This window comes from Enterococcus sp. SB12 (genome assembly GCF_030910025.2).
GTDB classification, from domain to species: Bacteria; Bacillota; Bacilli; order Lactobacillales; family Enterococcaceae; genus Enterococcus_B; species Enterococcus_B faecium.
Map to the genome: position 1 here is coordinate 781030 of NZ_CP175675.1, position 115343 is coordinate 896372.

A 115343-nucleotide genomic window follows, 5' to 3' on the forward strand; every position below is an offset into this window, starting at 1 on the left:
ATTCATGAAGCACTGAAGTTGGCTCTTCTTTCAGGCGTAAAAGTTCATATCCAAATACCTAACAAACCAGATCATCTTCTCGTTTACTGGGCAACGTATTCTTTCGCTGCAGAGCTGATCGAGTATGGAGCAAGGATCGAAACATATGAGAATGGATTTATTCATGCAAAGACGATGATTATCGATGGTGGCATTGTTTCAGTTGGCTCAGCAAATATCGATGTTCGTTCATTTCGCTTAGACTTTGAGGTCAATACACTGGTTTATGATGAACGAATGGCTTCACGTGTAAGAAAAGCTTTTTTTGAAGACTCGAAAATTTCTACGCATCTCACAAAAGAAATGTATGAAAACCGAGGAATAATCATCAAGATGAAAGAAGGATTAGCAAGATTGATTTCGCCGCTCCTTTAAAACATAAAAAGGACATGAGAACCATCAACAGATGGAGATCTCGTGTCCTTTTCTAACGGGGCCATTTCTGAGAGTACGTCAGAAATGGAGAAAGCGTCTCGCATGAGCGAAATTAACTTTGGGGTATCTCTTGTTTTTTGGGGAAAGCAAGAAATAAGCTAATATATGCTATTAAAAGAGACACATTTCAAAGCCAGTATAGCATAGAAACTTTTAATGAGATAGTTTTTTTTACAATTATGAGAATTTATTTTGTTATTTAATGATTTTGATTCGTTTTCATCAAGTAATGAAAATGATAAAATAAACATACTTTAGGATTAAAGGAGATTTCTAATGAAAAAACTTAAATTATTCTTACCAATAATAGGATTAGCCATTCTTTTATCAGGCTGTTCAAAGTGGATTGATCGAGGAGAATCCATTACGGCTGTTGGCTCTTCTGCTTTACAGCCTTTAGTAGAAACAGTTGCTGAAACTTACCAGACAGAAAATCCTGGAAAATTCATCAATGTACAAGGGGGCGGAAGCGGAACTGGTTTGTCTCAAGTACAGTCAGGAGCAGTCGACATCGGAAACTCTGATTTGTTTGCGGAAGAAAAATCGGGGATCGATGCCTCAGCATTAGTCGATCATCGAGTAGCAGTTGTTGGGATCACTCCTATTGTGAACAAGGATATTGGCGTAAAAGACATCAGTATGGAAAACCTGAAAAAACTATTTACAGGCGAGATCAAAAACTGGAGTGAAGTCGGTGGAAAAGATCAGCCAGTAGTTATATTGAACCGCGCTTCAGGAAGCGGAACCCGTAGCACGTTTGAAAAATGGGTATTGGACGGAGAAACAGCTGTTCAGGCACAAGAACAAGATTCAAGCGGAATGGTGCGCCAGATCGTTGCCGACACACCCGGTGCAATCAGCTATGTTGCTTTTTCTTATGTTTCCGATGATGTAGATACGTTGAATGTTAACGGTGTAGAACCGACAGATGAAAATGTGACAACGAACAAATGGACGATTTGGGCATATGAGCATATGTACACAAGAGATCATCCAAAAAAACTGACAAAAGAATTTTTAGACTATATCTTATCTGATGAAGTACAAGATAACATCGTTGGAGAACTAGGTTATATCCCTGTTTCTCATATGAAAGTCGAACGTGATTGGCAAGGAAATATCGTTAAAGAGTAATCTTTACACAAAATTTACAAACTTAGCTAAACTTTTACATGTTATTAAAACCAAATTGATGTTCAATTTGTACACTGAGTGAGTATGTTAAACCTGATTAAGGGGGAGTCATCTGTGGAAGATGTGAAAAAAGTATTATTAACAAAATCAAAACGTTCAAAAATGGAACAGCGTGGAAAATTCATCAGTTTTTTATGTATCGCGCTGATCGTGTTGGTTGTATTATCTATTTTTTATTTTGTAGCTAGTAAAGGATTGGCCACCTTTTTTACTGATAAGATCAATGTATTTGATTTTCTGTTTGGTACAGATTGGAATCCAAGCCAAATCGGAGCAAATGGGAAACCAATGGTAGGGGCATTGCCTATGATCACAGGTTCGTTTATTGTGACCTTTTTATCTGCTATCGTTGCCACGCCATTTGCCATTGGTGCAGCAGTATTCATGACGGAGATCTCTCCTAAAAACGGAACGAAGATCTTACAGCCGGTCATCGAGCTGCTTGTAGGTATTCCTTCTGTCGTTTATGGTTTTATCGGTTTATCAGTTATCGTGCCTTTTGTCAGAAGTATTTTTGGCGGGACAGGGTTTGGTATCTTAGCTGGTACATTTGTGTTGTTCGTTATGATCTTGCCGACTGTCACAACGATGACTATTGATGCATTAAAGGCAGTACCACGGCACTATCGGGAAGCTTCATTAGCGCTTGGTGCCACAAGATGGCAAACAATCTACAAAGTCGTGCTACGAGCAGCCGTGCCCGGGATTTTAACAGCAGTCGTTTTTGGTATGGCTCGTGCGTTTGGTGAAGCCTTAGCTATCCAAATGGTCATCGGTAATGCAGCATTGATGCCAACAGGACTTACTACTCCTGCTTCTACATTGACGTCCATCTTAACAATGGGAATCGGAAATACAATCATGGGAACAGTTGAAAATAATGTGTTATGGTCATTAGCGCTGATCTTGCTATTGATGTCATTATTCTTTAATATCGTGATCCGTATGATTGGGAAGAAAGGAGAGCTGAAATAATGAACGCAAAACGCTCAGATAAAATTGCTACAGGTGTTTTATATATAGTTTCGGGGATCATCGTATTGATTTTAGCAGCTTTACTACTTTATATCTTAGTTCGGGGAATACCGCACATTTCATGGTCCTTCTTGACCGAACCTTCCAAAGCCTACCAAGAAGGCGGTGGAATCGGGATCCAGCTATTTAACTCGATTTATTTGCTTTTGATCACGATGATCATCAGTTTTCCTATTTCTTTAGGTGCGGGTATCTATCTTTCAGAATATGCTGGAAAAAACTGGCTAACAGATGTGATTCGCACGTCGATTGAAATCTTGAGCTCGTTGCCTTCTGTCGTTGTCGGTTTATTCGGTTTCTTGGTTTTCGTTATTCAATTCCAGTATGGTTTCTCGATTATTTCTGGTGCATTGGCTTTGACTGTATTCAACTTGCCTCTTTTGACTAGAACAGTTGAGGAGTCTTTACAAGCGGTCCATTACACACAACGAGAAGCAGGATTGGCCTTAGGTTTGTCACGCTGGGAAACAGTGATGAAAGTGGTGGTTCCAGAAGCGACACCAGGGATTTTGACTGGTGTGATCCTAAGTTCTGGAAGAATTTTTGGTGAAGCAGCTGCATTGATCTATACGGCTGGACAAAGTGCACCTGCGTTAGATTTTACGAACTGGAATCCATTAAGTGTTTCAAGCCCGATCAGCATTTTCCGTCAAGCTGAAACATTAGCTGTCCATATTTGGAAGATCAATACAGAAGGCACGATGCCTGATGGTGTTTCTGTTTCGGCTGGCGCTTCTGCCGTGTTGATCATTGCTGTTTTACTGTTCAACTTCGGCGCTCGTGCGATTGGCAAACGATTATACCGAAAAATGACTTCAGCCTAAGGAGAAGAAGCAAAATGAAAAAATATAACTGGAATGAAACAAATGTCATCACCATGCCAAAAGAGAAAGAAGTAGCACTATATACGGATGATCTACATGTCTGGTATGGCGACAATGAAGCAATCAAAGGAGTGGATCTGGAATTTGAAAAAAATAAGATCACTGCACTGATTGGTCCTTCCGGCTGCGGAAAATCTACGTATCTTCGTTCGTTGAATCGAATGAATGATGGGATCGCTAATACGAAAATCACTGGGAAAATCATGTATCAAGGCGTAGATATTAATGCGCCTCAAGTGGATGTTTATGAGATGCGCAAACGGATTGGCATGGTTTTTCAACGTCCTAATCCGTTCAGCAAGTCGATTTATGACAATATTACATTTGCTTTGAAACAGCACGGCGAAAAAAACAAAAAGAAATTAGATGAAATCGTTGAAACAAGCTTGAAACAAGCTGCCTTGTGGGACCAAGTAAAAGACAGCTTGGACAAAAGTGCCTTGGCTTTATCTGGCGGGCAACAGCAACGTTTATGCATTGCTCGTGCGATCGCGATGAAACCTGATATCTTGCTGCTAGACGAGCCGGCAAGTGCTTTGGACCCTATTTCGACAGGAACGGTTGAAGAAACACTTGTAAACTTGAAAGAAGACTATACGATCATCATCGTGACGCATAACATGCAACAAGCAGCTCGTATCAGCGACTATACTGCCTTTTTCTATCTAGGAAAAGTAATGGAATATGACAAAACTAACAAGATATTTACCAGACCAAAAATTCAGGCAACCGAAGATTATGTGTCCGGACATTTTGGTTAAGACGGAGGCCTCAACATGACAAAAGAAATTATTTCATCTAAAGATCTTCATCTGTATTATGGAAAGAAAGAAGCACTAAAAGGGATCGATCTAAGTTTCAATCAAGGGGAAATCACTGCGATGATCGGTCCTTCTGGTTGCGGAAAATCCACTTATCTGCGTTCTTTGAACCGGATGAATGACCTGATTCTGAATGTAACGATCACCGGAAGTGTTTTATATAAAGACAAAGACATCTATGGTCCAAAAACAGATGTTGTTGAACTAAGAAAAGAAATCGGCATGGTATTCCAGCAGCCAAACCCATTTCCTTTTTCTATCTATGAAAATGTCATCTATGGATTGAAATTAAAAGGGGAAAAAGATAAAAAAGTCCTTGATCAAGTAGTTGAAGAAAGCCTGAAGGCAGCGTCTGTTTGGGATGATGTGAAAGACAAATTGCATAAAAGTGCTTTATCTTTATCCGGCGGGCAGCAGCAGCGTGTATGTATCGCACGTGTTTTGGCAGTTAGTCCGGAAATCATCTTATTGGATGAACCAACAAGTGCGCTTGATCCTGTTTCTACTGGGAAAATCGAAAGTATGCTGTTAGAATTAAGAGAGCGGTATACGATGATCATCGTGACCCATAATATGTCTCAAGCTTCACGTATTTCAGATAAGACGGCATTCTTTTTAGATGGTCACTTGATCGAATACAACGATACGAAGAAGATATTCATGAATCCAGAAAAACAAGAGACAGAAGATTATATTTCAGGTCGATTTGGATAAGGAGGAAACGGAATGCTACGTACACAATTTGAAGAAGAATTGCTGAATCTCCATAATCAGTTCTACGAAATGGGGATGATGGTGAGCAGCGCCGTGCACAAGTCAGTTCGTGCATACATCAAACACGATAAAATCTTAGCCCAAGAAGTTATCGAAAACGATATAAATATCAATAACATGGAAACACGCTTGGAGAAGAAAAGTTTTGAAATGATCGCATTGCAACAGCCAGTTACAACTGATTTGCGTATGATCATTACGGTCATGAAAGCTAGCTCGGATTTAGAACGTATGGCCGATCATGCGGTGTCTGTTGCTAAATCCACGATTCGCGTAAAAGGGCAGACGAGAATACCGGAAATCGAAAAAGAGATCTCCGATATGTCCGATTATGTGAAAAAAATGGTGGACAACGTCCTAGTTGCTTATGTCAAAACAGACGAAAAAGACGCACGTACGATCGCCAATATGGATCAAAGAGTCAATGACTATTTCAATCGAATCTATAATGCAACAATCAAAAATATGCAGGAAAATCCTGAGACAGTCATCAGTGGAACAGACTACTTGAATGTTGCCAGTTATCTAGAACGGATCGGAGACTATGTGACAAACATCTGTGAATGGATCGTCTACTTGGCTACAGGGAAAATCACTGAGTTAAATACGAACCACAATGAGATTTTCTAAACTGAAGCTGTGATTATGCCGTTTGTTTATGAAAAGAGGTTGTGAAAAAGCTGTTCTACATCAAGTAATAAGAACAGTCAAACAAAAAATAGCTCCTCATATTTTTCGTTTGGCTGGACTTATTACCGCAGATGCAAGCTTTTGAACACCGTTTATTCGGGAAAGGGTTTGTGACAAAACATGTCACAAACCCTTTTCATCATTTCATAGAAAGGATAAAGAATGCAAAAAAAAATTAGCATCATCACTATATTTTTTATTTGTGTGCTTACTTCATGGGTTATTCAGCATCAAGCCGCTTTATATGAAGTACCTGTCATCGAGATAGAAAAAGTACGAATAAAAGAGGATCATCAATTGATTACAGGAAAACTGATGAACACGGATCAAAAAGGAGAATCGATTTATTTATCGGTTCCTTATCAAAAAAATCAAATAGAAACAGCAAATATAAAAGCGAGACAAATGTATCTAGTCCAAATGCATGGAGATGAATGGCAGCTAGTAGCAAAAAAAATGATGGCTGGCTTTTCTTCTTCACAAGTATCTTCATTGGCGCCATGTTGCTTATTGGCGGAAAACAGGGTCTATTTGCTTTAGGAAGTCTCATCATCAATATCGTTTTACTTTTACTTTTGTTGCTCATCTTTACTAAAACAGAAGGGATTTCTCTATTAAATATATCTATCCTGTTCGTCGTTATAGGGATGATTATTAGCATATTGGCTTTAGATGGATGGAATAGAAGCAGTATAATCAAAATTTCAGCTGCAGTTACGAGTGTTTTTTTAGCATTTTTTATTTGTCTTTTGACAATGAATCATTGGAAAGACCAAGGACTGCGCTATGAGGAACTGAATTATCTGACACGACCGTATCGTTCTGTTTTTCTTTCTAGCGTACTGATTGGAACAGCTGGAGGAACACTCGATACCGTTATCACAGTCATTGCGACATTAGAAGAATTGACTAAGCGACAACCAGAAATAACAGCGAAACAGTTATGGCTTTCAGGAAGGCAAGTGGGTCGAGATGTGATTGGCTCGATGACCAATATCCTTTTGTTCGTCTATATCAGTGGGTCAGTTCCATCGCTTCTTTTATATTTAGGAAATCAATGGTCGTTCAAAGAAACGATAGAACAGCATTTATCATTGGAATTTTTACGCGTCATTGCTGGCAGCTTAGGAATAGTATTATCAATCCCTATCTCGGTCCTCTTTTTTCTGACTGTAAGGAGGCTGAAACGATGAATGTACTTATTATACTTGTTGGGATTTTAGCAATCAGCGTGCTACTTATTGGCGGTACGCAAGGTATGTATATTCTTTTAGGCTTATTCATCAATTTAGGGATCTTTTTCCTGTTGTTATTCGGTTATCATCAGAAGTGGCCGATACTGGCATTGTCGGTCATAGGATTTTTATTGATTGCTGTGGTTATCTTATTTTTTATCAACGGTTATAATCTAAAAATGCGTGCAGCTTTTGTGAGTATACTGATCTTTTTATTTTGTTTCCTACTATTGCTTCCTATCACTGATTTTTTAGCGATCCAAGGTTTTACATCGGTAGAACTAGAAGAATTATCTGGCTTAGATAAGACTTTAGCGATTGATTTTAGATTACTTACGAGATCGTTGCTTCTGATTAGTCTTAGTGGTGCTGTTTTAGATGCTAGTGTAGCAATTTCTAGTGGGACATTCGAAGTATATCAGGCAAATCCGCAATTATCTTTTTACCAATTGCGCCATTCTAGTTTCGCTATTGCTAAAAAAATATTGGCGTCAACAGTAATGACACTTCTTTTTGCATTCATGGGAAGTTCTTTAGCGTTGATCCTCTGGTTTATTGATTTAGACATTCCTTTTCAGCAAGTGATCAATGAAAAATCATTTGTTCTAGAATATACGATGGCTATTCTTACCACATTGTCCGCACTACTTGTTCTTCCTTTAACCTGCGTGACTGCAGCATATCTCTTTACAAAAAAGAAAGAACAACTCAAGATGGAGTAAAAGTTACAACTTAAGTCCTATGACATTTTTACTGAATCAGTGCATAATATGGATGTAAGGAAAAGCTTGCAAACAATTTTGCTTAAGGAGGCAATTTCCATGAAAGAAAGAGAACGTATTTTAGATTTAGTGAAAAAAGGAATCCTTTCGACTGAAGAAGGCTTAGATTTATTAGAAAGCATGGCAACTGAAAAAGACGAAAAGCAAATAAAAAAAGAAGCAGACAAGGTAACTGCTAGTCATAAAGAAAAAGATCAGGCAAGTCAATTGATCGATAAACTTGAAAACGGCGAAGAAGAAATTTCTGAGCCAGTTGATCCAAAGGAAAGAGAAAGACAAGATCAAGAAAACTTAGAAAAGATCTTAGATGAACTAGCAACTGAAGCGAATAAAACTTCGGCGCGTCTAGATGAAGTAAATGCTCAATTCGCTGACAATAAGGCAGCACGCAATGAGAAACAGGAAGCATTGATGCAGCTGAATACAAAAGAAGAATTAGGCGAGTTGACAGAAGAAGAATTAGCACAGCGTCAGACGTTAGAAGCAGAAATCAAAGAGTTAGAAGCTAGTGGCGATACACTGTTAGAAGAACAATTGAAATTAGAAGCAGAATTAAAAGATATCCGTAAGAATCAATGGTCTGAGAAAAAAGAAACGTTTACTGATAAGTTTGAATTGCCAGATGATTGGAAAGATCAAGCAACAGATACACTGAATCAAGTAGGCGAAAAAATGTCAGAAGCTGGATCACAGTTAGGAAAATTCTTGAAGAAAACATTCCAAACTGTTTCAGAAACAGTGAATGATAACATGGAATGGAAAGATGTCAGCTTACGTGTCCCTGGGATTGCGACAACGAAATTTGAGCATGAATTTTACTATGAAGCTCCTGCAGCAAGTATCCTCGATATCAAGGCAGCAAACGGAAACGTGACGTTAAAAACGTGGGACAGCAACGATGTGAAAGTTGAAGCTAAGATCAAACTTTACGGAAAAATGGGTGCTGAACCATTTGAAGCATTCTCTGAACGGAGCCAGATTGAGGTTAATGAAGATCATATCTCCTTCCAAATTCCAAATAAACGTGTGCGTGCAGACCTTGTTTTCTACTTACCTAAACGAGTATACGACCACGCAGCTATTAAACTTCTAAATGGCAACATCATGATTGAAACATTGGAAGCTAAAGATATTTATACAAAATCTACGAATGGTAACATCATCGTGGACCAATTAACTGCAACGATGCTGGAAGTAGAAGGTGTAAACGGCAATATCGATATTCGAAACGGGAACATCTTAGATTCTATTATCGAAACAGTAAATGGTACAGTGACATTTGGTGCGACAGCAGAAAATCTTTCTGTGTCTTTAGTAAATGGTGATGTACGTCTTACGATTAAAGAAGATAATTTGAAAAAAGTAGAAGCAAGTTCAGTGAACGGAAATGTCAAAGTCGCTTTACCAGATGGCATCGGTTTGGAAGGACATGCTAAAACAAGTCTTGGAAGTATCAATAGCCGTCTGTCCAATTACGAAGTAGTTCGTGAGAAAAAAGAACGGACAAACCAAATGTTGCAATTCCGTCGTGTTTCAGATGGTGAAATCGCGCAAGTGCAACTTTCAACGACAACAGGAAGTATCTATTTAAAAGATACAGATAAATAAAGAGGTTGTGAAAGAGATGTTCAGCCTTGAGCAATAAGAAGCGATTTTGTAAAATAGCTTCCCCTATTTTACAAAATTGTGCCTTATTGCCGATAGGCTATCTCTTGAACACCGTTTACCAAGAGATTATGAACTTGCCACTTATCGCCGATTCACAAGGAATAATTTCAAAAAAAACTCGTCACGTTTTATGAATATGGTAATTTGTGACCGAGAATTTTGCAGAGAGACACCGATTAAGAAGAAGGTTGTCACAACGATTTTCTTCATTTAAAATAGTAGAACAGAGGTGAGACATGATGAAAAAAAAGTTGACAAAATCCAATAAAAATGTTGTTTTGACAGGGACTTTAGCAGGAATAGGAGAATACATCGGGATTGATCCGACTGTTATCCGTGTGCTTTATGTATTCCTGAGCTTAGTTGCTTTTGGAAGTCCAATCATTTTATACATTTTATTAGCTTTGATTATCCCATCTGCGCGTTCTGCACGAACAAACTATGGACATAACAATGCATATTATGAAAAAAACAATTATCGTGAACAAACTCGTGAACAAACAAAAAAACGCAAAGAAGCGGAAAAAATCGATGATGACGAATGGAGTGACTTTTAATGTCGTACTTTCAACGTATTTTAGTTAATACGTTAACATTCATATCATTGGCTGTTCTTTTTCCTGCGATGGTCCATGTAAGCAGTATTTGGACGGCCGTTCTTGCCAGCTTCGTATTGTCTGTGTTGAATATGTTTGTCAAACCGATTTTGACGATACTGTCCCTGCCCTTTACATTAGTCACATTGGGATTGTTTACGTTTGTTATCAATGCAGCGATTCTTAAAATGACCTCCTTTTTTGTGGGAGCAGAACATTTTAGTTTTTCTTCATTCGGTGCAGCGTTGTTAGTAGCTATCTTGATGTCGCTTGTCAATGTAATTGTCAGCGAACATAACAGTAGAAAATAAAAGAAAGCTGTGCCGAACTATCGGCGCAGTTTTTTTATTTAGAATTAGGAATGCGTTTTCTATTACATTAGTAATTAAATAAAAACGTTTTTTTTAATTGGTAGTACTTTTGGCTAGACAATGATAAAATGATAGAGAACACTCTAATAGAAATGAGGTAGCATGAATGTCAGAAGTTGTAAAAGTTAGCCAATTAGTGAAAAAATTATCTTTGGAAATCGTGACAGGCGACGAGAAAAGCTTAGACCGTGTCATCGTAACTGGGGACATCTCACGCCCAGGACTAGAGTTGACTGGTTATTTTAATTATTATTCCCATAATCGTTTACAGCTATTTGGCAGTAAAGAAATCAGTTTTGCGGAACGGATGATCCCAGAAGAGCGTTTGATCATCATGAGAAGATTATGTAGTGAAGATATGCCCGCATTTATTATTTCAAGAGGATTACCAGCTCCAGAAGAAATGATCCAGGCAGCAAATGAAAATGGGATAGCTGTACTGCGTTCTCCCATCTCAACTTCTCGTTTATTAGGAGAATTATCCAGTTATTTAGATGGTCGCCTTGCCCCTCGAACAAGTGTCCACGGTGTTTTAGTGGATGTTTACGGATTAGGTGTACTGATTCAAGGTGACAGTGGGATAGGAAAAAGTGAAACAGCGTTGGAGTTGATCAAACGCGGTCATCGATTGATCGCAGACGATCGAGTAGATGTTTATCAGCAAGATGAATTAACGGTGATCGGAGAACCGCCTAAAATCCTGGAACATCTGATTGAAATCCGAGGAATCGGGATCATTGATGTAATGAATCTTTTTGGTGCGAGTGCGGTACGTGGCTCTATGCAAGTCCAGTTGGCTGTTTATCTGGAAGCATGGGCAAAAGATAAGAAATACGACCGTCTGGGCTCTGAAGACACGACCGTTGAAATCGCGGAAGTGGGCATTCCACAAATAAAAATCCCTGTCAAAACAGGACGAAACGTTGCAATCATCATTGAAGTAGCCGCGATGAATTTCCGTGCACGTACAATGGGCTTTGACGCAACGAAAACATTTGAAGAAAGATTAAGTCGCTTGATTGAAGAAAACTCAGGCAACGACTAGCAAGGAGTGACAATATGTTAGCACAAATCAATCGAGTTGCTTTTGAGCTTGTAGGGATTCCTATCTACTGGTATGCATTGATCATCGTATCAGGTATCATTATCGCCATGTGGCTTAGCAGCAGAGAGGCTGTTCGGGTAGGATTAAAAGCAGATGATGTGACAGATTTTATGTTGTGGGGATTGCCTATCTCCATTATTGGCGCTCGCTTATATTATGTTTTATTTGATCTTCCCCAGTATATAGCTGATCCAATCCAAATATTCAATATCCGTTCAGGAGGCTTAGCTATTTATGGCGGACTGATTGCAGGCGCGATCACGCTGTATTTTTTTACTAAATATCATTTTATTTCTTTGTGGACTTTTTTAGATATCGCTGCACCAAGTGTATTATTAGCACAGGCAATCGGTCGTTGGGGAAATTTCATGAACCACGAAGCATATGGACCAGACACGACGCGAAGCTTCTTAGAAAGTCTGCATTTACCGCAATTCATCATTGATAATATGTATATCGAAGGGATCTATCGTCAACCAACATTTCTTTATGAATCACTTTGGAGTTTGATTGGATTTATTTTGCTTTTGTTTTTACGAAAGAAACCACACCTTTTGAAAAAAGGCGAAGTCCTTTTATGTTATCTAATGTGGTATAGTTTCGGGCGTTTCTTTATTGAAGGATTACGTACAGACAGTCTTTACTTTTTAGGTGTGATCCGTATTTCTCAATTATTATCTGCTGTGTTATTTGTCGGTACATTGATTCTATTTATTTGGCGCAGAAAAAAAAGAAATTTACCGGATTATGACCGCTCATTAGGAAAAAATCAACAAATTATCTGATTTTTAGAGCGTTAAAAATGAAAAAAATTTCAGGAGTGGTAAAATGAATTATAGAGTAGCGGTTTTAGGACCAGGCTCTTGGGGTACTGCTTTGGCACAAGTCCTCGCCGAAAACGGACATGACGTTCGGATTTGGGGACATCGTGCTTCACAAGTAGAAGAAATCAACACCCAACACACGAATCAACATTATTTACCAGATCATTATCTACCCGATTCCATCCAAGCATTCACCAATATGGAAGATGCAGTAAAAGACGCAGATGCGGTGCTATTTGTCATTCCAACGAAAGCAATACGTTCTGTTGCAAAAGAACTAGTGCCTAAATTGAATACAAAGCCAGTGATCATCCATGCAAGTAAAGGATTAGAACAGGGAACACATAAAAGGATCTCTGACATCTTGTTAGAGGAAATCCCAGCAGAAAAAAGAAAAGCTGTTATTGTTCTTTCTGGACCAAGCCATGCAGAAGAAGTAGCGAAACATGACATCACTACGATCACAGCTGCAAGTACAGATGCAAAAGCAGCAAAATATGTACAAGAGCTGTTCATGAATAATTATTTTCGGATCTATACCAATCCTGATGTGATCGGTGTAGAGATGGGGGCAGCTTTGAAAAATATTATTGCTATTGGTGCTGGCGCTATTCACGGCTTAGGGTTTGGCGATAATGCAAAGGCAGCAATCATGACGCGCGGATTAGCTGAGATCAGCCGTTTAGGTGTAGCAATGGGTGCCAACCCGCTGACCTTTATCGGATTAAGCGGAGTAGGCGATCTAGTCGTTACTTGCACAAGTGTTCATTCTAGGAACTGGCGCGCAGGCAACTTGTTAGGACAAGGGCAGCCCCTAGAAGAGGTGCTAGCCAATATGGGAATGGTCGTTGAAGGTGTGAATACTACTCAAGCAGCGATGGAACTAGCCCAAATAATGGAAATCGAAATGCCCATCACTCAAACAATCTATGAAGTGCTGTATGAACAAAAAGAAATCAAAACAGCCGCAAAAGAAATCATGTTACGTGATGGGAAAAAAGAAAATGAATTCTCATTAACAATTTTTTGAAGGAGCGAATGTATATGAAAGTCAAAAAAGCAGTTATTCCAGCAGCAGGATTAGGAACAAGATTTTTACCAGCAACAAAAGCTATGGCAAAGGAAATGTTGCCAATTGTTGATAAACCAACAATCCAGTTCATCGTTGAAGAAGCGTTGAAATCAGGAATCGAAGACATCTTGATCGTTACAGGAAAAGCTAAACGACCAATCGAAGATCACTTTGATTCAAATATTGAATTAGAAACAAACCTAAGTGAAAAAGGAAAGACCGAATTATTGAAATTAGTAGAAGAAACGACAGATGTCAACTTGCATTTCATCCGTCAATCTCATCCAAAGGGTTTAGGACATGCCGTTCTTCAAGCAAGAGCCTTTATTGGAAATGAACCGTTTGTCGTTATGCTAGGCGATGATATCATGGAAGATGAAGTACCATTGACACAGCAATTAATCGATGATTACGAACGTACTCATGCTTCTACGATCGCCGTTATGCAAGTTCCTCATGATGAAACTTCAAAATACGGAATTATCAATCCAGGAGAAGTATTGGAAGATGGGTTATACAATGTCAAAAACTTTGTTGAAAAACCAGATCCAAGCAAAGCACCAAGTGATTTAGCTATTATTGGACGTTACTTATTGACTCCAGAAATTTTTGATGTATTGTCCGAGCAACAACCAGGAGCCGGAAATGAAATCCAATTAACTGACGCAATCGATACATTGAATAAAACACAACGCGTATTTGCCCGTAAATTCACAGGTAAACGTTACGATGTCGGTGACAAATTTGGTTTTATGAAAACAAGTATTGAATATGGTCTAACACATCCAGAAGTAGGTGCACCTTTACGTGAGTATATCCTGTCTTTAGGTAAAAAATTAGAAGCAGAAGGAAGCAAGATCGATCATAATCCAAAAGGAATAACAGAAATCAAAGAAGAAAAGAAAAAATAACCCTTTTTTCTAACGAGCTTCAGCTGCTAATTGAATAAAAAGTAGTTGAAGCTCGTTTTTATTTGTTTAAAAAACACGAAAATGCTATCCTTATAGAAAAGAGAGACAAGAAGGGAGTTTGATCATGTCAGGAGGAGAAATTGCAGGATTGATCGCAGCAATCGCCTTTGCGATACTTGTCGTTTTTATCGTTCGTGTGTTGTTGCAAGTTTCTAAAACTTTAGAAAAAGTAGATCAGACTGTAGCAGAAGCAAATACGACGATCGAAATCGTCACAAAAGACGTAGATCTTTTGTCTAGACAAGTAGAAGGCTTGCTGGTCAAAAGTAATGAACTGCTCTTGGATATCAATGGAAAAGTCGCAACGATCGATCCATTGTTCACAGCAGTTGCTGATTTAAGTGAAAGTGTATCAGAACTTAATCATTCTAGTAAAAACATCGCGACGAAAGTCGGCGGAATCGGTAAAACGACAGCTAAAGCGACGGTTGCCGGAAAAGTCGGTGGGACAGCGATGAAATTTTTTAAAAACAAAAAACATACTGAAACGACAGGAGGAAAATAAAAATGGCTAAAAAAGGTGGATTTTTATTAGGTGCAGTAGTCGGAGGAACAGCCGCAGCAATCGCCGCGTTATTGTTAGCACCAAAATCTGGTAAAGAACTTCGGGATGAATTAGCTGCCCAAGCGGATGATTTGATGGATATGGCTTCAGATTACACAGATATGGCGAAAGAAAAATCGACTGAGTTAACAGGTATTGCAAAAGAAAAAGCGCAAGATCTTTCTCAACAAGCAGGTGATCTAGCAGGTAGTGTCAAACAAAAAGTAAGTGAATCAGCAGATGAAGCAGGAAGTGAATCTGACGATATCTTGTTAAATCTTAAAGAACAATCAGCTGACTTATCTAATCGTTTCAAAAAAACGGCAGAAGATATGAAAAAACCTGCAGATGAATTAGGAAGTATTGCTAAAGATACTTCAGAAGATATCATGATTGATGTAAAAGACGCTGCTGGTAAAGCAGGAGATACTGTCAATGAAGGAATGTCAGAAGCAAAACCAGTTGCAGATGACACAAAAGAAATGATGAAAATGGCAAAAGAAGATGCGAAAGAAGCTAAAAAAGAAATAAAAGATACAATGACAGATTCATCTACAAATCACTAAAATCACAAATTTATAGAATAAAAAGGTGGGAGCGGACTAGCTCTCACCTTTTTTACTCTTATTTTTCTAAAACAAGTAATTCTTTTGGTGTAGTCGTGAATGGCACACAGCCATCGCTTGTCACATATACACAGTCTTCGACACGTACCCCTACTTTTTCAGGAATATAGATTCCTGGTTCAAGAGAGAAGCACATTCCTTCTTCGATTACTAAGTCATTTCCTTCTACAAGGGAAGGGAATTCGTGGACGGTTGTTCCGATCCCGTGACCTAAACGGTGATTGAAATATTCGCCGTAGCCATAGCTGTTGATCACGTTTCGTGCGATTTGATCAAGTTCACCTGCTGTCACACCTGGACGGACGGCTTCTTGTGCGGCAAGCTGTGCTTCAAGAGTGATGTTGTATATTTTTTCTTGGAAGTCGGTTGGTTTTTGATAAGCAATTGTACGAGTAGCATCACTGCAATAGCCATTCCAAACAACGCCAAGATCGAATAACACAAGTTCATTCGGTGAAATCTTCGTGTTTCCTGGTGTACCATGAGGGCTTGCAGCATTTGCTCCTGCAAGGACTAATGTGTCGAAAGACATTTGTGAAACACCTTGTTTTTTCAATTGGTATTCGATTTCTGCAATGATCGCTTGTTCAGTCACGCCTTCTTTCACTGCTTTAAAGCCAATCTCAAATGCAACATCGGCCCATTTACCAGCTTCGATCAGTTTGTCTTTTTCCTCTAGAGTTTTGATCAGTTGTAGACGTTGGATGATGGAAGTTAGATCAGTGTAAGAATCCGTTCCCGTCAAGATATCAGAGATAGCATCGAAGCGCTCGACAGTCAAGGCGTTCTTTTCAATCCCTACATTGCCAGGCTGACCATAGCGAGCACGAAGTTCTTTTCCGATGATCTCCCAAGGGTTTTCGCTGTCTAAATAGCCACGGACATCATACGCCCAACTACTGTTTTGAGCATCTTCAACTTCCAAAGCAGGAGTGAAAAGGAAAGGATCTTGTTCAAGAGGGATAAAAAGAGCTAGTACACGCTCATGAGGATCACTTTCGTATCCGGAAAAGTAAGCGATGTGGCCAGGGTCGCTGATATAAGCCAATTCGACTTGGTGTTGTGCCATCCATTGACGTAGTTCATTGATTTTTACGTTATTCATTTGGCAACCTACTTTCTAAATTAATTTTGTATTCAATAATTGTACCACTGATTTATTAAAAGACCAACGTTCTAAAAACTGAAAAAAGTAAAAATTTTCATGAAAACAGAGATAAAACGGTTGCAATTCTTGAGATTATTTGATATCCTATTTTAGAAATGTAAGACGTATTTTCAGAAAACATATAAAATATGAATAGGAGCACACAAATGGAAAAGCAAACAATCACTATCTATGATGTAGCGAGAGAGGCAAATGTTTCGATGGCTACTGTTTCACGTGTCGTAAATGGCAATCCAAACGTCAAACCAGCAACAAGAAAAAAAGTCTTGGAAGTTATCGATCGCTTGGATTATCGTCCAAACGCAGTTGCGCGTGGCTTGGCAAGTAAGAAAACAACAACAGTTGGGGTAATCATCCCTGATGTCAGCAATATGTTCTTTGCTTCTTTAGCACGTGGTATCGATGATGTGGCAACAATGTACAAATACAATATTATCTTAGCAAATTCAGATGGCAACGACCAAAAAGAAGTCAATGTATTGAATAACTTACTGGCTAAGCAAGTGGATGGCGTGATCTTCATGGGTCACCATATCACAGACGAAATCCGTGGAGAATTTTCACGTTCAAAAACTCCTGTTGTATTAGCTGGCTCTATTGATCCAGATGAACAAGTAGGTAGTGTAAACATTGATTATGTATCAGCAACAAAAGATGCAGTAAACAAATTGGCCAAAAGCGGCAATAAAAAAATCGCTTTTGTCAGTGGTGCGTTGATCGATCCCATCAATGGACAAAATCGTCTGAAAGGCTATAAAGAAGCATTAAGTGAAAATAACCTACCATATAGCGAAGGATTGATCTTTGAAGCACAATACAACTTCAAAGATGGTCTATCTCTAGTCGATCGGATCCATAATAGCGGTGCAACAGCTGTCTATGTTTCAGATGATGAATTAGCCATCGGTATTTTGGATGGTTTATTAGACCGTGGCGTGAAAGTACCGGAAGAATTCGAAATCATCACAAGTAACAATTCACTACTGACAGAAGTAGCTCGTCCTCGTTTAACAAGTATCACACAACCATTATACGATTTAGGAGCGGTATCTATGCGCCTATTGACGAAAATGATGAATAAAGAAGAAGTCGAAGAAAAAACGATTATCTTGCCTTATGGAATCGAAGAAAAAGGATCTACAAAATAATAAAAGGACAACCATTCAGAGGTTGTGAGCCTGCCGTTTAACTCTGCGTCACAAGAAGCAATTTCAAAAAACAGCATCTCATGTTTGATGAATATATATTGTGACTTGTGATTCGGAGTTGGCAGGAGAACACCGTTTATTCGGGAAAAGGGGTTATGACAAAATTTTGTTATAATCCTTTTTTTTGTGTCTTAAAAAAGAGAGAAAGTGGTTGAAATTACATTTATCGTATAGAAAACAATCCGTGTATATATGCTGCATTTTGTTCACCACCATCAAAAAAATAAGGGAATGTGACAATACTATTGTCACATTCCCTTATTACTGTGTAATCTATTAAATCAATCATCTTTCTCATCTGATTCTTTGGTTGCTTGATTTGCTCTTGCATAAGCTGAAGCGGTGTTCCAGTAATCTGTATAGTTTTCATCGGTACCGCCAACGCCAAATTTAAAGGCGCTTTTCTTCGGTCCATTTTTTGCCCATAGCGATTCAACTGTTTTTCCTGGTGTTTGGATGGATTTTTTATTGACAGTAACTTTTCCAGGTGTTTGACCAGTAAATCCAGATACTTTTTTCTTCATCACATCAGATGATAATTCGAATTTCTCATCAGTGCCAAAAATGTCAGGTTTTGCTTGGTAAGCTTGATTGATCAGATTGGCAAGATAATTAGCCGAACGTATCCTTGCTTTGCTGTCCATTCCAGTATTGTCATCGTGCCCTGCCCAGCTACTGATGGTAATAGACGGAGTAGAGACAATTAGCCACGAATCTCGGTATTCATTGGTAGAACCAGTTTTTCCGACCCAATCTGCTTTTCCTAGATTTCCGTTTAAGCTTGAGATGGCATCTTTGAATGGTGTAGTGATTTTTGCATTGATCACACTACGCATCATGTCATTCATGATCGATGCTGTTGCTTCCGAATAGATCCGGACAGAGTTGCTTTCGTGTTTATAAATTACATTTCCTGCGTTATCTGTGATGGAATCGATGATATAGCCTTCTTCATAGACCCCGCCGTTTGCTAAAGCCTGAAATCCGTTGGTCTGTTGAAGCGTTGTGACATCTACTGTACCTAAAGGAGCAGATTCAACGCCCCAATCGTCATTTGCCGGGTAGTTCATCTTTGCCAAGTAGTGCTCGTAAGCATATTGTTTCGATCCACCGGAATTCAACACATCTTGATATAAGTGATAAGCCGGGATATTGTTGGACCATTCTAGTGACTCACGGACGGTTTGGAAGGTGTTCGATCCTTCGTTAGTAGCATTGACGATTTTCTCGCCAGCATTTTCTCCTTCTTGCCAAGTTGTTGCATAATCTGATACACGGGATTCTGATCCGATAAGCCCCATGTCGATTGCAGGTCCGTAAACAAGAACTGGTTTGATTGATGAGCCAGCTTGACGTTCTGTATCGAAGGCATGGTTATTTTGATTCTGACTGTAATTCCGTCCGCCAACGAATCCGTAGATGCGGCCAGTTCTGTTATCCATCAATACATTTCCGGTTTCTACTTGACTGCCAGCACCATCATCTAACATGTATCCATAATTTTCTACGCCATTTTGCAGTGCAGCATAGACATCTTTATCGATTGTCGAATGGATTGTATATCCTTTATTTTGGATCGTTTGCTGTGCCTTTTGATAATAAGCGTCACTGATCGATGAATCAGACATATCAGCGTTGTCTTTTTCAGCCAATTGTTGTGCAATGATTCTTGTTGCTTCATTCATCACAGTATAATACAAGAATTCTCTGTCAGTCTGTTCTGCGATTTGTTGTGGTAGAAAGTCTTTTGTAAGGTCATAGGATTTTGCTTCTTCGTATTGTTCTTTCGTAATTTGGCCTTCACGATACATACTGAATAAAACAAAATCTTTTCTGGCAAGGCCGGCAGAAAGATCTTCTTTTAGCGCGCCTGTGTTCGTGTATGGACTATACGTGATCGGGCTTTGGGGTAATCCAGCGATATAAGCAGCTTGCGGCAGAGTAACATCTTTTGCATCTACACCAAAGATTCCTCTTGCAGCTTCCTGGACTCCAGCAATGTTTTGTCCCTTATTATTACGACCAAATGGTGAGACATTCAAATACGTAGCAATGATCTCATCTTTTGAAAAGTATTTTTCTACTTGTGCAGAAAGAATGATCTCGTTTGCTTTACGTTTGAATGTTGTTTCATCTGTAAGGATCTGCTGTTTGACTAATTGCTGTGTCAAAGTTGATCCACCAGAAGAGCCAATACCAGTAGCTTCAGATACTAATGCTCGTAAAACAGCTTTAGGAACGTAACCTTGGTGTTTATCGAAGTATTCATCCTCTGTGCTGATAATTGCAGTTTTCAATAAAGGTGAAATCTTATCAGATGAAATAGTCGTGCGCATCAGATCTGTCTGGATTTTTGATATCTCTGTATTATCTGCATAAACAATCTTTGACGTTTCTGTAATGTTTCCTAGTTCTGTCTGCAGTGCTTTTTTAGTCGGCAATTGTGTGTCTTCGACGAGATAGGCAAAATAGCCAGCGCCTATTCCAATACCTAGAGCTGCGAACATCAAAAGAAGAACAGTAATAAAAACAGTCAATGATTGAAAAACTCTAAAAATAATCTTAGGAACAAACCATTTTTCTTTTTTTCTTCTATTCTGTTTTTTTCGAGTATTTTTGCGTGGCAAAAGGGTCACCTCAACTAATGGTTTTATTTCGCTAATTATAGCAAATAATAGAACAAAAAAACAGACAAGGCTGTTTTTGGCAGGAATTTCTTTTTTAAAGGAGTTAAAACGTGAGAAAATGATCTTTTTTATAAAAGAGTTCTTAAGCTTTTCTTTAGAGAAAATTTCAGTTACTATGGAGAACAGGGCAAAGAAAAATCAATCATTTTCTTTGTATATCATCTTCAATATATAGGAATTGTTAGTAACAATTGCCTTTCAAGGAGGAATCCATCCATGTTATTAGGCTCACACGTCAGCATGAGCGGAAAGAAAATGCTGTTAGGAGCAGCAGAAGAAGCAGCCAGTTATGGATCTTCGACTTTTATGATCTATACAGGCGCCCCTCAAAACACTAGAAGAAAAGCCATCGAAGAGATGAATATTGATGCCGGAAAAGCGTACATGGCAGAAAACGGTCTAACAAATATCGTCGTTCATGCCCCTTATATCATTAATTTGGGGAATACGATCAAACCAGAAATGTTTCCTTTTGCCGTCCAATTTCTGAGAGAAGAGATTGTTCGTGCAGAAGCTTTAGGCGCTACTCAAATTACACTTCACCCAGGTGCTCATGTAGGGGCAGGAACAGAAGCCGGAATTGCTAGAATTATTGAAGGCTTGAATGAAGTTTTGACAAAAGAACAGACGGCACAAATCGCTTTGGAGACGATGGCAGGTAAAGGTACGGAAATCGGTCGAACATTTGAGGAATTAGCGCAAATCATCGATGGAGTAAAATTGAATGAAAAATTATCCGTTACTTTTGACACCTGTCATACGAATGATGCCGGTTATAATATTAAAGAAGACTTTTCAGGTGTAATGGAAGAGTTTGATAAGATCATCGGGTTAGATCGGCTTAAAGTACTCCATATCAATGATTCTAAAAATCCGCAAGGTTCGCATAAAGACCGGCACGCCAATATTGGTTTTGGAACAATCGGATTCGACACGTTGAATAAGATCGTCCATGATCCAATGTTTGACAATATTTCGAAAATCTTGGAAACTCCCTATGTCGGCAAAGATAAAAAGAAAGCTTACGCACCATATGGAAAAGAAATCGCCATGTTCAAAGCGCAAACATTCGATCCAGAAGTGTTTCCTGAGTTATTAGCAGAAGAAGTGATACTCTAAGATTTTCTATTTGACAGCAGCAAAAAAGGACCAGGCAATGTGCCTTGTCCTTTTTTGTTTAAGAAACAAAGGAGTACTTTTTGCAGTCTTTTTCATCATGCATCTTCTCCCCCCTCTTTTTAAATTTAGACAAACAGGGTATACTGGTAGAAAAGTAAAAAAACGAAAAGTTTCACAAGCAAGTGGCAAAACGTGATTGGAAGGACGAAAAGATGCTGAACACTTTAAAACCCTTGATCAACCAACTGACTAAGAAACATACATACTTTATTCTTGGCATAGCCCTATTATTTACAATTATTCGTTTGTATTTATATAGTAAAGCAATCTATGGAACAGACATGTCGGCAACCTATGATGATCAGCTGCTGATTCGCTATGCTCAAAATATTTTGGACGGTAAATGGCTAGGGGAGTATACGACTACAACACTTTCCAAAGGAATCTCCTACAGCTTATTTTTAGTACTTGCACATAAACTGCATTTTTCTTATGCAGTTTTGTTCGGCATGTTCAGTATTTTTGCCAGTATATTGGTTGCACTCGCGTTTAAACCGATCGTGAAGAACAAGTATCTTCTTTTAAGTATCTATTTTTATTTTTTGTTTTCTCCGATTAGTTTTACACATGAATATTCCACTCGAACGTATCGTAATGCCCTCGTGATTCCGGCTGTTGAGATCATTATCGCTTGTTTATTAGCTATTTATTACCGCAAATACGGTTCTAGCAGAAAATTGCTGCCATGGTTTTTAGGGCTTTCTGTCGCTTTTCCTTTTTTTTGGTTCATTCGCGAAGATTCTATCTGGCTTCTTCCTTTTACTGTAGTAGCTTTGGGTATCAGTTTCGTCCAGATCTTGCTAGGGCAAGACTTTTCTTTCAAAGAAGTAAAGAAGTTAAAAAAACGACTCTTTCTTCTCTCGAAACGGGAATGGCTGAAACTTTCATTGTTTTTACTTCCTATAGTTGGCTTTTCCATCGTCTATCAGTGGATCGAATATAAAAATGAGACAACATACGGTATTGCAACCATCAATGACCGTTCGAGTGGAGAATTTGGACGTTTGATGAAACAACTGATCCGAATAGATGATGAAACGAACTTGAATAAAGAAAACAGTGAGATATGGGTCTCACATGCTGCACTAAATAAAGCATTAGCCGCATCTCCTACATTCCATACTGTTTCTACCCGTATTGACGAATTATATACGACTCACGCGTGGACTCAAGGTGGAAAAGTAAAAGAATTACCCGGAGATATCATCTTTTGGGCATTGCGAGATGTGGTAAGCGAATCTGGTTATTACCAAAACAATGCAAAAGAAACCAATGATTTTTGGAAAAAAGTCAACCAAGAATTAGAAGAAGCCTATCACAAGGGAACCATCAAAAAGAAAAAAGAGTTCTATCTGATGGGATCAGGAGATGGAAAGACGATGAGTGATCTGCCAATCGTATTCGATTTCCTTCAATCAGGATACGCTTATGCATGGCGATATAAAGATTTCCATCAAGGAGGAGATTATAGTTTCGGAACGCAAGAACAAGTCAAACAGGCTCAAGAATTATTAAACCTTCCGCTAATGGAGAATTGGATCGATAGTAATGAACCGAGAACACCTAATTTCCAATTAACAAAATCAGCAAAAGTCGCGAATGTCATGATAAAAATTTACCAAGTTTTGTCCATACCATTACTGATTGCTTCAATAGCAGGAATACTACTCATGATACTAGGAACCGTATTTGCAAAAGTTGATCGTACGTATTATAGTTCTTCTTTGATTGTGGTCACTGGATTAGTACTGACACAATTGGTTTTTCTTTTCGGTGTCTCATGGTTTTGTTCTTATGCGCCAGAAAAAAAGGACTATTTTTTAAGTGTCTACACTGGTGCAGGTGTGCCATTAACGCAATTCATCGTAGTAACAAGCATGCTAGTTTTCAGTAAATTAAATCTGAAAAAAGCTTTATCTTCTAAACAAAAAGACCCTTGATAGTTAGATTTTTAACCTAACTATCAAGGGTCTTTGTGTGGAAAAATCAGTTTCTATTCGATTTCTTCTACCGTTTCCTGCAAACGCTGTTCATATTTTTTGTTTCCTTTATATAAATCACCAATCGTCCATGCCAACAGGAGAAGGACAAGAACAATGATTACATAAGCGATGTGATCAGCCAATGCTAGTTGAGCGGAAGTGGCTTGCTCGCCGAAGAAACTTTCGATCTGTCCTGGTAATCCTCGTAAGTTCAAGTAAGTTAGACTAATCACAGAGAACCAGCCAAGAAGTTTTACGATGAATGAATTTTTAAATCGGCTACCCATCTCCGCTTGGCTGTTGGTCATCATCAGTAAAGGGATCATCGAAAACGGCAACGCAAAAGCTAAGAACACCTGGGATTCATTCATTAAGTTATTCAAAGCGGTATGTTCTTCGATCGTTCCTTTTGTACTTGTAAACAAAACACAAATCAATACAGGAATCACAGAAAGCAATCGTGTGACCAGTCTTCTTAGCCAGATCGGGATACGCATATGGATGAATCCTTCCATGATGACTTGACCGGTCAACGTACCAGTAATAGTAGAGTTCTGGCCAGAAGCAAGAAGTGCTACAGCAAATAAAGTGGACAAGATACCAGATTTTGCTACAGCAATCAAAATACCATTGCTCATAGCTGATGGATCAGATAAAGCTTCATACAGACCAAAAAAGGAAGGATCTTGGACAGAACCGGTTTTGAAGACAGCGACACCCATGATCAATAGCAGCGCATTGACTAGAAAAGCCATCGACAATTGGATATTAGAGTCCCAAGTAGAAAAACGTACAGCTTGTGCTACATCTTCTTCGTCTTGGTGATCGATCTTCCGAGTTTGTGAAACTGCTGAATGTAGATATAAGTTATGTGGCATGACTGTTGCGCCAATAATCCCTAATGCTCCAGTTAGCGGAGTTTCGCCACCAATGACAGGTGAGTCGGAGAATGTATGGCTGTTAGGGATAAAGCCAGCAAATAAACTGTGCCAATCTGGGTTAGACAAGCCAACTTGATAGACAAAAACGAATAAAATGACGAAAATCAAGCAGACAACCAGTGCTTCGATCTTACGAAACCCGACTTTTGTCAGTAGTAAGAGAACGAAAACATCTAATACAGTAATAAAGACGGCAATCACCAATGGAATATCAAAAAGTAAGTAGAGGGCGATTGCTGCACCAATTACTTCTGCAATATCTGTTGCCATAATGGCTAATTCAGTCAATATCCATAAAATGACACCTAATGTCTTACTTGTGCGTGCTCGGATTGCCTGTGCCAAATCCATTTGGCTCACGATTCCTAATTTTGCTGCCATATACTGTAAAAGCATAGCAATAAGACTAGACATCAAAATAACTGACATCAATAAATATTGGAAATTTTGTCCTCCGGTGATCGAAGTAGACCAGTTACCCGGGTCCATATACCCAACTGCTACTAACGCACCAGGTCCAGAGTAAGCAAGAAGTGTTTTAAAAAAACTTTTCCCCTTTGGTACATCAACTGTTCCATTTACTTCAGCTAAAGATAAACCATTTGTATGTTCAATAAGTCGATGCTTATGAAATTGTTTATTGGATTGATTATTCAAGAAAAAACCACCTTTCCTATTTATCTACGATTACATTCTACACCTCAAAAAGAAAAAATTAAAGAAAAAGATTCGGTATGCCTAATTTATTTTCGTGGCGTGTCTTGCTAGATGACGAAAGAAATTTTGTTCTCCTCTAAAAAAACCGCTATTTTTTGCATGAAACTAAAGAATACGCCTTTCTTTTTTCAATAAACTTTAGTAAAATAAGTCATTGAGAGCAATTCGGAAATAGAAAGGAGAGATTTATATGTTATCAACAGGTATTGTCGTACTTATTGCTATTATTGCTTTGCTAATCGGCGCAGTAGGTGGCTTTTTCCTAGCGCGTAAATATATGAAAGACTATTTAGAAAAAAATCCTCCCGTTAATGAGGACATGTTGCGATCAATGATGATGTCAATGGGGCAAAAACCATCTGAGAAGAAAATTCGCCAGATGATGCAGCAAATGAAGAACCAAGGGAAAAAATAGGTTCTGACCCAACGACTTTTTACGGGCTGATTTTTTCAGCCCGTTTTTTATTTCGTAATTTGTTAGACTATTCAGATTATTCAGCAAAAAAGACAAGCACAGACAATCCTAGGCTCTTGATAAAGACAAAGGAGGAGTAAAATGTCGATTTTTAGAAAATTAGGCTGGTTTTTTCGTCAGGAAAAGAAACATTATTTAATTGGAGTTTTCTCGCTATTCGCAGTGGCCTTGGTACAGTTAGTTCCTCCAAAAGTGATTGGGATCATCATTGATGAGATTGCCGATAAAAATTTATCAATAAAGATCATTTTCGGGTGGATCTTCCTATTGATTATCGCTGCTTTTTTACAATATCTTTTTCGTTATATCTGGCGGACGAATATTTGGGGAAGTGCAGCTCGGTTGGAGAAAGAACTTCGGCAGCAGTTATTCAAACATTTTACAGAAATGGACAATCTCTTTTACCAAAAATATCGGACTGGGGATTTGATGGCTCATGCAACGAATGATTTGAATGCGATCCAGAATGTAGCAGGAGCTGGTATCTTGACCTTTGCAGATTCAGTGATTACGGGCGGAACAACGATCATTGCGATGATTTTGTTTATTGATTGGCGCTTAACACTGATTGCGCTAATTCCTCTGCCTTTGCTGGCCGTCACTTCACGAGTGCTGGGGTCGAAACTCCATGATGCTTTTCGTGATTCGCAAGAAGCTTTTTCTAGTATCAATGATAAGACACAAGAAAGTATCACTGGGATCAAAGTCATTAAAACATTTGGACAAGAAAAAGAAGATCTAGCGGATTTTGAAGAAAAGATTGAAGATGCAATTATTAAAAACAAACGAGTCAATTTTTTAGACTCCTTATTTGATCCATTCATTACCTTGATTATCGGTCTGTCTTATGTTGCAACAATTATTTTAGGTGGAAAGTATGTCTTGGAAGGCACGATCTCGATCGGGCAGATGGTCTCATTTATTAGTTATATCGGTATGCTTGTTTGGCCGATGTTTGCGATTGGTCGATTGTTCAACGTATTGGAAAGAGGAAATGCTTCTTATGATCGCGTCAATGAACTTTTGCATGAAAAAACGCATATCGTGGAACAACTGGGTGCAGTGCAGACCCCGGCAAAAGGCGAGCTGAATGTAGCTATTTCCTCTTTTAATTATCCGAAAGAAGAATCACCAGCATTAGAACAAATCAAGTTTGCAATCCAAGAAGGAGAAACATTAGGTATTGTTGGGAAAACTGGTGCGGGAAAAACGACGATCATCAAATTACTGATGCGTGAATACGATGATTATCAAGGGAAAATCCAATTTGGCGGACGTTCGATCAAAGAATATTCATTGAATGCTTTATTAGGATCAATCGGCTATGTGCCTCAGGATCACTTCTTGTTTTCGATGACCATTCGAGATAATATCCGTTTTTCTAATCCAAAACTTTCAGAAGAAGAAGTAGAGCATGCGGCTTCTTTAGCATTTATCAACAATGAAATCAAGGAATTACCAAAAGGTTATGATACCTTAGTTGGAGAACGTGGAGTCTCTTTATCTGGCGGACAGAAACAAAGGATTTCGATTGCTCGAGCATTGATCAAAAATCCTGAATTATTAATGTTAGATGATGCACTTTCTGCAGTAGATGCCAAAACAGAAGAAGCTATCTTGCATAATTTAAAAGAAATAAGAAAAGAGAAAACAACTATCATTGCAGCTCACCGTTTAAGTAGCGTAATGCATGCAAAAGAAATCATTGTTGTCGATCAAGGGAAAATCATTGAACGAGGAACCCATCATGAGCTGCTTGCACTAGGCGGCTGGTATGAACAAATGTGGGAGAAACAGCAATTAGAAGCGAAGATAGAAGGAGGCGAGGCCTGATGGATGAAAATTATCAATCGGAATGGACAAAATCGATTCCACTTAAAGAACAGAAAAAGATCATCACACGACTGATGAAGTTCGCCAAACCTTTTAGAAGAACGTTCATCGTTGCTATCTTATTTGCGTTTGCTCTGTCTGTGATCAATGTCCTATTGCCAAGGATCATCCAAACTTTTATGGATGATCATCTGGCTAAACAGTCGGCTACGACACAAGTTATTTTGTTTTTTGCTGGTATGTACTTATTTGGAGTCATAGTAAAAAGTATCATTTGGTTTTTCCAATGGTATTTGTATTCCATGGCTTCATTGAAGACCTATCAGTATATTAGGGTAAAATTATTTGAAAAGCTGCATACACTAGGTATGCGTTATTTTGATCAGACACCGGCAGGATCAACCGTTTCTCGAGTGACGAATGACACAGAAACGCTATTTGAATTTTGGTACGTCTTTTTGATGGTATTGACTGGGATCTTTGCAGTCGTTTCTTCATTCATTGCCATGTTTCAAATCAATGGAGAAATTGCCTTGTGGACTTTGGTGTTCTTGCCAATTTTAGGAATCGTCATCTGGTATTACCAGAAATTTAGTTCTCGTATTTACCGGAATATGCGAGAAAAATTAAGTCAGCTGAATACGAAATTGAATGAATCGATTTCCGGCATGCGTATTATCCAGCAGTTTCGTCAAGAAGCTCGTTTAGCTAAAGAATTTGAACAAGTGAACAATGAGTATTTAGACACGCGTTATGCGATGATCAAAACGAATTCGATTCTGTTAAGTCCAATCATCAATTTTCTATATGCATTGGCGATTGCGTTGGTGTTGACTTTGTTTGGGATCGATGCGTTGCATTCTCCCGTAGAAGTTGGACTGATCTATGCATTTACGACCTATGTCCAGGGATTTTTTAATCCAATGTCTCAAATGATGGACTTTTTGAGCATCTTCACAGATGGGATGGTTGCTGGTAGTCGTATCTTGAAGATTATGGATACGGAAGAATATGCACCACAACAAAACCCTGGAGCAGATCAAATGATTACTTCAGGTAAGATTGAGTTTCGCAATGTAAGCTTTTCTTATGATGGAGAGCACAATGTATTAAACAATATCTCTTTTGTTGCTAATCCGGGAGAGACCGTTGCATTAGTGGGACACACCGGAAGTGGGAAAAGCTCGATCATCAATGTGTTTATGCGGTTTTACGAATTTTATGAAGGTCAGATATTGATTGATGATCATGACATTCGAGAATATCCAATGGAAGAGTTACGTAAGAAAATGGGGCTGGTCTTGCAAGATGCTTTCTTGTTTTATGGGGATATCGCAGGAAATATTCGGATGATGAATCCAGCTATCACAGACGAACAGATACGCCATGCGGCTGAGTTTGTTCAAGCAAACAAATTCATCGATGAATTACCAAAAGGATATCACTCAAAAGTGATCGAACATGGTGCCAGCTATTCTAGTGGACAACGACAGCTGATCACTTTTGCGCGAACAATCGTGACTGATCCTAAAATTCTAGTATTGGATGAAGCAACAGCAAATATCGATACTGAAACAGAAGGATTGATCCAAGAAGGATTGGCGAAAATGCGACAAGGACGGACAACGATTGCGATTGCCCATCGGCTGTCAACGATTCGAGATGCAGAATTGATTTTAGTTTTAGACAAAGGTCATATAGTAGAACGCGGGAATCATGAAACACTTCTAGCGCAAAATGGTTTGTATGCAGATATGTACAAACTGCAAAGCAGTGGTATATAAAAGATGTTGTGACAGTAGCATTTTGACCTAAGCACTAGAGTGAAAATAAAACATAGCTTCCCATATTTTTCATCTGTGAGAGTTAGTGTCGTAGTTACCAGATTTAAAAAAGACGACGTCAGCTAGTCAGAAGTGCCTAATAGACCCTAAGAAAGCGTTGACAAAATCGTTTGCTTTCGATAATATAAAGAAAACGATACAACTTGGATAGTGATTGCCTGATGCAAGCTAAACCTGATGAGTCTCCCATGGTTTCATGGACGGCTTTTTGGGTTTTTCTTTTTGTTTTGGATACAGCCCTATATATCATGGAAAGGAGCAAAACATGCTGATTGAGAAAGTACTGAATAACAACGTCGTAATAACAAGGGATGAAAGAGATCGGGAAATGATTGTGATGGGAAAAGGATTGGCATTCAAAAAGAAGGTGGGTGACCCGATTCTTGACTCATGCATCGACAAAAAATTTCAGTTGAAAAATGACGGACTTTCACAACAGTTCCAAGAATTGGCACAAGCGATTCCTCTTGAGTACTTAGAAATTTCTTGCGAAATCATTGAATATACAAAAGAGGCTCTGCAAGTCCATTTAAATGATTCTGTGTATATTTCATTGACGGATCACTTGTATACAGCTATCGAACGTCAAAAAATGGGGATCTTTGTGCCAAATGTATTGCTGTATGATATCAAACAACTGTTTCCTAAAGAGTATGCCATTGGGAAAAAAACAGTGAAGAAAATCTCGGATAAATACCACATCAAGTTATCAGAAGACGAAGCCGGATTTATCGCATTGCATTTAGTCAATGCACAAGGCATTCAAAGCCAGCAAGACAATACCTACCTGTTTACCACAACAATACAGGATATTTTAAATATCGTCCGCTATTACTATAAGATTACATTTGATGAAGATTCAGTCCACTTTTTTCGATTCGTCACGCACCTGCGTTTTTTTCTGACACGTGTCCTAGATGGAGCAAAATCAGAAGATGGAGAAGTTTCTGAGGAATTGTTCCAAGTTATTCAAAAAAAATATAAGGATACGTTTGGTTGCGTTGAGAAAATAGCAGACTTTTTAACCGGGGCTTTCGACTACCAGATGTCCACGGATGAAAAAATGTATTTAACGATCCATACTGCGCGTTTAGTGCATGAGAATCGTTGTAAATAAATAAAAAAGGAGGACAAATTAACAAGAACGTATGAAAATAAGGGTAGTGACATTCAGTTGGCTAAACCTTCCACTAATTAATTGGAGGGAATAGAAATGGGAAAATACCAGGAATTAGCAGAAAACATCGTAAAGAATATCGGAGGAAAAGAAAATATCCGTAGCTTGACACACTGTGTGACGCGACTTCGTTTCAAACTAAAGGAGGAAAATAAAGCAAAGGATGATGTTTTGAAAAAGATGGAAGGGATAGTCACCATCATGAAAAGCGGCGGGCAATATCAAGTTGTAATCGGGAATCATGTGCCAGATGTCTATGCAGAAGTACTGACAGTAGCCGGGATTTCCGATGAAGCAGAAGAAGAGGTTTCTTCAAGTAGTAATCTGTTCAATCGATTAATCGACATATTAAGTGGCTGTTTCCAGCCTTTTTTAGGTGCTTTGGCTGCAGCGGGAATGGTCAAAGGATTAAATGCTTTGTTCTTGTTTCTCAAATTTTATACTGAAGGATCGGGTACGTACATCATGCTGAATGGGATAGGGGATGCAATTTTTTATTTCATGCCAGTGATCTTAGGGTACACAGCAGCGAAAAAATTTCATCTGAATCCGATGGTGGGGCTCGTGATTGGTGCAGCACTTTGTTATCCGACTGTACAAGGAGCAGCACTACAAAGTGGTTTCCCTGATGGCAGTCCTGCGCCTTATAGCTTGCTGGGGCTTCCGGCTTATGAAACATTTTTGGGTATCCCATGGGTGGGCAGCAGTTATACCAGTAGCGTCGTACCTGTTATCTTCATTATCGCATTTGCCGGACAAGTCCAAAAAATTGCCAAGAAATGGATTCCTGCAGTCGTCCAGACCTTTTTGGTTCCTTTTTCTGTGTTATTAATCGCACTTCCTGCTGGCTTTTTGATTATCGGTCCGATTGTCAGTATACTGACAGATCTATTAAGCACGGGATTCCAAGCATTGATGGACTTTTCTCCAGCTGTGTATGGTGCAGTTCTAGGGTTTCTTTGGCAAGTACTGGTGATTTTCGGACTTCATTGGAGTATTATCCCTCTTGCGATTATGCAGCTAGCGCAAAATGGGTGGAGTCAGATGTTAGTAGGCGTTTATGGCGCGAGTTTTGCACAGACAGCAGTGGTATTGGCGATGTATTTCCAAGTTCAAGGATCAAAAAATGAAGGCGCTTTGCATGCCAGCTGTGATTTCAGGAATCTTCGGCGTAACAGAACCGGCTATTTATGGAATCACCTTACCGAAGAAGAAGCCATTTATTTACTCGATGATTGGTGGTGCTATTTCAGGAATCTATTTGATGGCATCTGGAACAATCAGCTACACAATGGGCGGATTAGGGATTTTTGGGGTGGTAAACTACATCACGGAAACAGACGCCAGTGGTATGTTTCAAGCGTTTATCGGCATTGCTATTGCTTCGGTAATCGGGTTTTCGCTGACTTTTTTCTTTTGGAAGGATGAAGCAGGTGAAACAGATGCTATACAGAAAAAATCAGGTAAAGAAATTGTAAAAACACCGATACAAGGACAAATCGCGCCACTAAATGCAGCGAAGGATGCAGCTTTTGCACAAGGAACACTAGGTCGAGGAATCTTGATCTACCCTGAAAAAGGAGAAGTACGTGCCCCTTTTGATGGAACAGTTATGACCCTGTTCCCGACGAAACATGCAATCGGAATGGTTTCTGAAACAGGGCTGGAATTGCTGATTCATGTCGGATTGGATACTGTGCAGTTGGAAGGGAAATATTTTGAAAGCTTAGTGCAGCAAGGAGAAAGAGTGAAACAAGGCGACCTGTTGCTACGCTTCGACAAAAAGAAAATCGAAAAGGAAGGATACAGTTTAGAAACACCTGTGATCGTCACCAATTACACGGATTATTTGGATATTTTGGAAAACCAAGGGGAGACGGTCGGGCCAGACGATGCACTTATCACCGCACTGACCTGAACGGTTAGGTGAAGAATGGACTAGGCTTGGCTATTCTTTTTATTCCACTTCTTTATTTTCAAAATTGAAAGGCTCTTTCATGATGGCTGAGCTGATAGGGCGTTTATCGAATTTTTGACCGACAGAAATTAGATGGACTAAATTCTGTTGATAATTTTCTGCAAAAACACAACTATATAACACGTCTAGAAGATAACAAATTGATGTATTGATCGTAAAATTACCAATTTTTGAATACAGTCGCTCGCGTGTCGTAAGTCGCAAAGCGGCTGTACTCATTGCAGATAGCGTTGAATCACCGATACTGGTCAAAGCTAAAATTGGAACATGATTTTGTTTCAATATTTCTGCGGTACGAAGAATCACTTTATTTTCACCCGTATAAGAAATCAGGATCCCGCACATATCGCTCGTGCAATTGTACGCTTCATAGAATGATTCACCAAAAGTGGTGACAATTGTGACATCCATTTTGATGCGCTTCATTTTCAGCATGAAATCTTGAGAAATCAAAGTATTCGAGTTACTGGCGAAGATCACGATTTTTTTTGCCTGGAGCAGTAAATACTTAGCTTTTTGCAGTTGGTCATGATGAATGAGAGAAAGTGTATCTTGAATCGTCATCTGTTCTAAAGAAGCCATTTTATTTGCGATCGTCATAATACCGTCTGTGGTGGAAAAAGGAAGATTCGCATCTACGTCTTGAAAATTCCCTTCAAGATAGGCTGTTTCAGCTAAAAAAGCATTACGAAAACTGACCCAGCCATCAAACCCCATTTTTTTTGCTACACGGATGAGTGTGGACGGGTGGACATAACATCGTTCAGCGATCTCTTGGATGGTCATTTCGCCAAGTGCTGGAGAACCGCTTAAGAGAAACTGGATCACTTCATTTTCTGAAGGAGAAAAGGAGGTTTCTTTGATTTTTTCACGTAATAACATGTAGATACCTTCTTCTTATTTTTTTACGTAAATTATAACTTTTTTGAAAATGATTTGTAAACGGATTTATACTATATAACTTAAAATAGACATTTTTTGACAAGATATTTACAAAAATCCACTAGAAAACAGTAACTTTTGTAAATGTTACTGGAAAGAAACGGATTTCTATTGTTTGTTTTGTTTACAAAAAAGATAATTAAAGTGTAAAAAAGTAAAGGAGTGAGAACATGGCAAAAGGAATCAAAATCGCTACGATTGGTGGTGGCAGCAGTTACACCCCCGAGTTGATGGAAGGATTTATCAAAAGATATGAGGAATTACCAATACGAGAAATCTGGCTCGTAGATGTAGAAGAAGGAAAAGAAAAGCTTGAGATCGTTAGTCAGATGTCTCAGCGTATGTGGGATGCTTCTCCGTATGAAGTCAAGATCTATGCAACTCTGGATCGGGAAGAAGCATTGAAAGATGCGGATTTTGTTACGACTCAGTTTCGTGTCGGTCAATTAGATGCACGAATCAAAGACGAGCGGATCCCTAGTTATTACGGGATGATCGGACAAGAAACAAATGGTGCTGGCGGGATATTCAAAGCTTTTCGTACCGTGCCAGTGGTCTTGGCAATCGTTGAAGACATGAAGCGTTTATGTCCAAATGCTTGGCTGATCAATTTCGCGAACCCAAGTGGGATGGTGACAGAAGCAGTTATCAGATATGGCAAATGGGATAAAGTGATTGGATTATGCAATGTGCCAGTAATGGCGATGATGACAGAACCAGCAATGCTTGGCAAGAAAAAAGAAGAGCTGATCTACAAGTTTGCCGGTCTAAATCATTTCCATTGGCACAAAGTAGCAGATAATAAAGGAAATGACCGCACGGCAGAATTGATTGATCGTTTATACGATGAAGACAATGGATTGCCGAAAAATATCTTTGATATCCCGTTTTTCAAAGAACAATTAAAACAAATGAACATGATCCCTTGTGGCTACCACCGCTATTACTATCGTGAAGAAGAAATGCTGGAACATGCTTTAGAAGAATATCAAACGATTGGTACAAGAGCGCAGCAAGTGAAAGAAACAGAAGCAGAGCTGTTTGAATTATACAAAGATCCAGAATTAGACCATAAACCTGAACAATTGCAAAAACGAGGTGGCGCTTATTATTCAGACGCTGCCTGTGAAACGATTACTTCAATCTATGGAAATAAAGAAACACAGATCGTTGTATCTACAAAGAATGATGGAGCTGTTCCTGACCTGTCGGCAGATTGTGTTGTAGAAGTCACTGCCTATGTTGGCGCACAAGGAGCGAGAAATGTAGCGTTTGGTTCTCTTCCTGCTGCTGAAAGAGGCTGGTTGCAGGTAATGAAGAATATGGAATTGCTGACGATCGAAGCAGCTGTGACTGGTGATTATGGGACAGCCTTACAGGCGTTTACGATCAATCCACTTATACGATCAGGAAAGACAGCAAAACGGATCATGGATGAGTTGTTTATTGCACACCAGCAGTATTTACCGCAATTCAAGGAAACAATCGGCCGATTAAAAGAAGAAGGAATCGAAGTTCAAGATGAACTGGCAAGAGAATTATCAAGTAATACACATATAATGGAGGAAGTATAATGGGATTCAGAAAAGATTTTTTATGGGGCGGTGCTACAGCAGCCAATCAATGTGAGGGCGGTTATGATGAAGGTGGACGCGGACTAGCAAACGTAGATGTTGTGCCAATCGGAAAAGACCGTTTTCCTGTTATCACCGGAAAGAAAAAAATGTTTGAATTTGATGAGGACCATTTTTATCCAGCAAAAATTGCAATCGATATGTATCATCGTTATAAAGAAGATATTGCTTTGTTTGCAGAAATGGGGTTCAAGACTTATCGAATGTCCATCGCCTGGAGTCGTATTTTTCCAATGGGGGATGAGAAAGAGCCGAATGAAGCTGGCTTGAAATTTTATGAGGATGTCTTTAAAGAATGCCAAAAGCACGGAATTGAGCCACTTGTGACGATTACGCATTTTGATTGTCCAATGCATTTGATCAAAGAATATGGTGCGTGGCGTTCCAGAGAACTCGTTGGTTTTTATGAAAATCTGTGTCGAGTCATCTTCAATCGCTATAAAGGACTTGTCAAATATTGGCTGACATTCAATGAGATCAATATGATCCTTCATGCACCATTCATGGGCGCAGGGCTGTATTTTGAAAAAGGAGAAAATGAAGAACAAATCAAATATCAAGCGGCACATCATGAGTTGGTTGCAAGTGCCATCGCAACGAAGATTGCTCATGAAGTAGATCCGGAGAACAAAGTAGGCTGTATGCTGGCAGCAGGAGCATATTATCCATACACTTGCAATCCTGAAGATGTTTGGGCTTCTAGAAAATCAGATCGAGAAAATTATTTCTTCATTGATGTTCAGTCACGAGGAGAATACCCAGCTTATGCATTGAAAGAAATGGAACGAAATGGCATTCATATCGAAATGGAACCAGGGGATGCCGCATTGCTGAAAGAACATACTGTTGATTTTATCTCCTTTTCTTATTATTCTTCCCGAGTTTCGACTACCGACAACGAACTCTTGGAACAGACTGCAGGAAATATCTTTGCTTCTGTCAAAAATCCATATCTGCAAGCAAGTGAATGGGGGTGGCAAATTGATCCATTAGGCTTGAGAATAACGATGAATGATATTTATGATCGTTATCAAAAACCATTATTTATTGTAGAAAACGGCTTAGGTGCAGTCGATACGCCAGATGAAAATGGTTATGTGGAAGATGATTACCGAATCGATTACCTGGCAGCGCATATCCAGGCGATGAAGGATGCAGTAGAACTAGACGGAGTCGATCTATTAGGCTATACGACTTGGGGATGTATTGATTTAGTATCAGCTGGTACCGGTGAGATGAAGAAAAGGTACGGATTCATTTATGTCGATCGTGATAACCAAGGAAATGGCACATTAGCCCGTTCAAAGAAAAAATCATTCAACTGGTATAAAAAAGTAATTGATTCAAATGGAGAAAATCTTTCGAACGATTGATCAATGATTTATAAAAGTCTATTGTTTTTCAGCGGATTTTTCGAGTATAATAAAGCTATTCGAGAAACGCAAGCAGAACAATAGACTTTTTTTCGCATTGGCTGTAAAGTATGCTTACTTGATTAAGTAAAGGAGAATCTACATATGTATGATGTAATCGTTATTGGCGCAGGTCCAGCTGGGATGACTGCTGCTTTATATGCTTCACGTTCAAACTTATCCGTATTGATGATCGAACAAGGTGCCCCTGGCGGCCAAATGAACAATACGGCAGAAATCGAAAATTATCCTGGATTCGATTCGATCATGGGCCCCGATCTAGCTTATAAGATGTATGAAAGTGTCTCAAGATTTGGGACAGAAAATGCTTATGGAATCGTTCAAGATATCAAGGATCACGGCAGCCATAAAGAAGTCATCTGTGAAGATAAAAGTTACGAAGGAAAAACAGTCATTATCGCAACAGGCTGTATCCACCGTAAATTAGGCGTACCTGGCGAGGAAGAATTTGCTGGACGAGGCGTTTCTTACTGTGCAGTCTGCGATGGTGCGTTTTTCCGTAACAAACGTCTAGTAGTCATCGGGGGTGGGGACTCAGCAGTAGAAGAAGCCATCTATTTGACACAATTTGCTTCTGAAGTAGTGATCGTCCACCGTAGAGATGAATTACGTGCACAAAAGATCATCCAAGACCGTGCATTTGCAAATGAAAAAATTTCCTTTATGTGGGATACAGTCGTTGACGAAATCGTTGGAAACGAAATGGTAGTGACAGGTGTGAAAGCACGTAATGTCAAAACCGGCAATGAATTTGATTTAGCAGCAGACGGAGTATTCATCTATGTTGGACTGGATCCATTAACTGCACCTTTTAGAGAAGCAGGTTTGACGAACGAAGCTGGCTGGATTCCAACAGACAACGAAATGAAAACGAATATGCCAGGCGTTTTTGCCATCGGAGATGTTCGTGAAAAAGATTTGCGACAAATCACTACAGCTGTTGGTGACGGCGGTATTGCTGGACAACAAGTGTATAAATACTTGGAGTCTTTAGAAGAAACAACAGCATAAGTTTAAAAAGAGTGAAAGAACGGTTTCAATTGTTCTTTTACTCTTTTTTTTTCGCGTGAAATCCACTGAATCCGATTTATGTGAATACTTGCAATCATGCTTGATAAAAGAATCCTTTCTTGATTTAAGCGTTTTTTGGTCCTCATACTTTCATATCTAATAAGTGAATGCTATACTTATTAAGAACCATATTTCAGAAAGAGGTGTTATTTTCATGTCTTGGGAACAAGTGTATGAACAATGGGTACATGAAGAAAATTTAGAAGAAAGCTTAAAAAAACAATTAAATGATCTGGGTGAAGATCCTGAAAAACTTGAAGATGCTTTTTATGCACCGTTGGAATTCGGTACTGCAGGCATGCGGGGAATCTTAGGACCTGGGATCAATCGAATGAACATCTATACGGTAAGACAAGCAACAGAAGGACTAGCACGTTTCATGGATACACAAGGTGAAGAAACAAAACGCCGAGGTGTCGCTATCGCTTATGACTCACGCCATCAGTCACCAGAATTTGCAATGGAAGCAGCCAAAACACTGGCACATCACAATATCCCGTCTTATGTATTCGAAAGTCTGCGTCCAACACCAGAGCTTTCTTTTGCAGTTCGTCATTTGAAGACGTTTGCGGGAATCATGGTAACTGCATCTCACAACCCAGCGGCTTACAATGGATATAAAGTCTACGGAGAAGATGGCGGACAAATGCCTCCTGCAGACGCAGATGCATTGACGAAATATGTCCGTGAAGTCAGCAATCCGCTAAAAGTCGAAGTATTATCTGACGAAGAAGCTAAACATAGCGGGTTGATCACGATCATCGGAGAAGAAGTGGACGCTGCTTATCTAGAAGAAATCAAAGCAGTGACGATTGATCGTGAATTGGTTGAAACAATGGGGAAAGATTTGAAACTTGTGTACACGCCACTTCATGGAACAGGGAAAATGTTGGGCGAACGTGCGTTGAAACAAGCTGGATTCGAACAATTCGTACTAGTTCCCGAACAAGCTGTGGCAGATCCAGATTTCACTACGGTCAAATCGCCAAATCCAGAAGAACATTCAGCTTTTGAATATGCTATACGACTTGGAGAAAAAGAAGGAGCTGACTTGCTGATTGCAACAGATCCTGATGCAGACCGTTTAGGCGCAGCGGTTCGTTTGCCAGATGGTTCTTATGAAGTATTGACTGGGAACCAAATCGGAGCATTGTTTGCTCAATATATTTTGGAAGCACATCAATCAAGAGGCACTTTACCAGAAAACGCAGCGGTATTGAAATCAATCGTTTCCAGCGAATTGCCTACAGCAATTGCGGAACACTACGGTGCTACCATGTTCAATGTGTTGACAGGGTTTAAATTCATTGCTGAAAAAATCCAACAATTCGAAGAAAACCATTCACATACTTTTATGTTTGGATTCGAAGAAAGTTATGGTTATTTAGTTAAACCTTTTGTTCGCGATAAAGACGCGATCCAAGCATTGCTTTTATTAGCAGAAGTAGCAGCTTACTATAAAAAACAAGGCAAAACGTTGTATGACGGCTTGCAAACGATTTTTGAAACCTATGGCTATTTCGCAGAAAAAACGATTTCTGTGACAATGAGCGGACAAGAAGGTTCTGCGAAAATCTCTGCTTTGATGGAAAAATTCCGTAAAGAAGCACCGACAGAATTTGCCGGAGCAAAAGTTATTCAAACAGAAGACTTTAAAGAATTGACGAGAACAGACCGTGAAGGAAACGTAGAAAAACTCACAACACCGCCATCCGACGTATTGAAATATACATTGGAAGAAAATGGCTGGATTGCTATCCGCCCTTCAGGAACTGAGCCGAAAATCAAGTTTTATATTGGTGTAAAAGGAAGCTCTACAGAAGACGCAGCCGAAAAAGTAGCCTCTTATGAAGCGATTATCAAAAAGATGACAGAAGAATAAAAAACTTGAGACTGATGGAAAAAGTGGTAAACTTTAGAAGTCAGTCTTTTTTCAAGTTGGAGGTGAATGGATTGCCAGACACGCAAAAATCAAAAGTAGAGAAAGTCAGTCAATTATTCAAAATGTTGAGTGATCCCACTCGTCTTAAAATTCTGCTATATCTGAAAGACGGGGAACAAAATGTGACAGCAATCACCCAAGCAGTGGAAATGGAGCAGTCTGCTGTATCGCATCAACTACGTTTATTAAGAGAAAATCATGTCGTCAAGTCTCATCGCGAGGGAAAAGCGATTTTGTATAGTCTTGATGATTCTCATGTACTGGATATTTTGAACCAGACACTCAAACATGTGGAACATCAATAACGATAGGTGCAAATAGATAAACACTGGAGTGTGACAACGAAATTTCTTCGTTGTCACACTCCAGTGTTTTTTAAGAAAAAGACAAAAATGATCAATCGCTTTTTTCTGTTGTTTCAGTTCCATAATAACTATGATCTTCTAGGTCTAAAGCATTCAAAATAAGCGAAGCCGTTTCTTCAATAGATAAAGATGCTACATTGATCACTACACATCCTAGTTTTTCATAAAGATCATTCGCAAAATCGAGTTCAGCTCTAATTTTTTCGATATCGGAATAAGCAGTATCAGGGTTTAATCCGTAAGAGCGCATCCGTTCTTTACGGATATTATTTAAAATATCTGGGTTATTCGTTAGTCCCACGATTTTTTTAGGATCGATCTCCCAAAGCTGTTTGGGAATATGTGCTTGTGGGATCAAAGGTAAATTGGCAACTTTTAAATTTTTGTTAGCTAAAAACAAGCTCAAAGGCGTTTTGGAAGTTCGGGATACGCCTAGCAAAACGACATCTGCTTCTAAAAAACCACGAGGATCTTTCCCATCATCGTATTTTACAGCAAATTCCATTGCTTTGATCCGTTTGAAATAGTTCTCATTCAATAAATGGAGGGCACCAGGTTGCCGAATTGGCTTGATACCAGTTAAACGTTCAATTTCTGATATCGGTGGCGTCATCACATCAAAACTAAATAATTGATGTTCTTCACAAAAAGAACGTGTTATCTCGATCAGTTCTTGATTGATTAATGTATGCAGGACAAGTGCTTTTTCTTCTAATGCATCTTGCAATGCCTGCCTTAATGTTTTTTCATCTGTCACGAACGTTCTGCGGAATAGGTTGAACTCAACGGTAGGATACTGAGCCATAGTAGCTTGCGCTAGTTTTGTCGCAGTTTCTCCAGCAGAGTCGGAGATGACAAAAAAAGTAACGATTTCTGTAGAATCGGAAGTCATGGATAAAACCTCACTTGCATTTTTTTTATGTTTATTATACCATACTCTAGAATGCGTACTTCGTAATCATTTTGATTTGGAGGAATAAGTCATGAAAAAACAGACATTGATCGAACAAACATTAGAAACATTGAAAAATAACGGTTTTAAATATACTAAAAAAAGAGAAGCATTGTTAACTTATTTAGTGAAGCGTAACCGCTACGTATCTGCTAAAGAAGTTTTTGACTATATGAATCAGGAATTCAAAGGGGTAAGTTATGATACGATTTACCGGAATCTCCATGATTTTGCAGAGATCGATTTACTGGAAGAAACCGATTTAAATGGAGAAATGAAGTTTCGTTTTCATTGCTGTCAAGGGGAAATCGGCCATCACCATCACTTTATCTGTACGGTGTGCGGAACAACGAAAGAAATCCATATGTGTCCAATGAATTATTTCGAAGAACAGCTCGGTGGATGTACGATCGAAGGGCATAGATTCGAGATTTTCGGAAGATGTGAAAATTGTCAATAAGGATTTAAATAAAATAACATTTGATAATTTTAAAAAAAAGCAAGATTTCCTTGACGGTCAAAACAGCATTAGATATAATATTCACAGGACAGTCTTGTTTTTTGAGATATATTTCAATAACAATTACGGTTACTTTTTAAGCTCGGAGGGAGGGAATTAACATGTCAAAAACAGTCGTTCGCAAAAACGAATCACTTGACGATGCTCTTCGTCGCTTCAAACGTTCCGTGTCAAAAGCGGGTACTTTACAAGAATCTCGTAAACGTGAATTCTACGAAAAACCAAGTGTAAGACGCAAGAAAAAATCTGAAGCAGCTAGAAAACGCAAAAAATTCTAGTTCTGTGATGAATTGGAGTTGGTAGTGTGTCACTACTAAGTAGATTAAACGATGACATGAAAACAGCGATGAAAGCGAAAGATAAGGAATCTTTACAAGTCATCCGAATGATCAAGTCATCTATACAAAACGAGCAGATTAAAGAAGGTCACGACTTGACAGAAGAAGAAGAATTAACGGTGTTGTCTCGCGAAATGAAACAGCGACGTGATTCTTTGCATGAGTTTGAAGAAGCAGGACGTGACGATTTAGCTGAAAAAGTAAAAAGTGAAATTGTGATAGTCGAAAAATACATGCCGGAACAACTTTCCGACGAAGAAATTCGACAACTTGTTCAAGAAGCAATCACACAAACTGGTGCTTCATCAATGAAAGAATTTGGCAAAGTCATGGGTGCGATCATGCCTAAAGTCAAAGGAAAAGCAGATGGAAACCAAGTAAATGCCATTGTGAAAGAACTATTACAATCTTAATTTTATCATTTAAACTGCGGACAATCATTGTCCGCAGTTTTTTTGTGCTCGTAAAAAAGAAATCTAAAAAGGCTCTTTGTCAAATGATGTTGGTAAAGAGAAATCTTAGAATAATTGGAGATCAAGTGGATCAGTTCCTCTTGATCTTTTTTAGTTGAAAATCAATGCGTTGCCATGACGAATTATGATGCGCAATTTGAAATTATAAAAGCTACGAAAGCCATATGCATTTCGTTTTAACACTTTGATATGGTTGTTCAGACATTCAAGTGGGCCATTTGAATAACTTTGTTGTAAAGCATTTTTGATTTGTGGCAGAAATTTCTGGAACGTTCTCAAGGTCGTCTGATAGCCTTCGGGAAGCATGATATTATTGGTAAGTAGTTCTTCAAACGATACGTAGTCTCGTTCCTTTACAGCGTAAAGAAAGTCTTGATATAACTGATAGCCTACACGCAAAGCAGGGCTCCCTTTCAGTAAGCGATCCACAATATCGGTCTCTGTTAAATGAGCTTTGAAGCCAGGTCGCCAAAGGCGTCGAGTATAATCAAGCTTGCGTTCATCTTTTTGAAGAAGTTTCCAGTATCTTTTTAATTGCTTACCTAATTGATAGTGTTTTTGTTCTTTGCTTTTTAATAGTTGGTTCGTTTCTTTGATTCGATGATTGCGAAAGGTACGACCAATATGTTGGACGATGTGAAACCGGTCAATAATCAGCTGTGCTTTTGGAAACAGCTTTTTAACGAGCGATACATAAGGAGCGTACATATCAATCACGATCCATTCGACCGCTTCACGAATTTCTCGTGAAAAATGACTAAAATAACGTTTTAAAAAAGGCAGTTGTCGGTTCTCGACAATGTCCAATAAGCGCTGTGTTTGTCCATCCATCATGATGAAACTCATAGCACCTGAAACACCCCGAACTGATTTGAATTCATCAAAACAAAGTACCTTAGGTAACGGTGTCCGAAAAGGATTCAACGGACGATAAAATCGCTTCATAATACGGTAAACAGAAGAGACCGATAGATTTTTCTGAGCGGCGATCTCTGTCATTGAGGTATTTTTTTTCAGACGAGTCACGACAGACCAGCGGACTTTCTCACTGATGAAACAATGTTTTTTCGCAACAGAAGTATCTGCGACAAAGGTCCGCTGACAAGCTTTGCATTTGAAGCGTTGCTTTTTCAATTCGAGGTAGGTACGGTATTCAGAAACATCGTTCATTAACAACCGGACGGTTGTTGTACCCCAACGCACAATATCTGAAGCAATCTGGTGTTTACAGTGGATGCATTCTTGGGCTGTATAAATCAAGTTTCCACGATAAATATGACAGATTTGCCCTTTGTATTTTTCTTTTGTGAGACAATTTTCGTTAAAAGTAACTGATAAGTCTAGAATATCTAATGTTTCTTTGATAAGGTGAGTGTAAGACATCTTGATTCCTCCTTTTGGGTTGGTTCGCCAAATTAATTCTAAAGGATTTCAAGGTGTCTTTTCTATATGTTTTGGAAAATAAAAAAGATGCTGGTGTCATCCACCAACATCAAAAAGTATAGAGCCTCTAAAAAATAGCTAGACAAAAGAATAGGATTCTTTCATCTAGCTGGTTTTTTCCTGTTTAATATTTCTTATGTTAAATTGTGTTTGATCTGGTTATTCTTCTGGTAGTTCATTTGCTTCTTGTTTATACCCTGATAGGCGATAGGCGTAATAGAAGAGTAAGCTGCCAGCGTAACCAAGTAACGTTGGGACCATCCAGCCAAGTCCTAATGCAGCAAAAGGAACGTGATGATGATAAAATTCGAGCATGCTTGCTACAACTCTTTGTTGACTCACTAAAGCAGGCGAATTTGCCAGCATATCCAATACGGCGGGAACAGCAGCAAACAACATCGTTACTTGATAGACAAATGGTGTCTTTTGGAAAAATTTTGCTGTTAAGGAAAGCAAGATCAACGCAAGCGACAATGGATACAAAAGCATCAACACTGGTAAAGACCATTGGATGATATTGTCCAAACCAGCATTTGCAACGACAAAAGAGACGAAAGTCGTTAACCGCAGCCATGTCATATAACTGACTTTAGGGAACAGTTTATGGAAATCTTGTGCAAAAGAAACAACGAGTCCCATAGCGGTAGTGAAGACACCTAATGTGACCATCACTCCTAAGAAGCTAGCGCCGAAGTTACCTAAATAAAAATTAGTGATCTGAGAAAGTGCAGTTCCGCCATTTTCTGATAAAGACATCTTATTCAAACTCATCGCACCGAGAAGAACAAGTCCAAAATAGATCATGACTTCTAGCGCAACGCTCAGGCTACCAGCTTTTGCTGTTAATTCTGTGACTTTTTTATCTTTGAAACCAAGGTCACGGACTGCATGGACAAAAGTGACACTTAAGGCAAGCAAGGCTACTGCATCAACCGTGTTATAACCTTCTAGGACACCATTTGTTAAAGCGTTTGTTTGGTAAGTATCTGCAGCAGATTGATTTAGATTTCCCATTGGGTGGAATAAAGAAACGACAAAAATGATTGCTAATAATGCAAGAAACAAGGAGTTTAGATACTTTCCGACGTATTTGACCAACCGTGTGGGATGGACAGTAAGGAAATAAGCAAGTAAAAAGAAAAGAGCAGAGAATAAAAACATACCTAATGAATTATATTTTTCAGGCAAAAATGGTTTAGCAGCCATTTCAAAAGCAGTAGCAGCTGTCCGTGGTGTACCGAAAAATGGTCCGATCGTCAAATGAACAAGGATTAAGAACAAGGCAGCATACCATTTTCCGACAGGTTTAGCTAAGTCATACAGACCATCACTTTTTGTCACTACTACAGCTAAGATAGCTAGTAATGGGAAAAGAGCGCCTGAGATGGCAAATCCTACGCCAGCACTGACCCAGTTTGCGCCAGCCATTTGACCTAAGTGGACAGGAAAGATTAGATTACCTGACCCGAAAAACATCCCGAAGATAAGTGAACTGACCATCAATAGTTGTTTCCATGAATAAGTTTTTGTTTCTTCCATAAATTTTTCCTCCAATAATTATCATTTTGATTGACGATATAAACGTTGCAGCAATTAGTAATGCCACTAATATCAGATTCCATGAAAACCACCACCTTAAAATATAAAAAAAAGCCCTTTTCCACTTGGGAAAAGGGCTCTAGATTCTAGAACGGTACCACCTTTTTTCGCTTAAAAAAGCTTCTTCATTCACGGACGCTTTTTGCTAAAGTTATCCGCTAGCCTGATAATGGAGGCAGCCACAATGATCTACGTTTTCGACATTGACTCGGAAATGATGTTCGTCTATTCGATTTATTGTCATTTCTCACTTACATGACTCACTGGGAATAAATCGTTGAATAGCCTACTGTTTTCCTCGACGCTTTGCTGTATGTTTATTTGTTGACGTAATAATACACCTGTTTTTTTTGAAATGCAAGAATATTTTAACTATTTTGTTTTCTTTTTTTGAAACAAGAAAAATACCTAGAGAATACCTGCTGAATGAAACGGAATATTTTGTTCTCCACTTTCATATAACTTACATTCTCAGCTTCTTTTTATCAAAACGAGACCTTTAGCGAATGGAAACGGCTATTTTTTAACGTTTCTTGGTACGTATGGTTAAGAGCCTCTTTTACAACCTTTTCTTATTTGCTATATAGTTTCTTCTGAGTATGGTAAAATAGGAAAGAATGAATCGAAAAAAAGGGGATGTCTATTTTTGACGGAAGAGTCTAGTTCTTTAGAGATTAGATTGACAGCTGCTGATGATGTCAGCATGCTTTTAGGTGCACACGACAAGCATATAAAACTGATTGAAGAAACAACAGAAACAACCATCCATACACGTGGAGAAATCATTCAGATCATTGGTGAACAATCCCAGATTTCCTTGGCTGCCTCAGTCATTCGGACATTGCAGGAATTGATCAAACGAGGAATCCATGTAAGTACACCAGATGTCGTGACGGCACTGAAAATGGGGCAAAAAGGTACATTAGATTATTTTGTTGAGATGTATGAGGAAGAGATCGTCAAAGACCGTAATGGAAAACCTATACGGGTAAAAAACAGCGGCCAAAAGAAATATGTTGAATCGGTAGCCAAACATGATATCGTATTTGGCGTAGGACCAGCCGGGACAGGAAAAACGTTTCTTGCCGTAGTATTAGCAATCGCTGCCTTGAAAAAAGGTGAAGTGCAAAAAATCATTTTGACGCGGCCTGCTGTGGAAGCAGGGGAAAATCTAGGCTTTCTTCCTGGGGATCTGAAAGAAAAAGTGGATCCTTATCTGCGGCCTGTTTATGATGCTTTATACCAAATTTTTGGATTGGATCATACGAACCGATTGATGGAACGAGGCGTAATCGAAATCGCACCTTTAGCTTACATGCGGGGGCGAACATTGGATGATGCATTCGTTATCTTGGACGAAGCACAAAACACGACAGTCGCTCAGATGAAAATGTTCTTGACCCGTCTCGGTTATCAATCAAAAATGATTGTCAATGGGGATACAAGTCAGATAGACTTGCCTCGAGGGACGACAAGTGGTCTTGTTCATGCAGAACGAACATTAAAGCAAATCAAGAAAATCGATTTTGTTAATTTTGAAGCAAGTGACGTTGTTCGGCACCCTGTAGTTGCCGAAATCATCAAAGCTTATGAAAAGGCAGATCTCCATCAAGAATAAGCTTTGCTTAGGAGGATAAGCACATGTTGAATAAAACACTGCAGAAACTACAAGAAAAACTTGGAAAGGCAGCATTGCCTTTCCTGCTGTTCTTGTTTTTTATCATTATCTGCGGCGTTACATTTAGTAGTGTCAAACAAAAGGCCAATGATTTCAGAGAAGGCCAAGTAGCAGAAGAAAGTATCCGTGCGAACAAAACGATCGAGAACACGGAAGAAACCGAACAAAAAAGAAAACTGGCAGCAGAAGCAGTCACTCCAGAATACACTTACCAAAAAGATCTTGCAGATGACCAGAACAATCGGATCAAGCAACTATTTGAATTGATCGATAAGACGAATGATGCCATCAACAAATCTTATGACGAAAAGATTGATAAGGCAAAGGAAGATGAAAATATCCCAAAGCCTACTACAGAAGAGCGGATCGCCGCGCTGAAGAAAAATTTTGAAAATGTGAATGCAGAAAATGTTGCGTTTTATCAAAAACTACCGAACAATTTTTATTCGACGATATTTGAAATGACTGAAACTGAGATTCATACTGTGAGGGATGAGAGTCTGAAGCTCATTGACGAACAGATGAGCAAACAAGTTCGTGAAAGCGAATTGGAAGCTTTTAAACAAGAAGCAGAAGAGCAAATCCAATATTTGAATGTCACACCAGCACAACAACAAATGATTCGCTACTTAGTGGATCAAGGTATCGTAGTGAATGACGTATTGAATGAGAAAAAGACAGAAGAATTGAAACAATCCGCACGAGAAGCTGTACAACCAGTGATGATCTTCCAAGGAGAAATCATTGTTCGTGAAGGTAATCAAATTGATGCTTCAGCTATGAAAAAATTGGAATTACTAGGACTGACTAATCAAACAACTTCGATTTTTCCGCTAATTGCCATGGTTTTAGCTGTTTTGCTTCAAATCGGCGTACTGATTTATAATTCACTTCAATTCCAAAATGCAGGAGAAAGAACAAAATACGTGCTTTTCTATGTGACAGCTATGTCAGTCAGCATAGTGCTGATGAAATTTTTCCAATTATTCCAAACGGAACAAGCTACTTATATCCCGCTATTTTATCCCGCTGCTTTTGCACCACTTGTTTTAAGCTTTTTCTTGAATCGAAGAGCAGGGATCATGGCTGGTATTTTCCAAGCAGTATCCGCACTTTTCATTTTTTATGATTCGATTGGCACGAACTTTCTAACGATTATCTTGATGTCTTATGTTTTCTCTGGGCTCATGGCAACGATTGTCAGACGCAAACGGATCTCAGAACAAGGATTATCTGCTGCCATGTGGGTCATTATTTTTCCTGTGATGATGGATGTCATTTTGATCGTCTATCAAGGAATGAGCTTTGGTGATGCAACGACTTGGTTAATGCTCGTATGCGGGTTCACTGGTGCACTCTTCTCATTCTTGCTGACGATCGGTCTACACCCATATATTGAATTGATGGTCAATGATGACAGTGTAATTGTATTAAATGAACTCAGCAATCCAAATCATCCTTTATTGAAACAGTTGCTGGAAGAAGCGCCAGGTACTTATCATCATAGTATGATGGTAGCTAATCTAAGTGCTAACGCTGTAGCAGAAATCGGCGGACGTTCTTTGCTAACTCGAGTAGCTTGCTATTATCATGATATCGGCAAGATCAAACATGCTAGCTTTTTCGTTGAGAACTTGCCTTCAGGAGCGGAAAACCCGCACAATTTCTTATTGCCAGAAGACAGTAAACATATTATCTTTGGACATGTGACAGATGGAGCCAAAATATTGGAAGATTATAATATGCCGCAAATGGTGATCGATATTTGCAAACAGCATCATGGAACCACGCTAATGCGTTATTTCTACATCAAAGCGAAAGAACGCAATCCGGAAGTAACAGAAGAGCAATTCCGTTATCCTGGACCAAAACCGCAAAGTCGTGAAGCAGGGATCGTCAATATTGCTGACAGTTGTGAGGCTGCAGTACGGGCAATGGATCATCCGACGAGCGAAAAAATCGAAAGTTTTGTCCATAATCTTATCGAAGAGCGTATTTCCGATGGTCAATTAGACGATAGTGGACTGACCTTGAAAGAAATCCGAAAAGTGGAAAAATCATTGATCAGCGGTTTAAGTAGCACCTTCCATTCTCGGATCAAATATCCTAAAATGAAAACAGAAGTTGAGAAGATAAAGGAAGAACAAGAAGAATAGAAAGAAGCGATGTATAATGGATATTACCTTTATGGATGAAACAAACCAAGTCTCAGAAGAGAAAATGAAAGAAATCGATGACTTGCTGCAATTTGCAGCATCTTATTTAAAGCTGCCAGAGGAAACAGAAATGTCTGTTACTTTCATGGACAATGCGGCAATCCAAGTAATCAATCGTGATTACCGTGGAAAAGATGCACCGACAGACGTCATCAGTTTTGCTCTGGAAGAAGAAGGCGAAGACGAAATCCCAGTGATTTTTGAAGATGGAGAGAATCCATTGCCTCGTGTACTAGGAGACATCATGATCTCTATTGAACGTGCTGCTGAACAAGCAGAAGCTTACGGCCATTCATATGATCGGGAACTTGGCTTTTTAGCGGTACATGGATTCTTGCATATCAACGGGTATGACCATATGACACCAGAAGATGAGAAAGAAATGTTTGGTTTACAGAAAGAGATCTTGGATGCCTATGGACTCAAAAGATAAAAACGTAGAGAAAAACAAACATTTCCTGATGTCCGTGGAATTTGCTGTCCAAGGAGTCAAAACCGTTTTTGACGAAGAACGCAATATGAGGAAACATGTTGCGTTCGGTATCCTTGCTTTATTTATGGGCGTGATTTTCCAACTTGATCGGATAGAGTGGTTATGGCTGCTTTTAGCTGTTTTTCTCGTTTGGATAGTAGAGATCATCAATACTGTTTTTGAAAATGTAGTGGACATGTTTACGGATTTTCATTTTCATCCGATTGGGAAAAAAATCAAAGATATGGCAGCTGGAGCAGTTTTAGTGACCGCTTGTTTTGCTGTCATCATTGGGTTGATTTTATTTGTCCCTAAAATATATCATTTGTTGTTTAATTAAAAAGGAGAACGTATATGCCAGAACATAAATCAGGGTTTGTCGCAATCGTCGGCCGCCCGAATGTAGGAAAATCCACATTATTGAACCGAATCGTGGGTCAAAAAATTGCCATTATGAGTGACAAGGCACAGACAACTAGAAATAAAATCCAAGGAGTATATACTACACCAGAAGCTCAGCTGATTTTTATAGATACACCAGGAATCCATAAACCAAAGCATCGTCTAGGAGATTTTATGGTAGAAGCAGCTTACAGTGCGTTGAAAGAAGTGGATGCAGTCTTATTTATGATCAGTGCTGATCAAAAACGCGGCCGGGGAGACGATTTTATTATTGAACGTCTAAAAAACGTGCATTCTCCTGTTTATCTGATTATCAATAAAATCGATAAGATCCATCCAGACGAGTTGCTGGGAATCATCGAAGATTATTCGACGCAGATGCCTTTTGCACAAGTGATTCCGATCTCTGCTACAGAAGGAAACAATGTCGAACGCTTAATGGATGTATTAGTCAGTGAAATGCCAGAGGGCCCACAATATTTTCCAGATGATCAAGTGACTGATCATCCTGAATACTTTATCGTTTCTGAATTGATCCGTGAGAAAGTCTTGTTTTTAACACGAGACGAAGTGCCTCATTCTGTCGCAGTCGTTGTTGATTCGATGAAGCGAAACGAGAATGATAAAATCCATATCCAGGCCACGATCATCGTCGAAAGAGATAGCCAAAAAGGAATCATTATCGGCAAAGGCGGAAAAATGCTGAAGCAAGTAGGAACGAAAGCAAGAAAGGATATCGAAAATCTTTTAGGAGACAAAGTATTTCTAGAACTTTGGGTCAAAGTCCAAAAAGACTGGCGAGACAAAAAAGTCTATCTGCAAGACTTTGGCTACCGAAAAGACGAATACTGATATTCTGAACTTCTTATAGATTAAGTATAGAAATAAACTGGATAAAAATCCGCACGTTGAGAAAAACGGCGGAAGATCGTAACATAAATAATCTGGATCGGCAGAATCTGCTTTTCCAGATTTATTTTTTAGGAGGGAGAATATGAGCCAGCTTGCAGAATCGAAAGGCTTGATTTTATCTAGCCGTAATTACAAAGAAAAAGATAAATTAGTCAAAATCTTTACGGAATCTTCTGGCAAAATGATGTTTTATATCAAAGGAATCCATCGGCAAAATCAGCCATTAGCTCCGGCTTTGCTCCCCTTTACCGAAGCAGTCTATATCGGTAATTTTCGAAGTGAAGGTTTGTCGTTTTTAAGCAGTGTCAAAGACGTCCATGCGTTTCGGAACATCCAAGAAGATATCTTTTTGAGCGGTTATGGTACGTATTTGCTAAATCTAGTAGATGCAGCAATCGAAGATCATCAATATGACCCGCATTTATTCCAATTTACGCAACAAGCTCTGCAGCGGATGGACCAAGGAGATGATGCAGAAATCATCACGAATATCTTTGAAGTTCAAATACTGCAACGCTTCGGAATCGCGCCAATTTGGACGCACTGTGTCGTATGCGGGGAAACAAAAGGAAAATTTGACTATTCTTCCAAATATGGCGGTGTGATATGCGAGAAACACTGGCCAATGGACGAACACCGTTATCATGCAGATCCTCGCGCTGTTTATTTCGTTCGAATGTTTTCGGCTATTTCTTATGATAAGATCAGTGGAATCCACTTGAAAGAAGAAACGAAGCAGGCAATTCGTGACCTCATTGACCAGTTGTATGATGAATATGTCGGTATTCATCTAAAAAGCAAAAAGTTCATTGATCAAATGAAGTCTTGGGCACACGTATTAAAGACGCCAGAGAAAAATATGCCTGAAAAAGAGATACCTGAAAAAGAAGAATAAATGAAAGATACAACAAAAAAATCGAAACTATTTGACAAATACAGGGACTTCCGTCTATTATTAACCGTAGATTAAATAGATCGTTCACTGAGAGGATCTATTATACAAACAAGAAAACTGCAAAATGAATACGTACATTGACCAAGATCAGTAAAAAACACGTGGTTTAGCGAGTTCGGGAGAGTGGAAGCCGGACCCAAACGATTTTTGAAGAGGCACTTGCGAGTACGATAAATGAAGCTGCCGAATCTTTATTCGGAAGTAGGGTGGAACCGCGAAATTATTCGTCCCTATGTCTGTAATCAGACATAGGGACTTTTTGTCGTTTTCTTTCCTGTATTCTTATTGACAGCAACGCTTAAAAATTGAAAGGGGCAAAACAGATGAGTAAAAAATTGACCGTCCAAGATATGATTTTAACATTACAAAAATTTTGGTCATCAAACGGCTGCATGCTGATGCAAGCTTATGATACAGAAAAAGGAGCAGGTACGATGAGCCCATATACATTCTTACGGGCAATCGGACCGGAACCATGGAATGCTGCTTATGTAGAGCCATCCCGCCGACCAGCTGACGGGCGTTATGGAGAAAACCCAAACCGTTTGTATCAGCATCATCAATTTCAAGTCGTAATGAAACCTTCACCTGAAAATATCCAAGAGCTTTATTTAGAAAGCTTGCGTCTTTTAGGAATTGATCCATTAGAACACGATATTCGTTTTGTTGAAGACAACTGGGAGAACCCATCGATGGGGTGTGCCGGTGTGGGTTGGGAAGTATGGCTTGATGGGATGGAGATCACACAATTCACGTACTTCCAGCAAGTCGGAGGACTACCTTGTAAACCAGTTACTTCTGAGATCACTTATGGACTAGAACGTCTTGCTTCATATATTCAAGAAGTTGAAAGTGTCTATGATCTGGAATGGGCTGATGGTGTGAAATATGGCGAGATCTTCAAACAACCAGAATATGAACATTCCAAATATTCTTTTGAAGTAAGCGACCAAGACTTGCTACTAAGCAACTTTGACCGTTTTGAAAAAGAAGCTAAACGCTGTATCGATGAAAATCTTGTTCATCCAGCGTATGATTATATTTTGAAATGTAGTCATACATTCAATTTATTAGATGCTCGCGGTGCAGTATCCGTAACAGAGCGTGCAGGTTATCTTTCCCGTATCCGCAACATGGCTCGTGCTGCAGCCAAAATCTTTGTGGCAGAACGCGAAAAATTAGGATTCCCTTTATTGAATAAAAACACAGCAAATCCAGAAAACATGAAGGAGGCTGAATAAGATGGCAAAAGACTTATTACTTGAAATCGGGCTGGAAGAAATGCCTGCTCATGTTGTCACACCAAGCATGAAACAATTAGAAGAAAAAACAGCAAAATTTTTAGATGAAAACCAATTGACTTATGATACGATTGAAACATTTTCTACACCGCGCCGTTTAGCAATCAAAGTAACAAACATTCCAGAACGTCAAGCAGACAGTGAAGAAGAAGTCAAAGGACCAGCCAAAAAAATTGCTTTGGACGCAGATGGAAACTGGACGAAAGCAGCGGAAGGATTTGTCCGCGGACAAGGTCTGACGACAGATGCTATCACTTTTAGAGAATTAAAAGGCGTGGAATATGTCTATGTAACGAAATACACTCACGGCAAAGAAGCAAAAGAAGTATTGACAGGTTTAGCAGATGTCATTAAAAGCCTCACTTTCCCAGTAACGATGCACTGGGCAGAATACGATTTTGAATATATCCGCCCTATTCACTGGATTGTGGCATTGTTAGATGGCGAAATAATCCCGTTTGAGATCTTGGATATCAAAACAGACAGAGCTTCAAGAGGTCATCGTTTCTTAGGCGAAGATGTGACATTTGCGCATGCAAAAGAATACGAAGAAAAATTAAATGAACAATTTGTTATTGCTTCACCACAAAAAAGAAAAGAAATGATCATCACACAAGCAAACGAATTAGCAGAAAAAAATCACTGGATCATTGATCTAGACGAAGATTTACTAGAAGAAGTCAACAATCTAGTCGAATATCCAACTGTCTTTTCTGGCGACTTCGAAGAAAAATATCTATCTGTTCCTGAAGAAGTACTAGTCACTTCTATGAAAGAACATCAACGTTATTTCGAAGTACGGAACGATCAAGGTATGTTGCTTCCTCATTTTATTTCTGCTCGTAATGGCGATCGGGTAAAATTGGAAAATGTGGTACGAGGCAATCAAAAAGTATTGACTGCTCGTTTGGAAGATGCGGAATTCTTTTATAATGAAGACAAGAAAGCTTCAATCGACCAATACGTTGAAAAATTAAAAACTGTTACTTTCCATGAAAAAATCGGTAGCATCTACGAGAAAATGCAACGGGTACAAGTCATCGCCCGCATCATAGGCGAGCAAGTAAGACTATCTGAGGAAGAATTGATGGATCTGCAACGCGCTGCTGAAATCTATAAATTTGATCTAGTAACCAACATGGTAGGAGAATTCCCTGAACTACAAGGGATCATGGGAGAAAAATATGCTCTGCTTAAAGGCGAGAAACCAGCCGTAGCAACAGCAATCCGTGAACATTACATGCCTATATCCAGTGAAGGAGATCTACCTGAGACTACAGTAGGTTCTGTTTTAGCGATTGCTGATAAATTAGATAGTATCTTTTCTTTCTTTGCAGTTGGGATGATCCCAAGTGGCTCAAACGATCCATATGCTTTGCGCCGTCAAGCATATGGTGTCGTTCGAATCATCGAATCGAAAAAATGGGCCTTTCCTTTATCTGTTCTGCAAGAAACGATTAGTGAAGTTATCAGTAAAGATGCGGATCGTTTTGGCATTGGCTTGTCAGCGGGACAACAACAGGTGATCGACTTTATCAAAGGCCGTCTGCGCCAATTATTGACAACGAAGAATATTCGTCATGATGTCATCGAAGCTGTTTTGAACGCAGAACAAAAAGATCTGACAAAAGTATTTGCAGCAGCACAATTGTTCAAGCAGCATCTTGCAGATGAAGACTTCAAACCATCGATGGAAGCTTTGACACGTGTCGTGAACTTAGCGAAAAAAGCGGAGCTTGAAAAACAATCAGAAGTAGACCCTGAACTGTTCGAAAACGAAGCGGAGAAAGAACTGTACAAAGCAGTAGAGGGAATGAAAACAAGCTTTGCTGACCAAACGATCAACGAAAATTATGATCAGCTTGTAAGCCTTCGCCCACTGATCGAAAATTATTTTGATCAGACGATGGTCATGGCAGAAGAACCAGCAGTACGTAAGAACCGATTAACGCAATTAAATCAAATTGCTGCCATGGCTTTGTCACTAGCAAGTTTAGATCAAATCATCACAAAATAATTTCTAATATGTAAATAAACCAGAGAACAGGCACAAAATAGGCTATTTCTCTGGTTTATTTGTTATAAATATAAATAACTATTATTAATTCAATGTTAATTTTTTTGTTATTTTATTTTTTGTGTAACTTTTAAAAACAACTATGAAAATTAAGGAAATAAAAATGAAATCAATTAATTGTTATCTTATTAATGTTTTATTTACTTTTAAATCGTAAATTGCCCTAGTCAAGAAAACAGTTTGTGGTATGATTATATAGGGAAAACTTGTTTATAAATATTTCTGTGAATATATTAGTTTAATTATGGAGAGTGTAAAATATTTTGTGTAAATAGAAAAAAGGAAGTCCCTTCTGTAGAATAGAGTTACCACAACACATTCACAGAAAAGAGGACTTCCATATGAACGATTTTACTACAGAAATTCTAAAGACTCTAGCGAACAAAGGCGATTTGAATGAATTATTCCGTGTCCATTTGGAAAAAGCTGTCAATACGCTTCTCAAAACGGAGTTAACGGCTTTCCTCGATTACGAAAAGTACGATCGCATTGGTTTTAACACGGGTAATTCTCGTAACGGCTCCTATGACCGTACGGTCAAGACCGAGTACGGGGAACTTCATCTCCAGATTCCGCGCGACCGCAACGGCGAGTTCAAGCAACAGACTGTTCCTGCTTATAGACGGACGAATGATACCTTAGAGGAGACCGTCATTCACCTCTTCCGAAAAGGTATTACCATGTCGGAAATCGCAGACTTGATTGAGAAAATGTATGGGCATCACTACACGCCCCAAACCATGTCCAACATGACTAAAGTGCTGACTGAAGAAGTAAATGCATTTAAAGTTAGAACTCTAAATGATAAGTATGTCGCTATTTTCATGGATGCTACTTATATTCCTTTAAAACGGCAAACCGTCTCCAAAGAAGCAATCTATATTGCCATTGGTATACGAGAAGACGGCACTAAAGAAGTACTAAGTTATGCGATTGCCCCGACTGAATCGACCTACGTTTGGAATGAGTTGTTACAGGACATTTACTCCAGAGGGGTTCATGATGTCTTACTGTTTATTACCGATGGCTTAAAAGGCATGAAAGATACGATTCACCAGATTTATCCTAAAGCTAAATACCAACATTGCTGTGTTCACGTTTCCCGTAATATTGCTCATAAAGTACGTGTCAAAGATCGAAAAGAAATCTGTGATGATTTTAAGGCTGTTTATCAAGCTAGCTCAAAGGAAGAGGCAAATACCTTTTTAGGGAGTATGATTGAGAAGTGGCAGAAAACTTATCCTAAAGTGACGCAGTCACTGATAAAAAATCAAGATTTATTGACTTTTTATGAGTTTCCGCCTGGTATCCGCCGAAGCATTTACTCAACTAATTTAATCGAATCTTTCAATAAACAAATCAAGAAATACAGCCGCAGAAAAGAGCAGTTTCAAAATGAAGAATCACTAGAGCGTTTCCTAGTATCCATCTTTGATACATACAATCAAAAATTCTTAAATAGAAGCCATAAAGGCTTCCAACAAGTGACGGATACATTAGCTTCAATGTTTACTGAGTAACCCATTATTTTGCAGAAGGACGAGTTATTTACACAAAATTATTGACGCTCCCTAATTATGTTTTTTAAAATAAAAAGCTGTCATTTTTATGTAAGTGAATTATATCTTAATTTATCTATCATCAATACTTAGGAGTGAATCTATGGAAAAGCCATTCGTCAAGTCATTGACTGCTGTGGCGGTAGGTGCAGGTGCTATTGTGATCTGTTTGTTTGGTTACCATATCAATAATCAGCGGCAACATCAGCAACGGATCAATTATGCAGAATCTGCCATCACCAATCAAAAAGACACCTTGACTTCTTTATCGAAAGAAGTAGACAAGCTGTATAGTACAAAAGAAAAAATTTTTCTAAACCCTGAAATAACAGAAGAAACAATTACAAGTTTGTCCAATAAGCTATCCTCTGTCAAACTTTCAGCAGATGATTACGACATCAAAGAATCAGAATTGCCTAAAGAAGCTGTTGCAATCCAAGATGAGAAGAAAGCAATCGTGACACAGTTAGATAGTGCAGAATCAAAACTGAAGATCCAGACAGCTGTCAACGATTTATTTACTAAAAATGTATCAAACTGGCAGCAAGCTGTAGACGATGTCATCATCAAAGAAAAGGTGACAAGTGCAGATGTCGCTCGTGTACGTGAAAATATGAGCTTTTTTAAAGATAGTCCTTGGAAAACGGTTGTTATGCAATATCTAGGATTCGCTGATACCCAGATCGCGCAAGTCACGCAACTAGATCAGTTATTCGATACGATGTTAAAGGATGGTCAAGTGACTGCCACCGCTACTTACGATCAATATTTGACGGCGCTCAGTCAAATAGAGCAGATCCGGAATGAAAAAATAAGCGCAGCATACGCAACAAAAGCACAAACTGTTGCTCAGCAAATGGGTTATAGCAATATAAGCTATTGACAGTTAAAGCGTTGATTCAAGCAAGGTTAGCAAACGGAGGAAACTATGGCAAGACGAAGAAGAAAATCAAGAGGGAAAAAAATATTTCTGATTATTTTAGCAGTTCTTATCGTATTAGTATTAGCAATTGTAGGAGTAGGAGCAAAATTATATCTGGATCTCTCACATTCTATTGAGAAAACTTACGAATCAGTGGAACGAACCCAAGGAGAACGAACGAAACCAGTTGATCTGGACAAACAAGAATCTTTCTCTGTTCTATTGATGGGGATTGATACTGGAGATTTAGGTCGGGTCGATCAAGGAAGATCAGATACGATGATGGTTGCCACAGTCAGTCCTGAAGACAAACAGACAACGATCGTCAGCATTCCTCGAGATACGTATGTTGACATCGTAGGTCGTGACACGAAAGACAAGATCAACCACGCTTACGCATTCGGCGGAGCTGCCATGGCGATGGATACCGTACAAAAATATGTAGACATCCCAATCGATCACTATGTCTCTATCAATATGAAAGGGCTAAAGGAACTCGTTGATGCAGTTGGTGGTATCGAAGTCAATAATGACCTCACTTTCTCACAAGATGGCTATGACTTTACAATCGGTAAAATCACATTGAACGGGGATCAGGCATTATCTTATTCTCGTATGCGTTATGAAGATCCAAATGGTGACTATGGTAGACAAGAGCGTCAAAGAAAGATCGTAGAAGGCGTAGCAAAAAAAGTATTGAGTCTAAATGGTGTCAGCAACTATCAATCCGTTTTGAATGCTCTAGAGTCGAATATGAAAACAGACATGAGCTTTGATGAAATGAAAAAAATCGCTTTAGATTATCGGGAGGCATTTGGTACGATCAAGCAAGATCAGCTGCAAGGAGAAGGCTTCATGCAAGATAATATCTCCTATCAAAAAGTCAGTGATCAAGAACTTGATCGTGTGAAAAAAGAATTAAAAGATCAAATGAATCTAGAGAATAAATAGGAAAGTGGAGAAAAAATGGAAGAGACAATCAGCTTGAAAGAAATTTTTGAAACATTACGCAAACACTTGGTAACAATCATCATCTCAATGTTTGCTGGCTTGGCCATCTCAGGAATCGTGACGTTTTTCATCTTGACACCAAAATACAGTTCACAAGCACAATTGATCGTGACACTGCCACAATCAGACACAGCAAATGTCAATGATGTCAATACGAACCTGCAAATGATCAATACGTATAAAGATATGATCGTCAGTGATCTAGTGCTAAATGAAGTCAAAGACCGTTTAGAGACAGAAGACAATGTGAAAATGACTGCTGGACAAATCAAGGATGCCATCTCAGTCAATCAGTCAGAAAACTCACAAATGTTCTCGATCCAGGCAATAAGCACGAATGCAGTGACTGCTCAACAGATCGCTAATACAACTTCACAAGTTTTCCAAGAGAACGCAAAAGACGTGATGAATGTCGATAAAATCTCGATCATCTCAGGTGCAGTTGCCAATACGACACCTGTTTCGCCAAATAATAAATTGAATCTAGTGATTGGCTTAATATTAGGAATGATGGTAGGCGTAGGTTTGGCATTCTTATTCGAATTACTTGATCGAACAGTGAAAGATGAAAAATATGTGACGGATACATTAGGATTCCCAATCTTAGGAACAGTTCCAGAAATGTCAGCGAAAGAATTGAACGCTGGTATCCGTAAAAAAGGATCAGCTCCTGCACGACCAAAAGCTACAAACGATAAAACAGCCCCATCACGCAGAAGCCGCTCAAGAGTCTAGGAGGAAGAAAAATGGCACGAACACAGAAACAAAAAGCAGCACAAACTCATGCAGTCAGTTTGATCACATTAACAAACCCATCTTCACCAATCGCCGAACAATATCGTACGATCCGGACGAATATCCAATTTGCCTCCGCAGATGGTCAGCAAATCAAAACGATTGTCGTGACTTCATCAGGTCCTGGAGAAGGAAAATCCACCACTTCAGCAAACATTGCAGTCGTTTTTGCTAAATCCGGTCAACGGGTTCTACTAGTCGATGCAGATTTACGTAAACCCGTCGTCTATGAAACATTCCAGTTGAGTAATGCCAGTGGTTTAAGTACAGCACTTAGTTCATCAGGAAGTGTAGCAGATGTGATCCAACGAACGCCAGTCGAGAACTTGTCGATTTTGCCTAGTGGACCTAAGCCACCCAACCCATCAGAATTGTTAAGCTCGCCAAGAATGGATCAGATCCTTGCCGAAGCAAGACAGTTATTTGACGTGGTGATATTCGATATGCCACCAGTAGTAGCCGTAACAGATGCACAGATCATGTCTTCAAAAACGGATGGCACTTTATTGGTCGTACGTGAAAATACATCACGTAAAGAATCCTTGACTAAAGCAAAAGAACTGCTGGAGATGGCACAAGCACGAGTTTTAGGTGTTGTGTACAACGGAGCAGAACATAGCAAAGATGCTGGTTATTACTACGGAAATTAAGGAATAAGAAGAGAGGAGACAAGAGAAATGATCGATCTACATTGCCATATCCTACCAGGAATCGATGACGGGGCAGAAAACTTAGAAGCAAGTATTGCAATGGCTGAAAAAGCGATTCAGCAAGGCATTACGCATATTTTATGCACACCACACCACAATAATGGAAAATACAGCAATGAAAAATCACAAGTCATTTCTCTAGTCGCTTCGTTACAAGCCGAATTAGAGAAAAGACAGTTGCCTTTGACGTTATTGGAAGGACAAGAAGTACGTATTACCGGAACGCTCATCGAAGACATCAACCGAGATGAAATTTTATTTACAGATTTAGATGATACATATCTTCTGATCGAATTTCCGACACTGGAAGTGCCGTTATATGCAGAACGGCTTTTTTTTGAGTTGTTAGAACTAGGAAAGACACCAGTGATCGTCCATCCAGAACGTAACGCGCATTTTCGTAAAGACCCGAATCATTTGCTTCCATTCCTAGATATGGGATGTTTGGCCCAACTTACTGCGCCAAGTTATGTTGGGGTATTTGGCAAAGACATCCAGAAAACAGCCAAAACAATGGTCAAACATAATCTCGTGCAGATGGCTGCTTCTGATGCCCATGGGGTATCTAAGCGCACCTTTTACTTAAAAGAGTGCTATGAGCAGATTGCCAAGGACTTTGGTAAGGAAAAAGTAGTACAGATGAAACAAGTCGCAAAGGATCTGACCAACGGGGATGAAATCAGTTATCCAGTCTATGAAGAGGTAAAAAAGAAGAAGTTTGGTTTATTTTAGGGGGAATGTAGGGTGTTTGTATTAACAAGAAGAAGAAAAATTGCCACATTGGTATTTGTGGACAGCTTGTTGTTGATTGCTGCGAATATTGCAGCAGCTAAATTCATGAAGCCGTTTGTAGCTATACCAATGGACCTTATTTTAATCTCTATCGGTTTGTCGATTGGTTTTTATTTATTTTATGGTAGTTTATTCAAAGTTTTCACTCGGATCAATCGCTATACAAATTTAAGAGAAATCATTGCGATTTTTAGTTCACTATCTGCAAGTGCTGCCTCAAGTATCTTCATACTGCTGTTTATTAATCGGCAATACAGTTTACGGTTAGTTATCTTTGCTTATCTGCTTTCGCTCTTATTGATCATCGGTAGCCGATTGATCTGGCGTATCTACATCGAAACAAAAAACATGAGATACGTATCAGCGGATTCTGCTAAAAATACATTGATTGTTGGTGCTGGCGAAGGAGGGCGTATTTTATACAACAGCTTTCTTGGATCCAAAACGGCTCAAGATATCCATGTTGTCGGGTTTGTAGATGATGATCCAAATAAAAGAAATACGTATCTTTCAGGAAAAAAAGTATTAGGTGCATTAAAAGATATTCCGGAATTGATTGAAAAATATGACATTCAAATGGTAACGATCGCTATCCCTTCCTTATCAAGAAAAAAATTACGAAGAATCTTCGAGTTAGTCGAATCCGCTCGTGTAAAAGTCAACACGATGCCTTCTATAGAAGAACTTGCTTCAGGAAAAATTAGCGTATCAAAATTAAAAACAATTGACGTAGTGGATTTACTGGGAAGAGATGAGGTAAAGCTGGATATTGAATCCATCAAAGATCAGATCACAGACAAAGTCATTCTTGTCACCGGCGCAGGAGGATCGATCGGTTCAGAAATCTGTCGGCAAATCATTCAATTCAATCCTGCAAAGCTATTGCTTTTAGGACATGGGGAGAACTCGATCTACTTGATTGACCGTGAGTTACGCACGCATCATCAAAATTGTCCTACAGAAATCGTACCGATCATCGCAGATATCCAAGATCGCGAGAAAATCAATGAGATCATGAAACAATATCATCCAGATATCGTCTACCATGCAGCTGCTCATAAACATGTACCACTGATGGAATATAATCCAAAAGAAGCAGTCAAAAACAATATTTTCGGTACAAAAAATGTAGCAGAAGCAGCCAAAGCAGCAAGAGTGAAAAACTTCGTCATGGTATCGACAGATAAAGCTAACAATCCTCCAAACGTCATGGGTTCAACAAAACGAATCGCTGAAATGATCGTGACTGGATTGAATGAAGAAGGCTGTACGAAATTCTCAGCTGTCAGATTTGGGAATGTCCTTGGTTCTCGCGGTAGTGTGATTCCAGTATTCAGAGAACAAATTGCTAAAGGTGGTCCAATCACTGTAACAGACTTTCGTATGACCCGATACTTCATGACGATTCCTGAAGCGAGTCGTTTAGTTATTCAATCTGGCGCATTAGCAAAAGGTGGCGAAATTTTTATTTTAGATATGAGTGAACCAGTGAAGATTGTAGACCTAGCCAAAAACATGATCCGATTGAGCGGGTATAGCGAAGACGAAATCGAAATCATTGAAACAGGTATCCGTCCAGGGGAAAAACTATATGAAGAACTATTGTTGGATAAGGAAAGAAATGATGAAGCAGTTTATGAGAAAATCTTTGTAGGAAACATCAAAGGTTACTCAATACAAAAAGTGATGGATTTTGTCAAGAGCCTGCCGCAAGAAGATGAACAATTGGCTAAAGATATCGTCACTTTTGCAAATGCTTCAAATAAGTAGGGGGAGTAAAGTGTATAAAGACGGTTTAAAAAGAGGAATAGATTTTTTATTATCTTTAGCTGGTATCATCGTATTGTCACCGATTCTTTTGATTTTATGTTTAGCTATCAAAATCGATTCAAAAGGTCCAGTCATCTTTAAACAAAAACGGGTAGGAAAAAACAAGACCCATTTTTATATCTATAAATTTCGGACAATGAAAGTAGATACACCGAAAGAAACACCAACTCATTTGTTATCAAATCCTGACTTTTTTATTACACGAGTAGGAAAATTTCTTAGAAAAACAAGTCTGGATGAACTACCGCAATTATTTAATATATTAAAAGGGGACATGGCAGTCATCGGACCACGTCCAGCGCTATGGAACCAATATGATTTGATTGAAGAGCGAGACAAGTACCACGCAAATGATATCCGTCCAGGACTAACAGGCCTAGCACAAATCAGTGGACGTGATGAATTAGAAATCGAATATAAAGCACGTTTAGATGGACAATACACATCAAATATCACGCCATTGATGGATCTAAAATGCTTTTTTGGAACCATAATTTCCGTCTTCAAAAGCGACGGTGTTGTCGAAGGCGGAACTGGTTCGGTGAAAAAGGAGGATGCAAAATGAAAAAGATCCTGATTACTGGTGCAAACAGCTATATCGGTACATCCTTCAAAAAATGGATGACACAATTTCAAGACGAGTATCAAATCGACACTTTAAGTGTACGAGGAGATGTGTGGAGAGAACATGACTTTTCGGGCTATGATACGGTCTTTCATGTAGCAGGTATCGCGCACGCAGATGTATCGAAAGTAAGCGAAGAAACAAAGCAGCTCTATTATGCGGTCAACCGAGACCTTGCGATTGAGACCGCAAAAAAATATAAACAAGATCTATCAGGAAAAAAGGGCCAATTCATTTATATGAGCTCCATCATTATTTATGGAGAAGAAACAAACATCAACAAAAAACGTATAATCACACCAGATACCAAACCAAACCCTTCTAATTTCTATGGTGACAGCAAACTTCAAGCGGAGATTGGCTTACAACCATTAGATGATGTTACTTTCCATATTGTTATTTTACGTCCGCCAATGATCTATGGACCGGGGAGTAAGGGAAACTATCAACAATTGGTGAAGTTGGCAAATAAATTACCTATTTTTCCTGATGTAAAAAATGAACGATCAATGCTCCATATTGATAAGTTGTCTGAGTTTGTCAAAGAACGCATTGATGCTCAAGACAGTGGTGTATTTTACCCACAAAATGATCAATATGTTCGCACAAGTCATATGGTGAGAGACATTGCTCAAGAAAATGGAAAAAAAATTTACCTTTTCTCTTATATGAATTGGGCAATACGCTTACTCGGATATGTACCAGGAAAAATCGGGCGATTGACGAATAAGGCGTTTGGAAATTTGGTGTATGATATAAAAACCAATAAGGAGAGACTATAGTGAAATTAATGTATTCTGTTTTGATGTCTTTATATCGCAAAGAAAATGCTAGTTTTTTAAAAACTAGTATTCTAAGTATTATAAATCAGACTGTCATGCCTTCTGAAATTGTAATAGTTATTGATGGTCCAATAACAGATGAATTAGAAGATTGTTTGCAGTATTTTTTAAAAAGGTACAATACACTATTTAAAATAGTTAGACTTCCTCACAATATTGGATTAGGTTTAGCACTAAATGAAGGACTAAAAGTTTGCTCCAACGAATTAGTTGCTAGAATGGATACCGATGATATTTCTCTTATAGATCGGTGTGAGAAGCAACTAAATGAATTTAATAAGAATCCAAATCTAGTAATGGTTGGAACGAATGTTGATGAGTTTTATGACACACCTGATAATATAACTTCTACTAGAAAAGTTCCATCTGATTATGAAGGTATAAAAAAATTCATTAAAACCAGAAGCCCATTTAATCATCCTACCGTAATGTATAAAAAAAGTGAAATATTAAAACTCGGAGGATATAATGATATAAAGAGAAAAGAAGACTACGACTTATTTATGAGAATGGTAGTAAATAAAATGTATACTATTAATATTCCTGAATCTCTACTATTGTTTAGATCAAATTACTCTGCCTATAAGAGAAGAACAAGTTTAGAGAATTGTATGAGCTATATCAAAGTGAGTCATGGATTCTTTAAAAAAAGATATATAAAAGTACATGACTTTATATATGTGACAATTACACAAATTGCTATGTTTATATTGCCATTTAAGATAGTTGATTATTTTACTAAGAAAAAGTTAAGAGGCTGAATAAGAAAATTAATATGCTAGTATAAATTTTAGAGAAAAAGAGTTGATTATTTAGATTTTTATTGGAAGATATTCAATAAAAAATATATATAGAAAGGAAACATGATTCATGTTATGAGAGTGAAAAAATGATTTTACTATTATTTTTTTTAATATATTGTTTTTGTTTAACAATATTTTATAGAGAAAATAACAATATATTATCGCTTGTCTTGTTATTACCTTTTCTTATATTTGGCTCCCTAAGACACTACAGTGTGGGTAACGATTCTATAGAATATGCAAGGGTTTATCAAATAATTGCTGGAAATGGAGTTGATATATTTAAAGATCGATATGAAATTGGTTTTTTAAAACTAAATGAATTATTAAATGTAATTAGTCACTCTTACACATTACTTTTTACTATAACTATTATTGTCACATTGTATTCATTGTATATATTGTTAAAAAATTATGCACTAATGCCAGGTTTTTCCATAGCAATGTATTTTTTATTGCGGTATTACGATATGTCTTTGAATGTAGTACGTTTATCAATGGCCATAGCAATAACTATGCTAGCAACCTATCAATTATTAAAGAATCGATATGTACTATTTACTTTTTTAGTTATTTTGGCTTCTACTTTTCATAGAACAGCTTTAGCATATTTAATTGCTATTTTTATTTGGAAATTTAATATAAGAATTAATAGAAAGTCTTTAGTAGTATTAAGTAGTGGAACCTTAATTTTATTCATAGTTTTTGACACGATATTGAAAATAGTCTTAAATATATTTCCTATATATAGTTACTATTTAACTTCTGCATATTTTGATGGCAACGTAAAAATTGCTACTTTATTCAATATAGCAATCTTTTCTATATTTACTTTGCTAGCATATAAGATATCTGTAAGTAATAAAATTAAAATTGATAAAGAGCTTGATATAGAAGAATTTAATAAAATCGAAGGTTTCTTTCTAACTATGATTACTTTAGGCATTTTTATAAATATATTGTCAATAAATTTTAATTTGTTTAATAGAGTAGGAGATTATTTTTTACTATATTTAATAATTTATTTACCAAATCAGATGGTTAAATTAAAAGACAAATATGCGTCTATTCTAGTAATATATGGTTTTTATATAATTTTAATATGTTATTATTTAATAATAATAATATATAGACCTGAATGGAATAAGGTTTATCCTTATCTATTTTTCTGGCAATAAGGAGAGATTAAAATGCAACCCAGAGTGTTAAATGTTATTGCTACTAGACCTGAAGCTGGAATAAAAACAGTTTTGGAAAATTATGAAAAATTTTTTGAAAAAAATATAATATATGACTTTATGGTATTTGACGATAATCCAACTGGTGTCTTTGATATACAGATGAAAGCTCATAAAAGAAAAATACATCTTTTTAAGTCTTTAAGTATAAAGAATATAAAAAATGTATATGGAGAATTAAATACATTTTTTAAAGAAAATAAAAATAAGTATAATATTATTCATATTCATACGCCTAATGTTGCTTTTATAGTAGCACCAATAGCAAAAAAAAATGGTATTAAGATAATTATAGGACATTCTCACGCTACTAAATATTCTGATAAAATATTATCAAAATTACGAAATTTTATACTTTTAGCAAATAGAAATTATTATTTCACAAATATTTGTGGATGTTCATCAGAAGCTTTAAGATTTTTGTCTAGATTCACTGTTAAAAAAAATAAATTCATTATAAAAAATGCAATCGATATATCTAAATTTAAATTTAATCATGGATATAGAAAAATATTTAGAGAAGAATTCAAAATCAAAGAAAATCAAATTCTTGTTGGATGTATTGGCCGTTTTAATAATCAAAAAAACCAAAAATTCCTTTTAGATGTTTTTTATGATTTGAAAAAAAGCGATGAATTTCATTTGATTTTGATTGGAAGTGGACCAAACAAAAAGAATATAGAAGAGTATATAAAGAGAAAAAAAATGCATAATGTAACAATCACAGATCCTCGTGATGACATTTATAAAATATATAGCGCTTTGGACATACTTGTGCTACCTTCGAAATTTGAGGGATTGCCAATGGTTGCCGTAGAAGGTTTAGCAAGTGGCTTGCCTGTGATTCTAAGTAACAAGATAACTAAAGATTTATTTTGTAAACAAACCACATATTTATCTATTAATAACTATAAATTTTGGTCTGAAGCTATTTCAAATACTAATTTAACCAGTTATAGAGAAAGAGAAGAAGCAAACATACTTGAAGAGCTGAATTATGATATTAAAAAAGAACAAAGTAACTTGATTGAATATTATGAGCAATTAATATATGGAGGGGGAATAAATGGAAAATAAATTAGTGACCGTTATTGTACCAGTTTTTAATGCTGGAAAATATTTAGAAAATTTGATTTTATCATTAATGAATCAGACATATCACAATATAGAAATGATATTTATTGATGATGGTTCTACAGATAATTCACGAAATATTGTAAATAAATATTGTAAAAAAGACTCAAGAATTACTAAGATTTTTACAGAGAATGGTGGCGTGTCTGCTGCTAGAAATAGAGGATTAACTATTGCTTCCGGTGATTATATTTGCTTCATTGATGCAGATGATTATGTAGAAGATATATATGTAGAAAAATTATTAGATGGTGTTATGAATAATAATGTCCAACTAGCTATCTGCGATTATTGGTTAGTTTATGAGAAAAAGAGAAAAAAAACAGATAATAACTTAAAATCAATATCGACTGTAAATTCTTCAGTAATAATAAAGGAAGTACTTCTATCAGATAACTATATTAAAGGATTTGTTTGGAATAAAATTTTTGATGCTCAAATAATAAAAGAACATTCTATAAAATTCAATGATAAGTCATTTATACTTGAGGATATGGAATTTTTAATTAAATATCTATGCCATATAGAAAATATTTATTTAATTCACCAACAATTATATAACTATATTCAACGCTCTAATTCAGCGACTAGAAAGATTGATAATAAATATATGAGTGCCTTTAACGTTATAGATAATTTAAAAAAAATACTTAATCACAACTATGATCCTTATTTAAAAGTTTTATACTATGAATTTTATACTAATGTATTTAAATATCATATAAAAAATAAGAGTTTTTCTAATCTTGAATTTTTAAGTAGAAGAGAATGTTTATCAAGTTACTACTTATTAGTTAAATTAAAAAAAAATAGAAGTTATATACAGAAAATTAAAGATATAATAACTATTTTATTAATAATTTCATACATGAGGTGAAATATGATTCCTAAAATTGTACACTATTGTTGGTTTGGACAGACAAATAAAAGCACAGAAATAAACAGTAATCTGGAAGAGTGGAAAAAGAAATTACCGGAACACGAATTTATTGAATGGAATGAAAAAAATTTTGATATAAATTCTATACCATTTGTTAAGGAAGCATATGATAGGAAAAAATTTGCTTTTGTTAGTGATGTAGCTAGACTGTACGCATTAATAGAACATGGGGGAGTGTATTTAGATACAGATATTGAAATAGTTAAAGACTTCACATCTGTAATCAATGATTACTCTGCTGTTTTTTCATTAGAAAATGACAACTCAAGTGTAGCTACTTCTTTTATTGCTGCTGAAGAAAAACATTCAATTATAATGGAATTATTTGAAAAGTATCAAACTATGAATTTTATAGATAACGATGGTAATGAAGTTACTATTCCTAATACAATTTATTTAACAGAAATATTAAAAAAACAAAAATTTTGTATAAAAAATGAAATTCAGATATCAGATGGGATAGCTTTATTTCCTGATACTTATTTTTCATCATTTAATTTAGAAACTGGAAAACCTAGGTATACGAGACAAACATACGTTGTACACCATTTTTCAGCTTCATGGCAAGATAGAAGTTTTCATTTTAAAAAAACAATAAAGAAATTTTTAGTAGTGTTATTAGGAGAAGAACTTTATATAAAATTAAAAAGGATTTTATTGGCTTCTAAGTAAAAGGAGAAGTATGAAAATAGTAAAAAATTATTTATATAGCATATCATATCAGTTGCTAATAATTATATTACCTATAGTAACAGTGCCATATATATCTAGAACTCTTACGGCTGAAGGTGTAGGGAAATTTTCTTACACTAATTCAATCATACAGTATTTTGTGCTGATAGCTACATTGGGTACCAGTATATATGGTAGCCGAACAATAGCATATTATAGAAATGACATTGAAAAAAGATCAGAAAAATTTATCGAAATTATGGTACTAAAATTTTTAATGATGCTTGTTTCTTTTAGTATATTTATTGCTTTTCTTTTTATCTATGGAAAGTTTAAACTAATACTATTATTGCAATCATTTCAAATATTAGCCGTAGGTGTAGATATTTCATGGTTTTTTATCGGTATAGAGGATTTTAAAAAAACTGTTTTTAGAAATATATTAATAAAGATTGCATCAGTTATACTGATTTTTTTATTAGTAAAAAAACCTGACGATTTATGGAAATATATAGTTACTAATAGTTTTTCTATTTTGATTGGAAATTTTACATTATGGAGCTATGTTCGTAAATATATAAAAAAAGTTGATTTAAAGAGTATATCTATAAAAGTTCATATTCCTCTAATTTTAAAATTATTTATTCCACAAATTGCTACACAGTTATTTGTTACTTTAAATAAAATATATTTAGGAAATATGTCTACATTTGTGCAAACTGGTTTTTTTGATAATTCAGATAGGATCATTAGAATATTAATTGCTTTTATAACTGCTATTGGAACAGTTCTTTTCCCAAGGTTAGCAAATGAATTTCATAAAAATAATCTATTGAAAATGAACAATTACTTTAAAATTGCATTTGATATGGTTAGTCTAGTAGCAATACCAATTTCCTTGGGAATGTTTCTAATTTCACGTCCGTTTTCCATACTATTTTTTGGAGATAGCTTTCAAGGAATTGATAAAGTTTTAGCAATTTTAAGTTTTGAAATTATTTTTATGGGATGGAGTTCGTTAATCAATCAATATTTAATAGCTAGTGACAAGCCTTTTGGGATTACAATTTCGATTTCACTAGCAGCATTGTTGTCTATTTTTTTATCATATTATTTAATAAATAATTATTCGGCTATTGGTGCAGCAATGAGCTCAGTTATCGGTGAATTTGTTATTGCAGTAAGCTCCTTAATTTTTATGAGAAATAATATCAGCTTAAAATATATATTTAAAGATTTGTGGAAAATGATAATAAGTGGGTTATTTATGTTTTTTATCTGTAGAATATTTCAACTTATAAATCCTTTTTTTAACAAATTATATATTCAGATATTTTTAGGTAGTTTAGTCTATTTATGTACAATTTTCTTTTTAAATCCTGAGATTATTAATTATATGAAAAACAAGCTTATTGGTTATAAAAAAGATAAAATTATGTAGATTAGATTTTAAAATATTACAATGAATTCTTTTTGAAATTAATAATGAAAAGTTAAATTTTACAAGCTGAGGAACAGAAAGAAGTTATCATTTCTTTCTGTTCTTTTCTGTTAATTATAAATTTTGGCTCTTTGTCAAATGATGTTGGTAAAGAGAAATCTTAGAATAATTGGAGATCAAGTGGATCAGTTCCTCTTGATCTTTTTTAGTTGAAAATCAATGCGTTGCCATGACGAATCATGATGCGCAATTTGAAATTATAAAAGCTACGAAAGCCATATGCATTTCGTTTTAACACTTTGATATGGTTGTTCAGACATTCAAGTGGGCCATTTGAATAACTTTGTTGTAAAGCATTTTTGATTTGTGGCAGAAATTTCTGGAACGTTCTCAAGGTCGTCTGATAGCCTTCGGGAAGCATGATATTATTGGTAAGTAGTTCTTCAAACGATACGTAGTCTCGTTCCTTTACAGCGTAAAGAAAGTCTTGATATAACTGATAGCCTACACGCAAAGCAGGGCTCCCTTTCAGTAAGCGATCCACAATATCGGTCTCTGTTAAATGAGCTTTGAAGCCAGGTCGCCAAAGGCGTCGAGTATAATCAAGCTTGCGTTCATCTTTTTGAAGAAGTTTCCAGTATCTTTTTAATTGCTTACCTAATTGATAGTGTTTTTGTTCTTTGCTTTTTAATAGTTGGTTCGTTTCTTTGATTCGATGATTGCGAAAGGTACGACCAATATGTTGGACGATGTGAAACCGGTCAATAATCAGCTGTGCTTTTGGAAACAGCTTTTTAACGAGCGATACATAAGGAGCGTACATATCAATCACGATCCATTCGACCGCTTCACGAATTTCTCGTGAAAAATGACTAAAATAACGTTTTAAAAAGGCAGTTGTCGGTTCTCGACAATGTCCAATAAGCGCTGTGTTTGTCCATCCATCATGATGAAACTCATAGCACCTGAAACACCCCGAACTGATTTGAATTCATCAAAACAAAGTACCTTAGGTAACGGTGTCCGAAAAGGATTCAACGGACGATAAAATCGCTTCATAATACGGTAAACAGAAGAGACCGATAGATTTTTCTGAGCGGCGATCTCTGTCATTGAGGTATTTTTTTCAGACGAGTCACGACAGACCAGCGGACTTTCTCACTGATGAAACAATGTTTTTTCGCAACAGAAGTATCTGCGACAAAGGTCCGCTGACAAGCTTTGCATTTGAAGCGTTGCTTTTTCAATTCGAGGTAGGTACGGTATTCAGAAACATCGTTCATTAACAACCGGACGGTTGTTGTACCCCAACGCACAATATCTGAAGCAATCTGGTGTTTACAGTGGATGCATTCTTGGGCTGTATAAATCAAGTTTCCACGATAAATATGACAGATTTGCCCTTTGTATTTTTCTTTTGTGAGACAATTTTCGTTAAAAGTAACTGATAAGTCTAGAATATCTAATGTTTCTTTGATAAGGTGAGTGTAAGACATCTTGATTCCTCCTTTTGGGTTGGTTCGCCAAATTAATTCTAAAGGATTTCAAGGTGTCTTTTCTATATGTTTTGGAAAATAAAAAAGATGCTGGTGTCATCCACCAACATCAAAAAGTATAGAGCCTAAATTTTTATGTTTGGATTTGATTATTTTTTCATGCTTTATTATATTATTTAATTTTCTTGTGGAACGTTATTATAAAAGTTTTCTCCTGTTGTGGTAAATGTTTTGAATCTCAAGCTTTTAAATAGTACATAGCAAATTCTAATAGTTATAACTCAAATAACAATTTAGGTAATTGTTTAGCAGTTTTATTATCCAAATTTGAAGCAAAGTATACTTTAACATTACTGTTTAATTTTTAGCGATTATTTTACAATCTCTTAATCATTTAGGAAGTTTTTTATTTCCTACTAATTCTGTATATAAATAAAAGTGATATTGATAGAATAGGTTTTTTCATAGTGTTGTTAATCCCATTATTTGCAATTGTTATCAATCGCAAATCAAATATCCTCACTTCTCCCCCATACGCAATACATAGGCGTCAAGCAGGATTCTCGCTATAATCTGGAGAGGCAAACGCGACCGTACTTCATAATCAGGGAAATAAGAACCTTCTGATTTGAAACCTACGAGATTGATCTCGCAATAGTCTTTCAGTGTAGAGGAATGATTGGCTGTAACTAGAATCGAACCAATCTCTGCATCATAGCAATTCTTTGCGGCGGTGACGAGTTCTTTTGTCTCGCCGTTCAAAGAAACAAAAATAACGCTGTCTTTCTTAGTCAGTTTCTGACTGATGCTTTTGATAATTTCTGGATCAGTATGCATTTGACAATTTTTTCCTGTTAATTGAAGTTTTACCAGCATTTCTTGGCCAATCATTTCTGAAAATCCTCGGGCAAAGACAAAAACCCGGCCAGAAAATTTGATTCTTTGTATTGTATCTTCAATGTTCCCGATTTCCAACATATTGATCGTACGTACCACTTCTTGTTCATTTTTTAGAATGGCTCGACGGATACCTTTGTCTACTTTATCTAAGAAAGAAAAATTGATGTTCTTGTTTTCTCCTTCTTTTAGATGGTGCTTAAACGAAGTAAATCCTTCATAGCCTTTCTTTTTCATTGTCCGCACAATGGTGGCTGTTGAGACATTTGCTTGTTCACTTAGTTTCACGATGGAGTAGTTAGGGATCTCTAGGATGTGGTGTTCGATAAAGTTCCAGAGGTACTGTTCTGTTTCACTTAATTTGTGATCCATATTCTTTCCTTCTTTCACTAAAAGTTAGTTAAAAAATAGCACGATGTGTTTATAAATGTAAAGGTTCTCTTTGTGTTGGAACGATTAAGAAAACATTTTCTCTTTCGCGTATTTCATAATAGAGTCAAGGAGGTCATTGGTTATGTCTATCTACACATGCACGATGAATTTGGCAATTGATCTATTTATTGAAACAGAGGAGATGCATCCTTTTATGGTAAACCGTACAAAGGAGGATGACATTCAGGCAAACGGAAAAGGGGTGAATGTGTCACTAGTATTAAAGATGCTAGATTTCCCAAGTACGGCATTAGGTTTTTCTGCTGGTTTCACAGGAAAATATATAGAAGACTATTTACAGAAGAAACAAATCCAAACAGAGTTTATTGAAGTGCCTGGTATGACGCGTATCAATGTATTTACACAAGTCAATCAAACGAGAGAAGAATACAAATTAGTGAATCAAGGACCTGAAATACCGCAGGCAGCTGTCCATAATTTTTTAAATCAAATAAGAGCATTACAAGCAGAGGATTATCTTTGTGTTTCTGGGAGTTTACCAAGAGGGCTGTCTCCAAAGGTTTTAGTAGAAATCAGTCGGATTTGTCAGGAAAAGGGGATTCATTTGATTATTGATAGTAGTGATCAAGAGGTCATGGATTGTTTGCCCTATCGACCATTTTTGCTGAAACCGAATGAGGAAGAACTTTCTTCTTGGTTCGGACGAAAAATGGTTACAGATGAAGAATACTTTGTTTATGGACAACGACTAGTAGAGTTAGGTGCAGAAAATGTTTTGTTATCCCTCGGTGAGGAAGGAGCGATTCTTTTTACGAAAGACAGGGTGATTCGAGGAAACTCGCCAAAAGGAAAAGTTGTCAATACAGCATGTGCAGGTGATGCCATGTTAGGCACTTTTTTAGCAGGATACATGAATCGACGACCGCTTGATGAAACGTTACGTAAAAGCATAGCAGCAGGCAGCTCTACTGCTTTTCGTAAAGGACTGACTGATTTTTTGGATGTGGTGGAATTAAGTAAACAAATCAAAATCAAGGAAGAGAGGTTCGAAAGATGGGAAAATATCAACTAATTGCAGCAACCGGTTGTCCGACAGGAATTGCACACACCTACATGGCGCAAGAGGCATTAGAGCAAGCAGCTAGGAAAAAAGGCATCACGATCAAAGTGGAGACCCATGGACAAATTGGGATCGAGAATGAATTAACGGCTGAAGAAATCAAACAGGCAGATGCTGTCATTATTGCCGCAGACAAAGATGTCCATTCAGAAAGATTTGCGGGAAAACGAGTCATTGATGTTTCTGTCAGTACAGGAATCAAGTATGCACAACGGCTGATTGACGAAGCATTGGCAGGAAAAGGGACCATCTTAGCAGATAATGAAGCTGTTGATACTTTAGAATCAGAAACGATAAGTGGTGCTAATTTTGGTCGCAGCATCTATAAAAATTTGATGAATGGTGTCTCTCATATGTTGCCTTTCGTGGTAGCTGGCGGAGTATTGATTGCTATTTCATTTGCCGTTTGGGGAATCTATTCTTTTGATTCAGATCATGCACAATACAATGCTACAGCGGCAATGGTAAAAGCAGTTGGCGATGCAGCAATGGGAATGATGGTTCCAGTTTTAGCAGCTTATATTGCAGAAGGGATCGCGAAACGTCCAGGGTTAGTCGTTGGATTTGTTGGTGGAATCGTAGCCATGAATGGCGGTACTGGATTTTTAGGAGGTATTTTAGCTGGGTTCTTAGCAGGTTATTTTATCTTATTGTTGCAAAAGCTACTGACAATTTTACCTAAAAAACTAGATGGCTTGAAGGCAATCTTCTTATATCCAGTTATTGGTGTAGCATTTATTGGCATCGTGATGTCTTTGCTGGCAGGTCCAATGAAGGCTATAAATGAAGGAATGATGAGCTTTTTAGCTGGATTTGAACATTCGAATCCACTTGTTCTTGGCGTGATTGTTGGCTGTATGTGTGCGTTTGATATGGGAGGACCGGTTAATAAGGCGGCATATGTAACAGGAACAGCTCTTTTGGCACAAGGAAACACGACTTTTATGGCTGGTGTGTCAGCAGCTTGTATTGCACCACCGTTGATTACTGGTTTTGCTACTTTATTGTTTGGTAAATATTTTGATACCAATGATCGTAATGCAGGTTTGGTTAATTTTATTTTAGGATCAACTCATATTACGGAAGGAGCTATTCCGTTTGCCGCGAAAGACCCGATCCGAGTGTTACCCACGATGATGTTAGGCTCATCAATTGCTGCTGTCTTAACTTATTTGTTTGGCGTCCAAGTTCCAGCACCACATGGTGGTTTTTTAGTGTTACCTGTAGTGACGGGAAAAATCCAATGGGTTACAGCGATTCTTATTGGTTCGATCGTTGGTGGAGTGATACTAGGATTAATCCAAAAGAAAAGAGTAACTGATAAAGACAAGAAGATGGATAATAAAGCAGCAAATCGTACAGTTATCGAAAAAGGAAGAGCAGGAGACTTATCATGACAATCATTCATGAAGAGAACATTTTTTTACAACAGCCATTGGATAGTCAAGAAGAAGCATTTAAGTTTTTAGCAAAGCAAACATTCTGCTTAGGAATTGCTCATGACGAAAAAGATGTATATCAAAAACTTCTAGAAAGAGAAAAAGAAGGTACTACAGGAATAATGTCAGGTTTTGCTATTCCTCATGCGAAGTCTCAAACAATAAATGAACCTAGTATGATTATCGTCACACTGAACAAAGGAATTGAATGGAACAGTTTAGATAGACAGTCAGTTGATTTTATTTTTGCGTTATTTATTCCAGATTCAGAAGCAGGAACGACTCATTTGAAATTATTGTCTCTCGTTGCACGATCATTGATGCGAAAAGAGGTTACAGAACAGTTGAGAAAAGCAAAATCGAAAACAAAAATAGCCACAATATTAACTAAAGAAATAGGTGAAGATATATGAAGAAGATGAGTATAGAAAAGCAGGAACGTTTGAAGCGATTGACGGATGAAGCTGGAATTATTAGCGCGTTAGCAATCGACCAGCGTGGTGCTTTGAAGAAAATGATTAACCAATATAAAGAAGCTACATCAGAAGACATCATCCAATTTAAACAGATGGTTTCTCAATACCTGACTCCCTATGCCTCAGCTATTTTACTTGATCCAGAATACGGCCTTCCTGCAGCAGCTCTTCGAGAGAAAGAATGTGGCTTGCTGCTAGCTTATGAAAAAACCGGCTATGATACGAAAATGCCGGGAAGATTACCTGATTTATTGAATATTTGGTCGGTGAAAAGGTTAAAAGAAGCTGGTGCGGATGCTTGTAAATTTTTATTGTACTATGACGTGGATGAACCAGCAGAGATTAATGTGCAAAAACAAATAGTTATAGAACGGATTGGTTCAGAATGCGAAGCAGAAGGCATACCTTTCTTTTTAGAGATCCTTTCTTATGATGCAACTATTGGCGATCCGTCTTCTCTTGCCTATGCAAAAGTAAAACCCCATAAAGTTATTGAAGCCATGCGAGAATTTTCAAAAGAACGTTATCAAGTGGATGTATTGAAAGTAGAAGTGCCAGTGAATATGAGATTTGTGGAAGGATATGGGCAAGAGACTTGTTATAGTCAAGCAGAGGCATCCGCGTATTTCTATGAACAATCGAAAGTGACTGAACAACCGTTTATTTTTTTAAGTGCGGGAGTCAATGCTACGCTATTTCAAGATACATTACGTCTTGCAAAACAATCAGGTTCGACATTCAATGGTGTCTTATGTGGGCGAGCAACATGGGCGAAGGGAGTGGCACCTTTTGTTACCGAAGGCGAAAAAAAAGCGAGTAGTTGGATGTTAGAAGAAGGAAAACAAAATATTAAGGAATTAAGTACATTATTAAAAGAAACAGCAACACCTGTCTACGTTGATAGATAAGAAAAAGTTGTTTCTTCATAAAAAGATGCTGCTGCAATTAGATAGCGATCAATCGATGATTCAAATTAAACATTCACTTAAATAAAAATATCGACCAGATTTCTTTTTCAAAAATCTTGGTCGATATTTTTAATTGCTAAAACTGTTAATGAATTTTTATTACACTCTTATTTACTATCTACTTCCGCTTCTGCTGCTTTCCTGCGTTGCGGCCTTTGTTGTTTGTACTGTTTTTTGGTTGTTTGATTTGTTTTGTTGCTTGTTTGTTGTTAGCTGGCTTTGCTGATTCTGTCACGTCTTTTCTTGGAGTGACGACTTGTTTTGGCGGGTTTTGTTTCAACTCTTCTGCCACTTGTGCTTTCAAACGTGGTTTCATCATAACGTTTGTGATGAATGTTTGCAGACAGCTGAACACACCACCGACTACCCAGTAAAGTGTAACACCGGCTGGCGCACTGATCGACATGAAGACGATCATAGCAGGAGAGACGATCAGCATCGTACGCATCGTCTTTTTCTGTTCTTCAGGAATACCGATTGTTGAAATATATCCTTGAAGCAGATAAGCGACCCCTGCAATGGCCACAAGCACCATACTTGGTGAGCCTAGATCGATGCCGTAAAAAGATGATTCACGGATACCTTCTGTGTAGCGTGCTGTAAAATACAAGGCAGAGAAGATCGGCATTTGGATCAATAGAGGCAGACAGCCGATTCCGCCGGTCATACTCAATCCATTTTCGCGATATACTTGCTGCATTTCTGCTTGTGCTGCCATTTGTTCTTCACGTGTTGTTGCAGCTTTTAGCTTTTGTTGTGCTGCTTCAACTTGTGGTTTTAACGCTTGCATTTTTTCAGATTGGATCATTGTTTTTTTCGATTGACTGATACCTAGTGGCAAGATGATGATACGAACGATCACAGTCATTGCAATAACTGCCCAGCCGTAAGACCAATTGAAATTCTCAACTAGATATGTAATCGCTTGGCCCATAGGATGGACGAGTACTCGATAAACGATTCCTGAAGTGTCAGGGTTTCCGTTTGAATCCATCCGCACACAGCCAGATAAAAAGAGCAGGATACTGACAAGTCCGGATCCCAATAACCAGTTTTTCCATTTATTCATAGAATACTTCCTCTTCTATAATTTTTACACAAACTTAACTATACTAAAAAAGCGCATGGAATTCAATCAACTTCATAGAAATTTCATATAAATATTCGTTCTTTTTCGTAGCGAAAAATTTTGAAAAAAGACAAAAAATCAAGAAAGAAATACTTAGAAAGAAAAGAGTGATTCCAAGTGTTTCTTTCTTATTTAAAAAACTAAAAACTTTTTTGTTCTGTTTGGAAAATATGGGTTAAGCAAATTTATTGCAAGTTATAGATCAGCTTTTTTACTACCTGTATTTAATATTTGAGGCAAAGTGCCTCAAAAACAACCTTATCGACGATGTTCAAAAGTCAGTTTCTTGGTATTAAGTCAAATTTATGCAAAAATGTGGAAAGCCATTTTCACAAAATTTTCCTTAATACTCAAAACTAAGCGACTTTTTCACAACCAGTCCTTAATGCTTGATGCAGATCAGCTTTTTCGCAACCTTATTGACGGTGTTTTATCAGCTGCCTCTCGGTATTAAGTCATTACATTTCAAAATATGAGAAGCTATTTTGAAAATGTTTCTCCTTAATACTCGAGGCAAAGCGCTTCAAAAACAACCTTATCGATGGTGTTCAAAAGCTTGCATCTACGGCATTAAGTCCAGCCTGTTGAAAAATATGGAGAGCTATTTATCACAACCAGTCCTTAATGCTTGATGCAGACCAGCTTTTTCACAACCTTATCCCACCACATCAAATTTCTTTCGTTCCTCAATCATCGGATCTTCTTGGACATCCACATACTGCACTCGTCCACTTGGGCTCGGAGACTTCTTGACTTCTTCGATAAATTTTTGGATGATGTCGTCATTTCCGATTGCTTCGATTGTGACTGAGCCGTCGTCTTCGTTTTTTACCGTTCCGGTCACGCCTAACTGATCAGCAACCATCTTGGTCATATAGCGAAATCCCACGCCCTGGACACGTCCTTGGACATTCATTTTAACTTTGCGCATGTTCGTCACCTTTCTTTCCTGTTTTATAAATCAATGATACCGATTTTTTTAGGATGAAACAAGCTCAAGCACCTATTCCATGATATAATCAGTTGAGGTGAGGAATGTGAAAGAGATCCAATCAGCAAAAAATCCAAGAATCAAAGAATTAAAAAAACTACATAAAAAGAAATACAGAGAAGAAAAGGCAGAATATCTTTTGGAAGGGTTCCATCTGATCGAAGAAGCTGCGTCGTCTGATGCAGAAATAAAAGAACTTTTTGTGACACAGAGAGGTATGAAAGAATGGGGAGACTGGCTGGCTGTAAACAAAGAGATTTCTACTTTTCTAGTTTCAGATGAGGTCATGACCGCTATGTCAGATCTACCTACACCGCAAGGGATCTTAGCAGTGATGACGTTAACATCTGAAGATACGCCAGATTTTTCAGGAGGCTGGCTTTTACTAGATAATGTACAGGATCCTGGAAATGTGGGAACGATGATCCGTACGGCAGATGCGTTTGGTATGGCTGGTGTTTTATTAGGTAAAGGAACGGCAGATATTTATAGTACAAAGGTGCTGCGAAGCATGCAGGGAAGCAATTATCATTTGCCTGTGTTACAAAAAGATTTGGCAGATGTAATCCCTATAATGAAAGGCAAAGGGTTTACGGTGTACGGTACAGAATTAAATGAAGAAGCACATGCATTAGACAAAGTAGAAAAAACAGAGGATTTCGCTATAATCATGGGAAACGAAGGTCAGGGAGTAAGTCAGGAAATCTTGTCTTTGACTGATCAGAACGTATATATCCCAATGAAAGGAAATGCGGAATCATTGAATGTCGGAGTCGCAGCAGGGATCGTTCTTTATCATTTTTCTTTATGATTAAGGAACTATTAAGCTTTAGCTATTTTATCTAGAGCGACTAGAATAATCCGAACACTGGTGGTATACTTAGATCAATTTCAGAAGAAAATGAAATTCAAAAAGGTGGCAGATCGATAATTATGACAGAAAAATGGCGTGAAGACGAAGAATATATGTCTTATGTACAAGATCTTTTAGAAACAGAAGCAGTGAAAAAATTAGCGAATTACACACAGCATGTTCATTCCACTCGTTTGGAGCATTCCATCAGTGTTTCTTACTATAGTTATCTGCTCGCAAAAAAATGGGGTGGCAATGCTAAAGCAACAGCGCGTGCTGGACTTTTGCATGATCTGTTCTACTATGATTGGCGTACGACGAAATTTGACGAGGGGACACATGCGTATATCCATCCAAGAATTGCTGTAAAGAATGCAGAAAAAATCACCGATTTGTCTGATCTTGAGCGAGATATCATTTTGAAGCACATGTGGGGCGCAACGATCGCACCGCCTAAGTACAAAGAAGGATATATCGTGACATTCGTGGACAAATACTGCGCAGTCAAAGAAGCGGCTCAGCCCATGTCTGCAAGTATGCGTAAGAGATGGCAACGTTACTTTGGGAAAGAATCCTCGATTTAACAGGTAAAACCAATATAGACCATATTGAGGTTGTGACAGAAGTGGTCAGCTTCAAGAAATAAGAAGGAATGTACGAAAATTGCTTCTCAAATTTTTGTGAAATTTCGGCTTATTTTTCGAAGAAGCTACTTCTGGAACACCATTCATTCGAAACAAGGGACTTTGACACGACTTTTGTCACAGTCCTTTTTTCTGTTTGCAGTTGACTATCTGTTCAAGATACGGTTTACTTTTATTTATCGAATGAATCATGTACATAGAATAATAAGCATTAAAGGGGGTGATGATAAGATGCAAAACGTATCTTATTTAAAAGAGTCCGGGATCTTCAGGTAACACATACTTTGCAGAAGATCACTTTTTTCTACAAAGTATGCACTTTGGTTAGAAGAAAGGACTTTAAAATCATGGAACAAACAATAAAACCATACCAATATTTTTTTATAAAAAGAGAAGTAGAACAGTTATTAAATGCGTACTCATCTGTCAATGATCCAAAAACGGTACAAACAGTTCAGGCACTAGCAGCTGAAAAGATTCGAGACATATTAGAACACGAACTGCCAGAAATCGATACATTTTTAACGACAGTTTTAGACGTAAAACTGACAAAAGCGCAAGCAGAAAGAGCATTGGAGGAGCTGAAGCAAATCGTCCAGCCGTTTATGCAGCCTAGCAAACCACAAATCGAGAAATTATTCCGAAAAGTGAAAAAACTCAAACAACCAGCTTGGAATGAAATCGACTTGCAAGAACATACGTACATCGGCTGGAATGATCCAGGTACGCAGAAAAAATTCATGGTCTATTACGAAGATGAAAAATTAAAAGGGATTAGCGGTACTTTATCACCAACGATAAATAAGGGAATCTGTGCAATCTGTCAGAAAACATCGAATGTTTCGCTTTTTCTTTCTACAACGAAAGCAGGTTCTGATGGCACGTATACGAAAAAGGGGAATTATATTTGTCATGATAGTGACCAATGTAATCAACAGTTAACGAAATTGGCTCCTTTCTATGAATTTACTGAACGTGTAAAGAAAGAACGATAATTTTATTGTTTTTTACAGAAAAATATGCTATCTTTTAATGGAAGTGAATAGGTGATGGTGTTCGCCTTTAAATGCTAACGAAAGATAGCTAATGACGCCTACTAAAGTCTGGGGACAGCCCCTTTCTTTAGTAGGCGTTTTTTTATTGAGGAGGAATTTTTTATGGAAAAACAATTACCGAGTCCAGTACGCATTTTAGTGTACATGCTGAAGTGGCTGGTGATCACAGCGATTCTCGGTATATTCATGGGGAGCTTATCTGCTTTTTTCTTAAATAGCTTGACAGTTGTGACAGATATCCGACTATCACATCCTTGGCTCCTTTATCTACTACCAGTTAGTGGTGCGCTTTTTGCTTATCTCTATGCGTATCACGGCGGTCTTTCTAGTCGTGGAAACAACTTAGTGATCGATCAAGGAAATGGTGGAGAAGAAAAAATCCCGTTGCGACTTATTCCACTTACACTGTTTGGAACCATAACTACCCATTTATTTGGGGGATCTGTTGGCCGTGAAGGAACAGCAGTCCAAATGGGGGGAGCGTTAGCAGATAATATATCACGTTTGTTCCGATTGGATAAATCAGAACGGGAAATCTTGATTATCAGTGGAATCAGTGCGGGTTTTAGTTCTGTATTTGGCACACCTTTAGCTGGAACATTATTTGGATTAGAAGTGTTGGCAATCGGGAAAGTCCGAACAGAAGCGATCTTCCCTAGCTTCTTTGCTGCACTGTTTGCAAATTTCATGACAGAAAGCTATGGTGTTTCTCATCTACATTACCAAATGGGTGTGATTCCTGAATGGAGTATGTTGCTGTTCTTCAAAGTTTTTGTTGCTGGGATTGCTTTTGGTTTGATTGGTTGGGTATTCAGCCGTTCGATCGTCTTTTTAAAAGCGCGATATGCACAATGGATTCCTCATCCTGTTTGGCGAAATACGATAGGTGGAGCTGTAGTTGTGGCAGCAGCATTGATTTTGCAAACACAACGTTATCTCGGTTTGAGTCTTCCGTTACTTCAAGAATCATTTAATGGACAGACACATGTCTATGATTTTATTGGGAAGTTATTCTTCACAGTTTTGTCTTTAGGCGCGGGATATCAAGGGGGAGAAGTGACACCATTGTTTGAAATTGGTGCAACGCTTGGTGCAGCACTAGCGCCTTTGCTCCATGTTTCTGTTCCTTTTCTCGCAGGATTGGGCTTTATCGGAGTATTTTCTGGTGCGACAAATACACCGATTGCCTGCTTTGTGATGGGGATCGAATTGTTCGGTTCACAAGCGGCAGTATACTTCTTTATGATCTGCTTGATCAGCTTTATGTGTTCAGGCAACAGCGGTATTTATTCTGCTCAGCAAGTAGCGGTCAAAAAAGGGATACTCTTTTTGCCAATAGTTAAGAGAATGAAAGAAAAAAACAAGGTGTGACATATGTTTTGTCACACCTTGTTTTTTTAGAAAAGTAAAGTAATCAGCGATAAGAATGCGGAGCCTGCGAAAAGCAATCCGCAAATGATCATATGTCTTTTTTTGTTCATCATCAAGATGGCGATGTATTCTCTTAAAAACGCATTAGGCAAGTAGTAGAAAGCTGTTTTTGCACCAATACCATTTGCTTTCAATTTGGCTTGCCGCGCATAAAGACCGGCTCTAAAAATGTGGTAATTGTTGGAACTAAAGATCGCGCGGTATGGCCCTTTCATTTGCTGATCCATGATTTCCTTTGAATAGAGCATGTTCTCCAAAGTGGTTGTCGAATTGGTTTCGACAAGAATGTCTCTTTCAGGGATTCCTTGTTCCATGGCATATTGTTTCATCGCAATGGCCTCTGGTACTTTTTCGTCTGCTCCTTGCCCGCCAGACATCAATAAGATGGGCGGATTTAATGTAGCACGGCTTTGAGCCCGATAAAAAGCAATTGCCTTATTGATTCGCTTGGCTAGAAGAGGAGACACTGTTTCTCCATTGATCAACCCAGCGCCTAACACAACGATGAAGTCTTGATTGTATCGAGGTCGGTTGAACTGATACAAGAATGAGACAGTCAAAAAGTTGTAGAATACGATAAATAGATAGATCAAGATCAGGGGAACGCAGAAAAACAAAGCATTTATCCATTGCGGCAAATATTTTAACAAGAAAAAGTCAAAAACAAGAAACAGTGTAAGAAAAATGGCTAGTATCAACGTTAAAAGATTAGCTAATGAATGCGATTCTCTACGTAAAACTGTGACCCCGTTCCAAAAAAGAAAAACAATCAATCCATAAATACCAAATAAAAGGACAAGTAGCAATGGAATCGTGATCAAGGCGATCAGTCCGCCAAGGAAAATATTTTGCGTTTCATACAGCAAGACAAACAAGTAGATGCCGAAACTGATGAGGAAAACATTGAATAAAAGACCATTCAGCAGCCTTCGTTTTTCTGTGAAATAAGAAAAAGCAAAGATACTAAAGAACAACAATGGAATCAAAAAATAAAAGGTCGAATAAAAAATTTCCAACACGACAAAATAAGTTAAGATTACCGTAAATGTCCACGTACTGCCGTAAAAGAACAAGGAAGGATCCTTCTTCTGTTTTCGCCAATAAACGATAGAGAATACCCCAATAAGATAGAGAACTAAAAAGATCAGATCTCTGGTTAGATTCATAAATTCAACTCCTTTTTCTTATACAGTATAACGAAAATAGATGAAAAAAGCTGTTATTTAAACTAGAAAAAGCAAAAAAACATCTTTCCGATGGAAAGATGTTTTTCTTATTGTTCAATTAAAACAAGTTGCCAAAAAATTCTGCGACGCGTCGCCAGCCAATCACGAATATATTCGCTTTTTCCACTGTTTTATCCGTAATGATCTCTGTTGATGGTGCATTGTTGTCTTCTAAATAGCCTAATTTATCGTCTGTCAAGGTGATCGTAGCGGTACCGATTTTTGTACCTTTATCCATAGGTGCTTGGATCTCATTGTCAGTGACTTGCTTCTTGTCAAGTGTTGGCGTGATCGTTAATTTGCCAGTATCCATATCGTTTCGTACCCATACTTTTACAGGGCTTTTAAGCACAACAGGAACTGTTGATTCTTTTCCGTCTTTTACATCAATGGTTTTTAGACTAGGAATACTTGCGTTAGCTTTTCCGAGCTCTTTTTCTGACCAATTGTCATAGCAGTAGTCCATCAAACGGTCTGTTTCATTGAAGCGGGCACTCGGGTTTTCCGCATGGCCGTCCGCATTCAATACGACAGTGATGATCCGTTGATCGTTTTTAGTGATCGTACCAACGAAACAAGCACCTGCAAGCTCAGTCGTACCAGTTTTTAATCCGTCCACGCCTTCCTTGTAATTAACGAATCCTGGGAGCATCCAGTTCCAGTTGACCATTTCCACTGGTGATTGCGTATTTTCGCCAAACATTTGGGTCGTAGTACTTGATACATCCAGTATTTCTGGGAAATCCAAGATCAAATGGCGGGCAACGATGGCCACATCTTGAGCAGACATTTGATTTTCGTCGTTTTCTCCAGTGCCTTCTGGTCGGTTTTCACCAAGATAAGAGTTGTTCAATCCTGATGCATTAACGATTGTTGCATCTTTGATTCCCCAATCTTTCAATTGTTCTTTCATTCGTTCAGTGAATTTAGCTTCGCTGCCAGAGATTTTTTCTGCCAAGGCCACCATTGAAGCATTGGCTGACTGGATGATTGCAGAGTCGAATAATTCTTTGACAGTGTAGGTGTTTTCTTTATGCAAAGGAACATTCGATAAATCTAGGGTGATACTCAAATTTTCTGCATAATCTGAAATCGAAACTTTATCATCCCATGATAGTTTTCCTTCTTTTACTTGATCAAGAACGATGTAAAGACCGATGATTTTTGTGATTGAAGCGATCCCCATGGTTTTTTCTCCATCTTGATCATAAAGAATCTTACCGCTTTGCGCATCTACAGCAAAAGCTGCTTTTGCATTTACTTTGAACGTATCTTCAGCTTGCACAGCAACAGCTGGTAGAAAAGAAGCAAGGCAAAGAATGAGGCTAGCCAATAATAGGACTAGACGTGTTTTTTTTATGGACATATCCGATCTCCTTGTAATTAATTTGTTTCGCTACAAATTAAAATTTTATCAGAGAGGGGAGAGAGTTTCAATGTTTCTGAAAAAACTTTAGGATAAGAACGCACGTTATGGAAGGTTAGCGGTCGTTTTTACGTACTTTTACAGGAATAGGCTGTGTTTCCGCATCTAATAAGCGGGAAGCGCTGAAAGCAAATAAACTGATAATACTTAATAAACTGAAAATCATAATCAAATGCATAAGATCCACCTCTTTTATTCTTTTTCTTAGTTTATCAGCATTTCATGAAGAATAGTTGAAGACTGGGGCTAAATAATTGAGGAAATTATGAAGATAACTTAAAAAATAGCTAAATTTAAAACCGTAGAAACCGTTTTATTTTTTTAGATACGTTTTATTGTATGGAAAAATAGTGTTGTGGTAGACTTTAGATAGAAACAAATGAATGATTTTTTTAGGAGGGGTACGTTTATGGCAAAAAAGGATAAAGAATTATTGTCACAATTGACTTCAGAAGGCGCTAAAGGACCATTCGTCACGATCATGCTGAATACGCATGTCGCCCATCAAGATGTGGAAAAAGATCAGATCAAATTCAAAAATTTTGCGAAAGAAGCAAAGAAACGTTTTGAGAAAAAATATTCCGAACATGACTGGTCCCCGTTCCAAGAAAAAATTGAAAATTTGTTAGGAGATCCTTCGTTTTGGCGTAGTGCAACTACGAGTGTAGCGGTCATTATAACTGCTGACCAAACCTATATCCATCGTTTGAGTATCCCGGTAGACGATCAATACTATGTAAGTGATCTTCCCTATTTACTGGCTATTATCAAAAATGGGCAGTTCAACTATTCTTATTATTTATTGGGATTGAACCGCGACTCCATGAAATTGTATGAGGTCAGCAACAAACAAGTAAAAGAAGTATCTCTACCAGAAGGGGCACCGGTTGATGTCGTTACTGCATTGGGATCTGAACTGACAGGTGGCGGTTTGAACTTCTCTTCTAATGGAGGAGGCGGAGCCCGTGATGGAGTAACTTTCCATGGCGTAAATCCAAAAGATGAAGAAGTAGAGATCGATTGGGTCAACTATTACCAAGCAGTTGATACGTACTTGAAGGATTCTTTCGAAAATCCTGAACAATGGCCGATTTATTTATTTGCATTACCAGAAAATCAGACGATGTTCAAAAAAATTGCTAAAAATCCCTATTATTGTGCAGACGTTGCGATTTCTGCTTCTCCTGCGCAGCTATCCTTTAGAGATATCGAAGAAGGGGCGAATAAGTTGTCAAGTGAACTCGCAGCTCAAGAATCAAAAGAATACAATAAACTCTTAGATAAGAAATTCATCGATCAGTTAGTTGATATTGTTCCAGCTGCGAAAGAAGGAAAAGTGTCACATTTATTTATCGCTACGTCAAACTTAGCTGATGGTTTCGGTGAAGATCCTGAAACAGAATATGATCGGCGTCAAGTGTTGAATGCATTAGCAGATGATGTGATCATTAATGGCGGGAAAGTGTTTATTTTGGATCAAAAAGATGCGCCAGATGAAAAGAGTCTGACAGCGATTCTTCGTTATTAAAAGAGGTTGTGAAAAAGCTGTTCTGCATCAAGTAATAAGAACAGCAAGCAAAAGTAGCTCTTCATATTTTTTGTTTGGTGGGCTTATTACCGCAGATGCAAGCTTTTGAACACCGTTTAAAAAAGAGGTTGTGACGTGGTCACGACCTCTTTTTGACGATTATGATACAAAAAACATCATTTATGAACAAAATGTGAATAACGGGCGTTCTTGAGATATGATTTTAATTGGGAAAAACTTATCGATAAGGAGGTCTTTATGAAAAAAAGACTGTTATGGTGTTTGCTGTTTCTATCCCTAAGTTTAACAAGTCAGCCAGTTTTTGCTGAAGAAACACAGCGGTCTCCTATTACAGGCACACGTCTGTACAAAAATGTTTATGTACAGACAACAGATCTTGATTCTGCGATTCCTGAAACAGAAGAACGGTCTTTGCAGCCAAGATTTGGTTACTTTTGGTACTGTCCGACCTGTGATTATGAAAGTTGCTGGCATTTCTTACATTATACAGCTGCAGCTTTTGCTTTTACTCATACTCAGAAATATGATGGACATCATCCTGTTATTTATGAGGTATAGATATGAGCAAAAAAGAAAAACTAATCTCGTTGATCGTATTGGTTTGCCTTGTTCTTCTGGTAACTGTCATAGGCTATCAGAAATACCATGAGAACATCAGACCTACTAAAGAATCTTCCCCAGCCTCGACCGTTGAAACAGAACCGATAAGTAGTCAGAAAGAATAATTTTTTTAGTTTAAAAAAGAACATCAGAGCAAAAAAACACCAACTGAACAATATGTCGTTTATTTTAAAAAAAGTTCGGTTTTTCACTTTATGTAATCGCTGAGAAAACTTTTTTTAATAAAAAAAGTCGAAAAACTCTAGCTTTTTTGTAAACGGTATGATATACTATAGGAGTAGTTTTTGTTCGGTAATCTGTGGTAGCTTGTTTCAAATAAACATCTTCCAGATATACACCATTCAAGTAATTGCAAAATATGTGTTGATACACAAGGAGGATTTTTATTATGGAAACAGGTACAGTAAAATGGTTTAACTCAGAAAAAGGATTTGGATTCATCACTGCAGAAAACGGAAACGATGTATTCGTTCATTTCTCAGCTATCCAAGGCGACGGATTCAAAACTTTAGAAGAAGGCCAAGCAGTAACTTTCGATGTTGAAGAAGGCCAACGCGGACCTCAAGCAACAAACGTTACTAAAGCTTAATTAACCTATACTAAAAAATAAACGCCCAGACATTTGCGTGTCTGGGCGTTTTTGTCTATTTTCTTTAAAAAGCGATGAGAGTATTTTTCTGCACTTTGTAGTATAATTTCAAAAGAACATTAGAGGCAGGAGAAGAGGAAGATATTTTGAAACCAAGAACTTATGCAGTCGTTGATATCGAAACGACTGGGACGAATCCAAAAGAAGATCGGATCATCCAATTTGGCTGCGTCATGATTGAATCAGGTCGGATCACTTCACGTTTTTCGATCGATATTCATCCAGGGCGGAAGATTTCAAAACAAATCCAGCATTTAACAGGGATCACGAATCAACGCGTCCAAAAAGCGCCTTATTTCGAAGATGTCGCCCAAACGATTTACAATCTTTTGGCAGACACCATATTTGTCGCGCATAATATTTATTTTGATTATAATTTTTTGAACCATGAACTCATGCGATGCGGACTTCCTAGTTTGAAGATACCAGGCATCGATACAGTAGAACTTGCACAAATTTTCTTGCCGACGGAACCAAGCTTTCGCTTAGCTGATTTGTCAGAAAGCCTTGGATTTATTCATGAGAATCCTCATCAGGCAGATAGTGATGCCGAAGTGACAGGTCAACTTCTTTTGCTGATCGAAGAACGGATGAGAAAATTGCCAATCATCACGTTAGAGCAGATTGCGCGATTAAGTAGACACACAGGTATGGATACGAGTCGTTTCATTTATCACGTGATTGAAGAAATGAAAGAAAAACCAGAGCCACTTGATCCCTCATTAGAAATCGTCGATGGGCTAGCTTTGCAGAAAAAAGAAGTGGAACTATTCACATCCGTCCATTATGGCGAGCGGACATATCCAAGAAAAAAACAAGCAAAAGAAAAAATGTTTGGTAAAACACTGATGTATCGAAAAGAACAGAACAGACTGATGAATGCGGTCTACGACCATTTCACAAAAGATGAATCAAAAGATTTGATGATCGAAGCAGCTACAGGAATGGGTAAAACAATCGGTTATCTGTTGCCATTGAGTTATTTGGCTACACCTGAAAAACCCGCTGTCATCAGTACCGTTTCGCTAGTTTTGCAGCAGCAGATCATAGAAAAAGACATTCCATTGCTGAATCAATTGCTAGATCAACCCATACAACCTGTAATTATCAAAAGCTATCGCCACTATATTGATTTACAGCGTTTTAAAGGCACACTTGTGGAACCGCCAGAACAAAAACAATATGCTTTGTATCAAATGGCGGTCTTAGTTTGGCTGACGCAAACGAAGACCGGTGATTTGGATGAATTACATTTAACAAATTTGAACCATTCATTCTTTGCAGATATCGCGCACAGAGGTATTGGATTTTTAGCAAGAAATCAGTCATTTTACGAACAAGACTTTGTTCGTTTCTTGCAAAAGAAAATCAGGCAAAGTAATTTTTTGATTGTCAATCATGCGTTTTTAATACAAGAAACACAGCGAAAAGAACCATTGCTTCCAGCTAGTTCATTTTTGTTGATCGATGAAGTACATCATTTGCCGGAAATCGCTGAAAAAGTAAATGACAAACGATTAAGTATTAACTATTTCCATAAACAAATCCAGCAATTAGAAGAACCAAATCAGCTGTTTGACCGAATACAAAGCTATTTACCGAAAGAACATGAAGCCTTACGCTGGTTATCGATTTATCGAGAAGAACTTTCTGCGCTATGCGAAGCACAGATTTGTATGGCAGAAGGATTAATGAGTTTAGTGAGCGGCAAGCAACCTAACGGACAGTATCCAGAAGAAGTCATGATGACAAAAGAGATGTTGGATCAGCTGCCACTGGAATCTGGGACAGCCATTGATCACCTGCAGCTTTTTTATCAGGAGATCCAGCAGCTACAGTCACAAATGCGTCTGACTTTTGAGATTATCCAAGAAAGCTGGACAAACCAGATGCGGATCGATTTAGCAAGTTTATATAGCTTATTTGATCAATTAGATAAGCAGTACTTGCTGATGGATCAATGGCTGGAAGACTGGCGAGATCATTTGATCCATTGGTTCGTTCCTGGGAAAACAGCGCAGCAGATGATTTTTCATCTCCATGATTTTCAAGCGGCTATGTTGCCGTCGACTGTTTGGTATCCTCGATATGATCGTATTCTTTATATTGGAGGAACGCTGAAGATCGGCCCTAATCGACACTATCTCTCTAAGCGGCTTGGCATTGAAGCAGCACCTCTTAAAGTGATTGCCTCTCCTTATGATTATGAGAAACAGGCAAGGATCTATGTGCCAAAAGAGGCACCTGCCGTCCATCAAGTCAGCAATCAAGCATATATCGATTATTTAGAGACAGCACTTACAGGTCTGATCGAACAAGAAGATCGGCCAATACTTGTGTTATTCACTTCTCATGATGTTTTGCAGAAGGTCTATCAGAAAATGCATCTGTCTATGCTAGAAAAAGGACGAGAAATACTAGCTCAAGGGTTTGGCGGAAGCCGGGAGAAGCTTTTGAAACGCTTCATTTTGTCAGAAAAAAGCGTATTGTTTGGCGCTGACAGCTTTTGGGAAGGTGTAGATTTGCCTGGAGATGCTTTGCAGATCGTTGTAGTCACACGTTTACCCTTCGATAATCCGCTTCGCCCGATGGTTAAAGCTAGGAACGCTTATTTAGAATCAGAGGGGATCAATCCTTTTTACCAGGAATCCGTACCTAAAGCAGCTTTGAAGTTACGCCAAGCATTAGGTCGCTTGATAAGGACGGAGACAGATCGTGGCGTATTGCTTATTTTGGATCGAAGACTAGTCACTGCAAAATATGGTGCACGGATCATCCATGCATTACCGAAAAAAGTACCGATCAAAGAGCTAGCTATGGAGGAAATCTATCAGGATATCCATGAATTCTTAAAGAAAAATGAAGAAGGAAGTTAGAGGAGCTGTCTTTTTTCATAATTAAAATCTGCTATAATGAAAAGGAATGAAGATAAAGGAGCGACGACCCTTGAAGAAAAAACAGACAAAGGAAAAAACGATTAATCGCGTGTTACTTGGCTTGATCGTATTTTTATTAGCGGTCATCGTGATCAGCTCGATTTTTTACTTGCGTTCCAGTCGTCCGGCGGTGCAGGCGAAGAAAGAAGCAGTAGAAATCGCAAAGAAATATGCAAATCTTGAGGAAGCCGATCATTTTTATTGGTTTACTCGAAAGAAGACATACTTTTCACTGACAGGTACAAATGATAAAGGAAAAGAAATCGCCGTTATCATTCCTAAATCTGGTGAAAAAGTAAAAGTATTGGATCAAACAAAGGGACTGACTGAAAATGAAGCAAAACAGACAATTGCTGCGGCCCATCCTGAAATCCAAATCGAAAAAGCTGCTTTAGGGATGTATGATGATCAGCCTGTGTGGGAAGTAGTAGGAAAAGAAACAAATGGGAAACTGAATTATTACCTGATTGGCTTTGAATCTGGAGATGAAGTCAAGACAATCAAGGGAATTTAAAAGGTAAAGGAATGAATGGGATGGAGTTATCAAAAAGAACAAAACGATTAGAACCGTCTGTCACTTTGGCAGCTGCGGCAAAGGCCAAGGCATTAAAAGCCAAAGGCAGAGATGTGCTGAGTTTGACTGTGGGAGAACCGGATTTTGCGACACCAGAAAACATCCAAGAAGCAGCAATCGAAGCAATCCGCAATGGGAAAGCTAGCTATTATACACCAACAGCAGGAATCCCAGAGCTTCGACAGGCAATCGTTGATTATCTGAAGAAAAACTATGGACTTGTCTATGAACCTTCACAAACAGTCGTAACAGACGGAGCGAAATTTGCTTTGTATACCCTTTTCCAAACGATCCTTGACCCGCAAGATGAAGTCATCATTCCTGTGCCTTACTGGGTCAGTTACGGTGAGCAAGTAAAACTGGCAGAAGGACTTCCTGTCTTTTTGAAAGGGGAAGAATCCAATAGCTGGAAAGTTACTGTTGAGCAGCTAGAACAAGCACGTTCAGAAAAAACAAAAGCCGTAATCATCAATTCTCCATCGAATCCGACTGGAATGATTTATAGCAAGAATGAACTGCAGGCAATCGGTGAATGGGCAGTAAAAAATGATATTTTGATAGTTGCTGATGATATTTATGGCCGTTTAGTTTATAATGGCAATGAGTTTACTCCAATTGCAACGATTTCAGAAGCAATCAAAAATCAGACCATCATCATCAACGGCGTGTCTAAAACATATGCGATGACAGGCTGGCGCATTGGTTATGCGGTGGGAAATCCTGTGATCATCAATGGAATGATCGCTGTTGCTTCCCAATCAACTAGCAATCCGACAGCAGTCAGTCAATATGCAGCTGTTGAAGCATTGAAAGGCGAGCAAGATACAGTGGAAGAAATGCGGAACGCCTTTGAAGAACGCCTGAATACGTTATATCCGCTTGTGGCAGAACTGCCGGGTGTTTCTCTTGAAAAGCCACAAGGAGCTTTTTATCTTTTTCCTAATGTAAAAGAAACGCTACGCATGTGTAAATATGAAAATGTCACACAATGGGTAGAAGATCTTTTAGAAGAAACAGGGGTAGCGCTTGTGACTGGCGAAGGCTTTGGGGCACCAGAAAATGTCCGCATGAGTTATGCCACTGATCGCGCTACGTTAGAAGAAGCGGTACGCAGAATCAAGCAATTTATTGAGAGTAAAAGTCAAAATTAATCCTGAAGAAATTCAAGGAATATAAAAGGAGAGTCATACGTGGAACAAATTCAAATCATCGATTCGAAAAACCATGTGGGAGAAACAGTAACAATCGGCGCTTGGGTCGCAAATAAGCGATCAAGCGGAAAAATCGCATTTTTACAATTAAGAGACGGAACAGCCTTTTTCCAAGGTGTAGTTGTAAAAAGCGAAGTGCCGGAAGAAGTTTTCCAAACAGCTAAAAATCTGCACCAAGAAACATCCGTGTTAGTAACTGGAGAAATCCGTGAAGACAGCCGTTCAAAATTTGGTTATGAAATCGGAATTACAAATGTGGAAGTGGTAAGCGAGAGCCACGATTATCCGATCACACCAAAAGAACACGGAACAGACTTCTTGATGGATCATCGTCATTTATGGCTACGTTCTTCAAGACAACATGCGATTATGCAGATCAGAAATGAAATCATTCGTGCAACGTATGAATTCTTTAATCAACATCATTTTGTCAAAATCGATCCGCCGATCTTGACTGGTTCCGCACCAGAAGGCACTACGGATCTATTCGAAACAAATTACTTTGATCAAAAAGCTTATTTATCTCAAAGTGGCCAATTATACATGGAAGCTGCTGCTATGGCTTTCGGAAAAGTCTTTTCATTCGGTCCGACTTTCCGTGCTGAAAAATCAAAAACACGACGTCATTTGATTGAATTCTGGATGATCGAACCAGAAATGGCTTTCACTCATCAAGAAGAAAGTTTAGAAGTACAGGAACAATATGTAGCATTCTTAGTACAAAATGTTTTAGATCATTGCGAATACGCATTAGATGTACTAGGACGAGACAAAGAAGTCTTAAAAACTTATACAAAATTGCCATTCCCTCGTATTACTTATGATGATGCGATCGAATTACTGAAGAAAAATGGATTTGATGACATCGAATGGGGCGAAGACTTTGGTTCACCTCATGAAACGTTCATTGCGAATTCATTCGAACAGCCTGTCTTTATCCTAAACTATCCAAAAGCTATCAAGCCATTCTACATGAAACCACATCCAACAAGAGAAGACGTGGTAATTTGTGCAGATATGATCGCACCAGAAGGTTACGGTGAAATTATTGGCGGAAGCGAACGGGCAACGGACTATGATTTCTTGCTAGAACAAATCCGTAATCACGGTTTGGATGAAAAAGAATATTCATGGTATCTTGATCTACGTAAATACGGTTCTGTTCCGCACTCTGGTTTTGGTCTAGGCCTTGAACGAACAGTCACTTGGATTGCTGGTATCGACCATGTGCGTGAAGCTATTCCATTCCCACGTTTGTTGAACCGAATTTATCCATAAGAGGTGATGAAAAAGCTGTTCTGCATCAAGTAATTAGAACAGCCAAGCAAAAACAGCTGTTCATGTTTTGAATTGGCGGGACTTATTACCGCAGATGTAAGCTTTTGAACACCGTTTAGTGGAGAGGTTGTGAAAAAGCTGTTTAGTTTCGAGTATTAAGAAAAATTTTGTGGAAATGGCTTTCCACATTTTTGCATAAATTTGGCTTAATACCGAGAAACTGGCTTTTGAACACCGTTTAAGGAAGAGGTTGTGAAATCAGTGCCTTGACCTGAGTATTAGAGAAACAAAACGGAAAAATAGCTTCTCATATTTTACCGTTTTTTTAGCTAATATCGAGGGTCAGCTGATTGAACACCGTTTATATCAAGAGGTTGTGCGCCTGCCGTTCAGCTCCGAGTCACAAGGAGTAATTTCAAAAAACAGTTTTTCATGTTTGATGACTATTGTGACTTGTGACCGAGGAGTTGGCCGGAGAGCAACGTTTATTTAAAAAAAAGAACTGCGAACTCTCGCAGTTCTTTTTTTAAAATACGGGATAAAGGAAGTTTCCAGCAGACAAGAGAAGAAAGCAAAAGAAATTGCTATTTGATTCACAAGGTTCTATAACGAAATCGCAATCAATCAAACATTTACAAAGAAGGTAATTCAAATGGAAATCTGATTTGATGATGCTTCTGCTGTTGAAATAAAGCAGCATCTAGCACCTGAAAACAAACTAATAGTAACATTCGAAGATGGAGTAGGTCCGTATTTTCAGCATGCAATAATCCATATGTAAGTTCAATTCACCCTTGAAATCATCGGACCAGATAAAGTTATGACCAATCTATCCCAAGCAATCTAGAAGAGATATTAGTAAAGGGACATTTACTAGAAGTCTTAGATGAGCCTATAAATATATGTTTTGATGGCGTCATCAGTGGTCTGATTGACGGAAGCTTGGGTATGATCGATCTCTCTGGACCAAACAACGAAGGAATCAAGGGGAATCCGGCACGTTAAGAAAAAAATAGCATAAAAAACTAGACACTTGATGAGCGTTCATTCAATTGTTTGAAGGGACTAGGCTGGTGTCATTTTTTATACATATATTTTCTCTTTCATCTTGATAGGGCTTATGGGATAATATAAGGAAGAAAATCATCGTTTTATTCAAAAAGGAGTTTTTGACAAATGAAAAAACGTATATTATTTATCGGTGATAGTATTACAGACGCAGGAAGAGACCGAGCAGAAGCAACTGATCTAGGTAAAGGTTATCCACTTTTGATTGCCGGAAAACTAATCTCCCAATATCCAACGATGGAATTTGAATGCGTGAACCGTGGGATAGGAGGAGACAAAATTGCAGATCTGCAAGTACGCTGGCAAGAAGATTGTTTAGCTTTACAACCTGACTATGTATCGATTTTGATCGGAATCAATGATACCTGGCATAATACTAGCGATCAGGCTATATTCGGAACTGAGAAATCTGCTCAGCAATTTGAATCCGTTTATCGAAAATTACTAAATGAACTTCAAAAAGCGGGAATCTGCAACATCATCTTGATGGAGCCGTTTGTACTTCCTATAACCGACGACCGTCATGGCTGGCGTAAAGACTTAGACCCTAAAATCCAAATTGTTCGTAAACTTGCTAAGGAATATGGCGCATTGCTGGTTCCTTTAGATGGTATATTCAATGCTTTAGGGATTGCTTATGGTTTTTCGAAATATACAAGAGAAGATGGGGTCCACCCAACGATTGGCGGACATGAGATCATTGCACAAAGCTGGATAGATGCAATTGCCGCAGTCGATTTTTTTAGTGGAGATAAAAATGAGCGAAAGAAAAGTGAAAAATGATGGAAATAAGGTGGGCAGTAAAAGAAGATTTACCTCAAATCAATCAGCTGATTACTGATCATCCAGAATCATTCGTAAAAGCAAAAACGGCAGCTGACCTAAATGATAAGAATAAACTATTGCTCATTGCTGTAACAAAAGAAAAACAGATTATCGGATTTGCGCAAGCGGACGTGCAACAGTCAGAAGAACGATTGGATCAGCGACCATCAGGAAAACTAATCCAACACACATTAGTAACAAAAGAAAATACGAAAGAAATCCAAAAAAAATTTGCAGAATACTTGATGCTGGAAGCTAAAAAAAGAAGAATAAAATCAATTTTTGCCCAGTTTTAATCAAAAACAGTAATAGAAGGAGAAATACAATGAGTTGTTTAGGAAATGTCATCTGGTTTATATTCGGCGGACTAATCGGTGGTCTTAGCTGGTTAGCAGCGGGGATACTTTGGTGTATCACGATCATAGGTATCCCAATCGGTATGCAATGTTTTAAGATCGCCTCCCTTTCTTTTGCGCCTTTTGGCAAAGAAGTAATTTATCACCAGTCTGGCATGTCATTGATCGTTAATATCATCTGGCTGATCGTTTCAGGCCTACCAATTGCTCTCGCACATGTCGTCAGCGGCATCCTTCTATGTATCACGATCATAGGGATACCTTTTGCCAAGCAATCTTTCAAACTTGCTCGATTGGCGTTGATGCCATTCGGTGCAGAAATTGTATAAAAGAGAATAATAAAGGTTAGATAACGCATAGAGTCAGGTGGGATACATGTATTTCACCTGACTCTATGCGTTTTCCTGCATAAGTTCTTCCATGTGACTTTTACGTCTTTTATTTATATGGGATTACTGTTTATGGAAAGTTGAAATAATTTTCATTAAAGAACTCTTTCTATATTTTTGAAAGCGTAGTGGAGCTTCGAATATCTGGGAAGGACATTTTGCAGGGATTGAAAAAAGATATTGTCCTATCGAAAAATTAATGAATTTAGACAAATTGCCAGCAACAGGCTTCAAACTTAGTTGCTATCCTGTCAAGATCAAGAAGGCAAGTGCGGGTTGGATAAGAGCAGTGGCAATGATCGAAAAGAAAAAGAAAGAATAAGCCAAAACATCTGTATGGAAGAAATTTTCCGATGCAGATGTTTTTCATTTTTTCTTTCGGATACCTTGACATATGAATAAACATTCATTTATAATTAGTTATGAAGAGATATTCATATGTTGAGGCGAGGAGGTCATTAAAATGAAAAGTTACAGATTAGAAGGTTTAGATTGTGCGAACTGTGCAATGAAAATCGAAAAAGGAGTTCAGAAAATCAATGGAGTCAAGGAAGCAACGGTAAACTTCACTTCTGGAAAACTAACGATTGACGCAGAGGAAGATCATTTGGCTACGATTGAACAAGAAACAAAAAAAGTAGTGAAGGAATTAGAACCAGATGTCAAAGTAACAGAAATAGATAAGGAAAAAGTATCTGAACATGGAAATGAAAAAGAGAGAAATACGCTGTTCCGGATTTTATTTTCCCTTGCAGGTATCGCTTTATTGCTATTATTTGATTTTAATGAACCAATTCGCTTGATAGGGTATTTATTGATTTATCTGCTGATAGGATATGATGTAGTGAAGAAGGCAGTGATGAATATCGTCAAAGGAAAAATCTTTGATGAGAATTTTCTTATGTCTGTTGCTACGATTGGCGCTATGTTGATCGGTGAATATCCAGAAGCCGTAGCAGTGATGCTATTTTATCAAATCGGCGAGTATTTCCAAGGATTGGCAGTCAGTCATTCAAGAAAATCGATTCGCGAATTGATGGCGATCCGTCCAGAAACAGCTCACGTGCAGACGGCGGAAGGATTGATGACCGTGAACCCTGAAGACGTGCAGATCGGTCAGTTTGTACTTGTGAAGCCTGGTGAACGTGTACCGTTAGATGGAACGATCATCGAAGGAGAATCATTAGTCGATACGTCAGCACTTACAGGAGAATCAGTCCCTAAATCTGTATATGTTGGTGAAACAGTATTAAGCGGATTTATCAATAAAAATAAACCATTTTTAGTTCAAGTAGAAAAATCTTATGAAAATTCTACTATCAGCAAATTATTAGAATTAGTAGAAAATGCCAGCAGTAAAAAAGCACCAGCTGAAAATTTCATTACTAAATTCGCGCGCTATTACACACCAGTCGTTGTAGGATTGGCCGTTTTATTAGCTGTTTTACCTCCACTTGTTGTTTCTGGAGCGGCGTTTTCTGAATGGATCTATCGAGCATTGACATTTTTAGTGATCTCATGTCCATGTGCATTAGTGATTTCCGTGCCACTTAGTTTCTTTGGCGGTATCGGAGGAGCAAGTAAAATCGGTGTATTAGTAAAAGGTTCAAATTACTTGGAGTTGCTTGCACAAACTGAGACAGTGGTATTCGATAAAACCGGCACATTAACGAAAGGTGACTTTTCGATCCAGACGATCGATACAAAAATCGATCCAAAGATATTCATGCAATATGTTGCGAGTGCAGAACAGTTTTCTACACATCCGATTGCTCAATCTGTTTTAGAAGGCTACGCAGGTCCGCTTTTACCAACAACTAATATCCAAGAATTTGCAGGTGAAGGGATCTTAGCTGAAGTTGATGGCAAACAAGTATTAGTAGGTAATCACAAATTGATGGAAAGATTTGAAATCTCTTTTCCTTCAAGTCAAGAAATCGGTACATTGCTTTATCTAGCGATCGATCAAAGTTACAGTGGTTATCTTGTTATTGCAGATACCTTGAAAGAAGATGCCGTAGACGCATTGGTTCAATTAAAACAGGCTGGTGTGAAGAACACAGTCATGTTGACGGGCGACTCGAAAAAAATTGCTGATCATATCGGGAAGCAAGTAGGCGTGGACAAGATATATAGCGAATTGCTTCCAGAAGATAAAGTGCAGCGGTTAGAGGAAATCTTACAAAGAAACAATAAAAAGACCGCATTTGTCGGAGATGGAATCAACGATGCACCGGTGCTAGCAAGAGCAGATGTAGGAATCGCAATGGGTGGATTGGGAAGCGATGCTGCAATTGAAGCAGCAGATGTAGTCATCATGAATGATCAACCATCGAAGATTGCAGAAGCAATCCATTTAGCAAAGAAAACATTGAAAATCGTCAAACAGAACATTGTCTTTGCTATTGGGATAAAAATTTTGGTACTTGCCTTAGGTGCTTTTGGTTTTGCATCAATGGGAGATGCAGTATTTGCAGATGTTGGGGTGACAGTATTAGCTGTTTTGAATGCCATGCGAAGCTTGCATGTAAAAAATAAACGTTGATCAATGAAGAGGACGAATGAACGTCCTCTTTTTTTTATATCCTTTTCTTAATGAAAAATGTAAAGAAAATAGATAAGATTATAAAATAACTAATGTTTTTAATTTTGCAGAAAATTCAAAATAGCTTGAAATTCAATAAGGTCAATGAAATAAAAGAAAATAACTTATTTTTTTGATGGAAAAAATATGAAAAAACGATGTGTATTAAATAAAAGAATACACACATAAAATAACACTGTCTTGTAAGTTTGTTAAAAATTGAATATGATTACATCTGGATAACAAATTTTTATCATAAAGGAGAGAACGAATGAACAACAAACAATTACGCTGGTTTACTGTTGCGTTAATTGCATTTAACATGGTTTGGGGCATGGGGAATGTAGTTAATAACTATGCTCAGCAAGGAGTATCAGTTGTCACCTCTTGGCTATTGATTTTGGCCATTTATTTTATTCCATACGCATTGATCGTTGGACAATTAGGATCAGCCTTCAAGGATAGTAAAGGAGGCGTCAGTTCATGGGTCGAAAATACGACATCTAATAAACGACTGGCATACTATGCCGCTTGGACTTACTGGGTCGTCCATATTCCTTATTTGGCACAAAAGCCTCAAGCAATCCTGATTGCTGGCGGTTGGGCAGTCCAAGGAAATGGAAATATCGTAAATACGATGTCAGTACAAATGGTAGCAGTTATTTCACTTATTATATTTCTTGCCTTTTTATATTTATCAACAAAAGGACTTTCTACTTTGAAAGTGATTGGTGGACTGGCCGGAACAGCGATGTTCGTCATGTCGATCTTATTTATTCTTTTAGCTGTAACGGCACCGTTCATCAATCCAACGATGGAATTTGCCACACCACATATGAATCAAGTGAAAACATATATTCCAACATTTGATTTCAGTTATTTCACAACCGTTTCGATGCTAGTATTTGCAGTTGGAGGAGCGGAAAAAATATCCCCTTATGTCAACTCTACAAGAAATCCTGCAAAGGAATTTCCTAAAGGGATGATCTTCTTAGCAGCAATGGTAGGGATTTGTGCTGTATTAGGCTCAGTCGCAATGGGTATGCTGTTTGCTAGCGATAATATTCCTAAAGACTTGATGGCAAATGGGGCATACAGTGCTTTTCAAATTTTAGGTAATTACTATGGTATCGGTAACTCATTGATGATCATTTACGCATTGACAAACATGATTGGACAAATCTCCGCATTAGCCTTTTCAATTGATGCACCACTAAAAATCTTGTTAGCAGATGCGGATCCAGAATTTGTACCAAACTGGCTACGTAAACGTAATCGTAAAGGTACATTGGTGAATGGTTATCTTCTGACAGGTATACTAGTAGGAATCATTATTTTGTTGCCGATCTTTGGTATCAAAGATATGAATGAATTAGTAAAATGGTTGACGAACTTGAACTCAGTTGTCATGCCAATGCGTTACCTATGGGTGTTCTTGGCATATATGATGTTGAATAAAGCTTATAAGAAATTCAATTCTGAATATAAATTTGTTAAAAATCCAAAAATCGGTTTTATCTTTGGTGCTTGGTGCTTTGCCTTCACTGCGTTTGCATGTATCCTAGGAATGGTGCCAAAAGTAGATTATACTGCTGATCCTAAAGCATGGTGGTTCCAATTATTCACGAATATCATCACACCAATCGTCTTGATCTTATTAGGTATGATCTTGCCAGCAATTGCTCGTCGAGACAAAAACAAAGAAATCACTGAACCAGAAACAGTGGTTCAGCCTTAAAATAGAAATACTTGTTACAAGAGGTTGTGAAAAAGCTGTCCTGCATCAATTAATAAGAACAGCCAAACAAAAATAGCCCCTCATATTTTTCGTTTGGCTGGGCTTATTACCGCAGATGCAAGCTTTTGAACACCATTTATTCGAAACAAGGGACTTTGACACGACTTTTGTCACAGTCCCTTGTTTTTTTGCGGCGTTATAAGTGGTATGATCAAATCAAAATGATAAGAGAAGTGAGGGAGAAGAATGAAGATCATCGTGATTGGACAAAGTGGGTCGGGAAAATCGACCCTCGCAAGGAAGATCAAAGAAATCACCGGCTTTCCGCTACTGCCGCTAGACCTTTTATGGCATACGACAGATTACAGCATCCAAGCAAAAAAGTGGTTCATACAACAACAGCAATCATTTATGGAGACTAATCATTCATGGATCATTGAAGGAAACTATACTTCTACACTAGGAAAGAGGATTAAAGAAGCAGATAAGATCATTTGGCTACAAGTTCCGCGTTGCCGGGCGATTTATCGAGTGATTTTACGTTCCCTCAAAAGAAAGATAAACAAGAAGACCCGACCAGATATGCCTGAGACATTTTCAGAAAGATTCGATAAGGAATATCTGGAATTTCTGTCTTTCATCTGGCATTTTGAAGAAACCCATGAACCCGAAATACAGCAGCTGATCCAAGAAAACCATGCACAAAACAAACTGATTATCCTTAAAACAAGAGGGGAAAAACAAGAATTTTTAACTAAATTGAAAATAGAGAGCAAAAATAATTGACAGTTTTTGTTTACAAGTGTAATCTGTATCCATAAGTTATTGATTACATTTGTAAACGAAAGGTGTGAAATAAATGGAAAAAGTCAAAACGCCAGTAAAGATCAGTGATTCAGAGTGGGAGATCATGCGTGTTATTTGGACACTTGGACAGACGACAGCCCAAGAAATCACGCAGATCTTAGCTGATTCGATGGATTGGAAACCAGCAACGATCAAAACTTTGCTGGGACGTTTGGTAAAAAAAGAAGTGATCTGGACAGAACAAGAAGGAAAAAAATTCATTTATCATCCAGCTGTCTCGGAGATGGAAACAGTTCGCAGTGCGACGGAAAATCTTTTTTCCCATATCTGTGCAAAAAGGATTGGAGAGACGATTGCGGATCTAGTAGAAGAAGCCACTTTGACTCAAGAAGATATCAATGAGATTTTGAAACAACTGGAACAAAAGCAAACAGTAGATACGATCGAATGTAACTGTATCCCAGGTCAATGTGAATGTAAACAACATCAATAGGAGGAAGAAAAAATGAAACAACAATTTTCAATCGAAGGTATGAGCTGCAATCATTGTGCAGCAAGAGTAGAAGAAACAGTAAGTGCACTTGACGGCGTGCAAAAAGTGAAAGTAAATTTGAAAAAAGCAAACGGTACGGTCAAGTTTGATGAAACAAAAGTTCAATCCGAAAAGATTTGTCAAGCAATCAATGGATTGGGTTATAAAGCAGAGGTGATTTGATGGCAACAGCAGAAACCAAAATGGATACGTTCGTCATTACAGGTATGACTTGTGCAAATTGTTCTGCTAGAATCGAAAAAGAGCTGAACGGACAACCTGGTGTGGTCAATGCCACAGTCAACTTGGCCACTGAAAAAGCAAGTGTCAAATATGAAGGGACGACCACTGAAAAATTAATCCAAAGCGTAGAAAACATCGGCTATGGTGCAATTTTGTACGATGAAGCCCACAAACAAAAAATTGCAGAAGAAAAGCAAGCGTATTTGAAAAAAATGCTATTCGATCTTATATTGAGTACGGTTTTGACTTTGCCGTTGATGTTGTCAATGATTGCTATGATGTTAGGAAGCCATGCGGCGATTGTTCACTTTTTTCATTTTCCAATCGTCCAGTTAGTGCTGTCTGCTCCTGTCCAATTTTATGTCGGTGCTCGTTTTTATAAAGGTGCGTACCATGCAATCAAGACGAAAGCACCAAATATGGATGTATTGGTAGCAATTGGAACATCGGCTGCCTTTGCATTGAGCATTTACAACGGATTTTTCCGTGGACACCCCCAAGATCTTTATTTTGAAAGCAGCAGTATGATCATCACGCTGATTTTGCTCGGCAAATATTTGGAACATACAGCAAAAACGAAAACAGGTAATGCAATCAAACAATTGATGTCTCTTCAAACAAAAACCGCCCAAGTGATAAGAAACGGGAAAGAAGAAACGTTAGCGATTGAAGAAGTAGTCGTTGGTGATCAACTAGTCATCCGTCCTGGTGAGCAGATTCCAGCAGATGGTCGAATTATTTCAGGAAGCAGTGCGATAGATGAAAGTATGCTTACTGGTGAAAATCTTCCTGTAGAAAAGAATCCGGATGACGCGCTTTTTGGCGGGACAATCAATACGAATGGTCTGCTACACATGGAAGTCACACAAGTCGGCAAGCAGACAGTATTAGCGCAAATCATTCAAATGGTGGAAGATGCTCAAGGGAGCAAAGCACCAATCCAAAAAATCGCAGATCGGATCTCAGGGATTTTTGTTCCGATCGTATTAGTCATCGCGTTTATCACGCTCATAGCTACAGGTTTGATCACTGGTGATTGGCAACTCGCATTGATCCATAGTGTCTCTGTATTAGTCATTGCGTGTCCATGTGCATTAGGTTTAGCGACTCCAACAGCTATTATGGTAGGAACGGGTGTTGGTGCACGAAATGGAATTTTAATTAAAGGCGGAGAAGCATTAGAAGCAGCTGCTCACTTAGACAGCATTGTTTTGGATAAAACTGGAACGATTACAGAAGGAAAGCCCAAAGTTACAGATCTAGTCGGTTCTAAAGAAGTCCTATCTATTTTTTATACTTTAGAACAAGCTTCTGAACATCCACTAGGTAAAGCAATCGTGGAATACGGAAAACTGCAAGAAGCAGCAACATACGATATGATTGATTTTACAGCCCACCCAGGTGCTGGGATCAGCGGTACGATTAATGGAGTACGCTATTTTGCGGGTACACGTAAACGATTAATTGAATTGAACCTATCATTTGATGAATACCAAGAACACGCGTTAGAATTAGAACAGCAGGGAAAAACAGTCATGTTTTTAGCTGATGAAAAGCAAGTGATCGGGTTGATTGCCGTGGCTGATCAAATCAAACTAGAAGCCAAACAAGCAATCAAGCAGCTCCAGAATAAAGGATTAGATGTTTTTATGCTGACAGGAGACAACAAACTGGCAGCCGAAACGATTGGTAAACAAGTTGGTATTGATCCAAAGCATATCTTTGCTGAAGTACTTCCAGAGGATAAAGCAGCCTACGTAGAAAAACTTCAGAAAGATGGCAAAAAAGTCGGTATGGCAGGCGATGGAATCAATGATGCACCGGCCTTAGCATTAGCTGATGTCGGTATGGCAATGGGAAGTGGAACGGACATTGCGATGGAAACAGCCGATGTGACGCTGATGAATAGCAGTTTGGCATCCATTGCACAAACAATCGAGTTGTCTAGGTTGACATTGAGAAAAATCAAACAAAATCTTTTCTGGGCTTTTGTCTATAATACGATTGGTATTCCTTTTGCCGCACTAGGCTTTTTGAATCCAATCATTGCAGGAGGAGCGATGGCGTTTAGTTCCGTCAGTGTATTGTTGAACTCCCTGAGCTTAAATCGACACATGAAAAAGTAAGAGAAGGGATGGAGTAAAAATGAATGGGAACGATATGGAGAAAAAACATGAGCATAAAAAAGAAGTAGTAAACAAAGAAAGTACAGAATCTCATGAAAAACAGATGGAGATGAAACATGACCATAGTCAGATGGATCATTCCATGCACATGGGACATAACCATGGAGATATAGCAAACAGCAAACAAATGGACCATTCGATGCACATGGATCACGATCATGGCGGCATGGATCATTCCATGCACATGGGAAATTTCAAACAAAAATTTTGGCTATCGCTTATCCTAGCTATCCCAATCATTCTTTTTTCACCAATGATGGGAATGGAATTTCCATTTCAAGTAACGTTTCCTGGTTCTGATTGGCTCGTATTGATCTTAGCAACTATACTATTTATCTATGGCGGTCAGCCATTTTTAAGTGGAGCTAAGATGGAATTGAAACAAAAAAGTCCTGCTATGATGACACTGATCGCGATGGGGATTACAGTTGCATATATTTATAGTGTCTATTCGTTTATCGCAAATCTGCTCAATCCACATACACACGTCATGGATTTCTTCTGGGAATTGGCTACTTTGATCGTTATTATGCTACTAGGTCACTGGATTGAAATGAATGCTGTGTCGAATGCCAGCAATGCTTTACAAAAACTAGCAGAATTACTGCCAGAATCAGTGAAACGCTTGACGAAAGATGGAAAAGAAGAGACAGTTTCATTGAAAGAAGTAAACGAAGGTGATCGTTTGATCGTCCGGTCTGGTGATAAAATGCCAACAGATGGTGTAATCTTGAAAGGTGAAACAATTGTTGACGAATCAGCTGTGACTGGCGAATCAAGAGGAATCAAAAAACAAGCCAATGACAAAGTGATTGGCGGTTCTATCAATGGGGATGGAACGATCGAAATCGAAGTAACTGGAACTGGTGAAAATGGTTATCTAGCGAAGGTTATGGAAATGGTGCGAAAAGCACAAGGAGAAAAATCCAAGCTAGAGTCATTATCTGACAAAGTGGCAAAATGGCTGTTTTATGTCGCATTAATTGTGGGTATCCTGGCATTCATCGCCTGGTTGTTCTTGACAGATCTTCCTAATGCATTAGAACGTATGGTAACAGTCTTTATCATCGCCTGTCCTCATGCTCTAGGTTTAGCTATCCCATTAGTTGTTGCTCGCTCCACATCAATAGCAGCTAAAAACGGATTACTTTTGAAAAACCGCAATGCACTGGAGCAAGCCAATGATCTAGATGTGATCATGCTGGACAAAACAGGAACACTAACAGAAGGAAAATTTACTGTAACGGGTGTCGAAGTACTTGATGATGCGTTCAATAAAAATGAAATCCTTCAATATCTAGGAGCCTTGGAAGCGAATGCCAATCATCCATTGGCTGTTGGCATTATGAATTATTTGAAAGAACATGAAATCAAGCCTTATCAAGCTGAAAATCTAAAAAATCTTTCAGGAGTCGGGCTAGAGGCAACAGTCAAAAAACAACAAGTGAAAATAGTTAATGAAAAAGAAGTTGAGCGTCTCGGATTAAACGTAGAACAAGCATTATTGAAACCTTACCAAGAACAAGGAAATACCATCAGCTTCCTGATTTTAGAAAATCATCTAGCTGCAATCGTTGCTTTAGGTGACGTAGTAAAAACAGAAGCAAAAGAATTTATCCGAACATTGAAAGAAAGAAAAATCACTCCTGTCATGCTTACTGGTGACAATAAAAACGCTGCCCAAGCAGTAGCAGATTATTTAGGGATCGAAGAATATTATGGCGGTTTATTACCAGATGATAAAGAAGCTGTTGTCCAGAAATACCTTGACCAAGGGAAAAAAGTAATCATGGTGGGTGATGGGATCAATGATGCGCCAAGTTTAGCCCGTGCTTCAATCGGGATGGCAATCGGTGCAGGGACAGATATCGCAATCGATTCTGCGGATGTCGTATTGACAAACAGCGATCCAAAAGATATTTTGCATTTTCTTGATCTAGCCAAGCAAACGCGAAAGAAAATGATCCAGAACCTCTGGTGGGGGGCAGGTTACAATATTCTTGCAATTCCGCTAGCAGCCGGAATTCTTGCGCCAATTGGTATCATATTAAGTCCAGCAGTTGGTGCTGTCTTGATGTCGTTAAGTACGGTAGTTGTAGCTCTAAATGCTTTGACATTGAAAATCAAATAATAATGAAAAAAGGTTGTGACAAAAAACGTGTCACAACCTTTTTTTCGAGTAATCGATACTCAATCAGCTGGTTCTCGGCATTCCAGAAGTAGATTCTCCAGAAATTTTATCTTATTTTTTGAAGCGGCTCCCTTTTGTCAGAATTTTTTTGTATACCGTTTTTCTTATTATACGCGTTATTTCTAAATAGGTTTTTTTATCGAATTTTACCGGATCTGCTTGTCGTCCATATATTTCTGCTTCATATTGAGTAGTTAATCGAATGAAACGCAGATCTAGCTTGAATTCTTGTTCTATTCGCAGGCTATATTCCTGCAAAGATTCTGCGGGTTTGCGCGGTACCAATGTTTCCAAAGGGTTAAGAAGTTTTTGATATGCAATCGTATTAGTAGAAGCAAAAAAATGAAGATAGATAAGATAACTTGTCCAGCGCAGAGATTTTCTGAATAACAATAGAAAGAACAACAAGACGGATAAACACACTCCAAGGCTGAATAAGACGATTTTATAAGCTGGTGTGAGTGTTGTTTCTTCTGATGGAATGACCTCAGATCTCTCACTGGAAATAGTTTCTGCCATATTTTCGCTTTCATTTGGTTGTTCGATAGCAGGCTGGACGGTTTCGGTTGTTTCAGCAACTGGTTGTGAACCCATTGGATTGGCAAATGAAGGGGTTGGTTCAAATGGAAGCCAGTCAAATCCAGGAAAGTATACCTCTGGCCAAGAATGAGCATGACTATTGAGAATGCTGTATTCCTCATTCCCTTGATTATCTGTGCCTGTTCTGAGCCCATTTGTAAAACCTTTTGTCCAGCGAGCTGGGATACCAAGTGTTCGAAGAAGGACGACCATAGAAGTTGAAAAGTTGTCACAATAGCCGACTTTTGAATCAAAGAGGAAATAATCCACATAATCGTGTTCTTTCGGAGTATGCCCGGTATCCGTTTTGGAATAGCGGAAATTTCCGCTTGTTTTTAAATACTGTTAGACAGCTTCGACTTTACGAATTAAAGTTGCTTCATTTTTGGTCAATTCGACCGCCAAGTCCTCAATACGTTTAGGCAAACTTTTTGGCAATTGAAGATTTGTCTGCTGATTTTCTAAATCATCAGCTTTTAACTGACTGCTTTTTAATTCTTCTCTCGTAAAAACTAACCTTTCTGTTTGTAAAGTTGCAGAACGTGTCGATTCATTCGGGACAGGAATGAATCGCTGGCTTTCAGGCAAATAGTAAAGCGTTTGTCCACTAGCTAATGAAAAATCAGTCAAGGTAGTATTTCCATAAGGATAAGGTAAGAAAGCTTGTTTTTTTAGGGTCAATGTAATGTTTTCTTTGTCTTCTATAACGGTTTGGTAGCTCGTGATGTCAACAGGGAATTCTTGGATTGGTTGGATGGGTGCGTCCTGATCTTCTATCCATCCAGAACCGGTGTAATGATTTTTATTTTCGATCTTCCAATAGCCATTTCCTTTTTGGTTCGCTGTAAAAACAACTTCGCCATTATCATATAAAGGTCCACCAAGCTGTTCATCATTCTCACTGAAGCCTGTTCTTGCACTTCCGGTTAATTGATACTCATGGAGTGTGTCATAAAGCCCTTCATCATTAAGATATTCTCGGATCGGTTCACTCGTTTCCTCGAGAGATTGGTGTACTTTCGGAAGATATAAAGGCAAGATAGCGCTAAAAGTTAAGAAACAAATAAGCAGAACTGTAGTCAATGACTGGAATCGAGTGTTTCCCGACAACAACCGGATGGAGAAAAATTGCCTTGCTGCCAGATACACGAACAAAACAGTTACTACCGCAATCATTTCGTACAGTAAATCTTTTTTCCGAAAAACGGTAAGCATCATGAAGTAAGCCATCAAAGAAAGAAAGGGTGCGTACCAATAGTCGTAATCCACGGTCAATGTAATAAATAAATAGATCAGCAACATTATGAGAAAAAAAGCTGTCTTTTCTGGCAAATAATAAAGTTTACCTTGGGATAGATGGAAGAATTCCTCTGTAACTGACGAAAAAAACTGTAAGATCCATAATATGGAAAATGTCTTCGAAGGAAAATATAAAAACAAACAACCTATCATTACTGGCAAAGAAAGCAGCAAACGTACCCATTTTTTAGGAATACAGCAGACAATAAGGCATAGGACACCAATAGTTAGGATAAGAAGGTAGCTGTTTTGCAATTGATTAGCTACTACAAATATCGGAGCACCTACACTTAGTATCACAAAGGAGTAAACGCCACGCAGCCATTTTTCCCGTTTAATCGTCAATCCATTCACCTCCTGGCAATGAACATATCTTGTCTTTTTCTTGGACCATGAGTTGTTTTTCTACGAAATAAACAAGATAAGCCGTTCGATCTTTTGACAATGTTTCAATAGCTTCTGAGACTTCAGGAGAATTCTCAGGAACAAAGAGGACGATTTGTTTTTTTGCATATTTTTTCAAGTGTGCGAAAAAAGCTTTCTCATCGCCAGCTTCTAAAGAAGCAAAATAGGTATGACCGGGGTCTTTGCCATGAAAGGCGCGGTTGCCTAATATCAGAAGTTCCGGCTGCTTTTCTTTTCTCAAATGCCATAAAGAAAAATACAAGTCTAGCAGAGGTTCAAATTTTGGACTGGGCGAACCCCAAAAGCAAAAAAGAGGAGAACATTCTTCTTCTTGATAATCGTATTCACGGTATAACCACTCTTGAGTATGAGCAGACAATTTCCAATCGATTCGGTTGAAAGAATCACCTGGACGATAAGCGCGATGTTCCCGAAAATCAAGACCTCTTTGGTACGCGTTCAGCTGCTGTTTTTTTTCCAGAACTCTCTGTAATTTTTCTGCTTGAATCTTACAAAAAGCAGGCAGAACAGTCACAGGAAAAGAGATCTCTCTTTTTGCACTTTTTCTGAAAAGTCCTAGACTATCATAGGCTGTAAAAATGACAGTTAATGTTTCATGGCATCCTCTTTCTTTTGGCTGCCAAAGCATTTGGACTTCTTGCGGTTTATTTGTAAGAATCAAAATCTCTTGTTTTTTTCTGCAAAGATTGCTGGGAAGCCGATTTGTAAACGAGGGAGAGGTAAAGAAAAAGTTCTCTTTTTTGCTATGGAAAAAATAACCTGCATACTTTTTTTGCGATAAACGAGTGGCTGCAATGTACAAGTAACCGAAAGTTTCTTTAGAAAGCTGCTTAATGAAATCAAGCTCCATGATACATAAAGAGTAAAAAAGGCCAACAAGAACCAGCCTAAAGAATTGTTGAATACAAGAGCAAAAAGCACAATGATGAAATATACCAGAAATAACACAAAATTAATGAAATAATCTTTGATTTTTTCCATTGTCTACCTCAATCTACCTCACAGGAATAGGAATTTGTGCAACAAGAGTATGAATGATTTGTTTCTTTTCGTCTTCCTTCAATGAACGATCGTAAAAAATCAGGCGATGGGAAAACACGTAAGGAACTAAATCCTGCAAATCTTTGGGCGTGACGTAATTTCTCCCATGGATTAAAGCATAAGCTTTTGCTGCCTGAATAAAGGAAAGGCTTCCTCGTGGACTGATGCCAAGCTGGATGGCAGCATGACTTCTTGTTGCTGACACTAACTGCAAGGCATAAGATGCCACTTCGGGACTGACAAAGACATTCGCCACATTTGTTTTTATTTCTTCTATTTCATAACTGTTCAATACTTCATTTAAGTTATCCAACACTTTTTCGAATTTATCCAAAAGTAGCAAAAGTTCGTCATCAAAAGAAGGATAACCGATTTGTAGTCGGAATAAAAAACGATCGAGCTGTGCTTCCGGCAAAGGATATGTTCCTTCGTACTCGATTGGATTTTGCGTAGCTAAGACAAAAAAATGATTGTCTAGAGGGTATGTATTGTTGTCGATCGTTGCATGATTCTCGGCCATTACTTCTAAAAGTGCTGACTGAGTACGAGGAGTCGTACGATTGATCTCATCTGCCAACAAGATCGTGGTAAAGATCGGTCCCGGACGAAATTCAAACTCTTTTGATTGTGAATTGTATACGGAAAAACCAAGAATATCACTAGGCAGCAGATCAGGAGTACATTGGACTCTGCTGAAGGTTTCCTGTACAGCTTTTGCTAGTGCTTTGACCAGTAACGTTTTACCTACACCGGGAATATCTTCGAATAAGACATGACCACCTGCTAATAGGGCCACGATCATCAATTGGATAGTTGAACGTTTGCCGATGACCGCTTTTTCTAATTCTTATATCAACTGATCGATTTTTTGTTTGGATTCTTCTATTTTTTCTTCCATTTTCACATCACCTTCTCATAAAATCGCTATTTATTTCATTGTAATGGAAGGGAATACATCCTACAAGCAAAGTGATCTTATTATGTTTTTTTAAAGTACATTCGTTTTGAAATGAGAATACGATTAAATTGAGTAAAATAAAAAATAATGAGGAAGATTTGCGTATTTAAATAAATAGAAAGGGAGTTTTTTATCTTTTTAGGAGTGAACTCATTTTGATCAAACAATATGTTTAGAAATCAGGTGAGAAATGATCGATGAGATGGCAAAAACTATTATCAAAAAATGCACAGAATTTATTTTCACTAATCAATCTAATGAAAGATTTGATCTGGCGAAAAGCTGATTTAGCTGAAGAACTGAAAATCGATGTTAAAACAGTGGATCGGCATCTGAAACGTTTGGCGGAAAGCGACTGTCCCATTCAGCTGATTCTTCATAAGAAAACCGTTCAGTTAGTTTATGATCAAGGATATAGCGAACCTTATCTCTTGTTTGTTTTTCTGATCCAATCACCCCCGTTTTGTTTACTGAAAAATCTGCTATTAAATGAACCTTACGAGCAGAAGTACGATCGTTCTACGCAAGAGCGATTGAGAAAGTGGTTTGGCGAGTACCACCTTTCTTTTTCTTATAAAAAAGCACAGATCTTTGGTTCAGAAAGAAAAGTAAGATATCTGCTGTTTTGCTTTTTGAAAGATTTTCCGCATTTTTTTGCAGATGATGGAGAGCAGTCCTTTTCTGAGATGTTCATCCAATTATTGAAGCAAAGAAAGGATCCGGCAGAAATCGAGATTTTAGGAGACAGTCGAACACTATTCTTTGAATTGTTTCCTGAATTGCTATTTAGAGAGGAGCAGATTTTGCCAATAAAAGAAAAAAATTATCTAGCAATTTTGCGCTTGAGCTGTAACCAGATTACTGAAAAGCGGTGGAAACGGATAGAAGAGACACAAGACTATCGGAAATTGACGATTGTGACTGAAAAGCTTGATTCGCTGTTTTGGCTGAATAGCGAATTTGAGAGCGAAAGCAAATCAAAGCTGATAAAAGTACTTTACCAAGAATGGCTTCGTTACGTAATTGGTATCCATGACCGGCTGATAGAAGAAGTTCGTTATTATCAGGAAACATTAGAAAAATTTCCCAATTCCAAAGATAAACTATATCAATTTCGGCTAGCGATCCAACAAGCACTTGCACACCCCGCAGTAGAGTGGGGGATGCTTTTACTGAAAACACTCCAGGAACGAGGGTATTTAGATGTCCACCCTCCTGAAGTGAAAATCGTCTTTTTTTTTCGCTATGAACACCAAGAAGCAAGAAGACTTGCTGGGGTACTGAACAAAACGCTAAGACATCGAAAACGGATCTCTATACATGTATGTACTCGAAATAAGCCGCCTCGGTATGCAGATCTAGTGATCACCGATCATTTTTTTCCACTAGACCATAACGAAGATCAAAAAACGTATCTGTACCATCCTTCATTTGGTATCGAAAGACTTCTTACCGATATCAATTACTGGTTAGGCAAAAACCGATAAAACCTTTGGAAAAAAGATCAAAACAAGTCAGTCTGTGCTATAATAAAAAGCGATTAGTAAAGGAGGAAATCCATTGGAATTAAAGAAATTAGAAGTTCCCACATCTTCGATCACAGAAGTGAAACGATCGCCGATGGATGTATTTGCTCAAGCGCGAGACGCGGGAACTGGCGTATATATATTTAATCGTGAAAAAGTAGCTGGCGTGATGCTGACCCAAGAACAATACGAAACGCTCTTGCAAGAACTAGATGTCCTTCGTCAAACAGTGAAAGTGGAGAGGAAAGAACCAAAAGAAATAAACGAAGAACCTATTAACAAAACAGCTTCCGTCGTATCCAATGCTGAAGGGATGGAAGAGCTGGCCCAAACATTACAGCACTCGCTCATTACTGGTGTGACGATTACAGCAAAAAATCTAGATGAACGAATGGTAGCACTAGGTTTTATTACGAAAAAGACCGGATTTGGCGGAGTCGTGGATATGCTTAGCGAGTTGATGGAAACTGGGAAAATCAACTACCAGTTAAGAAGAAAACCGCAAAATCGGACAATCATAGCTGAAATCATAGGAGAGCAAAACAGTCAATCTCAATTGATGGATAAAATCATCATCAAGAAAATTTTTCTACATGAGCTATAAGAAAACCATGTTCGCACTTCTAGGCAAGCCAGGCTTTGAAGACCTTGCCAAAGAATTGAACGAACGCCTTTAAGATAAGGGTTTTTCGCTAGATTTAAAAAATCAGTGATAGAAACATGTTCGCTTATAAATAAAATTAGTGATAGTTTTAGTGATAGTGAGCTTAAAAAAGCACTCAATTTGAGTGCTTTTTTATTTGCTCTTCTATATAGTTTTCTAGTTGATTCATTGATCTTTTTTTCACTTCGGGAGAAATATGGGCATAGACTTGTGTAGTGGAAACATCTTTATGACCTAAAAAATCTTTGATATCTTCTAAAGGTATTCCTGCTTGTCTCGTTCTAGCTGAAAAAGCAAAACATAATGTTGGTGTTTTCCTTTCAGCATATCTATCAGCAAGATGTAGAGTAGGACAACCTCGTGAGCCAAAAGTCCTGTGCAAATCGAGTTACAACACACACATGATAAAGAAACTTTTGAAAAGAACTATAAAGTATACGTTGAATTGGCAAGAGATTCAGCAATGAAATATGGTATTCCATTAACATTAGACACTCCTTATAACCAACCAGGAATCAAATCGCATTTATGGGTAACACAAAATATTTGGGGCGATCATACAGATCCTTACGGTTATCTTTCTGAAATGGGTGTAAGTAAAGAAAAACTAGCCTATGATTTGGCTCATGGTTTTACGGATGATAATCCAACTACTTCGGAGGATAAACCAGTAAT

100 protein-coding genes, 5 pseudogenes and 1 riboswitch (2 of these 106 only partly in view) are annotated in these 115343 nt (G+C 38.0%); of the genes and pseudogenes, 86 read left to right on the forward strand and 19 right to left on the reverse strand.

The features are described 5' to 3' along the window. The 19 genes from cls to RBL01_RS03870 form a co-directional block, all read left to right on the forward strand. On the forward strand, positions 1–414 hold the final stretch of the coding sequence (cls, locus tag RBL01_RS03780) for a cardiolipin synthase (RefSeq protein WP_002300487.1). 1035 nt of this gene lie to the left of the window's left edge; the window shows 414 of its 1449 coding nt (coding positions 1036–1449); the start codon falls outside the window, past its left edge; its stop codon occupies positions 412–414. A 336-nt stretch (positions 415–750) separates the two neighbouring features. After that, entirely contained in the window at positions 751–1608 is an 858-nt protein-coding gene (locus tag RBL01_RS03785) for a phosphate ABC transporter substrate-binding protein PstS (protein ID WP_002292763.1), read from the forward strand. 114 nt (positions 1609–1722) lie between these two features. Next, entirely contained in the window at positions 1723–2643 is a 921-nt protein-coding gene (gene pstC, locus RBL01_RS03790; RefSeq protein WP_307780839.1) for a phosphate ABC transporter permease subunit PstC, read from the forward strand. After that, positions 2643–3527: a phosphate ABC transporter permease PstA gene (pstA, locus tag RBL01_RS03795; protein ID WP_002294978.1), complete on the forward strand. Its 885-nt coding sequence runs from the start codon at positions 2643–2645 to the stop codon at positions 3525–3527. Before pstC ends, pstA begins: the two co-directional genes overlap by 1 nt. Before the next feature lie 14 nt (positions 3528–3541). Further along, positions 3542–4348 carry a phosphate ABC transporter ATP-binding protein PstB gene (gene pstB, locus RBL01_RS03800; RefSeq protein WP_002289486.1) on the forward strand — a complete coding sequence of 269 codons (807 nt, stop codon included), beginning with the start codon at positions 3542–3544 and terminating at the stop codon, positions 4346–4348. Positions 4349–4363: 15 nt separating this feature from the next. Next, positions 4364–5122 (forward strand): phosphate ABC transporter ATP-binding protein PstB, encoded by a 759-nt coding sequence (gene pstB, locus RBL01_RS03805; protein WP_307780838.1) that lies wholly within the window; start codon positions 4364–4366, stop codon positions 5120–5122. Between the two features lie 12 nt (positions 5123–5134). Continuing rightward, positions 5135–5812 (forward strand): phosphate signaling complex protein PhoU, encoded by a 678-nt coding sequence (gene phoU / locus RBL01_RS03810; RefSeq protein ID WP_002289490.1) that lies wholly within the window; start codon positions 5135–5137, stop codon positions 5810–5812. A 222-nt stretch (positions 5813–6034) separates the two neighbouring features. Further along, complete coding sequence (locus tag RBL01_RS03815; protein WP_002322849.1) at positions 6035–6412, forward strand: hypothetical protein; 378 nt, start codon at positions 6035–6037, stop codon at positions 6410–6412. Beyond that, entirely contained in the window at positions 6373–7065 is a 693-nt protein-coding gene (locus RBL01_RS03820; protein ID WP_002334471.1) for a YibE/F family protein, read from the forward strand. Before RBL01_RS03815 ends, RBL01_RS03820 begins: the two co-directional genes overlap by 40 nt. Continuing rightward, positions 7062–7829: a YibE/F family protein gene (locus RBL01_RS03825; protein ID WP_002337328.1), complete on the forward strand. Its 768-nt coding sequence runs from the start codon at positions 7062–7064 to the stop codon at positions 7827–7829. Before RBL01_RS03820 ends, RBL01_RS03825 begins: the two co-directional genes overlap by 4 nt. Positions 7830–7928: 99 nt before the next feature. Then, on the forward strand, positions 7929–9497 hold the full coding sequence (gene liaX / locus RBL01_RS03830; protein WP_002289495.1) for a daptomycin-sensing surface protein LiaX: 1569 nt from the start codon (positions 7929–7931) through the stop codon (positions 9495–9497). A gap of 296 nt (positions 9498–9793) precedes the next feature. Next, entirely contained in the window at positions 9794–10114 is a 321-nt protein-coding gene (locus tag RBL01_RS03835) for a PspC domain-containing protein (RefSeq protein WP_002294972.1), read from the forward strand. Then, positions 10114–10464: a phage holin family protein gene (locus tag RBL01_RS03840; RefSeq protein WP_002289566.1), complete on the forward strand. Its 351-nt coding sequence runs from the start codon at positions 10114–10116 to the stop codon at positions 10462–10464. Before RBL01_RS03835 ends, RBL01_RS03840 begins: the two co-directional genes overlap by 1 nt. A 166-nt stretch (positions 10465–10630) precedes the next feature. Next, positions 10631–11569, forward strand: a complete 939-nt coding sequence (gene hprK, locus RBL01_RS03845) for an HPr(Ser) kinase/phosphatase (RefSeq protein WP_002289568.1) — start codon at positions 10631–10633, stop codon at positions 11567–11569. A 14-nt stretch (positions 11570–11583) separates the two neighbouring features. Further along, positions 11584–12414: a prolipoprotein diacylglyceryl transferase gene (gene lgt, locus RBL01_RS03850; RefSeq protein WP_038809743.1), complete on the forward strand. Its 831-nt coding sequence runs from the start codon at positions 11584–11586 to the stop codon at positions 12412–12414. Between the two features lie 43 nt (positions 12415–12457). Further along, positions 12458–13483: an NAD(P)H-dependent glycerol-3-phosphate dehydrogenase gene (locus tag RBL01_RS03855; protein ID WP_038809742.1), complete on the forward strand. Its 1026-nt coding sequence runs from the start codon at positions 12458–12460 to the stop codon at positions 13481–13483. Positions 13484–13497: 14 nt separating this feature from the next. Then, positions 13498–14436 carry a UTP--glucose-1-phosphate uridylyltransferase GalU gene (gene galU / locus RBL01_RS03860; protein WP_002330048.1) on the forward strand — a complete coding sequence of 313 codons (939 nt, stop codon included), beginning with the start codon at positions 13498–13500 and terminating at the stop codon, positions 14434–14436. Between the two features lie 124 nt (positions 14437–14560). After that, entirely contained in the window at positions 14561–15001 is a 441-nt protein-coding gene (locus tag RBL01_RS03865; protein ID WP_002289575.1) for a DUF948 domain-containing protein, read from the forward strand. 2 nt (positions 15002–15003) lie between these two features. Further along, positions 15004–15606, forward strand: a complete 603-nt coding sequence (locus RBL01_RS03870; RefSeq protein WP_002294968.1) for a YtxH domain-containing protein — start codon at positions 15004–15006, stop codon at positions 15604–15606. Between the two features lie 58 nt (positions 15607–15664). On the opposite strand, the gene RBL01_RS03875 is transcribed toward RBL01_RS03870, so the two are convergent. Further along, on the reverse strand, positions 15665–16771 hold the full coding sequence (locus RBL01_RS03875) for an aminopeptidase P family protein (protein WP_038809739.1): 1107 nt from the start codon (positions 16769–16771) through the stop codon (positions 15665–15667). A 209-nt stretch (positions 16772–16980) separates the two neighbouring features. Here RBL01_RS03875 and ccpA point away from each other — a divergent pair, with 209 nt between their 5' ends. Then, entirely contained in the window at positions 16981–17982 is a 1002-nt protein-coding gene (gene ccpA, locus RBL01_RS03880; protein ID WP_002291653.1) for a catabolite control protein A, read from the forward strand. Between the two features lie 341 nt (positions 17983–18323). On the opposite strand, the gene RBL01_RS03885 is transcribed toward ccpA, so the two are convergent. Next, a complete protein-coding gene (locus RBL01_RS03885) occupies positions 18324–20669 on the reverse strand; it encodes a transglycosylase domain-containing protein (RefSeq protein ID WP_038809342.1) in 2346 nt (781 codons plus the stop codon). 276 nt (positions 20670–20945) lie between these two features. Here RBL01_RS03885 and RBL01_RS03890 point away from each other — a divergent pair, with 276 nt between their 5' ends. After that, positions 20946–21848, forward strand: coding sequence for a deoxyribonuclease IV (locus tag RBL01_RS03890; RefSeq protein ID WP_002300683.1), 903 nt, complete (start codon positions 20946–20948; stop codon positions 21846–21848). 212 nt (positions 21849–22060) lie between these two features. Then, on the forward strand, positions 22061–23848 hold the full coding sequence (locus RBL01_RS03895) for a hypothetical protein (RefSeq protein ID WP_038809343.1): 1788 nt from the start codon (positions 22061–22063) through the stop codon (positions 23846–23848). A 53-nt stretch (positions 23849–23901) separates the two neighbouring features. On the opposite strand, the gene RBL01_RS03900 is transcribed toward RBL01_RS03895, so the two are convergent. Then, the gene (locus RBL01_RS03900) at positions 23902–25488 is read right to left on the reverse strand and encodes an Nramp family divalent metal transporter (RefSeq protein WP_002317870.1); all 1587 of its coding nucleotides are present in this window, start codon (positions 25486–25488) and stop codon (positions 23902–23904) included. Positions 25489–25738: 250 nt separating this feature from the next. Here RBL01_RS03900 and RBL01_RS03905 point away from each other — a divergent pair, with 250 nt between their 5' ends. The 5 genes and pseudogenes from RBL01_RS03905 to RBL01_RS03925 all read left to right on the forward strand — a co-directional run bounded on the left by RBL01_RS03905 (position 25739) and on the right by RBL01_RS03925 (position 32795). After that, positions 25739–25963: a YneF family protein gene (locus tag RBL01_RS03905; RefSeq protein ID WP_002294955.1), complete on the forward strand. Its 225-nt coding sequence runs from the start codon at positions 25739–25741 to the stop codon at positions 25961–25963. Between the two features lie 141 nt (positions 25964–26104). Beyond that, complete coding sequence (locus RBL01_RS03910) at positions 26105–27856, forward strand: ABC transporter ATP-binding protein (RefSeq protein ID WP_002330055.1); 1752 nt, start codon at positions 26105–26107, stop codon at positions 27854–27856. After that, on the forward strand, positions 27856–29640 hold the full coding sequence (locus tag RBL01_RS03915) for an ABC transporter ATP-binding protein (RefSeq protein ID WP_072538355.1): 1785 nt from the start codon (positions 27856–27858) through the stop codon (positions 29638–29640). Before RBL01_RS03910 ends, RBL01_RS03915 begins: the two co-directional genes overlap by 1 nt. A gap of 325 nt (positions 29641–29965) precedes the next feature. Beyond that, a complete protein-coding gene (gene licT / locus RBL01_RS03920) occupies positions 29966–30817 on the forward strand; it encodes a BglG family transcription antiterminator LicT (RefSeq protein ID WP_038809345.1) in 852 nt (283 codons plus the stop codon). A gap of 96 nt (positions 30818–30913) precedes the next feature. Further along, a pseudogene (locus tag RBL01_RS03925) lies at positions 30914–32795 on the forward strand (beta-glucoside-specific PTS transporter subunit IIABC). Positions 32796–32834: 39 nt separating this feature from the next. On the opposite strand, the gene RBL01_RS03930 reads toward RBL01_RS03925, so the two are convergent. Continuing rightward, a complete protein-coding gene (locus RBL01_RS03930; RefSeq protein WP_307780837.1) occupies positions 32835–33737 on the reverse strand; it encodes a MurR/RpiR family transcriptional regulator in 903 nt (300 codons plus the stop codon). A gap of 230 nt (positions 33738–33967) precedes the next feature. On the opposite strand from RBL01_RS03930, the gene RBL01_RS03935 reads away from it, so the two are divergent. From RBL01_RS03935 to RBL01_RS03955, 5 genes are all read left to right on the forward strand, one after another. Continuing rightward, positions 33968–35371 carry a 6-phospho-beta-glucosidase gene (locus RBL01_RS03935; RefSeq protein ID WP_002333124.1) on the forward strand — a complete coding sequence of 468 codons (1404 nt, stop codon included), beginning with the start codon at positions 33968–33970 and terminating at the stop codon, positions 35369–35371. Continuing rightward, positions 35371–36804, forward strand: coding sequence for a 6-phospho-beta-glucosidase (locus tag RBL01_RS03940; RefSeq protein WP_002334476.1), 1434 nt, complete (start codon positions 35371–35373; stop codon positions 36802–36804). Before RBL01_RS03935 ends, RBL01_RS03940 begins: the two co-directional genes overlap by 1 nt. 144 nt (positions 36805–36948) lie before the next feature. Further along, positions 36949–37875 (forward strand): thioredoxin-disulfide reductase, encoded by a 927-nt coding sequence (gene trxB, locus RBL01_RS03945; protein ID WP_002296150.1) that lies wholly within the window; start codon positions 36949–36951, stop codon positions 37873–37875. Positions 37876–38089: 214 nt separating this feature from the next. After that, a complete protein-coding gene (locus RBL01_RS03950) occupies positions 38090–39817 on the forward strand; it encodes a phospho-sugar mutase (protein WP_307780836.1) in 1728 nt (575 codons plus the stop codon). A gap of 14 nt (positions 39818–39831) precedes the next feature. After that, on the forward strand, positions 39832–40182 hold the full coding sequence (locus RBL01_RS03955) for an ArsR/SmtB family transcription factor (protein ID WP_002321425.1): 351 nt from the start codon (positions 39832–39834) through the stop codon (positions 40180–40182). A gap of 91 nt (positions 40183–40273) precedes the next feature. Here RBL01_RS03955 and RBL01_RS03960 read toward each other — a convergent pair whose 3' ends face one another. After that, positions 40274–41134 (reverse strand): pyruvate, water dikinase regulatory protein, encoded by an 861-nt coding sequence (locus tag RBL01_RS03960; RefSeq protein WP_002330063.1) that lies wholly within the window; start codon positions 41132–41134, stop codon positions 40274–40276. A 91-nt stretch (positions 41135–41225) separates the two neighbouring features. Here RBL01_RS03960 and RBL01_RS03965 point away from each other — a divergent pair, with 91 nt between their 5' ends. From RBL01_RS03965 to RBL01_RS03975, 3 genes are all read left to right on the forward strand, one after another. Next, the gene (locus tag RBL01_RS03965; RefSeq protein WP_002343631.1) at positions 41226–41654 is read left to right on the forward strand and encodes a Fur family transcriptional regulator; all 429 of its coding nucleotides are present in this window, start codon (positions 41226–41228) and stop codon (positions 41652–41654) included. 161 nt (positions 41655–41815) lie between these two features. After that, the gene (gene rpsU / locus RBL01_RS03970) at positions 41816–41992 is read left to right on the forward strand and encodes a 30S ribosomal protein S21 (RefSeq protein WP_002287321.1); all 177 of its coding nucleotides are present in this window, start codon (positions 41816–41818) and stop codon (positions 41990–41992) included. A 26-nt stretch (positions 41993–42018) separates the two neighbouring features. Continuing rightward, on the forward strand, positions 42019–42465 hold the full coding sequence (locus tag RBL01_RS03975; RefSeq protein WP_002291695.1) for a GatB/YqeY domain-containing protein: 447 nt from the start codon (positions 42019–42021) through the stop codon (positions 42463–42465). A 150-nt stretch (positions 42466–42615) separates the two neighbouring features. Here RBL01_RS03975 and RBL01_RS03980 read toward each other — a convergent pair whose 3' ends face one another. Both RBL01_RS03980 and brnQ read right to left on the reverse strand, forming a co-directional pair. Further along, positions 42616–43908, reverse strand: coding sequence for an ISL3-like element IS1251 family transposase (locus RBL01_RS03980; RefSeq protein ID WP_410779639.1), 1293 nt, complete (start codon positions 43906–43908; stop codon positions 42616–42618). 219 nt (positions 43909–44127) lie between these two features. Beyond that, positions 44128–45507 (reverse strand): branched-chain amino acid transport system II carrier protein, encoded by a 1380-nt coding sequence (gene brnQ / locus RBL01_RS03985; protein WP_002291696.1) that lies wholly within the window; start codon positions 45505–45507, stop codon positions 44128–44130. Positions 45508–46213: 706 nt separating this feature from the next. Here brnQ and RBL01_RS03990 point away from each other — a divergent pair. The 23 genes from RBL01_RS03990 to RBL01_RS04100 all read left to right on the forward strand — a co-directional run bounded on the left by RBL01_RS03990 (position 46214) and on the right by RBL01_RS04100 (position 70894). Next, a complete protein-coding gene (locus RBL01_RS03990) occupies positions 46214–47185 on the forward strand; it encodes a PhoH family protein (protein WP_002291698.1) in 972 nt (323 codons plus the stop codon). Positions 47186–47208: 23 nt separating this feature from the next. Continuing rightward, positions 47209–49401 carry an HD family phosphohydrolase gene (locus RBL01_RS03995; RefSeq protein ID WP_002296158.1) on the forward strand — a complete coding sequence of 731 codons (2193 nt, stop codon included), beginning with the start codon at positions 47209–47211 and terminating at the stop codon, positions 49399–49401. A 16-nt stretch (positions 49402–49417) separates the two neighbouring features. Continuing rightward, a complete protein-coding gene (ybeY, locus tag RBL01_RS04000; protein WP_002288749.1) occupies positions 49418–49894 on the forward strand; it encodes an rRNA maturation RNase YbeY in 477 nt (158 codons plus the stop codon). Continuing rightward, complete coding sequence (locus RBL01_RS04005) at positions 49878–50273, forward strand: diacylglycerol kinase family protein (RefSeq protein WP_307781035.1); 396 nt, start codon at positions 49878–49880, stop codon at positions 50271–50273. Before ybeY ends, RBL01_RS04005 begins: the two co-directional genes overlap by 17 nt. Before the next feature lie 14 nt (positions 50274–50287). Further along, positions 50288–51187 carry a GTPase Era gene (gene era, locus RBL01_RS04010; RefSeq protein ID WP_002288753.1) on the forward strand — a complete coding sequence of 300 codons (900 nt, stop codon included), beginning with the start codon at positions 50288–50290 and terminating at the stop codon, positions 51185–51187. A gap of 142 nt (positions 51188–51329) precedes the next feature. Beyond that, entirely contained in the window at positions 51330–52142 is an 813-nt protein-coding gene (gene recO / locus RBL01_RS04015) for a DNA repair protein RecO (protein ID WP_002301248.1), read from the forward strand. A gap of 383 nt (positions 52143–52525) precedes the next feature. After that, positions 52526–53443, forward strand: a complete 918-nt coding sequence (gene glyQ, locus RBL01_RS04020) for a glycine--tRNA ligase subunit alpha (protein WP_002340165.1) — start codon at positions 52526–52528, stop codon at positions 53441–53443. 1 nt (position 53444) lies between these two features. Beyond that, positions 53445–55520: a glycine--tRNA ligase subunit beta gene (gene glyS, locus RBL01_RS04025; RefSeq protein ID WP_307781034.1), complete on the forward strand. Its 2076-nt coding sequence runs from the start codon at positions 53445–53447 to the stop codon at positions 55518–55520. A gap of 401 nt (positions 55521–55921) precedes the next feature. Next, the gene (locus tag RBL01_RS04030) at positions 55922–57100 is read left to right on the forward strand and encodes an IS256-like element ISEfm2 family transposase (RefSeq protein WP_002324322.1); all 1179 of its coding nucleotides are present in this window, start codon (positions 55922–55924) and stop codon (positions 57098–57100) included. 142 nt (positions 57101–57242) lie between these two features. Further along, a complete protein-coding gene (locus RBL01_RS04035; protein ID WP_307781080.1) occupies positions 57243–58022 on the forward strand; it encodes a hypothetical protein in 780 nt (259 codons plus the stop codon). Positions 58023–58067: 45 nt separating this feature from the next. Further along, the gene (locus RBL01_RS04040; RefSeq protein WP_002294932.1) at positions 58068–59012 is read left to right on the forward strand and encodes an LCP family protein; all 945 of its coding nucleotides are present in this window, start codon (positions 58068–58070) and stop codon (positions 59010–59012) included. Between the two features lie 15 nt (positions 59013–59027). After that, on the forward strand, positions 59028–59807 hold the full coding sequence (locus RBL01_RS04045) for a YveK family protein (RefSeq protein WP_043952242.1): 780 nt from the start codon (positions 59028–59030) through the stop codon (positions 59805–59807). A gap of 11 nt (positions 59808–59818) precedes the next feature. Further along, the gene (locus RBL01_RS04050) at positions 59819–60517 is read left to right on the forward strand and encodes a CpsD/CapB family tyrosine-protein kinase (RefSeq protein WP_073462793.1); all 699 of its coding nucleotides are present in this window, start codon (positions 59819–59821) and stop codon (positions 60515–60517) included. A gap of 27 nt (positions 60518–60544) precedes the next feature. Beyond that, a complete protein-coding gene (locus tag RBL01_RS04055) occupies positions 60545–61309 on the forward strand; it encodes a tyrosine-protein phosphatase (RefSeq protein ID WP_073462791.1) in 765 nt (254 codons plus the stop codon). Between the two features lie 12 nt (positions 61310–61321). After that, positions 61322–63139: a nucleoside-diphosphate sugar epimerase/dehydratase gene (locus tag RBL01_RS04060; RefSeq protein WP_307781081.1), complete on the forward strand. Its 1818-nt coding sequence runs from the start codon at positions 61322–61324 to the stop codon at positions 63137–63139. Positions 63140–63149: 10 nt separating this feature from the next. Beyond that, entirely contained in the window at positions 63150–63764 is a 615-nt protein-coding gene (locus tag RBL01_RS04065) for a sugar transferase (protein WP_008264440.1), read from the forward strand. Continuing rightward, the gene (locus RBL01_RS04070) at positions 63761–64606 is read left to right on the forward strand and encodes an NAD-dependent epimerase/dehydratase family protein (RefSeq protein WP_307781082.1); all 846 of its coding nucleotides are present in this window, start codon (positions 63761–63763) and stop codon (positions 64604–64606) included. The genes RBL01_RS04065 and RBL01_RS04070 overlap by 4 nt, the downstream gene beginning before the upstream one ends. A gap of 8 nt (positions 64607–64614) precedes the next feature. After that, positions 64615–65427, forward strand: coding sequence for a glycosyltransferase (locus RBL01_RS04075; RefSeq protein ID WP_073462844.1), 813 nt, complete (start codon positions 64615–64617; stop codon positions 65425–65427). Between the two features lie 128 nt (positions 65428–65555). Next, positions 65556–66647 (forward strand): EpsG family protein, encoded by a 1092-nt coding sequence (locus RBL01_RS04080; protein ID WP_307781083.1) that lies wholly within the window; start codon positions 65556–65558, stop codon positions 66645–66647. A 12-nt stretch (positions 66648–66659) separates the two neighbouring features. Next, entirely contained in the window at positions 66660–67784 is a 1125-nt protein-coding gene (locus RBL01_RS04085; RefSeq protein WP_073462785.1) for a glycosyltransferase, read from the forward strand. Further along, positions 67774–68718 (forward strand): glycosyltransferase, encoded by a 945-nt coding sequence (locus RBL01_RS04090; RefSeq protein WP_073462783.1) that lies wholly within the window; start codon positions 67774–67776, stop codon positions 68716–68718. The genes RBL01_RS04085 and RBL01_RS04090 overlap by 11 nt, the downstream gene beginning before the upstream one ends. 3 nt (positions 68719–68721) lie before the next feature. Next, complete coding sequence (locus RBL01_RS04095; RefSeq protein ID WP_307781084.1) at positions 68722–69453, forward strand: glycosyltransferase family 32 protein; 732 nt, start codon at positions 68722–68724, stop codon at positions 69451–69453. A gap of 10 nt (positions 69454–69463) precedes the next feature. Beyond that, positions 69464–70894 (forward strand): flippase, encoded by a 1431-nt coding sequence (locus tag RBL01_RS04100; RefSeq protein WP_073462779.1) that lies wholly within the window; start codon positions 69464–69466, stop codon positions 70892–70894. Positions 70895–71099: 205 nt separating this feature from the next. Here the strand turns inward: RBL01_RS04100 and RBL01_RS04105 are convergent. Next, positions 71100–72390, reverse strand: a pseudogene (locus RBL01_RS04105) (ISL3 family transposase). A 519-nt stretch (positions 72391–72909) separates the two neighbouring features. Then, on the reverse strand, positions 72910–73659 hold the full coding sequence (locus tag RBL01_RS04110; RefSeq protein ID WP_307780960.1) for a MurR/RpiR family transcriptional regulator: 750 nt from the start codon (positions 73657–73659) through the stop codon (positions 72910–72912). Between the two features lie 142 nt (positions 73660–73801). Between RBL01_RS04110 and pfkB the strand changes: the two genes are divergently transcribed. The 4 genes from pfkB to lacD are packed head-to-tail and all read left to right on the forward strand — an operon-like array spanning position 73802 to position 77623. Next, positions 73802–74752, forward strand: a complete 951-nt coding sequence (pfkB, locus tag RBL01_RS04115; RefSeq protein ID WP_104776994.1) for a 1-phosphofructokinase — start codon at positions 73802–73804, stop codon at positions 74750–74752. After that, positions 74734–76197 (forward strand): fructose-specific PTS transporter subunit EIIC, encoded by a 1464-nt coding sequence (locus RBL01_RS04120; RefSeq protein ID WP_307780959.1) that lies wholly within the window; start codon positions 74734–74736, stop codon positions 76195–76197. Before pfkB ends, RBL01_RS04120 begins: the two co-directional genes overlap by 19 nt. Continuing rightward, on the forward strand, positions 76194–76652 hold the full coding sequence (locus RBL01_RS04125; protein ID WP_002337823.1) for a fructose PTS transporter subunit IIA: 459 nt from the start codon (positions 76194–76196) through the stop codon (positions 76650–76652). The genes RBL01_RS04120 and RBL01_RS04125 overlap by 4 nt, the downstream gene beginning before the upstream one ends. After that, entirely contained in the window at positions 76649–77623 is a 975-nt protein-coding gene (gene lacD / locus RBL01_RS04130) for a tagatose-bisphosphate aldolase (protein ID WP_307780958.1), read from the forward strand. Before RBL01_RS04125 ends, lacD begins: the two co-directional genes overlap by 4 nt. Before the next feature lie 178 nt (positions 77624–77801). Here the strand turns inward: lacD and yidC are convergent, their stop codons facing one another. Continuing rightward, entirely contained in the window at positions 77802–78752 is a 951-nt protein-coding gene (yidC, locus tag RBL01_RS04135) for a membrane protein insertase YidC (RefSeq protein WP_002302193.1), read from the reverse strand. Between the two features lie 715 nt (positions 78753–79467). Further along, the gene (locus RBL01_RS04140; protein WP_002289551.1) at positions 79468–79743 is read right to left on the reverse strand and encodes an acylphosphatase; all 276 of its coding nucleotides are present in this window, start codon (positions 79741–79743) and stop codon (positions 79468–79470) included. A 106-nt stretch (positions 79744–79849) separates the two neighbouring features. Here RBL01_RS04140 and RBL01_RS04145 point away from each other — a divergent pair, with 106 nt between their 5' ends. The 4 genes from RBL01_RS04145 (at position 79850) to RBL01_RS04160 (ending at position 83726) form a co-directional block, all read left to right on the forward strand. Then, positions 79850–80614 (forward strand): RNA methyltransferase, encoded by a 765-nt coding sequence (locus RBL01_RS04145; protein WP_307780957.1) that lies wholly within the window; start codon positions 79850–79852, stop codon positions 80612–80614. Positions 80615–80736: 122 nt separating this feature from the next. Continuing rightward, positions 80737–81240 (forward strand): HD domain-containing protein, encoded by a 504-nt coding sequence (locus RBL01_RS04150; protein ID WP_002289559.1) that lies wholly within the window; start codon positions 80737–80739, stop codon positions 81238–81240. A gap of 407 nt (positions 81241–81647) precedes the next feature. Then, entirely contained in the window at positions 81648–82295 is a 648-nt protein-coding gene (locus tag RBL01_RS04155) for a FusB/FusC family EF-G-binding protein (protein WP_165537977.1), read from the forward strand. Positions 82296–82336: 41 nt separating this feature from the next. Further along, a riboswitch (Fluoride riboswitch) is annotated at positions 82337–82403 on the forward strand. A gap of 54 nt (positions 82404–82457) precedes the next feature. After that, positions 82458–83726, forward strand: a complete 1269-nt coding sequence (locus tag RBL01_RS04160; protein WP_002334498.1) for a voltage-gated chloride channel family protein — start codon at positions 82458–82460, stop codon at positions 83724–83726. Between the two features lie 26 nt (positions 83727–83752). Here RBL01_RS04160 and RBL01_RS04165 read toward each other — a convergent pair whose 3' ends face one another. The 3 genes from RBL01_RS04165 to RBL01_RS04175 all read right to left on the reverse strand — a co-directional run bounded on the left by RBL01_RS04165 (position 83753) and on the right by RBL01_RS04175 (position 86616). Beyond that, entirely contained in the window at positions 83753–84952 is a 1200-nt protein-coding gene (locus RBL01_RS04165; protein ID WP_002302199.1) for a YdcF family protein, read from the reverse strand. A gap of 118 nt (positions 84953–85070) precedes the next feature. After that, positions 85071–86378 (reverse strand): serine hydrolase, encoded by a 1308-nt coding sequence (locus RBL01_RS04170; protein ID WP_086310285.1) that lies wholly within the window; start codon positions 86376–86378, stop codon positions 85071–85073. A gap of 115 nt (positions 86379–86493) precedes the next feature. After that, positions 86494–86616 (reverse strand): hypothetical protein, encoded by a 123-nt coding sequence (locus tag RBL01_RS04175; protein ID WP_002296297.1) that lies wholly within the window; start codon positions 86614–86616, stop codon positions 86494–86496. Between the two features lie 231 nt (positions 86617–86847). On the opposite strand from RBL01_RS04175, the gene RBL01_RS04180 reads away from it, so the two are divergent. From RBL01_RS04180 to copB, 17 genes are all read left to right on the forward strand, one after another. Beyond that, positions 86848–87966: a hypothetical protein gene (locus tag RBL01_RS04180; protein WP_165537981.1), complete on the forward strand. Its 1119-nt coding sequence runs from the start codon at positions 86848–86850 to the stop codon at positions 87964–87966. A gap of 258 nt (positions 87967–88224) precedes the next feature. Continuing rightward, the gene (locus RBL01_RS04185) at positions 88225–88545 is read left to right on the forward strand and encodes a hypothetical protein (protein WP_165537983.1); all 321 of its coding nucleotides are present in this window, start codon (positions 88225–88227) and stop codon (positions 88543–88545) included. A 451-nt stretch (positions 88546–88996) separates the two neighbouring features. Beyond that, positions 88997–89197 (forward strand): cold-shock protein, encoded by a 201-nt coding sequence (locus RBL01_RS04190; protein ID WP_002288762.1) that lies wholly within the window; start codon positions 88997–88999, stop codon positions 89195–89197. A 146-nt stretch (positions 89198–89343) separates the two neighbouring features. Next, a complete protein-coding gene (locus RBL01_RS04195) occupies positions 89344–92133 on the forward strand; it encodes a helicase C-terminal domain-containing protein (protein WP_002325037.1) in 2790 nt (929 codons plus the stop codon). A gap of 46 nt (positions 92134–92179) precedes the next feature. Beyond that, the gene (locus RBL01_RS04200; protein WP_002348809.1) at positions 92180–92707 is read left to right on the forward strand and encodes a DUF5590 domain-containing protein; all 528 of its coding nucleotides are present in this window, start codon (positions 92180–92182) and stop codon (positions 92705–92707) included. A gap of 20 nt (positions 92708–92727) precedes the next feature. Continuing rightward, complete coding sequence (locus RBL01_RS04205) at positions 92728–93918, forward strand: pyridoxal phosphate-dependent aminotransferase (protein ID WP_002325036.1); 1191 nt, start codon at positions 92728–92730, stop codon at positions 93916–93918. Between the two features lie 39 nt (positions 93919–93957). Further along, on the forward strand, positions 93958–95256 hold the full coding sequence (gene asnS / locus RBL01_RS04210; protein ID WP_002291771.1) for an asparagine--tRNA ligase: 1299 nt from the start codon (positions 93958–93960) through the stop codon (positions 95254–95256). Positions 95257–96432: 1176 nt separating this feature from the next. Beyond that, positions 96433–97107: an SGNH/GDSL hydrolase family protein gene (locus RBL01_RS04215; RefSeq protein ID WP_002294865.1), complete on the forward strand. Its 675-nt coding sequence runs from the start codon at positions 96433–96435 to the stop codon at positions 97105–97107. After that, positions 97104–97445, forward strand: a complete 342-nt coding sequence (locus tag RBL01_RS04220; RefSeq protein ID WP_002323870.1) for a hypothetical protein — start codon at positions 97104–97106, stop codon at positions 97443–97445. The genes RBL01_RS04215 and RBL01_RS04220 overlap by 4 nt, the downstream gene beginning before the upstream one ends. Positions 97446–97474: 29 nt before the next feature. Beyond that, positions 97475–97834, forward strand: coding sequence for a YccF domain-containing protein (locus tag RBL01_RS04225; protein WP_002288776.1), 360 nt, complete (start codon positions 97475–97477; stop codon positions 97832–97834). A 523-nt stretch (positions 97835–98357) separates the two neighbouring features. Continuing rightward, complete coding sequence (locus tag RBL01_RS04230; protein ID WP_002294860.1) at positions 98358–100439, forward strand: heavy metal translocating P-type ATPase; 2082 nt, start codon at positions 98358–98360, stop codon at positions 100437–100439. Between the two features lie 310 nt (positions 100440–100749). Then, on the forward strand, positions 100750–102216 hold the full coding sequence (locus RBL01_RS04235) for an APC family permease (protein WP_002288779.1): 1467 nt from the start codon (positions 100750–100752) through the stop codon (positions 102214–102216). Between the two features lie 246 nt (positions 102217–102462). After that, a complete protein-coding gene (locus RBL01_RS04240; RefSeq protein WP_002294858.1) occupies positions 102463–103002 on the forward strand; it encodes a hypothetical protein in 540 nt (179 codons plus the stop codon). A gap of 73 nt (positions 103003–103075) precedes the next feature. Beyond that, entirely contained in the window at positions 103076–103516 is a 441-nt protein-coding gene (locus tag RBL01_RS04245) for a CopY/TcrY family copper transport repressor (RefSeq protein WP_165537986.1), read from the forward strand. 12 nt (positions 103517–103528) lie between these two features. After that, positions 103529–103738 (forward strand): copper chaperone CopZ, encoded by a 210-nt coding sequence (gene copZ, locus RBL01_RS04250; protein ID WP_002289040.1) that lies wholly within the window; start codon positions 103529–103531, stop codon positions 103736–103738. Further along, positions 103738–105924 carry a heavy metal translocating P-type ATPase gene (locus RBL01_RS04255; RefSeq protein WP_002325801.1) on the forward strand — a complete coding sequence of 729 codons (2187 nt, stop codon included), beginning with the start codon at positions 103738–103740 and terminating at the stop codon, positions 105922–105924. The genes copZ and RBL01_RS04255 overlap by 1 nt, the downstream gene beginning before the upstream one ends. A gap of 19 nt (positions 105925–105943) precedes the next feature. After that, positions 105944–108115, forward strand: a complete 2172-nt coding sequence (gene copB, locus RBL01_RS04260; RefSeq protein ID WP_002327341.1) for a copper/silver-translocating P-type ATPase CopB — start codon at positions 105944–105946, stop codon at positions 108113–108115. 111 nt (positions 108116–108226) lie between these two features. Here copB and RBL01_RS04265 read toward each other — a convergent pair. From RBL01_RS04265 to RBL01_RS04280, 4 genes and pseudogenes are all read right to left on the reverse strand, one after another. Then, a pseudogene (locus RBL01_RS04265) lies at positions 108227–110398 on the reverse strand (transglutaminase domain-containing protein). Next, positions 110388–111140 carry a DUF58 domain-containing protein gene (locus tag RBL01_RS04270; protein ID WP_307780956.1) on the reverse strand — a complete coding sequence of 251 codons (753 nt, stop codon included), beginning with the start codon at positions 111138–111140 and terminating at the stop codon, positions 110388–110390. Before RBL01_RS04270 ends, RBL01_RS04265 begins: the two are co-directional and overlap by 11 nt. Then, positions 111137–111460 (reverse strand): hypothetical protein, encoded by a 324-nt coding sequence (locus tag RBL01_RS04275; RefSeq protein ID WP_002299544.1) that lies wholly within the window; start codon positions 111458–111460, stop codon positions 111137–111139. Before RBL01_RS04275 ends, RBL01_RS04270 begins: the two co-directional genes overlap by 4 nt. 13 nt (positions 111461–111473) lie before the next feature. Then, positions 111474–112349 carry a MoxR family ATPase gene (locus RBL01_RS04280; protein WP_307780961.1) on the reverse strand — a complete coding sequence of 292 codons (876 nt, stop codon included), beginning with the start codon at positions 112347–112349 and terminating at the stop codon, positions 111474–111476. A 326-nt stretch (positions 112350–112675) separates the two neighbouring features. On the opposite strand from RBL01_RS04280, the gene RBL01_RS04285 reads away from it, so the two are divergent. Both RBL01_RS04285 and RBL01_RS04290 read left to right on the forward strand, forming a co-directional pair. Continuing rightward, a complete protein-coding gene (locus RBL01_RS04285; protein WP_002327338.1) occupies positions 112676–113965 on the forward strand; it encodes a hypothetical protein in 1290 nt (429 codons plus the stop codon). A 73-nt stretch (positions 113966–114038) separates the two neighbouring features. Beyond that, the gene (locus tag RBL01_RS04290; RefSeq protein WP_002294835.1) at positions 114039–114608 is read left to right on the forward strand and encodes a prevent-host-death protein; all 570 of its coding nucleotides are present in this window, start codon (positions 114039–114041) and stop codon (positions 114606–114608) included. Between the two features lie 175 nt (positions 114609–114783). On the opposite strand, the pseudogene RBL01_RS04295 reads toward RBL01_RS04290, so the two are convergent. Beyond that, positions 114784–114960 (reverse strand): annotated as a pseudogene (locus tag RBL01_RS04295) (recombinase); the annotation flags it as partial. A gap of 72 nt (positions 114961–115032) precedes the next feature. Between RBL01_RS04295 and RBL01_RS04300 the strand changes: the two are divergent. Next, a pseudogene (locus RBL01_RS04300) lies at positions 115033–115343 on the forward strand (N-acetylmuramoyl-L-alanine amidase) (its annotated part continues 394 nt past the right edge of the window); the annotation flags it as partial.

Coding starts and splice junctions, on each gene's coding strand:
- RBL01_RS04225 (WP_002288776.1), top strand. CDS start 97,475: ATGAGTTGTTTAGGAAATGTCATCTGGTTTATATTCGGCGGACTAATC.
- RBL01_RS03890 (WP_002300683.1), top strand. CDS start 20,946: ATGTTATTAGGCTCACACGTCAGCATGAGCGGAAAGAAAATGCTGTTA.
- pstB (WP_002289486.1), top strand. CDS start 3,542: ATGAAAAAATATAACTGGAATGAAACAAATGTCATCACCATGCCAAAA.
- RBL01_RS03785 (WP_002292763.1), top strand. CDS start 751: ATGAAAAAACTTAAATTATTCTTACCAATAATAGGATTAGCCATTCTT.
- RBL01_RS04150 (WP_002289559.1), top strand. CDS start 80,737: ATGACAGAAAAATGGCGTGAAGACGAAGAATATATGTCTTATGTACAA.
- liaX (WP_002289495.1), top strand. CDS start 7,929: ATGAAAGAAAGAGAACGTATTTTAGATTTAGTGAAAAAAGGAATCCTT.
- RBL01_RS04175 (WP_002296297.1), bottom strand. CDS start 86,616: ATGCATTTGATTATGATTTTCAGTTTATTAAGTATTATCAGTTTATTT.
- RBL01_RS04100 (WP_073462779.1), top strand. CDS start 69,464: ATGAAAATAGTAAAAAATTATTTATATAGCATATCATATCAGTTGCTA.
- RBL01_RS03820 (WP_002334471.1), top strand. CDS start 6,373: ATGTTGCTTATTGGCGGAAAACAGGGTCTATTTGCTTTAGGAAGTCTC.
- RBL01_RS03965 (WP_002343631.1), top strand. CDS start 41,226: ATGAAAAAACAGACATTGATCGAACAAACATTAGAAACATTGAAAAAT.
- RBL01_RS04165 (WP_002302199.1), bottom strand. CDS start 84,952: ATGAATCTAACCAGAGATCTGATCTTTTTAGTTCTCTATCTTATTGGG.
- RBL01_RS04125 (WP_002337823.1), top strand. CDS start 76,194: ATGACAATCATTCATGAAGAGAACATTTTTTTACAACAGCCATTGGAT.
- trxB (WP_002296150.1), top strand. CDS start 36,949: ATGTATGATGTAATCGTTATTGGCGCAGGTCCAGCTGGGATGACTGCT.
- RBL01_RS04070 (WP_307781082.1), top strand. CDS start 63,761: ATGAAAAAGATCCTGATTACTGGTGCAAACAGCTATATCGGTACATCC.
- RBL01_RS04275 (WP_002299544.1), bottom strand. CDS start 111,460: ATGGAAAAAATCAAAGATTATTTCATTAATTTTGTGTTATTTCTGGTA.
- RBL01_RS03875 (WP_038809739.1), bottom strand. CDS start 16,771: ATGAATAACGTAAAAATCAATGAACTACGTCAATGGATGGCACAACAC.
- RBL01_RS04240 (WP_002294858.1), top strand. CDS start 102,463: ATGAAGATCATCGTGATTGGACAAAGTGGGTCGGGAAAATCGACCCTC.
- pfkB (WP_104776994.1), top strand. CDS start 73,802: ATGTCTATCTACACATGCACGATGAATTTGGCAATTGATCTATTTATT.
- RBL01_RS03895 (WP_038809343.1), top strand. CDS start 22,061: ATGCTGAACACTTTAAAACCCTTGATCAACCAACTGACTAAGAAACAT.
- RBL01_RS04055 (WP_073462791.1), top strand. CDS start 60,545: ATGATCGATCTACATTGCCATATCCTACCAGGAATCGATGACGGGGCA.
- RBL01_RS04285 (WP_002327338.1), top strand. CDS start 112,676: ATGAGATGGCAAAAACTATTATCAAAAAATGCACAGAATTTATTTTCA.
- licT (WP_038809345.1), top strand. CDS start 29,966: ATGCTGATTGAGAAAGTACTGAATAACAACGTCGTAATAACAAGGGAT.
- glyQ (WP_002340165.1), top strand. CDS start 52,526: ATGAGTAAAAAATTGACCGTCCAAGATATGATTTTAACATTACAAAAA.
- RBL01_RS04220 (WP_002323870.1), top strand. CDS start 97,104: ATGATGGAAATAAGGTGGGCAGTAAAAGAAGATTTACCTCAAATCAAT.
- RBL01_RS04035 (WP_307781080.1), top strand. CDS start 57,243: ATGGAAAAGCCATTCGTCAAGTCATTGACTGCTGTGGCGGTAGGTGCA.
- RBL01_RS04245 (WP_165537986.1), top strand. CDS start 103,076: ATGGAAAAAGTCAAAACGCCAGTAAAGATCAGTGATTCAGAGTGGGAG.
- RBL01_RS04120 (WP_307780959.1), top strand. CDS start 74,734: ATGGGAAAATATCAACTAATTGCAGCAACCGGTTGTCCGACAGGAATT.
- RBL01_RS04255 (WP_002325801.1), top strand. CDS start 103,738: ATGGCAACAGCAGAAACCAAAATGGATACGTTCGTCATTACAGGTATG.
- RBL01_RS03905 (WP_002294955.1), top strand. CDS start 25,739: ATGTTATCAACAGGTATTGTCGTACTTATTGCTATTATTGCTTTGCTA.
- RBL01_RS03980 (WP_410779639.1), bottom strand. CDS start 43,908: ATGTCTTACACTCACCTTATCAAAGAAACATTAGATATTCTAGACTTA.
- RBL01_RS03825 (WP_002337328.1), top strand. CDS start 7,062: ATGAATGTACTTATTATACTTGTTGGGATTTTAGCAATCAGCGTGCTA.
- recO (WP_002301248.1), top strand. CDS start 51,330: ATGAGCCAGCTTGCAGAATCGAAAGGCTTGATTTTATCTAGCCGTAAT.
- RBL01_RS04200 (WP_002348809.1), top strand. CDS start 92,180: ATGAAGATAAAGGAGCGACGACCCTTGAAGAAAAAACAGACAAAGGAA.
- RBL01_RS04170 (WP_086310285.1), bottom strand. CDS start 86,378: ATGTCCATAAAAAAAACACGTCTAGTCCTATTATTGGCTAGCCTCATT.
- RBL01_RS03835 (WP_002294972.1), top strand. CDS start 9,794: ATGATGAAAAAAAAGTTGACAAAATCCAATAAAAATGTTGTTTTGACA.
- rpsU (WP_002287321.1), top strand. CDS start 41,816: ATGTCAAAAACAGTCGTTCGCAAAAACGAATCACTTGACGATGCTCTT.
- RBL01_RS04030 (WP_002324322.1), top strand. CDS start 55,922: ATGAACGATTTTACTACAGAAATTCTAAAGACTCTAGCGAACAAAGGC.
- RBL01_RS04155 (WP_165537977.1), top strand. CDS start 81,648: ATGGAACAAACAATAAAACCATACCAATATTTTTTTATAAAAAGAGAA.
- RBL01_RS04085 (WP_073462785.1), top strand. CDS start 66,660: ATGCAACCCAGAGTGTTAAATGTTATTGCTACTAGACCTGAAGCTGGA.
- RBL01_RS04005 (WP_307781035.1), top strand. CDS start 49,878: ATGGACTCAAAAGATAAAAACGTAGAGAAAAACAAACATTTCCTGATG.
- RBL01_RS03950 (WP_307780836.1), top strand. CDS start 38,090: ATGTCTTGGGAACAAGTGTATGAACAATGGGTACATGAAGAAAATTTA.
- phoU (WP_002289490.1), top strand. CDS start 5,135: ATGCTACGTACACAATTTGAAGAAGAATTGCTGAATCTCCATAATCAG.
- RBL01_RS04185 (WP_165537983.1), top strand. CDS start 88,225: ATGAAAAAAAGACTGTTATGGTGTTTGCTGTTTCTATCCCTAAGTTTA.
- RBL01_RS03930 (WP_307780837.1), bottom strand. CDS start 33,737: ATGTTATTACGTGAAAAAATCAAAGAAACCTCCTTTTCTCCTTCAGAA.
- RBL01_RS04090 (WP_073462783.1), top strand. CDS start 67,774: ATGGAAAATAAATTAGTGACCGTTATTGTACCAGTTTTTAATGCTGGA.
- lgt (WP_038809743.1), top strand. CDS start 11,584: ATGTTAGCACAAATCAATCGAGTTGCTTTTGAGCTTGTAGGGATTCCT.
- RBL01_RS04095 (WP_307781084.1), top strand. CDS start 68,722: ATGATTCCTAAAATTGTACACTATTGTTGGTTTGGACAGACAAATAAA.
- hprK (WP_002289568.1), top strand. CDS start 10,631: ATGTCAGAAGTTGTAAAAGTTAGCCAATTAGTGAAAAAATTATCTTTG.
- RBL01_RS04160 (WP_002334498.1), top strand. CDS start 82,458: ATGGAAAAACAATTACCGAGTCCAGTACGCATTTTAGTGTACATGCTG.
- RBL01_RS04050 (WP_073462793.1), top strand. CDS start 59,819: ATGGCACGAACACAGAAACAAAAAGCAGCACAAACTCATGCAGTCAGT.
- RBL01_RS03855 (WP_038809742.1), top strand. CDS start 12,458: ATGAATTATAGAGTAGCGGTTTTAGGACCAGGCTCTTGGGGTACTGCT.
- pstA (WP_002294978.1), top strand. CDS start 2,643: ATGAACGCAAAACGCTCAGATAAAATTGCTACAGGTGTTTTATATATA.
- galU (WP_002330048.1), top strand. CDS start 13,498: ATGAAAGTCAAAAAAGCAGTTATTCCAGCAGCAGGATTAGGAACAAGA.
- RBL01_RS03840 (WP_002289566.1), top strand. CDS start 10,114: ATGTCGTACTTTCAACGTATTTTAGTTAATACGTTAACATTCATATCA.
- RBL01_RS04040 (WP_002294932.1), top strand. CDS start 58,068: ATGGCAAGACGAAGAAGAAAATCAAGAGGGAAAAAAATATTTCTGATT.
- RBL01_RS03955 (WP_002321425.1), top strand. CDS start 39,832: ATGGAAAAAGTGGTAAACTTTAGAAGTCAGTCTTTTTTCAAGTTGGAG.
- brnQ (WP_002291696.1), bottom strand. CDS start 45,507: ATGGAAGAAACAAAAACTTATTCATGGAAACAACTATTGATGGTCAGT.
- lacD (WP_307780958.1), top strand. CDS start 76,649: ATGAAGAAGATGAGTATAGAAAAGCAGGAACGTTTGAAGCGATTGACG.
- RBL01_RS03815 (WP_002322849.1), top strand. CDS start 6,035: ATGCAAAAAAAAATTAGCATCATCACTATATTTTTTATTTGTGTGCTT.
- RBL01_RS03910 (WP_002330055.1), top strand. CDS start 26,105: ATGTCGATTTTTAGAAAATTAGGCTGGTTTTTTCGTCAGGAAAAGAAA.
- ybeY (WP_002288749.1), top strand. CDS start 49,418: ATGGATATTACCTTTATGGATGAAACAAACCAAGTCTCAGAAGAGAAA.
- RBL01_RS04205 (WP_002325036.1), top strand. CDS start 92,728: ATGGAGTTATCAAAAAGAACAAAACGATTAGAACCGTCTGTCACTTTG.
- RBL01_RS04080 (WP_307781083.1), top strand. CDS start 65,556: ATGATTTTACTATTATTTTTTTTAATATATTGTTTTTGTTTAACAATA.
- RBL01_RS04140 (WP_002289551.1), bottom strand. CDS start 79,743: ATGCGCAAAGTTAAAATGAATGTCCAAGGACGTGTCCAGGGCGTGGGA.
- RBL01_RS03865 (WP_002289575.1), top strand. CDS start 14,561: ATGTCAGGAGGAGAAATTGCAGGATTGATCGCAGCAATCGCCTTTGCG.
- yidC (WP_002302193.1), bottom strand. CDS start 78,752: ATGAATAAATGGAAAAACTGGTTATTGGGATCCGGACTTGTCAGTATC.
- RBL01_RS04180 (WP_165537981.1), top strand. CDS start 86,848: ATGGCAAAAAAGGATAAAGAATTATTGTCACAATTGACTTCAGAAGGC.
- RBL01_RS03935 (WP_002333124.1), top strand. CDS start 33,968: ATGGCAAAAGGAATCAAAATCGCTACGATTGGTGGTGGCAGCAGTTAC.
- pstB (WP_307780838.1), top strand. CDS start 4,364: ATGACAAAAGAAATTATTTCATCTAAAGATCTTCATCTGTATTATGGA.
- ccpA (WP_002291653.1), top strand. CDS start 16,981: ATGGAAAAGCAAACAATCACTATCTATGATGTAGCGAGAGAGGCAAAT.
- RBL01_RS04235 (WP_002288779.1), top strand. CDS start 100,750: ATGAACAACAAACAATTACGCTGGTTTACTGTTGCGTTAATTGCATTT.
- RBL01_RS04230 (WP_002294860.1), top strand. CDS start 98,358: ATGAAAAGTTACAGATTAGAAGGTTTAGATTGTGCGAACTGTGCAATG.
- RBL01_RS04190 (WP_002288762.1), top strand. CDS start 88,997: ATGGAAACAGGTACAGTAAAATGGTTTAACTCAGAAAAAGGATTTGGA.
- RBL01_RS04045 (WP_043952242.1), top strand. CDS start 59,028: ATGGAAGAGACAATCAGCTTGAAAGAAATTTTTGAAACATTACGCAAA.
- RBL01_RS03940 (WP_002334476.1), top strand. CDS start 35,371: ATGGGATTCAGAAAAGATTTTTTATGGGGCGGTGCTACAGCAGCCAAT.
- RBL01_RS04110 (WP_307780960.1), bottom strand. CDS start 73,659: ATGGATCACAAATTAAGTGAAACAGAACAGTACCTCTGGAACTTTATC.
- RBL01_RS03960 (WP_002330063.1), bottom strand. CDS start 41,134: ATGACTTCCGATTCTACAGAAATCGTTACTTTTTTTGTCATCTCCGAC.
- RBL01_RS03915 (WP_072538355.1), top strand. CDS start 27,856: ATGGATGAAAATTATCAATCGGAATGGACAAAATCGATTCCACTTAAA.
- RBL01_RS04215 (WP_002294865.1), top strand. CDS start 96,433: ATGAAAAAACGTATATTATTTATCGGTGATAGTATTACAGACGCAGGA.
- copB (WP_002327341.1), top strand. CDS start 105,944: ATGAATGGGAACGATATGGAGAAAAAACATGAGCATAAAAAAGAAGTA.
- RBL01_RS04075 (WP_073462844.1), top strand. CDS start 64,615: ATGTATTCTGTTTTGATGTCTTTATATCGCAAAGAAAATGCTAGTTTT.
- glyS (WP_307781034.1), top strand. CDS start 53,445: ATGGCAAAAGACTTATTACTTGAAATCGGGCTGGAAGAAATGCCTGCT.
- RBL01_RS03870 (WP_002294968.1), top strand. CDS start 15,004: ATGGCTAAAAAAGGTGGATTTTTATTAGGTGCAGTAGTCGGAGGAACA.
- era (WP_002288753.1), top strand. CDS start 50,288: ATGCCAGAACATAAATCAGGGTTTGTCGCAATCGTCGGCCGCCCGAAT.
- copZ (WP_002289040.1), top strand. CDS start 103,529: ATGAAACAACAATTTTCAATCGAAGGTATGAGCTGCAATCATTGTGCA.
- RBL01_RS03995 (WP_002296158.1), top strand. CDS start 47,209: ATGTTGAATAAAACACTGCAGAAACTACAAGAAAAACTTGGAAAGGCA.